Origin of the sequence: Sorangium sp. So ce426 (genome assembly GCF_051475585.1) — a bacterium.
Classification (GTDB): Bacteria; Myxococcota_A; Polyangia; order Polyangiales; family Polyangiaceae; genus Sorangium; species Sorangium cellulosum_B.
The window spans coordinates 10970826-11086168 of the sequence record NZ_CP150341.1 but is presented as its reverse complement, the minus strand read 5'-3'; the positions used below and the strand labels follow the sequence as shown (position 1 = coordinate 11086168).

At 71.2% G+C, this 115343-nt stretch carries 88 protein-coding genes (1 of these 88 only partly in view); 51 read left to right on the top strand and 37 right to left on the bottom strand.

The features are described from left to right. Positions 1–344 precede the first annotated feature (344 nt). The 6 genes from WMF44_RS41605 to WMF44_RS41580 all read left to right on the top strand — a co-directional run bounded on the left by WMF44_RS41605 (position 345) and on the right by WMF44_RS41580 (position 5888). The gene (locus WMF44_RS41605; protein ID WP_437295600.1) at positions 345–2132 is read left to right on the top strand and encodes an amidohydrolase; all 1788 of its coding nucleotides are present in this window, start codon (positions 345–347) and stop codon (positions 2130–2132) included. Between the two features lie 129 nt (positions 2133–2261). Then, positions 2262–2918 (top strand): hydrolase, encoded by a 657-nt coding sequence (locus tag WMF44_RS41600; RefSeq protein ID WP_437295599.1) that lies wholly within the window; start codon positions 2262–2264, stop codon positions 2916–2918. A 6-nt stretch (positions 2919–2924) separates the two neighbouring features. Further along, a complete protein-coding gene (locus WMF44_RS41595; RefSeq protein WP_437295598.1) occupies positions 2925–3188 on the top strand; it encodes a XapX domain-containing protein in 264 nt (87 codons plus the stop codon). A 55-nt stretch (positions 3189–3243) separates the two neighbouring features. After that, positions 3244–4068, top strand: coding sequence for a lysophospholipase (locus WMF44_RS41590; protein WP_437295597.1), 825 nt, complete (start codon positions 3244–3246; stop codon positions 4066–4068). A 10-nt stretch (positions 4069–4078) separates the two neighbouring features. Continuing rightward, on the top strand, positions 4079–5044 hold the full coding sequence (locus WMF44_RS41585; protein ID WP_437295596.1) for an alpha/beta fold hydrolase: 966 nt from the start codon (positions 4079–4081) through the stop codon (positions 5042–5044). A 16-nt stretch (positions 5045–5060) separates the two neighbouring features. Further along, positions 5061–5888 carry an alpha/beta fold hydrolase gene (locus WMF44_RS41580; protein ID WP_437295595.1) on the top strand — a complete coding sequence of 276 codons (828 nt, stop codon included), beginning with the start codon at positions 5061–5063 and terminating at the stop codon, positions 5886–5888. Between the two features lie 54 nt (positions 5889–5942). On the opposite strand, the gene WMF44_RS41575 is transcribed toward WMF44_RS41580, so the two are convergent. Beyond that, complete coding sequence (locus WMF44_RS41575) at positions 5943–11450, bottom strand: trifunctional serine/threonine-protein kinase/ATP-binding protein/sensor histidine kinase (protein WP_437295594.1); 5508 nt, start codon at positions 11448–11450, stop codon at positions 5943–5945. A gap of 256 nt (positions 11451–11706) precedes the next feature. Between WMF44_RS41575 and WMF44_RS41570 the strand changes: the two genes are divergently transcribed. Beyond that, a complete protein-coding gene (locus WMF44_RS41570; RefSeq protein ID WP_437295593.1) occupies positions 11707–12402 on the top strand; it encodes a dienelactone hydrolase family protein in 696 nt (231 codons plus the stop codon). A gap of 117 nt (positions 12403–12519) precedes the next feature. Continuing rightward, positions 12520–13962, top strand: a complete 1443-nt coding sequence (locus tag WMF44_RS41565) for a catalase (protein WP_437295592.1) — start codon at positions 12520–12522, stop codon at positions 13960–13962. Positions 13963–14024: 62 nt separating this feature from the next. Here the strand turns inward: WMF44_RS41565 and WMF44_RS41560 are convergent, their stop codons facing one another. The 3 genes from WMF44_RS41560 to WMF44_RS41550 are packed head-to-tail and all read right to left on the bottom strand — an operon-like array spanning position 14025 to position 21156. Next, positions 14025–14396, bottom strand: coding sequence for a response regulator (locus WMF44_RS41560; protein ID WP_437295591.1), 372 nt, complete (start codon positions 14394–14396; stop codon positions 14025–14027). Continuing rightward, a complete protein-coding gene (locus WMF44_RS41555; RefSeq protein WP_437295590.1) occupies positions 14393–15052 on the bottom strand; it encodes a response regulator transcription factor in 660 nt (219 codons plus the stop codon). The genes WMF44_RS41560 and WMF44_RS41555 overlap by 4 nt, the downstream gene beginning before the upstream one ends. Beyond that, entirely contained in the window at positions 15049–21156 is a 6108-nt protein-coding gene (locus tag WMF44_RS41550; RefSeq protein ID WP_437295589.1) for an AAA family ATPase, read from the bottom strand. Before WMF44_RS41550 ends, WMF44_RS41555 begins: the two co-directional genes overlap by 4 nt. A gap of 517 nt (positions 21157–21673) precedes the next feature. Between WMF44_RS41550 and WMF44_RS41545 the strand changes: the two genes are divergently transcribed. Then, positions 21674–22204, top strand: a complete 531-nt coding sequence (locus tag WMF44_RS41545; protein ID WP_437295588.1) for a sulfatase-like hydrolase/transferase — start codon at positions 21674–21676, stop codon at positions 22202–22204. A gap of 281 nt (positions 22205–22485) precedes the next feature. Continuing rightward, positions 22486–23586, top strand: a complete 1101-nt coding sequence (locus WMF44_RS41540; RefSeq protein ID WP_437295587.1) for an aldo/keto reductase — start codon at positions 22486–22488, stop codon at positions 23584–23586. A 137-nt stretch (positions 23587–23723) separates the two neighbouring features. Here WMF44_RS41540 and WMF44_RS41535 read toward each other — a convergent pair whose 3' ends face one another. Further along, a complete protein-coding gene (locus tag WMF44_RS41535) occupies positions 23724–24926 on the bottom strand; it encodes a formylglycine-generating enzyme family protein (RefSeq protein WP_437295586.1) in 1203 nt (400 codons plus the stop codon). Positions 24927–25607: 681 nt separating this feature from the next. Here WMF44_RS41535 and WMF44_RS41530 point away from each other — a divergent pair. Next, positions 25608–26303 carry a nitroreductase family protein gene (locus WMF44_RS41530; protein ID WP_437295585.1) on the top strand — a complete coding sequence of 232 codons (696 nt, stop codon included), beginning with the start codon at positions 25608–25610 and terminating at the stop codon, positions 26301–26303. Here WMF44_RS41530 and WMF44_RS41525 read toward each other — a convergent pair. Continuing rightward, positions 26300–27949 carry a serine/threonine-protein kinase gene (locus WMF44_RS41525; protein ID WP_437295584.1) on the bottom strand — a complete coding sequence of 550 codons (1650 nt, stop codon included), beginning with the start codon at positions 27947–27949 and terminating at the stop codon, positions 26300–26302. The genes WMF44_RS41530 and WMF44_RS41525 overlap by 4 nt on opposite strands. A 747-nt stretch (positions 27950–28696) precedes the next feature. Between WMF44_RS41525 and WMF44_RS41520 the strand changes: the two genes are divergently transcribed. Next, a complete protein-coding gene (locus WMF44_RS41520) occupies positions 28697–29647 on the top strand; it encodes a hypothetical protein (protein ID WP_437295583.1) in 951 nt (316 codons plus the stop codon). A 66-nt stretch (positions 29648–29713) separates the two neighbouring features. Next, on the top strand, positions 29714–32038 hold the full coding sequence (locus tag WMF44_RS41515) for a helicase-related protein (protein ID WP_437295582.1): 2325 nt from the start codon (positions 29714–29716) through the stop codon (positions 32036–32038). Positions 32039–32364: 326 nt separating this feature from the next. On the opposite strand, the gene WMF44_RS41510 is transcribed toward WMF44_RS41515, so the two are convergent. After that, positions 32365–33441, bottom strand: coding sequence for a TIR domain-containing protein (locus WMF44_RS41510; protein WP_437295581.1), 1077 nt, complete (start codon positions 33439–33441; stop codon positions 32365–32367). Positions 33442–33692: 251 nt separating this feature from the next. Between WMF44_RS41510 and WMF44_RS41505 the strand changes: the two genes are divergently transcribed. Beyond that, positions 33693–34379: a queuosine precursor transporter gene (locus tag WMF44_RS41505; protein ID WP_437295580.1), complete on the top strand. Its 687-nt coding sequence runs from the start codon at positions 33693–33695 to the stop codon at positions 34377–34379. Between the two features lie 143 nt (positions 34380–34522). Here WMF44_RS41505 and WMF44_RS41500 read toward each other — a convergent pair whose 3' ends face one another. Further along, a complete protein-coding gene (locus WMF44_RS41500; protein WP_437295579.1) occupies positions 34523–36559 on the bottom strand; it encodes a S8 family peptidase in 2037 nt (678 codons plus the stop codon). A gap of 253 nt (positions 36560–36812) precedes the next feature. Then, positions 36813–37727, bottom strand: a complete 915-nt coding sequence (locus tag WMF44_RS41495) for a hypothetical protein (RefSeq protein WP_437295578.1) — start codon at positions 37725–37727, stop codon at positions 36813–36815. A gap of 169 nt (positions 37728–37896) precedes the next feature. On the opposite strand from WMF44_RS41495, the gene WMF44_RS41490 reads away from it, so the two are divergent. Both WMF44_RS41490 and WMF44_RS41485 read left to right on the top strand, forming a co-directional pair. After that, positions 37897–39057, top strand: coding sequence for a hypothetical protein (locus WMF44_RS41490; RefSeq protein WP_437295577.1), 1161 nt, complete (start codon positions 37897–37899; stop codon positions 39055–39057). Continuing rightward, positions 39054–40157 carry a metallophosphoesterase family protein gene (locus tag WMF44_RS41485; RefSeq protein WP_437295576.1) on the top strand — a complete coding sequence of 368 codons (1104 nt, stop codon included), beginning with the start codon at positions 39054–39056 and terminating at the stop codon, positions 40155–40157. The genes WMF44_RS41490 and WMF44_RS41485 overlap by 4 nt, the downstream gene beginning before the upstream one ends. A 30-nt stretch (positions 40158–40187) precedes the next feature. Here WMF44_RS41485 and WMF44_RS41480 read toward each other — a convergent pair whose 3' ends face one another. Then, positions 40188–41345, bottom strand: coding sequence for a pyridoxamine 5'-phosphate oxidase family protein (locus WMF44_RS41480; protein ID WP_437295575.1), 1158 nt, complete (start codon positions 41343–41345; stop codon positions 40188–40190). 344 nt (positions 41346–41689) lie between these two features. On the opposite strand from WMF44_RS41480, the gene WMF44_RS41475 reads away from it, so the two are divergent. Next, positions 41690–42523: an AraC family transcriptional regulator gene (locus tag WMF44_RS41475; protein WP_437301669.1), complete on the top strand. Its 834-nt coding sequence runs from the start codon at positions 41690–41692 to the stop codon at positions 42521–42523. On the opposite strand, the gene WMF44_RS41470 is transcribed toward WMF44_RS41475, so the two are convergent. Further along, positions 42494–43564: a hypothetical protein gene (locus WMF44_RS41470; RefSeq protein WP_437295574.1), complete on the bottom strand. Its 1071-nt coding sequence runs from the start codon at positions 43562–43564 to the stop codon at positions 42494–42496. The two genes, WMF44_RS41475 and WMF44_RS41470, sit on opposite strands and share 30 nt — an antisense overlap. Positions 43565–43857: 293 nt before the next feature. Between WMF44_RS41470 and WMF44_RS41465 the strand changes: the two genes are divergently transcribed. Beyond that, complete coding sequence (locus WMF44_RS41465; RefSeq protein ID WP_437295573.1) at positions 43858–44472, top strand: helix-turn-helix domain-containing protein; 615 nt, start codon at positions 43858–43860, stop codon at positions 44470–44472. Between the two features lie 237 nt (positions 44473–44709). On the opposite strand, the gene WMF44_RS41460 is transcribed toward WMF44_RS41465, so the two are convergent. From WMF44_RS41460 to WMF44_RS41445, 4 genes are all read right to left on the bottom strand, one after another. Then, positions 44710–45705 carry an HvfC/BufC N-terminal domain-containing protein gene (locus WMF44_RS41460; RefSeq protein WP_437295572.1) on the bottom strand — a complete coding sequence of 332 codons (996 nt, stop codon included), beginning with the start codon at positions 45703–45705 and terminating at the stop codon, positions 44710–44712. Beyond that, entirely contained in the window at positions 45702–46562 is an 861-nt protein-coding gene (locus WMF44_RS41455; RefSeq protein ID WP_437295571.1) for a DUF692 domain-containing protein, read from the bottom strand. Before WMF44_RS41455 ends, WMF44_RS41460 begins: the two co-directional genes overlap by 4 nt. Positions 46563–46569: 7 nt before the next feature. Beyond that, entirely contained in the window at positions 46570–47550 is a 981-nt protein-coding gene (locus tag WMF44_RS41450; protein ID WP_437295570.1) for a MopE-related protein, read from the bottom strand. 196 nt (positions 47551–47746) lie between these two features. Continuing rightward, positions 47747–48400 (bottom strand): TetR/AcrR family transcriptional regulator, encoded by a 654-nt coding sequence (locus tag WMF44_RS41445; RefSeq protein WP_437295569.1) that lies wholly within the window; start codon positions 48398–48400, stop codon positions 47747–47749. A gap of 55 nt (positions 48401–48455) precedes the next feature. Between WMF44_RS41445 and WMF44_RS41440 the strand changes: the two genes are divergently transcribed. The 3 genes from WMF44_RS41440 (at position 48456) to WMF44_RS41430 (ending at position 50900) form a co-directional block, all read left to right on the top strand. Next, positions 48456–48920 carry a methyltransferase family protein gene (locus WMF44_RS41440; protein ID WP_437295568.1) on the top strand — a complete coding sequence of 155 codons (465 nt, stop codon included), beginning with the start codon at positions 48456–48458 and terminating at the stop codon, positions 48918–48920. 130 nt (positions 48921–49050) lie between these two features. Beyond that, entirely contained in the window at positions 49051–49827 is a 777-nt protein-coding gene (locus WMF44_RS41435; protein WP_437295567.1) for a hypothetical protein, read from the top strand. A 77-nt stretch (positions 49828–49904) separates the two neighbouring features. Beyond that, positions 49905–50900, top strand: coding sequence for a DsbA family protein (locus WMF44_RS41430; protein ID WP_437295566.1), 996 nt, complete (start codon positions 49905–49907; stop codon positions 50898–50900). 277 nt (positions 50901–51177) lie between these two features. Here the strand turns inward: WMF44_RS41430 and WMF44_RS41425 are convergent, their stop codons facing one another. The 5 genes from WMF44_RS41425 to WMF44_RS41405 all read right to left on the bottom strand — a co-directional run bounded on the left by WMF44_RS41425 (position 51178) and on the right by WMF44_RS41405 (position 55921). After that, entirely contained in the window at positions 51178–51882 is a 705-nt protein-coding gene (locus WMF44_RS41425) for a DUF6968 family protein (RefSeq protein ID WP_437295565.1), read from the bottom strand. Positions 51883–51990: 108 nt separating this feature from the next. Continuing rightward, positions 51991–52458, bottom strand: a complete 468-nt coding sequence (locus WMF44_RS41420; protein ID WP_437295564.1) for a hypothetical protein — start codon at positions 52456–52458, stop codon at positions 51991–51993. A gap of 832 nt (positions 52459–53290) precedes the next feature. Beyond that, positions 53291–54019: an Hsp20/alpha crystallin family protein gene (locus WMF44_RS41415; protein WP_437295563.1), complete on the bottom strand. Its 729-nt coding sequence runs from the start codon at positions 54017–54019 to the stop codon at positions 53291–53293. Between the two features lie 169 nt (positions 54020–54188). Further along, positions 54189–55283 carry a type VI secretion system protein gene (locus WMF44_RS41410; RefSeq protein WP_437295562.1) on the bottom strand — a complete coding sequence of 365 codons (1095 nt, stop codon included), beginning with the start codon at positions 55281–55283 and terminating at the stop codon, positions 54189–54191. Beyond that, positions 55280–55921: a DotU family type IV/VI secretion system protein gene (locus tag WMF44_RS41405; protein ID WP_437295561.1), complete on the bottom strand. Its 642-nt coding sequence runs from the start codon at positions 55919–55921 to the stop codon at positions 55280–55282. Before WMF44_RS41405 ends, WMF44_RS41410 begins: the two co-directional genes overlap by 4 nt. Before the next feature lie 269 nt (positions 55922–56190). Between WMF44_RS41405 and eno the strand changes: the two genes are divergently transcribed. Further along, the gene (eno, locus tag WMF44_RS41400; RefSeq protein WP_437295560.1) at positions 56191–57486 is read left to right on the top strand and encodes a phosphopyruvate hydratase; all 1296 of its coding nucleotides are present in this window, start codon (positions 56191–56193) and stop codon (positions 57484–57486) included. Positions 57487–57678: 192 nt separating this feature from the next. Here eno and WMF44_RS41395 read toward each other — a convergent pair whose 3' ends face one another. Together WMF44_RS41395 and WMF44_RS41390 are read right to left on the bottom strand one after the other, a co-directional pair. Beyond that, positions 57679–58050, bottom strand: coding sequence for an RNA recognition motif domain-containing protein (locus tag WMF44_RS41395; protein WP_012240305.1), 372 nt, complete (start codon positions 58048–58050; stop codon positions 57679–57681). A gap of 599 nt (positions 58051–58649) precedes the next feature. Beyond that, entirely contained in the window at positions 58650–59777 is a 1128-nt protein-coding gene (locus WMF44_RS41390; protein WP_437295559.1) for a S8 family serine peptidase, read from the bottom strand. Here WMF44_RS41390 and WMF44_RS41385 point away from each other — a divergent pair. The 5 genes from WMF44_RS41385 to WMF44_RS41365 all read left to right on the top strand — a co-directional run bounded on the left by WMF44_RS41385 (position 59721) and on the right by WMF44_RS41365 (position 74282). Then, positions 59721–60575: a transposase gene (locus tag WMF44_RS41385; protein WP_437295558.1), complete on the top strand. Its 855-nt coding sequence runs from the start codon at positions 59721–59723 to the stop codon at positions 60573–60575. The genes WMF44_RS41390 and WMF44_RS41385 overlap by 57 nt on opposite strands. Before the next feature lie 855 nt (positions 60576–61430). Continuing rightward, on the top strand, positions 61431–62702 hold the full coding sequence (locus WMF44_RS41380; protein WP_437295557.1) for a hypothetical protein: 1272 nt from the start codon (positions 61431–61433) through the stop codon (positions 62700–62702). A gap of 21 nt (positions 62703–62723) precedes the next feature. After that, complete coding sequence (locus WMF44_RS41375; protein ID WP_437295556.1) at positions 62724–66725, top strand: DUF6603 domain-containing protein; 4002 nt, start codon at positions 62724–62726, stop codon at positions 66723–66725. Between the two features lie 6 nt (positions 66726–66731). Next, the gene (locus tag WMF44_RS41370; RefSeq protein WP_437295555.1) at positions 66732–68987 is read left to right on the top strand and encodes a hypothetical protein; all 2256 of its coding nucleotides are present in this window, start codon (positions 66732–66734) and stop codon (positions 68985–68987) included. A gap of 57 nt (positions 68988–69044) precedes the next feature. Next, positions 69045–74282: a hypothetical protein gene (locus tag WMF44_RS41365; RefSeq protein WP_437295554.1), complete on the top strand. Its 5238-nt coding sequence runs from the start codon at positions 69045–69047 to the stop codon at positions 74280–74282. Between the two features lie 6 nt (positions 74283–74288). Here the strand turns inward: WMF44_RS41365 and WMF44_RS41360 are convergent, their stop codons facing one another. The 4 genes from WMF44_RS41360 to WMF44_RS41345 are packed head-to-tail and all read right to left on the bottom strand — an operon-like array spanning position 74289 to position 77712. After that, entirely contained in the window at positions 74289–75761 is a 1473-nt protein-coding gene (locus tag WMF44_RS41360; RefSeq protein WP_437295553.1) for a hypothetical protein, read from the bottom strand. After that, positions 75758–76327: a nucleotidyltransferase domain-containing protein gene (locus WMF44_RS41355; protein WP_437295552.1), complete on the bottom strand. Its 570-nt coding sequence runs from the start codon at positions 76325–76327 to the stop codon at positions 75758–75760. The genes WMF44_RS41360 and WMF44_RS41355 overlap by 4 nt, the downstream gene beginning before the upstream one ends. After that, positions 76317–77246, bottom strand: a complete 930-nt coding sequence (locus tag WMF44_RS41350) for an ATP-grasp fold amidoligase family protein (protein ID WP_437295551.1) — start codon at positions 77244–77246, stop codon at positions 76317–76319. Before WMF44_RS41350 ends, WMF44_RS41355 begins: the two co-directional genes overlap by 11 nt. 19 nt (positions 77247–77265) lie before the next feature. Next, complete coding sequence (locus WMF44_RS41345; RefSeq protein ID WP_437295550.1) at positions 77266–77712, bottom strand: hypothetical protein; 447 nt, start codon at positions 77710–77712, stop codon at positions 77266–77268. A gap of 195 nt (positions 77713–77907) precedes the next feature. Between WMF44_RS41345 and WMF44_RS41340 the strand changes: the two genes are divergently transcribed. The 4 genes from WMF44_RS41340 (at position 77908) to WMF44_RS41325 (ending at position 79917) form a co-directional block, all read left to right on the top strand. Beyond that, complete coding sequence (locus WMF44_RS41340) at positions 77908–78711, top strand: hypothetical protein (RefSeq protein WP_437295549.1); 804 nt, start codon at positions 77908–77910, stop codon at positions 78709–78711. A gap of 316 nt (positions 78712–79027) precedes the next feature. Further along, a complete protein-coding gene (locus WMF44_RS41335) occupies positions 79028–79360 on the top strand; it encodes a hypothetical protein (protein ID WP_437295548.1) in 333 nt (110 codons plus the stop codon). A gap of 72 nt (positions 79361–79432) precedes the next feature. After that, on the top strand, positions 79433–79666 hold the full coding sequence (locus WMF44_RS41330) for a hypothetical protein (protein WP_437295547.1): 234 nt from the start codon (positions 79433–79435) through the stop codon (positions 79664–79666). Between the two features lie 11 nt (positions 79667–79677). Beyond that, positions 79678–79917: a hypothetical protein gene (locus WMF44_RS41325; RefSeq protein WP_437295546.1), complete on the top strand. Its 240-nt coding sequence runs from the start codon at positions 79678–79680 to the stop codon at positions 79915–79917. Positions 79918–80004: 87 nt separating this feature from the next. Here the strand turns inward: WMF44_RS41325 and WMF44_RS41320 are convergent, their stop codons facing one another. Beyond that, on the bottom strand, positions 80005–80901 hold the full coding sequence (locus tag WMF44_RS41320; protein WP_437295545.1) for a fibro-slime domain-containing protein: 897 nt from the start codon (positions 80899–80901) through the stop codon (positions 80005–80007). 530 nt (positions 80902–81431) lie between these two features. Here WMF44_RS41320 and WMF44_RS41315 point away from each other — a divergent pair. The 8 genes from WMF44_RS41315 (at position 81432) to WMF44_RS41280 (ending at position 91529) form a co-directional block, all read left to right on the top strand. After that, the gene (locus tag WMF44_RS41315; RefSeq protein ID WP_437295544.1) at positions 81432–82973 is read left to right on the top strand and encodes a YncE family protein; all 1542 of its coding nucleotides are present in this window, start codon (positions 81432–81434) and stop codon (positions 82971–82973) included. Continuing rightward, positions 82970–84403 carry a YncE family protein gene (locus WMF44_RS41310; protein ID WP_437295543.1) on the top strand — a complete coding sequence of 478 codons (1434 nt, stop codon included), beginning with the start codon at positions 82970–82972 and terminating at the stop codon, positions 84401–84403. The genes WMF44_RS41315 and WMF44_RS41310 overlap by 4 nt, the downstream gene beginning before the upstream one ends. A gap of 288 nt (positions 84404–84691) precedes the next feature. Then, complete coding sequence (locus WMF44_RS41305; protein ID WP_437295542.1) at positions 84692–85720, top strand: hypothetical protein; 1029 nt, start codon at positions 84692–84694, stop codon at positions 85718–85720. 117 nt (positions 85721–85837) lie between these two features. Further along, a complete protein-coding gene (locus tag WMF44_RS41300; RefSeq protein WP_437295541.1) occupies positions 85838–85990 on the top strand; it encodes a hypothetical protein in 153 nt (50 codons plus the stop codon). Between the two features lie 520 nt (positions 85991–86510). Then, positions 86511–87878, top strand: coding sequence for a hypothetical protein (locus WMF44_RS41295; RefSeq protein ID WP_437295540.1), 1368 nt, complete (start codon positions 86511–86513; stop codon positions 87876–87878). A gap of 57 nt (positions 87879–87935) precedes the next feature. Then, on the top strand, positions 87936–88982 hold the full coding sequence (locus WMF44_RS41290; protein ID WP_437295539.1) for an expansin EXLX1 family cellulose-binding protein: 1047 nt from the start codon (positions 87936–87938) through the stop codon (positions 88980–88982). A 212-nt stretch (positions 88983–89194) separates the two neighbouring features. Next, positions 89195–90298 (top strand): alpha-hydroxy acid oxidase, encoded by a 1104-nt coding sequence (locus tag WMF44_RS41285; protein ID WP_437295538.1) that lies wholly within the window; start codon positions 89195–89197, stop codon positions 90296–90298. A 313-nt stretch (positions 90299–90611) separates the two neighbouring features. Next, positions 90612–91529, top strand: a complete 918-nt coding sequence (locus tag WMF44_RS41280) for a metallophosphoesterase (RefSeq protein WP_437295537.1) — start codon at positions 90612–90614, stop codon at positions 91527–91529. A 281-nt stretch (positions 91530–91810) separates the two neighbouring features. Here WMF44_RS41280 and WMF44_RS41275 read toward each other — a convergent pair whose 3' ends face one another. Beyond that, positions 91811–92392, bottom strand: coding sequence for a hypothetical protein (locus WMF44_RS41275; RefSeq protein WP_437295536.1), 582 nt, complete (start codon positions 92390–92392; stop codon positions 91811–91813). After that, entirely contained in the window at positions 92389–92730 is a 342-nt protein-coding gene (locus WMF44_RS41270) for a hypothetical protein (protein ID WP_437295535.1), read from the bottom strand. The genes WMF44_RS41275 and WMF44_RS41270 overlap by 4 nt, the downstream gene beginning before the upstream one ends. 324 nt (positions 92731–93054) lie before the next feature. Here WMF44_RS41270 and WMF44_RS41265 point away from each other — a divergent pair, with 324 nt between their 5' ends. Continuing rightward, positions 93055–93825 carry a hypothetical protein gene (locus WMF44_RS41265; RefSeq protein WP_437295534.1) on the top strand — a complete coding sequence of 257 codons (771 nt, stop codon included), beginning with the start codon at positions 93055–93057 and terminating at the stop codon, positions 93823–93825. Between the two features lie 64 nt (positions 93826–93889). Here WMF44_RS41265 and WMF44_RS41260 read toward each other — a convergent pair whose 3' ends face one another. Then, positions 93890–94585 carry a Kazal-type serine protease inhibitor domain-containing protein gene (locus WMF44_RS41260; protein WP_437295533.1) on the bottom strand — a complete coding sequence of 232 codons (696 nt, stop codon included), beginning with the start codon at positions 94583–94585 and terminating at the stop codon, positions 93890–93892. An 869-nt stretch (positions 94586–95454) separates the two neighbouring features. On the opposite strand from WMF44_RS41260, the gene WMF44_RS41255 reads away from it, so the two are divergent. Then, on the top strand, positions 95455–96681 hold the full coding sequence (locus tag WMF44_RS41255; protein WP_437295532.1) for an ROK family protein: 1227 nt from the start codon (positions 95455–95457) through the stop codon (positions 96679–96681). A gap of 11 nt (positions 96682–96692) precedes the next feature. On the opposite strand, the gene WMF44_RS41250 is transcribed toward WMF44_RS41255, so the two are convergent. Beyond that, positions 96693–97121: a membrane spanning transport protein gene (locus WMF44_RS41250; protein WP_437295531.1), complete on the bottom strand. Its 429-nt coding sequence runs from the start codon at positions 97119–97121 to the stop codon at positions 96693–96695. Between the two features lie 15 nt (positions 97122–97136). After that, positions 97137–97916, bottom strand: coding sequence for a helix-turn-helix domain-containing protein (locus WMF44_RS41245; RefSeq protein ID WP_437295530.1), 780 nt, complete (start codon positions 97914–97916; stop codon positions 97137–97139). Positions 97917–98055: 139 nt separating this feature from the next. Here WMF44_RS41245 and WMF44_RS41240 point away from each other — a divergent pair, with 139 nt between their 5' ends. The 4 genes from WMF44_RS41240 (at position 98056) to WMF44_RS41225 (ending at position 102286) form a co-directional block, all read left to right on the top strand. Beyond that, entirely contained in the window at positions 98056–98259 is a 204-nt protein-coding gene (locus tag WMF44_RS41240) for a CopZ family metallochaperone (protein ID WP_437295529.1), read from the top strand. Between the two features lie 57 nt (positions 98260–98316). Continuing rightward, positions 98317–99696 carry a GH1 family beta-glucosidase gene (locus tag WMF44_RS41235; RefSeq protein WP_437295528.1) on the top strand — a complete coding sequence of 460 codons (1380 nt, stop codon included), beginning with the start codon at positions 98317–98319 and terminating at the stop codon, positions 99694–99696. Between the two features lie 678 nt (positions 99697–100374). After that, positions 100375–100956 carry a hypothetical protein gene (locus WMF44_RS41230; protein WP_437295527.1) on the top strand — a complete coding sequence of 194 codons (582 nt, stop codon included), beginning with the start codon at positions 100375–100377 and terminating at the stop codon, positions 100954–100956. Positions 100957–101242: 286 nt separating this feature from the next. Continuing rightward, the gene (locus tag WMF44_RS41225) at positions 101243–102286 is read left to right on the top strand and encodes a hypothetical protein (protein WP_437295526.1); all 1044 of its coding nucleotides are present in this window, start codon (positions 101243–101245) and stop codon (positions 102284–102286) included. Between the two features lie 154 nt (positions 102287–102440). On the opposite strand, the gene WMF44_RS41220 is transcribed toward WMF44_RS41225, so the two are convergent. Next, positions 102441–102761, bottom strand: coding sequence for a hypothetical protein (locus tag WMF44_RS41220; RefSeq protein WP_437295525.1), 321 nt, complete (start codon positions 102759–102761; stop codon positions 102441–102443). Between the two features lie 162 nt (positions 102762–102923). Further along, positions 102924–105080 (bottom strand): protein kinase domain-containing protein, encoded by a 2157-nt coding sequence (locus WMF44_RS41215; protein ID WP_437295524.1) that lies wholly within the window; start codon positions 105078–105080, stop codon positions 102924–102926. A gap of 114 nt (positions 105081–105194) precedes the next feature. Here WMF44_RS41215 and argS point away from each other — a divergent pair, with 114 nt between their 5' ends. After that, positions 105195–106928: an arginine--tRNA ligase gene (argS, locus tag WMF44_RS41210; protein WP_437295523.1), complete on the top strand. Its 1734-nt coding sequence runs from the start codon at positions 105195–105197 to the stop codon at positions 106926–106928. A gap of 152 nt (positions 106929–107080) precedes the next feature. After that, a complete protein-coding gene (locus WMF44_RS41205; protein WP_437295522.1) occupies positions 107081–108313 on the top strand; it encodes a choice-of-anchor L domain-containing protein in 1233 nt (410 codons plus the stop codon). A gap of 80 nt (positions 108314–108393) precedes the next feature. On the opposite strand, the gene WMF44_RS41200 is transcribed toward WMF44_RS41205, so the two are convergent. Both WMF44_RS41200 and WMF44_RS41195 read right to left on the bottom strand, forming a co-directional pair. Then, positions 108394–108906, bottom strand: a complete 513-nt coding sequence (locus WMF44_RS41200; RefSeq protein WP_012240266.1) for a hypothetical protein — start codon at positions 108904–108906, stop codon at positions 108394–108396. 445 nt (positions 108907–109351) lie between these two features. Next, positions 109352–109729, bottom strand: a complete 378-nt coding sequence (locus tag WMF44_RS41195) for a hypothetical protein (protein ID WP_012240265.1) — start codon at positions 109727–109729, stop codon at positions 109352–109354. A 201-nt stretch (positions 109730–109930) separates the two neighbouring features. On the opposite strand from WMF44_RS41195, the gene WMF44_RS41190 reads away from it, so the two are divergent. From WMF44_RS41190 to WMF44_RS41180, 3 genes are all read left to right on the top strand, one after another. Further along, positions 109931–111742, top strand: a complete 1812-nt coding sequence (locus WMF44_RS41190) for an ABC transporter ATP-binding protein (protein WP_437295521.1) — start codon at positions 109931–109933, stop codon at positions 111740–111742. Positions 111743–111847: 105 nt separating this feature from the next. Further along, the gene (locus WMF44_RS41185; RefSeq protein WP_437295520.1) at positions 111848–112303 is read left to right on the top strand and encodes a helix-turn-helix domain-containing protein; all 456 of its coding nucleotides are present in this window, start codon (positions 111848–111850) and stop codon (positions 112301–112303) included. Between the two features lie 283 nt (positions 112304–112586). After that, a complete protein-coding gene (locus WMF44_RS41180; protein WP_437295519.1) occupies positions 112587–113906 on the top strand; it encodes a serine/threonine protein kinase in 1320 nt (439 codons plus the stop codon). A gap of 504 nt (positions 113907–114410) precedes the next feature. Here WMF44_RS41180 and orn read toward each other — a convergent pair. Beyond that, positions 114411–114974 (bottom strand): oligoribonuclease, encoded by a 564-nt coding sequence (gene orn, locus WMF44_RS41175; protein WP_437295518.1) that lies wholly within the window; start codon positions 114972–114974, stop codon positions 114411–114413. Between the two features lie 120 nt (positions 114975–115094). Here orn and WMF44_RS41170 point away from each other — a divergent pair, with 120 nt between their 5' ends. Beyond that, positions 115095–115343, top strand: the 5' end (the start) of a protein-coding gene (locus tag WMF44_RS41170) for an acetyl-CoA C-acetyltransferase (protein ID WP_437295517.1). 984 nt of this gene lie beyond the right edge of the window; the window shows 249 of its 1233 coding nt (coding positions 1–249); it begins with the start codon at positions 115095–115097; the stop codon falls past the right edge of the window.

The following is a 115343-nucleotide window of genomic DNA, read 5'->3' as shown; positions in this document are numbered from 1 at the left end:
AGGTCAGCGGATCCGCTTCGAGATCCATGCGACGGTATCTGCCCGTGGCCGAGCGCGGGTGGTGCGGGCGTCGACATCGGCCCGGGCGCCGTGCGCCAGGTGGCCATAGACGGGATCTTCAACGAGGACGACCCGACCAAGGTCGGGTGTCTCGATCCCGACGATCGCGCGCCGGTCATCGATGGATGGGCCGATGGGAACGGCGCGCGACGTCTGGCCGTGATTCGCGCCGCGATCGTGGTTCGAGACGGAGGAGCGCTGCGAGGCGTCGGGGAGCCCTCACCCCCCTAAGGTCGGGTTTCCCGTCCACCATTCCTCCGCCATCTTCCGCGCGGACCCTGCCTATGACAACCAGCGCCGACCCCGAGCTCATCCTCTTCAACGGGCGAATCACCACCATGGATCCGCGGGCGCCCGCGGCCTCGGCGGCGGCGATCCGCGGCGGGCGATTCGTCGCGGTCGGCGACGACGCCGACGTCCTGCGCCGCGCCGGCGCCGGCGCCCGCACGATCGATCTGCGCGGCCGGCGGGCGATCCCCGGCCTCATCGATTCACACCTCCACCTCATCCGCGGCGGCCTCACGTACAACAGCGAGCTGCGGTGGGACGGCGTCGCCTCGCTGGCCGAGGCCCTGAGGCGGCTGCGCGCGCAGGCCCAGATCACCCCGCCGCCGCAGTGGGTCCGCGTCGTCGGCGGTTGGTCGGAGTTCCAGTTCGCCGAGCGGCGCATGCCGACCCTCGACGAGCTCAACGCCGCCGCGCCGGACACCCCGGTGTTCGTGCTCCACCTCTACGCGCAGGCGCTGCTCAACCGCGCCGCGCTGCGGGCCGTCGGTTATACGCGCGACACGCCCGACCCGCCGGGCGGGGTGATCCAGCGCGACCGTCACGGCGAGCCGACAGGCCTCCTTGTCGCCAAGCCGAACGCGTGGATCCTCTACGCCACGCTGGCCAAGGGCCCCAGCCTCGGCCCTGACGAGCAGCGCAACAGCACCCGTCATTTCATGCGCGAGCTCAACCGCCTCGGCATCACCGGGGCGATCGACGCCGGCGGCGGCTTCCAGCAGTACCCCGAGCATTACCAGATCATCGAGGAGCTCGCGGCCGCAAAGCAGCTGACGGTGCGCCTGGCCTACAACCTGTTCACCCAGCGCCCAGGGCAGGAGCTCGAGGACTTCAGCCAGTGGGCCAAGGCCGTCAGCCCTGGCCGCGGCGACGAGTACTATCGGCTCAACGGCGCCGGCGAGATGCTCGTCTACTCGGCCGCCGACTTCGAGGACTTCCTCGAGCCGCGGCCCGACTTGCCGCCGCACATGGAGGCGCAGCTCGGCGCCGTTGTCGAGCACCTGGTCGCGAGTCGCTGGCCGTTCCGCCTGCACGCCACCTACGACGAGTCGATCTCGCGCATGCTCGACGTGTTCGAGGCCGTGAATCGAAAGGTCCCGTTCGCCGGCCTGCGGTGGTTCTTCGATCACGCCGAGACGGTGTCGGCGCGCAACATCGACCGGATAGCGGCGCTCGGCGGCGGCATCGCCATCCAGCACCGCATGGCGTATCAGGGCGAGCACTTCCTCCACCGCTACGGCCCGGAGATGACGAGCGACGCCCCGCCGGTGCGGCGCATGCTCGCCGCGGGGATCCCCGTCGGCGGGGGCACCGACGCCACGCGCGTCGCCAGCTACAACCCGTGGGTCGGCCTCGGCTGGCTGGTCTCCGGTCGCAGCGTCGGCGGCACCGAGCTGCTCGGCCCCGGCGCCCGCCTGTCGCGCGAGCAAGCGCTGCGCCTCTACACCGCCGGCAACGGGTGGTTCTCCGGCGAGGACGGCCAGCGGGGCCTCGTCGCCGAGGGCCGCCTCGGCGACCTCGCGGTGCTGTCCGACGACTACTTCGTTGTGCCAGAGGCGGAGATCCGCGACATCACCTCGGTGCTCACGGTGGTCGGCGGCGACGTCGTCCACGCCAGCGGCGAATTCGGCGGCCTCGCTCCCCCGCCGCTGCCGTTCAGCCCCGGCTGGGCCCCGCCCGCGCAGCACGGCGGCTACGACCCCGGCGTGGTCGCCCGCGCGCTGAGCCGGCGCGCTCGCCGCCCTCATCACCACCACGGCCTCGCCTGCCCCTGCGCCGTGTTCTAGCCGCTTCTTCCGCGGCCCACGCCGGCAGCACCCGCGACGTCGACTTCGTCGCTTCCTGGCTGCCCCTCGAGCTCTGACAGTCACCGTTCGTTCATTCGTTTCATCTTCACCAAAAAGGATTCAAAGACCATGCCCACCGCCACCGCCGCTCCCGCCAAGTCGCTGCTCACCCCCGGCGATCACACCCTGATCCTCATCGACCACCAGCCGCAGATGGCGTTCGCCACCCGCTCGATCGACGGCGTCCTGCTGCGCAACAACGCCACCCTGGCGGCCCGCGCGGCCCGCGTCTTCCGCGTCGCCACGATCCTCACCACCGTGGCCGAGAAGACCTTCTCGGGCCCGATCTTCGCCGAGATCCGCGCCGCCCAGCCGGAGCTCGACATCATCGATCGCACCACCATGAACTGCTGGGAGGACGCCAACATCATCGCCCGCGTCAACAAGCTCGGCAAGTCGCGCCTCGTCATCGCCGGCCTGTGGACCTCCGTGTGCATCGTCGGCCCCGTGCTGTCGGCGATCGAGCAGGGCTTCGAGGTCTACGTGATCACCGACGCCTGCGGCGACGTGTCCGACGAGGCCCACGAGCGCGCCGTCACGCGCATGGTCCAGGCCGGCGCGCGCCCGCTGACCGCGCTGCAATACCTGCTCGAGCTCCAGCGCGACTGGGCCCGCGGCGAGACGTACGGCGCGACCACCGGGATCGCCGCAGAGCTCGGGGGCGCCTACGGCCTCGGCATCATCTACGCCAAGTCCATGTTCAACGCCTCCGAGGGCGGCCACTAGGAGCGCATGAAGCTCTACCTGATCTCGCTGGGCGTCGGCGTGCTGGTCGGCACCCTCTACAGCGTGCTGAACGTGCGCGCACCCGCGCCGCCGATCATCGCGCTGATCGGGCTGTGCGGCATGCTCCTCGGCGAGCAGGTCGGCCCGGCCGCGCGGCGGCTCCTCGCCGGGGAGCCGCTCAGCGCGGCGTGGTTCTCCCGCGAGTGCGCGCCCAAGATCACCGGCGTGCCCGCGCCCGAGCCCGACCATGGCGACGACGCCGCCCGCTGAGCCACCCACGCATGCTCGAGTTGTTTTCAAACGCCATCTCTAACGAGGACCTCCCATGAAAGAAGAAACATTCACCGGCGGCGGTGGCACGCGCCTCCACATGCGCTCCTGGCGGCCGGCGGGGACGCCGCGCGCGGCCGTGGTGCTCTGCCACGGCGTTCTTGCGCACAGCGGGCAATACCAGTGGTCGGGGGAGCAGCTGTCGGCGGCGGGTTTTGCCGTGTACGCCTACGACCACCGCGGGCGCGGCAAATCGGAGGGGCCGCGCCTGTTCGTCAATGACGTCTCCGAGTACACGGACGATCTGGGGACGTTCGTCGCCCTGGTGAAGAAACGCGAGCCCGGCCTCAAGGTGTTTGTGCTGGGTCACAGCATGGGTGGGGTGATCTCCTGCACCTGGGCGCTGGATCATCAGAGAGAGATCGCCGGCTTCATCTGCGAGAGCTTTGCGTTCGAGGTGTGGGCGCCGAAGCCCGTGCTGTCGCTCGTGCGTTTCCTCGGGCGCGTGGCGCCGAAGCTGCCGGTGCTGAAGCTGCATGAGAAGGACTTCACGCGCGACCCGCAGGCCCTGCAGAAGCTGAACTCGGATCCGCTGACCCATGGCGAAGTCCAGCCGGCGGGCACGGTGGCGGCGCTGCTCAAGGCCACCGACCGCATGCGCGCGGAGTTCGGGACCCTCACGCTGCCCTTGCTCATCATGCACGGCACCGAGGACAAGGCCACCGTGCCCGCGGGCAGCCAGCTCTTCCATGACAAGGCCGGCTCGAGCGACAAGACGCTGAAGCTCTACGAGGGGCACTTCCACGATCTGCTCAACGACCTCGGCAAAGAGCGGGTGATGGCCGACGTGGTGGGCTGGATCAACGCGCGCATCGCCTGAGATCTCCGTCATGAAGAAGATCTCTTTCGTTCTTTTGCTTGCACGATTGCTTGCGCTCGCCGTGGTGGGCTGCTCCGGGCTGCCTGCAGACAAGACAGCAAGCGCACCCACGCACCACGCACAGAGAGGAGGCGATATGGCGGCCAGCGCACCCACGCAGTACGTACAGGTCGGAAGCGACAAGATTGCCTACCGCAGCATCGGCGCGGGCGAACCCATGGTTCTCCTCACGCGCATGCGCGGCACGCTCGACACATGGGATCCGCTGTTCCTCGATGAGCTGGCGAAGAACAACCGCATCATCACGGTGGACTATCCGGGCGTGGGTTACTCGGACGGCAAGCTGCCGCCGGGCATCGGCCAGGCCGCGGACTTCGTGATCGCGTTCGCGGACGCCATGAAGCTCGAGAAATTCATCCTCCTGGGCTGGTCATGGGGCGGCACGGTGGCGCAGACCGTGGTGGTCGAGCATCCCGGCCGCGCCACGCACGCGATCCTCGTGGGCACGGCGCCGCCGGGAAAGCGCGCGGTGGAAATTCAACAGGCGTTCATCGACCGCGCGTTCAAGCCGGTGAATGATCTGGACGATGAGATCGTGCTGTTCTTCGAGCCGAGGTCGGAGTTCAGCCGGAAGATGGCGAAGGAGTCGCGGGACCGCATCCGCGTGCGCCCCGGGGTCGACGAGAAAATCCCGTCGACCCCCGAGGCGATCAAGGCCTACCTCGCCGCGGCCGAGGAGTATCACGTCGATGCGGCCGGGCGGCTGCAGAAGCTGATGGTCACGCGCACGCCGCTGCTCATCATCAGCGGCGACAACGACATCAGCACCGCCGTGGACAACTGGTTCGCGCTGAACCGCAAGATCCCCAGCGCACACCTGGCCGTGTATCCCGAGTCGGGGCATGGCCCGCAGCATCAGTACCCGCAGCTCGCCGCCGAACAGGTGGCCTCGTTCCTGCGCCACGCCATTCGATAGATAGAAGGAGAGCCACATGCCGATTTTCAAGACCAAGGAAGGCGTCGAGATTTTCTACAAGGACTGGGGCAGCGGACGGCCCCTGGTGTTCCACCACGGCTGGCCGCTGTCGGCGGACGACTGGGATGCGCAGCTCATGTTCTTCCTTGCGAAGGGCTTTCGCGTCATCGCGCACGATCGCCGCGGTCACGGGCGTTCGTCGCAGACCTCCGACGGCAACGAGATGGACACCTACGCCCGCGACGTGTCGGAGCTCACCGCTCACCTCGGCCTCAAGGGCGCCGTGCACATCGGCCACTCCACGGGCGGCGGTGAGGTGGCGCGTTATGTCGCGAAGTACGGGCAGGACGGCCGCGTGGCCAAGGCCGTGCTCATCGGCGCCGTGCCGCCGATCATGGTCAAGAGCGACAAGAATCCCGGTGGCCTTCCCATCGAGGTGTTCGATGGATTCCGCGCCGCGCTCGTCGCGAACCGCGCGGAGTTCTACCGCGCCGTGCCCGAAGGGCCGTTCTATGGGTTCAATCGCCCAGGGGCCAGGACGCTGCCGGGGGTCGTCGACAACTGGTGGCGGCAGGGCATGATGGGCGGCATCAAGCCGCACCACGACTGCATCAAGGCGTTCTCGGAGACCGATTTCACCAGCGACCTCGAGAAGATCGACGTGCCCACGCTCGTGATGCACGGCGACGACGACCAGATCGTGCCGATCGCGGATTCGGCGCTGCTGTCGATCAAGCTGCTCAAGAAGGGCACGCTCAAGGTCTACAAGGGCCTGGGGCATGGCCTGTGCACCATCAACCCGGACGTCGTCAATCCGGATCTGCTGGAGTTCATCCAGTCGTGAGGGCGAGGGCCGCGGACACGAGGGGCCGCGGCCTTTCATCGCTGTCCGCGCCGCTCAGGCTTCTTCGACGGCCGGCAGCTCGAAGCGAAACGTCGCGCCAAATACAGGGTTTGGCTCGGCCCAGAGCCGGCCGCCGTGGCGCTCGAGGATCGAGCGCGAGATCGACAATCCCATGCCCAGCCCTCCGGGCTTCGTGGTGTAGAACGCCTCGAACAACCGCGCGCCGTCCACGTGCGAGAGGCCGACACCCGCGTCGGAGACGGCGCCCACGACCCAGACGCGGTCGTCGCCCTCCGAGAGCGCCGTCTCCAGGCGCACGCGCCGGCGCGCTTCCGGCAGATCGCGCGAGGCCTCGGCCGCATTGAGCAAGAGGTTGAGGATGACCTGCTGCAGCTCGACCGGATCGGCGAAGACCTGCGCCCCGCCCGATCGGAGCCCGAGCTCGAGCGCGATGCGACGTCGCGCCAGCTCGGCTTCCGCGACCGGCAGCGCCGCGCTGATCACGGCGTCCAGGTGGCAACGCTCGCGGTGCGCGGCCGAGCGCGTCAAGAGGCGGCGAATCCGCGCGAGCACGTCGCCGGCACGATGGCCGTCGTTCACGATCGCGACAAGCGACTCACGCACGGCGACCAGATCGGGCTCCGCGCGATCGAGCCAGTTGACGCCCGCGCTCGCGTCCGCGGCGATGGCCGCGAGGGGCTGATTGACCTCGTGCGCGATCGACGCGGCGAGCTCGCCCAGCGTGGTGGTGCGCGCGACGTGGGCCAGCTGCGCGCGCGCCTCCTCGAGGTCCTCCGCCGCGCGTCGCGATGTGGTCACGTCCATCACCGCGCCCACGATCTCGGCGCTGCCGTCCGAGCTGGTGCGGACGCGTCCGCGGATGCGCAGGTATTTGACGCGCCCGCCGGCGCAGAGCAGCCGGTGCTCCAGCATCATCTGCCCCTCGCGCTTGGCGCGCTCGAACGCCTGCTGCACGTTCGCGCGCTCCTCCTTGGGTACGCGCTCCAGGAGCGGCGGGAGCGAAGGCCTTGTGTTCGGCTCGACCTCGTAGATGCGATACGTCTCCTCCGACCAGAACAGGTCTCCGGTCGCGAACTTCCAGCCGAAGCTGCCCGTGTCCGTCAAGCTCTCGGCCTCGGCCAAATAGGCCTTGGTGCGGCGCAAGAGCTCTTCCACCTTGCGGCGCTCGGTGTTTTCGCGCTGCAGGTCGTCGAAGAGCCGCGCGTTCTCCAGCGAAATGGCCATCTGCGAGGCCAGCAGCTCGAGCAGCGTGAGGTGCGAGGGCGTGAAGGCGTGCGACGCGAGGTTGTTCTCCAGGTAGAGCACGCCGGACAGCCGCGCCTGCTTGGCGAGCGGCACGCAAAAGATCGAGCGCGGGCGCGCGCGCCGTACGTGCTCATCGGCGGCAAAACGCGCGTCCTGCGCGGCATCGGCGAGGAGGAGCGGCTGCCGTGTGCGCACCGCGTAGCGCAGGATCGACGCGGGCGCATCGCTCGCTGGTGTGGGCTCACGAACGAGCCGCACCTCGATGTGGTCGGCCGCGGTCACCGCCTCCGCCTCGACCCACAGCTCCTCGCCCCGCGGTGTGACCAAGAGCGCGCGCTCCGCGCCGGCTCCCTCGAGCGCGATGGTCATCAAGGTGCGGATCAAGCGCTCGAGCTGGATCTCTCCCGAGAGCGCTTGAGACGCCTTGAGGAAGGGCGCGAGGTCGAGCTGCTCCACGCGCGCCGCCCCGACGCTGGAGCGCGTGAGCGAGGGCTCCTCGCGCAGGCGCGGCTCGAGCAGCTCGAGCTGCGTGACCTTTCCCGTCGCCTGCCAGTGGGCGTAGCCGTCTCGCGCCGACCTGAGATAGGCCAGGGCCACGCCGCTCAAACCGCGCATCGCATAGAAGCGGGCGGCCATCTCGCTCGCCACGGCTTCGTTCTGGGTGAAGCCGTGCTTTCGCGCGGAGTCGATGGCCTCCTCGTAGAGCCGCTCCGCGGCGAGCTCGCGCCGCTCGATGCGCGCCACCTCCGCCGCGACCAGCTTGGCTCGGTTCTCGAAATTGTCCGGGCAGTGACGCGCCCACAAGGCGAGGATGCGCTCGTGCTCGTACAGCGCTTCGGCGTGGCGCGTGCGCTCCTCGCGCGCGCTCGCATCGTAGAGCGCGGCGCGCGCCAGGGCCGTGTAGAAGTGGAACTCGGCCACCTCGAAATGACCGGGCGAGGTCCACAAGAGCGCCTCGGCCTGCCGGGCCGCGGCGAGCGCCGCCGCGTAGTCGCGCGCGAAGAACCGCCCCTGCAGCTTGCGAATCCAGTACCAGCAGGTGGCGAAGGCGAGCTGCTGGTCCTCGGCGAAGTGCTGCTCGAAGCTGGCTTCGTCGAAGTCGTCGTCGTCGAACGAGGCGAAGCTCCGCGTGTGGCCGCGGAGCAGCCGGATCAGCTGCAGCTGCGAGGTGATGATGTCCTCGACCAGCCCGAAGCCGGTACGACGAGCGAGCGTGAGCCCGCGCTCCGCCTCGCGCGCCGCCTCCGACAGCGGCGCGCCGCTCCCGAGCAGCAGCGTCACGAGCGTCTCGCTGCTGAAGCCGGCGAAGGTCAGGTCGAGCGCCTCGAGCGCGGCGGCGTGCGCCCGCCGCACAAGCACCAGGCTGGTGTCGATGTGCTGGGCCCACGTGTTCACGTGCGCGCCGTAGGACATGTACGCGCGCGCCTTGAAGCGATCGAAGCCGCGCGCCGCGACGAGATCGAAGCCCAGCTTGCCGAAGCGGTTGCCGGCAGGGTAGTCGCGGAAGGTGGAGCCGAGCACCACGCCCAGCACCGCGTAGGCGTAGCAGGAGCCGTCGCTGTTGCCGTGAGCGAGGCTGAGGCGCGCCATGCGCGCGACCAGGCGATCGTGCAGGTCGCTGTCGGTGAAGAGCGCGGGCGGCTGCGCCGCCGTGAGCACGTCGAGCGCGGCGCGCCAGCTGTCGTTGCTGACCGGCAGCTCGATCAGCGACTCGATGCTGCGATCACCCAGCTCGTCCCACAGGCTCTGGAACTCCCTCTCCACTTCGTCGCGCGTGGGCCGCGGCGTCCAGTCGATGCCCATCGTACCCAGGAAGTCCAGGCAGACCTGCACGGCCATGCCGTTTCGACCCGCCGTCGTGCAGAGCAGGATGCGGAGCCGCGCGACCGCGGCGCGGTCGACCAGGTTGGCGGCCCTCGGCGCGAGCTCAGTCAAGCACGCCTCGGCGGCCGTGAGCTCGCCGGCGAGCAGCTCGCACTCCGCGCGGTCGAGGCCGAGCGCGAAGGCGAACGCGTAGTCGCTCTCCCATCGGCCTTCGTCGAGCAGCGCGTCGGCCACCTCCAGGTACACGAGCGCCGAGGTGTACGCCGATGCGGCCTTGGCGCGGCGCCCCGCCGCGTGGTTCAGCTCCGCCACGCGCATGCGCTCTCGACGCGTGCGCAGGAGGTCGAGGCCGCGGTTGAGCTGGTTCACGATGTCGAAGCTGCCCTCTTCGCGCGCGCGCTCGGCCGACTCCGCGGAGAGCCTCATGCCGATGGCGAGGTGCAGGGCGGGCCTGTCGCGCGGGTCGATCAGCGCGTACGAGGCCTCCTGCACGCGGTCGTGCAGGAAGCAATACTCACGCTCGACACGCACCACGAGCCCGCTCCGCAGCGCGTCGTCCAGCGCGGCTGTCAGCTCACGCTCGCCGGCGCCGAGCGCGAGCGAGAGGGCCTCGATGGGCGCGCAGCTACCGAGGCAGGCGAGGTGCATCAGCGCGCGACGCGTGGGCTCCGGCAGCCGCGTCAGCTTCTCGATCATCAGCTCGGCCACGTTGTCGGTGAAGCCGCGCGCTCGGATGCGCTCGAGGTCCCAGCGCCAGCGTGATCTCGCTGGATCGAAATGGAGGAGCTCCACTTCGTTGAGCGCGTTGATGAACTGAATCGCGAAGAACGGGTTGCCGTGGGTCTTCTCGCGCACCAGCTCCGAGAGCGGCGCGAGCTCGGCGGCGTCCGCCTGCAGGACGTCCGCGAGCAGGTCGGCCACGTCGGGCGGGGCCAGCGCCTCGAGCGAGATCTCCTCCACGCGTCCGGCCGCCGCGCGCAGCCGCGCGACCAGGCGGTGCAGCGCGTGTTCGGCGTCGACCTCGTTGCTACGGAACGCGCCCACGATCAGCAGGTTCGAGAGCTCGGGGTGCGTGGCCAGGTGTTCGATCAGGTCGAGCGTGGCTGCGTCGAGCCACTGCAGGTCGTCCAGGAACAGCACGAGCGGCTGCTCGGGCCTGGCGAACACAGCGATCAGGCGCCGGAAGATCAGCTGGAAGCGCTGCTTGGCGTCGTGCGGGGGCAGCTCGGGCGCCGGCGGCTGCGGTCCCACGATGAACTCGACGTCGGGCACGAGGTTCGTCACCAGGCCGCCGTGCGTGCCGAGCGCGTGCCGCAGCGCCTCTCGCCACGTCGAGAGCTCTTCTGCGGGCCGGCCGAGCACCTGCCGCACCAGGCTCTCGAGCGCCTGGGCGAAGGTGGCATACGGGATGTCGCGCTTGAACTGGTCGAACTTCCCCGAGGCGAACGCCGCGCGCCGGCCGATGGCCCGCCTCAGCTCGTCGACGAGGGCCGACTTGCCGATCCCCGAGTAACCCGACACGAGCACGAGCTCGGGAGCGCCGCTCGTGCGCGCCCGTTCGAAGGCGGAGAGCAGCGCGTCGCGCTCGCGGTCGCGACCGTACAGGCGCTCGGGCATGGTTCGGTGGCGTGCGTCCCCGCTCGCGAGCGAGAAAGGCTCGATGCGGCGGTGCGCGCTCCAGTCGAGCAGGCAGCGCTCCAGATCGCGCGCCAGGCCGGCCGCGGTCTGGTAGCGCTCCTCCGCCGGCTTGGACAGCAGCTTCATGACGATGGCGGCGAGCGGCGCCGGCAGCTCGGCCACGCGATCGCGCGGGTCGGCTGGCTGTTTGGCCACGTGGCAATGGATCCACTCCATCGGCTCCGACGCGGCGAACGGCAGGCCGCCCGTGAGCAGCTCGTAGAAGGAGACGCCCAGCGCATACAGGTCGCTGCGCGTATCGACCGCCCGGCTCATGCGCCCCGTCTGCTCCGGCGCCATGTACGGCAGGCTGCCGACCAGGGCCGGCGGCCGCGCGCGCTGCTCGTCCGTCGCGCGCGCGGCGGCGCCGAAGCCGGTCAACCACACCGCGCCGCTGTCGACGTCGACCAGGGCATTCGCGGGCTTGATGTCCTTGTGCACGATGCCGCGCGCGTGCAGCTTGTCGAGCGCGCGCGTCCAGCCGAGCGCCACGCGCAGGAAGTCGCCTATCGGCCAGGCGCGTCCGACCCGATGGGCGAGCAGCTCACCGCCGGGATCCTCCAGCCAGAGCCTCGTGCGGCCCGGCCTGGAGTCGAGCTCACGTGGGCACACCGCCCACGCCGGATCCAGCTCCTCGCGGAGCGCGAACTCATTCTCCAGCTTCTGCAGCAGGTCCGCCGCAGGCGCGTGAGCCGGCCGCAAGATCAACGTCGGTTGTCCCTCCCTGCTGCGGTAGAGCGCGAGCTCGCCGTCGTCGCGCAAGCAGACGGCTGCGGGGTCGTGCGAGGTCGTCATGGGGCGCAACGTGGGTGGGCCGGTGCTGGCGGCAACGGAGGCGTCTCCGAGGCTCCGCTCGGGGGAGCGAGGGGGCCATCCTACCTTGGTCGGGTGTTCTCGGCCGAAGATCCCGTCCATACCGGCCCAGGTTCTCGACGCCGGAGCTGGCGCCGACGCCGCTCACGGCCCCCGTGGTCGTGGTCGTGCTCGGGCGCGTCGAACCGCCCACATCTCGTGCGCGGAACCGGCCATCAACCAACCGGAGGAGCCCAGCATGAACGATCGTCTCACCGTCCAGACCGACGATGGCAGCTTCGATTGCTACGTCGCGCGTCCCGGGGCCGCCGTCGCGCCGGTGATCGTCGTGATCCAGGAGATCTTCGGCGTCAACGCCGGGATCCGCAGCATCGCCGACGCCTACGCCGAGAAGGGGTACATCGCCGTTTGTCCCGACCTGTTCTGGCGCGCCCAGCGGGGCGTGGACATGTGCGAGAGCGACGAAGGCGACGTGGCCAAGGGCTTCGCCCTGTATGGCGCCTACGACTTCGACAAAGGGCCCCGCGACATCGCGGCCACTGTCGCGGCCGCCCGCGCCATGCCCGGCGCCTCCGGCAAGGTCGGCGTGACCGGCTACTGCCTCGGCGGACTGCTCACGTTCCTGACCGCGGCGCGCGCCGATGCCGATGTCTTCGTCGCCTACTACGGTGGAGGCACCGAGAAATACGTGGCCGAGGGCGTGAACATCGAGCGCCCGCTGCTGATGCACCTCGCCGGCGACGACGAGTACATCGGCGAGGACGCCCAGGCGACGATCCGCGCCGCGCTGCGGGACAACCAGCATGTCGAGATCCACACCTACCCGGGCCGCAACCATGCGTTTGCCCGTCCGGGCGGCGCCCGCTACGACGCTGCCGACGCCACGCTGGCCAATCGGCGGACCGACGCGTTCTTCAAGCAGCACCTCGCCTGAACAGGAGGGCGGGCCGCGCGCGCCGCGGCGCTCGCGCGATCCGGGGAACGTGGCCTGACGACGTCACCCGACCATCGTCGGGTTTGCGCCGGCCTGGTCGCGAACTAGCGTCGACGCATGTCCAAACCGAAGTTGACGCATGCCACCGGCGCGCCGGTGGTCGATAACGTGAATATCCAGACCGCCGGTCCGCGCGGCCCCGCGCTGCTGCAGGACCTCTGGCTGATCGAGAAGCTCGCGCACTTCGACCGCGAGGTGATCCCCGAGCGGCGCATGCACGCCAAGGGCTCGGGCGCCTGCGGGACGTTCACCGTGACTCACGACGTCACGCGGTACACCCGCGCCAGGCTCCTCGCCGAGGTCGGCAAGCGGACGCCGGTGTTCGTGCGATTCTCGACGGTCGCCGGCGAGCGCGGCGCCGCCGACGCCGAGCGGGATATCCGCGGCTTCGCGGTGAAGTTCTACACCGAAGAGGGGAACTGGGACATCGTCGGCAACAACACGCCGGTGTTCTTCTTCCGCGACCCGCTGCGCTTCCCCGATCTCAACCACGCGGTCAAGCGCGACCCTCGGACCGGGATGCGCAGCGCGGAGAGCAACTGGGACTTCTGGACGTCGCTGCCCGAGGCGCTCCACCAGGTGACGATCGTGATGAGCGACCGCGGGATTCCGCGCAGCTATCGCACGATGCACGGCTTCGGCAGCCACACCTTCAGCATGATCAACGCCGCGAACGAGCGCGTGTGGGTCAAGTTCCACTTCATCAGCCAGCAGGGGATCGACAACCTCACCGACGCCGAGGCCGAGGCGGTTGTGGGGCGAGACCGCGAGAGCCACCAGCGCGACCTGTTCGAGAGCCTGGAGGCGGGGCGGTTTCCGCGCTGGAAGCTCTGCATTCAGGTCATGACCGAGGCGCAGGCGCGGACGCACCGGCATAACCCGTTCGACCTCACCAAGGTCTGGCCGAAGGCCGACTATCCGCTCATCGAGGTCGGCGTCCTCGAGCTCGACAAGAACCCCGACAACGTGTTCGCCGAGGTCGAGCAGGCCGCGTTCTCGCCGGCCAACATCGTCCCCGGCGTCGGCCTCTCGCCCGACAAGATGCTGCAGGCGCGGCTCTTCTCGTACGGCGACGCGCAGCGCTACCGGCTCGGCGTCAACTTCAACCAGATCCCCGTCAACGCGCCGAAGTGCCCGTTTCACAGCTTCCACCGCGACGGCGCGATGCGCGTCGACGGCAACCTCGGCGCCACGACCAGCTATTTCCCGAACCGACACGGCGAATGGGACGACAACGCCGGCGCCGGTGAGCCGCCGCTGCCCGTCGCGGGAGATGCCGCCCACTGGGATCATCGCGCCGACGAGGACCACTGGGAGCAGCCAGGTCGCTTGTTCCGCCTGATGTCGCCGGCGCAGCGACAGGCGCTGTTCGACAACACCGCTCGCTCCCTCGGCGGCGCGTCGGTCGACATCCAGCGCCGGCACGTCGCCAACTGCATGAAGGCCGACCTCGCCTACGGGGCCGGCGTGGCCCGGGCGCTCGGCCTCGACCGGGCCTAGCGCGGCGCTCGCGCGGCGGCTGCGCTCGCGCGGCCGCGGCGCGGCGGCTGCGCTCGAGCAGCTCAGTCGCCGCGCGTGATCTGATGGATCTCGTCGAGCAGGTCCTTGGGCTGGAACGGCTTGGTCAGGAAGGCCACGGCGCCGGCGCGGAAACACTGCTTGCGCACGTCTTCGTCGCCGTGGGCGGTGAGGACGACGACCGGCAGCCGCGACGCGCGGCGGGTCAGCTCGACGAGCAAGTCGACGCCGCTCATCCCCGGCATGCGGACGTCGAGGACCAGGACGTCCATCGCCTCGATCTTGCCGGCGGCGAGGAACGCCTCCGCGGAGGCGAACGTCTCGACGTTGAAGCCCGTCGACTTGAGCAGGTTGCCGAGCGAGCGGCGCAGCGACGCGTCGTCGTCGACGATCGCGATCAGCCGTTCGTCGTTCATCGGCCTCGTCCTCCGTCGGCACCCTCGAGGTGGCCGAGGCGCAGGGCGAAGCGCACCAGCTCGGCGAGGGAGCCGGCCCGCATCTTCTCCATCACCTTGGCCCGCTGCTCCTTCACCGTCGCCTCGCGCGTGCCGAACTCCGCCGCGATCTGCTTGTTGAGCTGGCCGGCGACCACGCCGCGCATCACCTCGCGCTCGCGGGCGGTCAAGGACTCGTAGCGGCCCGTCAGCGCGGCCAGGTCGTCGCGCTCGATCCGGGCCACGCGGTCGCGCTCGATCGCCTCGCGGACGACCGCGATCAGGTCCTCCGGCCGGAACGGCTTCGTCATGAACTCGACCGCCCCCGCCTTCATCGCCCGCACCGACATCGGGATGTCGCCCTGCCCGGTGAGGAAGATGATCGGCAGGTTGACCCGGGCGTCCGAGAGCCGACGCTGCAGCTCGAGGCCGTCGAGCTGCGGCAGCTTGACGTCGAGCACCGCGCAGCCGCGCGCGTCGGAGTGATCGGCGGACAGGAAGCTCTCGGCGCACGGGAAGGTCTCGACCGTGAGGTCGACGGACGCGAGGAGCCGGCTCAAGCTGGCGCGCACCGACGCGTCGTCGTCGACGACGAAGACCTTCGGGGCCGGGGAGGAGAGGGTCGAGGTCGCGTTCATCCGGAGCTCCGCTGCAAGTCGCGCGAGATCGCCGTGAGCGAGAAGCCGAAGGTAGCACCGATGCCGGACGCGTTGGGCTGCGCCCAGAGCCGGCCGCCGTGGCGCTCGATGATCGAGCGGCTGATCGCCAGCCCCATCCCCAGGCCGTTGGTCTTGGTGGTGAAGAACGGCTCGAACAGGCTCGCCGGGTCGGCCCCGCCGATGCCCATGCCGCAGTCCTCGACCTCGACCACGACCGACCCGTCGGCGTCGCCCCGCTCGACGAACGTACGAACCGTGATGCGGCGGCGGTTCGGCTCGACGTCGCGCGAAGCGTCGTTCGCGTTGAGGATCAGGTTCAGGACCACCTGCTGCAGCTGGACTGGATCGCCGACGACCGCCGGCAAGCTCGGCCGTAGCGCCGTCTCGAGCACCACCTCGGACTGCAGCAGCTGTCGTCGCACGACCGGCAGCACCGCGTGGACGACGGCGGTGAGGTCGCACGAGTTGGTCTCGATCGACGAGCGGGACAGCAGCGCCCGGATCCGCCGCAAGATCTCGCCGGCGCGGCTGCCCTCGCTGGCGATCGCCGCCAGCGAGTCGCGGACGTCGTCGAGCTTCGGCCGCGGCGCCGCCAGCCAGTTGGTGCACGCCGCCGCCTCGGCCATCATCGCGGTCAGCGGCTGGTTGATCTCGTGGGCGATCGACGCCGCCAGCTCGCCGAGCATGGTGATGCGGGTGACGTGGGCGAGGTCGGTCTGCGCGCGGTGGAGGGCCGACTCGGAGCGCTCGAGGTCGAGCTCGGCCCGGCGATGGACGAGCGCGTTGGCGAACACCTCGCCGAGGATCCGGAGGCGCTGGCGGATCGGGTCGGTCCACAGCACGTACCGCGAGGTGCACGCCAGGTTGAGCGACGCGCTCGTCACCCCGCCGACCACCAGCGGCAGCGCGATGATCGACTTGATCCCCATCGCCTCGAGCGCGAGCCCCTCGTCGCGCTTGTGCTCCGGCATCCGCATCACGTCGTGGACCGGCACGTCCTCGCCGCGGCGCAGCTCGTCCACGCTCTCGCGGAACATCGTGACCGTGCTCGGCGGCAGCGCCACGCCCGACTTGGCCCACGTGTGCGTGCTGACGGCGTCGGTGCCCGAGTGCGAGAACCAGAAGATGAAGATGCTGTCGACCTCGAAGAAGCCGCCGACCTCGGCCAGCGCCTTGTCGATCTCCGCGTCGAGGCGGTCGGTCGGCGAGGCCGCGAGCCGGCTCGAGATCGACGAGCGCAGCGTCCAGAAGCGGACCCGCGCGTCGAGCTCCTCCTCGACCTGCTTGCGATCCTCGATGTCGGTGCTGGTGCCGTACCACTCGACGATCCCCCGCTCGTCGTACAGCGGCTGCGCCCGCGTCAAGAACCAGCGATAGACCCCGTCGGCGCGGCGCAGGCGGGCCTCGAACGAGCCTGGCTCGCCCGACCGCACCAGCCGCTGCCAGTGCGAGCGCGCCGCCTCCGTGTCGTCGGGGTGGGTCGCGCTCGGGTGGCGCTGCGCCTGCGCCTCCGCCAGCGAGAGGCCGGTGTAGTCGAGCCACTGGCGGTTGAAGAACGTCGCCGAGCCGTCAGGCCGGGCCGACCAGGCGAGCGTCGGGATGGTGTCGATGATCCGCGTCAGCCGGCCCTCGGAGCGGCCCACCTCGGCGTAGAGGCGCGCGTTCTCCAGCGAGATCGCCGCCTGCGACGCGAGCAGGGTCAGCACGGCGATCCGCTCCGACGTGAAGGCGTGCGGCGTGAGCGTGTTCTCGAGCTGGAGGACCGCGATCAGCCGCGACTGCTTGGCGAGCGGCAGGCACAGCAGCGAGCGGCAGCGGCGCGCGGCGATGTACGGGTCGCCCGCGAACGGGTGCGCCTGCAGGGCGTCGTCGAGGAGCACGCTGTCGCGGGTGCGCACGACGTACTGGATGACGGTCTCCGGCAGCTCCTCCGCGGGCGCTCCGGCGTCGCGCAGCCGCACGGCCACGCCCTCGTCGCAGGTCGTCGCCACAGCGGCGACCTCGACCTCGCCGCGCGCCAGCGTCACCAGCACCCCGCGCGTCGCCCCGGCGCTCTCGACCGTCGTGCGCATCAACGCCTCGATCAACCGCTCGGGGACGATCTCGCTCGACAGCGCCTGCGACGCGCGGAGCACCGCCGCGACGTCGAGCCGCTCGAGCAGCGTCTCGCCGGACGACACCACCGAGCGACCGGCCCGCAGCCGCCGCGAAAGCAGCTCGACCTTGCCGCGCGCGCCCCAGCGGTCGTAGAGGTCCCGCGCCTCGCGGGTGTACGCCGCCGCGATCGTGCCGAACCCGCGGCGCTCGTGGAAGCGCGCCGCCAGCTCGCTGGCGACCGCCTCGAACTGCACGAAGCCCTCCTCGCGCGCGAGCCGGATCGCCTGCTCGTAGGTGCGCTCCGCCGCCAGCTCGCGGCCCTCCAGGCGGGCCAGCTCCGCCTCGACCATCGCCGCCTGACAGCCGAAGGTCTGCGGCGAATCCTCGGCCCACGCGGCCAGCTGGGCGTGGTGCGCCGCCACCCGCTCGACGTGACCGCCGCCCGCGCTCCCGTCGCTGACCGCCGCGTGGGCCAGCGCGGAGTACAGGTGAAACTCGGCCTCCTCGTAGAACCGCTCCGCGACGTCGATGCGCTCGCGCGCCCGCGCGGCCAGGGCCACGGCCTCGTCGTAGCGCTCGCGGTGGAAGCAGCCCTGGAGCTCGCGGACCCAGCGAAACACGGCGAGCAGGGCGCCCGAATCGTACGGGTCGCTGAAGGGCCGCTCGTCGCCGGCCGCCGGGGCTCCGTCGCCGCCGAGCGGCGCGCGGAGGGTCCGGATCAGGTCGAGCTGGGCGCCGATGAGCTCCGTGGCGAACGCGGAGCCGGCCTGGCGGGCCACGCCCAGCGCGCCCTCGGCCTCGCGCTGGACCTCGGCCAGCGGCGCGCCCGCGGCCAGGAGGTAGGTGACCGCGAACCCGGCGCAGTACGCCCCGTAGGGGTCGCCGCTCTCGAGCGCCTTCTCGCAGGCCCGCTTGGTGATCGAAAGACTGGCCCGCAGGTGGCTGGTCCACGAGATCACATGGGTCGCGAAGACCATCAGCACGCGCGCCGCGTAGCGGTCGAACCCGCGCTTCTCGACCAGGTCGGCGCTCAGCTGGCCGAACCGGTAGCCGTCGCGATGCGAGGCGAAGCGCGGCCCGATCACGCTGGGGAGCAGCGAGAAGGCCAGCGCCGAGCCGTCGGTGTTGCCGTGCTCGAGGCTGAGCAGGACGATGTGGAGGATGAGCAGCGCGTAGAGGTTCTTGTCGACGAAGTACGCCGGCGTCGCGAGCAGCGACAGCACGTCGATCGCGGCCCGGCGCCGCGGGTCGGTCATCCGCGGCAGGTCGAGCAGCGACTCGATCGAGCGCTCGCCCATCCGCGCGCGCATGTCCTGGTACTGCGCGCGCACCTCGTCGTCGGTCGGCGCGGCCGGCAGCGCGATGCCGACGCCGCGCAGGTAGTCGCGGCCGATCGGCACCACGCGATCGAACCGATCGGTGGTCGTGTACAGGTGGATCTGCACGCACACGATCGCCGCGAGGTCGACCGGGTCGGTCACGCGCGACGAGAGCCGCGACAGCCGCGCCTCGGCCGAGTCGCTCGCGCCGCTCAGCCACTCGCACTCGGCGACGGCCAGCTCGATCGGGAACGCCAGCGCCGGGCAGCGCTGCCAGCTGTCGGCAGGCAGCAGCGCGCGCGCCTGCGTCAGGTACCTGAGCGCCTGGGCGTACGCGCTCGCGGCCTTGGCCCGCCCGCCCGCGAGCAGGTTGAGCTCCGAGAGCAGCAGCCGCTCATCGTCCTCCACGACCAGCGACGAGCCGCCGTTGTACTGGTTGACGATGTCGAACACCGCCTCCTCGCGCCGCTCGCCCGGCGTGCTGGCCAGGAGCCTCCGCGCGATCCGCCGGTGGGCCGCCGGGCGCTCCGCCTCGCTGAGCAGCGCGTACGAGGCCTCGCGCACGCGGTCGTGGAGGAACGAGTAGGCGCCGTCGAGCTGGTACACAAGGCCCGCGCGGATCGCCTCCGCCAGCGCCGCGTGGATGTGCTCGCCGTGGACGTCCTCGAGCGTCCGCGCCGGGGCCGTGCGCCCGAGGCAGGCGAGGTCCTTCAGCGCCTCGCGCGTGGCCGGGGGCAGGCCGCCGAAGCGCGTCATCATCAGCTCGATGACGTTGTCGGTGAAGTTCTGGGCCTGGATCCGCGCGACGTCCCACGTCCAGCTGCCGCTCGCCGGGTCGACGCCGATCAGCGCGTCATCGTAGAGCGCGGAGGCGAACTGGATGGCGAAGAACGGATTGCCGCTGGTCTTCTCGTAGACGAGCCGCGCCAGCGGGCGCACGTGCTCGCGGCTGCAGCCGAGCGCCCCGCCGAGGATCTTCTCGACGTCCTGCACCTGGAGCGGCGGCACCGCGATCTCGCGCAGCGTCGCGCCGGCCGCGGTCATCCGCTCGAGCGCCCGCGAAAGCGGGTGCCCGGCGCCGACGTCCTTGTCGCGGTAGGCGCCGACGACCAGCAGATGCTTCACGTCGTCCTGGCGGATCACGTGCTCGAGCAGGGCGAGGGTCGCCTCGTCGGCCCACTGCAGGTCGTCGAGGAACAGCACGAGCGGGTGCTCGGCGGTCGCGAAGATCCCGAGGAAGCGGCGGAACACCGCGCAGAAGCGGTTGTTCGCCTCCTCCGGCGGCAGCTCGGCGACGGGGGCCTGTTCACCGATGACGAGGGCCAGCTCGGGCACCAGGTCGACGACCAGCTTGCCGTTCGGTCCCAGCGCGCGCTGCAGGGACTCGCGCCAGCGCGCGACCTCGTCCTCGCTCTGCGCCAGGATCGCGCGCACCGCCGTGCGGAGGCCCTGCGCGACCGACGCGTACGGGACATCGCGCGTCGACTCGTCGGCCTTCCCGCAGGCGAACAGCGCCCGCGCCGGCAACAGCGCGCGCCGGAGCTCGTTCACGAGCGACGACTTGCCGGCCCCGGGATATCCGGTGACGAGCACGAGCTCCTTTTCGCCGGCGGACACGACCCGGCCGAAGGTCGCCAGCAACTCGTGGATCTCGCGCTCGCGGCCGTAGAGCTTCTCGGGTACGCGAAGCCGCCGCGAGACGTCCTGCGCGCCGAGCCGGAATGGTTCGACGCGCCCGAACGACTCCCACTCGGCGAGGCAGCGCCGCAGGTCGGTGAGCACCCCGCGCGCCGACTGGTAGCGGTCCTCCGGGGCCTTCGCCAGCAGCTTCGTCACGATCGCCGAGATCGGCGGCGGGATCGCCGGCGCGAGCTCGTGCGGCGGCCTGGGCTCCCGCGCCAGGTGCCCGTGCAGCAGCTCCGCCGGCTCGGTGGTGCTGAACGGGAGCACGCCGGTGAGCAGCTGGTAGAGCGTGACGCCGAACGAATAGAGGTCGCTGCGCGCGTCGACCGGGCGGTTCATGCGCCCGGTCTGCTCCGGCGCCACGTACGCCAGCGTCCCCGCGGGCACCGGCGCGCCGGCGTTCTGCTGCTCGCGCAGCGACAGCGACGCGATGCCGAAGCCGGTGAGCCATACGGCGCCGGCCCGGACGTCGACGAGGATATTGGCCGGCTTGAGGTCCCTGTGGGTGATGCCGCGGTCGTGGACGCGGTCGAGGGCGATGCCGAGGCCGATCGCCACGCGCAAGAAGGCCGTCGTCTCCCACGGGCGACCCACGAGGCGCGCCAGGATCTCGCCGCCCGGATCGCTGAGGACGAGCGCGAGCCGTCCCACCGCGCGCGCGAGCCCCAGCGGCCGTGCGCCCCACGACGGCTCGATCGCGTGGCGGAGCGCGAGCTCGTGCTCGAGGCGGGCGATCGGGCCGATCGCGGTGAGGATCCGCGCGCCGTCGCTGCGACGGAGCCCTCGCGACAGGCCGACCTCGCCGTCCTCCCAGAGCGGCTCCAGATGAACCACGTCGACCGGCATCGGCTCGCCGGAGCCGTCTCCACCGGAATTTTCGGGCGTCATTGCTGCCATGGTCATCGAGCGTGAAAGGTCGAGCGTCCTGCTGCGGGACGGTCCGAGTCTACCCGACCACCACGGATGCCCGGCGCGGACCGACACCCGACCTTGGTCGGGTAGCGAGCGCCCGCGCGACGCTGTTTCCGGCGACGGCTCGTTATCGGCCGGCTTTTCTGGCAGGACCTCTGGCAGGACCTCGGGCCGTCGCTCCGCGGCGAGAGAATTGTCTTGTATAACGTCGTTGTTTCCGTTATAGCGGACGTAATGTTCCTTGCCTCGTCGCCATGCGGGCGTTCGGTGCTCGCTCGGGGGCGTGCTGCCGGACGAGCACTTGTCGTTCTTGCTGTAGTTAGCCGCATGCGCCGCGGCGCGCGCTGCGGCGAGGAGAACAGCGACGCAGCGCCTCCGCGTCCCCGGTGACGTGCGGCGCCGTCGTTCGTCGTGGCGGCCGAGCCACGCGGCTCATCACCGTCAGAGCCCGCCCTTTCTCGTGGCGCGCCCGGCCGAGCTTTTGCCGGTGCGCGAACCGAGGTGTCCCTCCTGGATGACGGCGGAACCTCGCTCACGACGACGTTCGACTCCGGCATGCGGCGCTTCCGGCACTTCCAAGGAGACAGGTATGAAGCGGTTCTTCGAACGCCATCGATGGATTGGCTCGGCGCTCGCGATCGGGCCCTGGTTGCTCGCCACGCTGCTCGGCCCGATCGGCTGCGGAGGCGATGACGACTCGGGCAGCGGCGGCAGCGCCGCTCAGACGGGCAGCGCGAGCGGCGGGTCGGGCGGTTCGGGCGGCGCCGGCAGCGCCACGGGCGGTGCCGGCGGCGGTGGCAACTCGGGTGAAGCTGGCGCGACGGGCTCGGGCGGCGGCGGTGCAGCGGGCTCGGGCGGCGGCGGCACGATCGTCGAGCTGCCCAACATCGTCACGATCGTGGCCGACGATCTCGGCTTCTCGGACCTCGGCGCGTTCGGCGGCGAGATCACCACACCGAACCTCGATACGCTCGCCGCCGAAGGCCGCATCCTCACCGGGCACCGCTCCGGATCGCTGTGCGCGCCGACCCGCGCGATGCTGGTCTCCGGCACCGACAGCCACGCCGTCTCGTCTCGGACGGCCATGAGCTCCTTCACCCCCAAGCGGTCACTACCGTGAACGGGGTCGTGAACGTGAACGTGGTCGTGGTCGTGGTCGTGGTCGTCGACGGCAAGATCGTAGACGTGAACGTTCCTCCGGTATCCTGGCCGATTGTCGCTACCTCCGTTTAGTTCCGCGGAACGTTCACGTTTACGACCGAGCCGTTGACGACCACGACCACGTTCACGACCGCGTTGGTGACTGCTGGGGGGCGGGCGCTGGCGCCGCGCTCGTGCCTGTGTTCGCATGGCATGTCCCCTGCAATCGAGCTTCGCCCTGAAAAGGAGCATTGCCCTATCATGACGAAGCGACCTTCTCGGCGGACCTTCCTCCACGCCGCGGGCACAAGCCTCGCGCTCGGCGCGTGTGCGGGGAGCGCGCAGCTGCGGCAAAACGCTACATCCCCGGGCGCGGGCGCTCCGGAGCCTCCCGAGGGGCCTTCCTCCGGGGCGCCAGAGGAAGAGGACGTCGCGCTGCCGGCGGGCGGCGTGATGCCGACGAGGGCTCTCGGGCGGACCGGCGTGAAGGTCAGCCTCCTCGGGCTCGGCGGCTACCACATGGCGGTCCCCAAGGACGAGCAGGAGAGCATCCGGCTCGTTCGCTTCGCGATCGATCACGGGGTCACCTTCCTCGACAACTGCTGGGATTACCACGACGGCAAGAGCGAGGAGCGCATGGGCAAGGCGCTCCAGGACGGATACCGCGGCAAGGTCTTCCTGATGACCAAGCTCGACGGCCGCACCCGGGCGACGGCCGAGGCGCAGCTCGAGCAGTCGCTCCGGCGGCTGCGCACCGACGTCATCGATCTCGTGCAGATGCACGAGATCATCCGGATGAGCGATCCCGAGCAGATCTACGGGCCCGGCGGCGCGATGGAGGCGCTCGTGGCCGCGAAGAAGGCCGGCAAGATCCGGTTCATCGGCTTCACGGGGCACAAGGACCCGGACATCCACCTCGCCATGCTGAAGATGGCCGAGCGGCAGGGCGTCCCCCTCGACACCGTGCAGATGCCCCTCAACGTCCTGGATCCCCATTACCGGAGCTTCGAGAAGGCGGTGCTCCCGGTGCTGACGCAGCAGGGCATCGGCGTGCTGGGGATGAAGCCGTTCGCCGGCGGGGAGATCGCGAAGGCGGGCGTTGTCTCGCCGAGTACCTGCCTGCACTACCCCATGAGCTTGCCGACGTCGGTGGTCATCACCGGCTGCGACAGCCTGGGTGTCCTCAAGCAGGCGCTCAAGGCGGCTTACACGTTCCAGCCGCTCGGCAGCGAGCGCGTCGCGGCGATCCTGGCGCGCACAGCCGAGCTCGGGGCCAGAGGAGAACACGAGCAGTTCAAGACCACGGAGCGCTTCGACGGCACGACGAAGAACCCCCACTGGCTGACGACCGCGAACCTTTGAGCGGGAGCCCGGCGGGGGCTCCCAACGCAAGGGGGGCAAGCCTCGCCACGGGTGAGCGTCGAGCCCGTCGCCGAGCGCGGCGAGGCCCGCCTGGCCCGGTCAGCAGGACAGATCGGAGGGGTCGCGTCGACTCGTTGCTACGGTGTCCTCGCGCACCGGGTTCCGATGTTGTTGGCGCGGACCGACGGGTCATAGTCGTAGCGGCGGGAATAGTGCAAGTCTGACGCACTGCTGTTCCAGCTCCCGCCCCGGATCACCCGGCTCGAAGCAGGAGAAGCAGTAGACGTGATGGCGCAATCGTTGCAGCTGACTGGGTAGTCTGCGTACCAGTCCAAAACCCACTCCGACATGTTCCCGGCCAGATCCGAGTGCCCCCACCGCCCGTCTCCGCGCGGCTTCGACCCGACCGGCAGGATGTCGCTTGGCACGCAACGCCCCGCGACGCTCCCATCCCCGGTGCAGTTGTAGACGGCGCGATCGCCGTCGATCCCGGAGCCCCACGGATACTCCCGCTGCTCGTCTCCGCCCGCTGCCGCGTAGTTCCACTCCGCCTCCGTCGCCAGCCTCCCCCCGTCCCACGCGCAGAACGCGAACGCGACGTACCAGTCCAGGCAGTGCATCGGAAGGTGCTCGTTCGCGCCGGCCTCGTCCGTCCATGTCTGGTAGGCCCCACTGCATTTCGCGGCCTGCCTCAAATCCGCCGCGTTTTCTGGGAGAGCCCACTCCGCATTCCAACCGCTCCCATCGATTAGCGGATGCGCCCCCGCTCCTTCCGCAGGCTTGCTCCCGGGATACGCCTCCACGAACTTCCGGAACCGCCCTACCGTCACCTCGAACCGATCCAGCGCGAACCTGCTCACCGTCGCCGGATACGCTGCGTCGTTGCTCCGGTTGAACGTGCCCCCGGGCACCGCTTCCGCCGTCGCGCAGCAGCTTTCGTTGCCACTCGGCCCGCACGCCTCAACCAGTCCGACACAGCTTGGTGGGACGCATTTTCCTGCGTCGCACACGGGCGCTGCCGCGCGACACGGCTCCGCATCTTTCAACGCTCCGCGCCCATCGCATCGCTGCGGCTGATTGTCCGCGCAGCGCACGTCGTCCGGACCGCACTCCCCGATGCACTCCCCCTCGACGCAGGTCTGCCTGACGCATGGGTCGCCGTACTCCCACCGCCCATCGACACATCGCCGCGGCGTGTTCTCCGAGCACTTCGCATCGCTGGCAAAGCACTCCGGGTCGCCCCCCAGCGCCCCCAGCGCCCCCACGGCCTCCACCTCCGCCGGCGCCGCCGTTGCCCTGCGCCGAACCGCCGGTTCCCCCCGCCCCAGTCCCGGAACCATCGCTGCTGCCGGCGCTGCCGGCCGCTCCGCCCGACCCTCCGCCTGGTACGTAGCTGGACCAGTCCGCGCCGATGAGCCACCCGCAGCCGCCGGAAGCGCATGCCACAACCCCGACCACGGCGATCGTTGCCCACGCGCCCGCGAACCTGTTGCTCGCCATGCCGTAGAGAGCGCCGCCTCCGCCTCGTCCGCATAGGGCGCGCGCAGCACGTCGGCCGTGCTCGGATCGAACAGCCCGGAGGTGGCGAACGGAGGGCCGGCTGCTGGCGTGGTGGCGGGGCGGGCCTCCGAAGGGCTGGAGTTTCGAGGGGCTGAAGCGCCGCCCCCAACCATCACCGGGCGTGTCGAGCCCGGGGTAGCTCGCTCGTCGTGCAGCCCGGAGCGCGCCGGTTCGGAGGACCCGGCGCGCTCCCCGCGGGGCTTCCGTGGTGGAGGAGCCACCGGGCGAGCGGCGCCCAGGCCTGGTCGACGGCGTCCGTGGCGTGGGAGGTCGCCGTGCCCGAAGTCCTCGTCCTCGCGCGCGGGCGCGAGGTGCCTGACGACAGGAGCGGCGACGTCCGTGGAGGCGATGAGCGCGGTCCACCCGAGTCGGTCTCGCTCCGCCACGCGGCGATTCGACCCTGGCCAGGTCGTCGAATAGGATTGTGATTTCAATGAGAAGATCTGGAGAGGCAGGCGGTCATGGACGTCTATGAGGCAGTCAGGAGCCGGCGGGCGGTGCGCGGATTCACCGACCAGCCCGTCTCGAGGGAGGTGCTGGAGCGCGTGTTATCCGCAGCGGCTTGGTCGCCCTCCGGGTCGAACCTCCAGCCGTGGAACACGTACGTGGTGACCGGCGCGCCGCTGGCTGAGCTCAAGAGGCTCGCCGTTGAGCGCGTGGCTGCAGGCGACCCCTGGGACGAGCGGGAGTACGAAATGTACCCGCCGGGAATGAAGTCCCCGTACAGAGAGCGCCGATCCGCCTTCGGCAGGGAGCGCTACGCCTCGCTCGGCATTGCTCGCGAGGACTGGGAGGCGCGGCAGAGGGCCGCGATCGCCAACTGGGACTGTTTCGGCGCGCCCGCCGCCCTGTTCTGCTACATCGACCGTGACCTGGGCCCGGCCCAGTGGGCCGACACAGGGATGTATCTGCAGACCGTCATGCTGCTGCTGCGCGCCGAAGCGCTGCACAGTTGCCCGCAGATGGCGTGGTCGCAGGTTCGCAAGACCGTCGCGCAGGTCCTGTCACCCCCGGACGGGCTCATCCTCTTCTGCGGCATGTCGATCGGCTACGAGGACCCCACGGTCGGTTACACCCGTACGGGCCGGGCGCCGCTCGACGAGACGGTCAAGTTCATCGACGGTCTCAGTCCGCGCTCTTCAGCGACGGGATACTAGAAGCCGAAGGTCGGATCCTTCTCGGAAGCGCCCTTGCTGGAGGGCGCCCCCTGAGAGGGCCGCCTGGCCGGGGGAGGCGCCTGCGGGCGCGCAGGCCTTGGCGTGGCCTTTGCGGCGCCAGGTGGGGGGGCGGCCGACGGGGGGGGCGCCGAGGCGGAGGCCGCGCTGGTCGGGGCCGACGAAGCCGGCGTGGCGGGGACGGCGCTCGCGCTTGGGGGAGGCAGGGCAGGCGCCTCCTCCACCCGTGTCGGCGGTGCAGCGGACGCCGGAGCGTCCGGCGGAGACGTCGCCGCGGGGGCAGCGGTGACCTCGGGAGCAGGCGAGCGAAGCAGGACGACGGCGGCGATCCCCAGGCCGACCACGAGCACGCTGGCAGCCACGGCGAGCACCGCCCGCGACGGGGCGCGACGATCCACGGGCGGGGGCAGCGCGCCTCCCACGGCCTCGAGCGTGCCGCTGGCGGTGAGCGTGCCGCCAGCGGCCAGCGTGTCGCTCGCGCCCACCACGCCACCCGGGACACGCGTGCGGTCCTCGACGACCGTCCCGCCCGCCGCCAGCGTGCCGCCGGCGGTCACCGCGTCGTCCAGGGCCACGGTGCCACCCCCGGCCGGCGCGACGCCGTGAGCGTGCGCGACGCCGTGAGCCGGCGGGATGCCGAGAGCCAGGGCGATGCCGTGAGCTGGCGCGACGCCGTGAGCCGGCGCGACGCCGTGAGCTGGCGCGCTGCCGAGAGCCGGCGCGACGCCGTGAGCCAGCGCCTCGGTCGAGTCCAGCGAGTCGCGCGAGTCCGGGACCGCCGTGCGCTGCACCGCCGCGGCGAACGCGCGGGCGAGCTCGCTCGCGCTCTGGAAGCGCTCCGCGGGCTCGCGCTTGAGCGCGCGCTCCAGGAAACGATCCAGCTCGGGCCAGAGATTCGGCGCGAGCTGCGAGGCGACCGGGATGTCGCCCGTGCAGATCTCCACGAGCACGTCGCCGAGCTCTTCGCCGGGGAAGGGCAGCTGGCCCGTGAGGCACTGGAAGATGATCACGCCGAGCGACCAGAGATCGCTGCGGAAGTCGATCGTCTTGCTCCGGCGCACCTGCTCGGGGCTCATGTAGTGCGGCGAGCCGATGAGCGTGCCGGTCTTCGTCGCGTCGGCGGCCAGCCCGGTGCCGATCGCCTTGGCGACCCCGAAGTCGAGGATCTTGACGATCTCCTCGCCCTGCCGCGCGAGGAAGATGTTCGCCGGCTTGAGGTCGCGGTGGATGAGCCCCACCTCGTGCGCGCGGCGGAGCGCCTTGGACACCTGGCTCACGATGCCGAGCAGCTCCTCCGGCTCGAGGCGCCCGTGGCGCGCGAGGTACGCCGCGAGGTCCTCTCCCTCGAGCAGCTCCATCGCGAGGTAGGGCGTGTCGCCCTCGAGGCCGTAGTCGTAGACGTGGACCACGTTGGGGGTCCGGAGCTGGGCCGAGGCCTTCGCCTCCCGCTCGAACCGCGCGCGCGCGACGGGGGAGTCGACGTGCTGCGGCATCATGAACTTGAGCGCGACCTCGACGTCCAGCTGGAGGTGCCGGGCCACCCAGAGAAAGCCCATGGCGCCGCCCGCCAGCGGCCGCTCCAGGCGATACTTCCCACCGACGACGCTCCCCGCTTCAAGCGACAGCATGCGATCGAGCCTTCCGCGTCCCAGCGTCCTTCCGTTCGGGCCCCCGCGGTCTAGCAGAGGCCGGGCCCCATGTCGCGCTCCTTACAGCGGCCGGCATCTCGCCTCATCATGCCACGGGCGCGGCGACGCGACGAAGGCCGAGCGCGCGCGGGCTGCTGTCGCATCTTCTCCTTCCCCGCACCGGCAGGCCGCTCCCAGGCCCTCCGGGCGCTCCGCGGCATCGAGGCCAGGGGCGATGTCGCTGAAGAGGGAGAAGCTGCTCCCGCCCAGGTGGCCCAGGGATCTGCTCCCGTGCATGCAATGTTGGTGAAATTTTCCGGCTATTCAGGCGTTCGGGGCCCGCCGAGCGCCGACGTCGATGCAGCCCAGAGGTAAAGGCGAGCTGCCGTGCTCGTCCGTGACACGGGCCAGCGCGCTGCGTGCGCGGGAGCCCGATCCCCAGCGTCAAGGCCCACGTCTTCGACCGCCGCGTCCTTCGCGCTCTCCCGGGGTGCGCGCACGCACACCCCGAACCTCCGCGCGACGAACTACCACTCTCCTGTCCATCGATTCGCGCCCCCCAACGCGGTGGCGGTGCAGCGCTGAAGACACGATTTCTGAACGACATCGATGTGGCGCATGTAATCGCCAGATTCTTCTCCTCTCCATACGCGACGCCGCTCTCCCTCATTTCGCAAAAACAGCACGCCTCGCGCGAAAATTGGCTTGCTGACGCGTCCGATGAATCCCATTCTCGTCACCATATCGATGCGCAGCAAATTCGACGCCTTAGGCAAGAGCGTCCTGCGCGAGACCCTCGGTCTCGTCGGCGGCGCCGACGCTCAGGTCGAGGTCATCGCAACATCCCAGACCATGGACATATGGTACGTGCCCGATCCCGCCCGCGCCCCGTTGCGCGCAGAGCTCGGCCTGCTCGGCGAGCTCGCGGCAGAGCCCTGCCAGTTCGAGCCCTTCCACGACACCCCCGGTCCGGCCGAGCTGCGCGGCTGCGTCCGCAAGCAGCTCCACTGGCACCATGAGCTCGAGCGCCGCGCCGGCGGCGCCGTGCCCTTCCCGCGGCTGTGCGTCCTCAGCAGCGGTCGGCCCACCACCGTGCTCGACGCGTTCGGCTTCGACCCGGTGCCCGGGCGCCCCGGCCTCTACCGGGCCGCGCCGGGATGGCGGATCGACCTCGTTGTCATCGCCGAGCTGCCGCGCACCCGAGACACCCTGCTGCTGCGCCTGCTCGGCGCGCGCACCGTGCTCCGGGATGCCATCCGCGAGCTCGTCGCCCTGCCCGACGACGCCTGGGAGAGGGGCATCGCCCTGCCCTGGCTGTTACGATTGCGCTTCGAGACCCCGGCAGAGCCCTCGGCGCGCACCGCAGAAGACGCGGAAGAGGAGGAGATCGTGACGGAAGTTCAGCAATGGTTCGAGCAGCTCAAGCAGTCGCTACGCGACGAGGCGCGGAGGGAGGGCCTCCAGGAGGGGCGCAAGGAGGGCCTCCAGGAGGGGCGCAAGGAGGGGCGCAAGGAGGGGCAGCTCCGGGTGCTGGCGAGCCAGTTCGAGAAGAAGCTGGGCCGCCCGCTGACCGAGATGGAGCACTCCCTGTTGGCTGAACGGTTCGAGCGCTTCGGCGCCGATCGCCTCGACGATGCCAGGCTGGCGCTCCCGCCCGAGGCGCTCGCCGCCTGGCTCGCGGACCCGACGGCGCGCTAGGACCACCGCCCTCGGCGCGTCGCGCAGGGGCGTAACCGCGGCGTCCGGTACTAAGCTGCGTGCGCCATGGTCGACGCTTCCCCCATCACCGCCGTCCTGGGCCCGACCAACACCGGCAAGACCCACCGCGCCATCGAGCGCATGCTCTCGCACGACTCGGGCATGATCGGCCTGCCGCTGCGGCTGCTCGCGCGCGAGGTCTACGACCGGGTGAGCACCCAGGTCGGCGAGGCCCGCGTCGCGCTCGTGACCGGCGAGGAGAAGCGCGTCCCCAGGCGGCCGGACTACTGGGTGTGCACCGTCGAGGCGATGCCCGTCGATCTGGAGGTCGACTTCCTGGCCATCGACGAGATCCAGCTCGCCGCGCACGACCAGCGCGGCCACGTGTTCACCGAGCGCCTGCTCCTCTCGCGCGGCCGGCGCGAGACATGGTTCCTCGGCGCCGACACGATGCGGCCGCTCGTTGCCGAGCTCGTGCCGACCGCAAGCATCGTCCAGCACCCGCGCCTCTCGCGGCTCGCGAGCGCCGGCGCCGGCAAGCTCTCGCGCCTGCCGCCGCGCAGCGCCGTCGTCGCGTTCTCGACCCCGCAGGTCTACGAGATCGCCGAGCGGCTGCGCGCGCAGCGGGGCGGCGCGGCCGTGGTGCTCGGCGCGCTCTCGCCGCGCACGCGCAACGCGCAGGTCGCCCTCTTCCAGTCGGGCGAGGTCGACTACCTCGTCGCCACCGACGCGATCGGCATGGGGCTCAACCTCGACGTGCGCCACGTCGCGTTCGCGGCGCTCCGCAAGTTCGACGGGCGCGCCGTGCGCGACCTCGACCCCGCCGAGCTCGCGCAGATCGCCGGCCGCGCGGGCCGGCACCTCGCGGACGGGACCTTCGGCACCGTCGCGCCGCTCTCGCTCCCCGACGGCGTGGCCGCCGCGATCGAGGCGCACCGGTTCCCCCCGGTGCGGCGGCTGCTCTGGCGGAGCAGCGCGCTCGACATGAGCTCGATCGACGCGCTCCTCGCGTCGCTCAGGGCGCGGCCGCGCGCCCGCTCGCTCCGGCTCGTCGACGACGCGGAGGACACGGCCGCGCTGGCGAGGCTCGCCGAGGACCCGGAGGTGCGAGCGCGCGCGCGGGGTGAAGAGGCGGTGGGGCTCCTCTGGGAGGTCTGCCGCATCCCCGACTTCCGCAAGCTCCTGTTCGAGTCGCACGTCGCGCTCCTCGCCGAGATCTACGGGCAGCTCTCGGGCCCGAGCGAGGCGCTCGACGCCGGCTGGATGGCCGCCCGGGTGGCCGAGATCGACGAGGTGGGCGGCGACATCGACACGCTGATCACGCGGATCGCGTCGATCAGGACGTGGACGTACATCTCGAACCACGCGCGCTGGGTCCGCGACGCGGCGGCGTGGCAGGAGCGCACGCGGGCGATCGAGGATCGCCTGAGCGACGCGCTCCATGAGCGGCTTGTGCAGCGCTTCGTCGAGCGGGGCGGCGGGGCGGGGCGCCGCTTGCGGGCGGCGCCGGGCGCGCGGGCGGCGTCGAGCGCGCGGTCGTCGCCGGGCGCGCGCCGGGACGAGGCCGAGCCGCCGGTGGTGCCGGAGGGGCACCCGTTCGCGCGGATCGCGGCGCTCCGGGCCCGGCTCGCGCCGGGGCCCGCGGCGCCCGCGCCCGAGGACGACCGGGCGCGCTGGGTCGAGGAGCTCGTGGGGGCGCCGTACGAGCGGTTCTCGGTCGACGTGGGCGGGCGGATCTTCGACGGCGAGCGGCTGCTCGGCCAGCTCGCGCGCGGCCCGACGCTGCTCCTGCCCGACGTGCGGCTCGCCGCGCTCGAGGACCTCGGCGCGGGGGCGCGGTCGCGCGTGCTCCGGCGGCTCGTGGCGTTCGCGCGCGATCTCGTCGAGGCGCTGCTCGCGCCGCTGCGCTCGCCCGAGGTCCGCGCGCTCCCGGCCGCGGCGCGCGGGATCGTCTACCAGCTGGAGCAGGGGCTCGGGACGGCGGCGGCGCGCGACGCGGAGGAGCAGGTCGCGGAGCTCGCGCCGGAGGGCAGGGCGCTGCTCGCGGCGCACGGCATCGAGGTGGGCGAGCGCGTGCTCTACGTGCAGCCGCTGCTCCGGCGCGGCGCGCTCGAGCGCCGCCTCGCGCTGTGCGCCGCCTGGTTCGACCGCGGCCAGGTGCCCGCGTGCCCGGCGCCCGGCGCGGTGTCGATGGCGGTCGCGCGGGGCGTGGATCCGAAGGCGTACGCGGCGATCGGCTACCCGGTGTTCGGGACGCGGGCGCTCCGCGCGGACGTGGCCGAGCGGGTGCTCCGGGCGCTCGCGAGCGGCGAGCCGGCGGAGCGGCTCTCGGGCTGGATGGGGTGCTCCGCGCGGGAGGCGCCGAGGGTGGCGGCGTCGCTGCTGGGGTAGGGGAGAGGAGAGGGGGCCGGCAACGTCCGACGTCGAGGTCGAGCGCAGAGGGCCGCGGATCCTCGGCGACGTGCCGCCCAGCGCGCCGAGGACGCCAAGAAAAAAACAAAGATCCTGGCGTCTCGTGGCGGCCTGGCGGCTTCATCATTCCGGCGACGTGGGGGAGCTCCCCCATCACCAGAGGGTCGCCTGCCTCTCGTCGGACGCACGAGGCACCCGGACGTCGAGCCGGGCCGTGTGCTCACCGAACGGCGACGATCCGGCGACAGCCTCGCGAAACGACGCGCGCGTTGCGACAAGCATTCATCCTTGAGTCCCTCATCCCCTCACCAGCTGATTTCACAGGTAAGCTCGGGGGTGCCTCTCGACTCGCCGTGCGCAATAGCCCACTTGACGTCGCTCGACATGGCGCGTCGCACGATCTCCTCCATGACCCCAACAATCCACCAACGAAGCAGCACCGAAGGGGGGCCGAGAGCGCCGATGGTCAGCACCACCTTCCTGGTAAATCCGGTGTCGACACGCCAAGATCCGGACGTGAAGAGGCACGACAGGATGCGGGTCGTACGGTGCAGGACGGGCACGACGTCCACCGTCGGCACCGCGTAAACCGAGCGCACGAGCTGGTGCAGGTCGCCGCTGACCGCCAGTCGACCGAAGTCACGCCAGCGCTCGGGATCCCGCAGGACCAGCGACGTGGCGAGATCCATGTAGGTCGTGAGGGTCTCGAGATCGTATCTCGCGAGCAGATCGATCGACTCATGGCGGAGGTCGTCGCGGCAGTGTTCGGGCATCTGCGCCACGACCTGGTCGCGTGCGCTCCTGCCGCGCTCGTCGATGAGCGTCCGATCGATGCTGCGCAGGACAACACCGCTGACTCGAACTTGTCCTGCGGCGCTCGCCCGGCGCGGCTGTCCCGGGGTGACGCTCGGCCGCGTGAGGCGCGTCACGACGACGGTTTGCTCGATGCGCGCCGCGACGTCGGCCCAGGCGATCTCGGGGTCAGGGGAGCTTGCCAGCGGCTCGCCGCCCGCGGGGAGGGGCGTCAGGAACGCGAACGCCGCAGCGCTCCAGTCGCACGGGCGCAAGATGATCGGAATCACCCGCGCGCTGCCGCCGGTCAGCAGCCGCCGACGCGCCTGCTCGACGTCGGCGCCGCATTCGTCGTCCGCCAGGAAATCGTCGCTTACCAGCAGCAAGATGATACGGGCCTGCGCGAGCCGGGTGGCGGCCGTCGCGCTCCGTTCCTCGTTGGCCCCGAGCAGCCCTCTGTGCCAGGGACGGATGAGCCCCTGCCGGACGAGCGGGCCCAGATGGCTATCGAGGCGACACCTCAGCGCCTCGTCCTCATGCGCATAGGAGATGAAGATGTCGATCGCCAGATCGGCCACGCTCGCGAGCATACCAGGATCGACGACGAACGCGCAGGAGTTCGTGGCGTCCGCAAGGTCGATCCTGCTGGCCCCCGCGCCTGCCGACCGTGGCCGCGCGAGCACGGAAACGGGTGCGCCACGCAGCGAGCCTCGCCGGGGTCGTCGTTGATTCTTTGTCCTCGCCGCCGGCGGCCATCTAGGCTCGCGGCGCCGTGCGATCGATCCACCCGGGCTCAAGACTGCGGCGGCCCCCGAACCTGCCTTGAAACGAGGCGATTCTCATGTCCGAATTGTCGTCCAGGAGCGCGAGCCACGATCTGACGAGCGCCATCAGGCCGGCGGCCATCATCGTCATCTCGTTCTATATCGCGGCGCAGCTCATCAGTCAGATCGCAAGCCTCAAGATCGGCGTCGTCTTCTCGCTGGCCGTGGATATGGGGACCTTCATCTATCCCCTCACCTTCACCTTGCGGGACATGGTCCACAAGACCATCGGCAAGCGTGGCGCCCAGACGCTGATCTTTTGCGCCGGCGGGGCCAATCTCCTGATGGCCCTCTATCTCCTCTGGGCCGCGCAAGTGCCGTCCGACCCGTCCTGGGGGCTCGGCGAACAGTTCTCGGCGATCCTGAGCCCGGTGTGGCGAATCGTGTTCGCGAGCATCGTCGCGGAGGTCGTGAGCGAGCTGCTGGACACCGAGGTCTTCCATCGGGTCCGCGAGGCCTATCTGAGAAAAGCGGGCCCCAGGCGCCAGTGGCTCGCGGTCCTCGCGAGCAACGCGGTCAGCGTCCCGGTCGACAACCTGCTGTTTTGCTTCGGTGCCTTTGCCTTTGTGCTGCCGTTCGACGTGATCCGGCAGATCTTCGCCATCAACCTGGCGACCAAATTCGCCATGACCCTGATAAGCCTGCCGGGCATCTATCTCGTGCCCGACAAGAAAGGCAAGGAGGCCCCGGGGCAGCAGGTATAGCTCCGCCTCCGGCACTTGAAAAAAGGGACACAAGCAGAGCTTGTGTCCCAGCTGCGTTCACGCCACGTCCAGCGGGGCGCGCGCCGAAGGAAGCGCGCGCCCGCCGACGCCGCGCCTGGCCAGGCGCCCCGCTCGGCGCGAGGTCAGTCGTCGGTGTCGCGCACCGACAGATCCAGCCCGGTGAACGTGCCCGTGAGGCCGGTCCTCTTGACCGCCATCGCGTCGGTGGCAGTGTCCCGGGTCATCGTGGCCGAGGAGACCGTCAGCGTGAGCGTGCCCCTCACCGGGTCTCTCACCTCGACGGTGCCCGAGGCGTTGCCGCCCAACAGGTTGGTCTTGACGTCGACAGTCACCGTGACCGTCTGGCCCGCCAGGTTGCGCATCGTGCCGGTGCCTTTCACCGTCTTCTGCAGATTGACCTGGCTCGCGGCGAGGTTGCCGCTGAGCAGATCGCCGTCGAGCACGTAGGGCTGGGCGCCCTCCAACCTGAGCTTCACGACGTCACGGCGCGCGCCGTACACGGAGTCCGTCACGGGCCGCAGCGTGCGGGTGTTGCCGGCGTTGTCGGTCACCTTCAGCGTGGTCGTGACAGGGCCGTTGAGCGGGAAGCTCTGGCTCGTCGAGGCTCCGGTGCTGGTCGCCCGCGTCGTCCTGCCCTCGGCGTCGACGAACGTCCAGTCGCGTTTGGTGATGGAGCCGCCCGGGTCGCTGGTGACGTCATCGGTGAACGTGCTCGTCCGCGTGGCGGCGTTCCAGATCGGCGCGTCGATCGATCCGCTTGACGCCGGCGGCCTCGGGTCGGCGACGCCGATGCCGGCCGCGGCCAGCATGCGGGTCACGCTGAAGACGTCGGACGGCGCGATGTTGCCCGTGCGCAGGTTCGCGTCGCTCACCCCATGCAGCATGGCGGCCTTGATCTGCTGCGGCGTGAGGTCCGGCCGCACCGACCGCAGCAGCGCCGCCGCCCCGGCCACCATGGGGGATCCGAGCGACGTGCCCGACTGCGATGACCACGTGCCAGGGGTGCCGGGGATGACCTGTGCGGTCACGATCACGCCCTCGGAAGGGGCCACGACGTCGGCGTAGGTGCCGTAGTTCGCGCCGCCGCAGATGCGCGTGCGGGCTTCCTCGGGCGTGCCCGGACACGGAGCCTTCCACCGGCCGCCGGCCTGGTTCGATCCGGTGACCACCACGATGTTGTCGAAGTTGAACGGCGCCTCCGAGAACGCGCCGGGGTAGGACCTGGTGCCCCGGGGAACCGCCGTGACGTACCGGCGCTTGTAGGGCTTGCCGTCGACGGTGATGTCCTCGACCGTGCCGTTCTGCCATTTCGTGCGCTCGCCGGCCGTGAGGTCGCCCGAGAACTTGCTGTACGAGCCGGCGACGGACGAGAGGCACCCGTCCTTGCCCGTGGTGGCGGTGCTGCCGGGGGCGTCCGGATCGGCCGGATCGTAGACATGGATCGACACGAGGTCCTCGCTCGCGAGGCGATCGTGGTCGATGCCCTCGTTGCCGGACGCCGTGACGATGAGCACGCCTCTGTCCCGCGCCTTCTGCATCACCGCTCGGAACGGCTCCGCGGTGAGCGGCGTGGTCAGGCTGCCGAGGGACATGTTGATGACCTTGGCGCCGCGGTCGATGGCGTAGTCCAGCGCCCGCAGGGTCGCCGTCGCGATCGTCTGCGTCCGCGTGGGATCGTCGCTGCGCAACCCGGTTGCGCAGAGATCGCTCTGGTCGACGATGCGCAGCGGCATCACCTTGACCGCGGAGGTCGGCCCGGCGACGCCCGCGCCGAGGAAGTTGTTGCCGGTGTTCGCGGCGGCAAGGCTGGCGACGAGCGTCCCGTGAGCGGAAGAGCCGAGGATCCAGGCCGTCGGGTACGGCTGGTCGAAGCGGAAGTCCCACCCGGTGACGGTGCGGCCCTGCATCTCGGGGCTGCCGAGCTCGATGTTGGCGTCGATGACGGCGAGCGTGGTCGCCGTCGACGGCAGGTCCTTGACGGTCGCCCACCCCTCCAGCGCGCGCATCGCATCGAGGTGCCATTGCATCGACGCAGTTGGGTCGGACGGCTCGACGACGTGAATGGGCGCGGCGGCGTGCGCCGGGGCGACGGTGAGCGCGACCGCCATGAAGGCGGCCCGGCGGGTGAATGCGAAGGGTAAAGAGAGCTTTGTTCTCATGGTTCGTTGTCCCTTTCGAGCGTGCTGATCCCCTCCCAGGCGCAACGAAGCCATGCACGTGGTGATCCAGCCGAGGGCGTGCCTCGCGGGCGAACGCGCGACGGCCGGCGCTGTGTCGTCGCCAGCGTCCCTGCGGACCAGGCGTGTGTCGTGCTGGAGGACCGGTGGATCGAACGATCGATCGGCCTCGATCGAACGATCAGATCAAATCACGCCTGCGGCGTTTTGCGCCGCAGCGTCGACGCGCGCCTGCTCAAGGCTTGCAGAAATCTTTGGCCGTCTGGACGGCGGCGACGGTGACCTTCACCGCCTTCGCGCCGCCGGAGATGACGTACTCGGACGCCCCGTAGATGTCCGCGCCCGGCGCCCAGTTGTACGAATATCCGAGCCTGGTCCACGGAAAGCCCGTGGGCGTCTGACCCTTCTCCGGCACTTGCCACGACGACATCGCATGGTTCGTGAACCACCTGTAGTAATCGGCCGGCGCCAGTGAAGGCTGCTTTGCAGGCAGCTTCGTCCCGTCGCAGGAGTCGGTGTCGACGCGGGCGTCCGTGCAGGGGCGGAAGATGCTCGCGGCCGGCACCCCGGAGAACGTGACGAACTGCCGCTCCGTCGTGTCCGCGGGGAGCGGCGGCTGCGGGGCTGACAGGCCGAGGAGCTGGTGGATCTGGAGCACCACATCGCCTGTCCACGTCTTGCACTTGTTCTGGAGCTCGCCGTTGCTCGTGACCCACACGTCCCACTTCACGTTCACGGGCTGCTGCGCCACGTAGGCGCCGCACTTGTTCGGTCCGCCGTCGCCCCGGCAGCCGGCCCAGGTGGTCACGGTGTAGGTGCCGTTCGCGTCGGGCTTGAGCGGCACGAGCTTGCGCGCGGCAGCGGGCGTGACGACGGCGGACTTGAAGATCGCCTCGCTGTAGAGCGCATCGAGATCCACCGCCGCGGGGGCCGCCGGGCCGGGCGTGGCTGTCGCCGGCGCGGTGGCGGCCGCCGCCGGCGCGGTCGCGGCCGGAGCGGGGCTCGTCGCAGGGGCCGCGGGCTCCGGGCTGGGTGACGGGGCGGTGGCCGCGGCGGGAGGCTGGGCCCCCGACGCCGCGACGCACGCTCCGAGCGGGAGCAGGAACAGGCTTGTCATGGCCGCCGTCGCGGCGCGTGAGGATCGGATCATCTTCGCGGCTTCTCCTTGGTTGCCGGACAACACTATCCGACCCGCGGCGCCGGCTACAGCTTCACGCTCATCAGGACCGATGGTCGAGGGCGGGCGGGGGTCGGAGGCTCTCGACGCGTGCAAAGCCGGCACGGCCGTGCCACGTTAGGCGCCCGCCACGCAGAGATCGATGCTGAGGCCCCCGCGCACAACAGGCTACGTCCTCACCCTGGCGCTCCTCCTCGTTGTCGCGCCGGCCGAGGTCGAGGCGGGTGATGGCGCGCCAATCTCCCCGGCCACCGCCGCGCCAGGCGGGGGGCCAGCGACCGCGGCGCCGCCGACGAAGGATGTCTCCGCCGGGCGCCGCGCCGTCGCCGCGGCCGGCGCGGTGTTCCCAGGGGTCATCGCGCACGGCACCGGGCACCTGATCCTGGGTGAGCCGGGCACGGGCTGGACCCTCCTGGCCCTCGAGGGCGCGGGCGCCGGCCTCGCCGTGGGCGGGCTCGCGGGCGCGGCGGCCTCAGGGGCCTCGCGGCGCGTCATCGCGCCGATCGTGCTCACCACCGTGACGGGTGTGGGCCTGTTCGGGATCTCCCTTCTGGCGGACCTCTATGGCGTGCTCGCCCCGGAGGGCGGCACCGGCAGCCCTCCTTCGTCGCTGCCCTGGGTCGAGACGCAGCTCGGGTTCGCCTACGTCCACGACCCCACGTTCGCGTACCGCACGTTCCTCGTGCCAGGCATGGATCTGCGCCTGAGCTCCCTCCGCCTCTCGGGCTCCGGCTGGTTTGCCTTGAACGACGACAATGCGCGCCTCCGCGTCGAGGCCGCGCATCGCTTCATCGGCCCCGGCACGCCGGACGGCCCGCGCGCGGCGGACGGCTCGTTCCTCGAGATCGAGGGCGCGCTCACCCATCACCGCTACACCTCCGACGACTTCTCGATCACCACCGGCGAGGTCAGCCTCGAGGGCCGGCTCGATCTCGCCCACCTCGGGCGCACGCTGCGGGGCTCGTTCGCGGAGATGGGCTGGGGGATCGCGGTCGAGGGCTACCGCCACGGCCGCCGCCCGCTCGAGGGGAACGAGCTCTTGATTCCCCGCTTCGCCTTCGGCGCGTACCTCGGGCACGCGGGGTATCCGCGCGGCGAGGCCAAGGTGGTTTACGACCACCGGCACGACGGGTATGTCGGCGGCGCGAAGCTCCCCGGCCTTGGCAGCGGCGTCCCGGGCCATTTCGGCCTGGAGGGCCGGATCCATGCCTCGCCCCGCTGGGGCCTGCTCGCCGACGTGAAGGCGGGCTCCGCGTACGTCGGGCGCCTCGCGCTGCTCTTCCGCCCTGGAGACTCGCCATGATCCTGAGAGACGCCCTCCTCGCGCTCATCGCCCTCACCGCGCCGCTCGCCCTCTCCTGCCTGGACGTGGCCGAGGGCCGCGCGCGCCGCGACCTGGAAGTGGGAAAGGCCTCACGGGGAGAGGCGCGCGTCACCGTGGACGAGGGGCTCGCGGCGGTCCGCCGCCTCGACTCGGGCGAGCTCGCGCTCTGGGCGAGCGCGCCCGCGCTCTCGATCCGCCTCACCGACGAGGCGGGCGGGCCGTGGAAGATCACGATCGAGAACATGCTCGCGGACGCCGAGCTCTCGGCGCGCGTCGGGGACAAGCGGGTGCCCGTGGAGCTCGTCGAGGCGCCGTTTCCGACCCAGCGCACCTTCCGCCTCTCCCTGCCGCCCGGCGCCGAGGCGGCCCTCTCGCTGCGCCCGCCGGACGAGGCGCGGCGCGAGCCGTGGAGGTTCGCCGTCTTCGCCGACGTCCAGGAGGACATCGACCGCGTTCAGGACATCTACGCGAAGATGAACGAGGCGGAGGGCGTCCGCTTCGCGCTCATCAGCGGCGATCTCACGTCGCGGGGCTCGCCCGAGCAGCTCGAGCGATTCCAGCGCGAGATGAAGACGCTCCGTTTTCCCTGCTACGCGACGCTCGGCAACCACGAGCTCGGCACGCGGGACGACCTCTACCACGAGTGGTTTGGCCGCGGGAATTACCGCTTCGCGTTCCGAGGTGTGCAGTTCACGATGCTCGACTCGGCGAGCGCGACGATCGATCCGCTCGCCTACGGGTGGCTCGACGGCTGGCTCACCGAGGGGCAGGATCTCCTGCACGTGGTCACGATGCACCTCGCGCCCCTCGACCCGGTGGGCTCCCGCAACGGCGCATTCGCGAGCCGCGCCGAGGCCAACAAGCTCCTCACGATGCTCGCGGGCGGGCGCGTGGATCTCACGTTCTACGGCCACATCCACTCGTTCTATGCGTTCGAGAACGCCGGGATCCCCGCGTACATCTCGGGCGGCGGCGGCGCGATCCCCGAGCGGCTCGACGGCATCGGGCGCCATTTCGTCACGGTCGACGTCGAGCCCCCCGGCAAGATCGCGCAGGTCGCCGTGGTTCGCGTGGATTGAACCGGATCGCGTCGCTGTCCGAGCCGAACGTCATCGCCGGCGATCTTCGCGCTGGCTCTCCGGGTCGTCCGCCCTCGCCGCGCCGCGGTCGTAGCCCTCGTCCGTCAGCCCCTTGCGGTAGCCGAGATCGATGAGCCAGCGCATGAGCCTCGGGAACGCGCCGGCGCCGCTGCCGAGGAGGCGAATCATCGCCGCCTTCGCGCCGCCGTCCTCGTTGAGCGCGAGGTGCTGAGTCGCCAGCGCCATCAGATCGGGGACGGCGCCCGCGTCGACGTCGGCGGAGCGTTGCCAGATCTTCGATCGCTGCAGGGCCTCGTTCGCCAGGAGCTCCGCGCGCGCCACGCGGATGACGAGCGCTGCCTGCGGTGGCTTTCCCGCGAGCGCCATGGTCGACAGGAGCGCCGGCTCGTCGGTGACGTACGCCGTGCCGCCGACGTGGAGGACGTCGTCGCGCCCTGGAACCACGGCTGCGAGGGAGACCTTGTCGCACGTCACGACGTTGTGGAACGTATCGGTCCGCCGGTTTCCCCGGCGATCGGGGATGACGAGCGTCTCGTCGTCGAGGATCCGCAAGAAGCCCGGGAAATCGCCTCGCGGGCTCGTATCGCCCGAGCCCGCGGCGTCCCACGACGAGAGGACGGCGAAGGGGCTCGACGCGAGGAAGCGAGCGACGCTCGGATCGCCGAGGGGTCCGCCTTCCCTCTCGTGGCGCGCGCCATCAGGCGGCGACGGCGGCTCGACGGTGCCGGCGGCGCGAGCGCGCGGCCCCTCCCAGAGGCGGGATCGGAGGATGCTCCTCGCGCAGTGAACGAAGGCCTCCTCGACGGTGACGACGATCCGGCCGCCGCGTCGCTCGGCGACAGAGCCGTTGAGCCGAAGGGTCTCGCCGATCCCCGGCACGAGGAAGACGAACGAGGCGCCGCTGCCGGACTCCGGCGTCGGGTGCCTCGCCGGTAGCTCGAAACGAACGCGCTTCGGCGATTCCACGTGCGCGAAGCCGCGGGCGCCTCCGACGAAGGTGCTGCGCCAGCCTCCCTGTTCGTCACGAAAACCGAAGCCGGCGACAGGAGCACTGGCGAGGACGCGCCGACATCCCTCGTCCAGGGCGCCGATCTGCTTCATGCGCACGGCCGGGATCGGGGCGCCGACGATCGCCTCGATCTGCTGCGCGGTCATCAACTTCCGCATCGAAGAGCCTCCGCGTTCGTGTCCGCCGAAGAGCGGTCTCGCGGGCTCCGGCACGGCCGCCGGAGCGCGCAGAGGAACCATCGCAGCCGGCGAGCTTGACCGCATTCCGAGATGAGGACATTTTGTTTTGCAATCCGGCCATGGGTTCGAAGCAAAGGAAGCGTCCCGCGTCGCCCGTGTCATCCGCGGCATCGCCGGCATCGGGATTGGCCTTGTCCTCCGCCGGCTCCACCACGAAAGGCTCGCCGGCCCCGCCCGCGTCGCCGTCGATCGGCTCCCCCGGGTGGACCTTTCATGGCGACGTCCAGGTCGCGAACGAGCCGCGCGCATCGGCGGCCGAGGCGATGGAGTCGCTCTCGCGTCGCTTCGCGCGCGAGGATCGTGGCCAGTGGCGAAGCACGCTCGCGCGGCCTGCCAGCGCCGTCGGCATGAGCATGGTCACCGGCGGGCTGGAGAGCGAGTTCCACAGCCATCGCGAGTCACAGCTGTTCTTCCTCGAGCGCGGCGAGGTCACGTGCGAGGCGTCGAACGCGCTGTGGATCGTCCCGCCGCGCTCGGCGCTGTGGATCCCCGCCGGCGTGCTGCACAAGATACGAGGGCGCGCGCCGCTCGAGGGCTACGGCGTCTTCGTGGAGCCGGACGTGGCTCCCAATCTGCCGGCCGAGTGCTGCGCCGTCTCGGTCACGCCGCTCTTTCGCGAGCTGCTCGTCCGCCTCGCGGCGCGTCCCGCGCTGTACGACCTCGACGGGCCGGATGCGCGGCTCGTGGCCGTCCTGTTCGACGAGCTGGCGGCGGCGACGATCGAGAAACATCGCCTGCCGATGCCGGCCGACCCGCGCCTCCGAAAGCTGGTCGATGCGATGGCGGAGAACCCCGCCGACGGCGCGACGATGGGCACGTGGGCCCGCCGGATCGGCGTCGGCGAGCGGACCCTCAACCGGCTGCTCGTCCGGGAGACCGGCCTCAGCTTCGGTCGCTGGCGCCAGCAGCTCCACATCGTCCTGGCCCTCCAGCGGCTCTCGCGCGGAGCGAGCGTGCAGAGCGTCGCGAGCGACCTCGGCTACGAGAGCGCGAGCAGCTTCGTCACCATGTTCCGCAAGGCGCTCGGCGCGTCGCCGGCGCGGTACATGGCCCGTCGTCTCGGTCCGTCAACGCTGCACCAGAGAGCTCAGCCATGACTCGATGTCCCGCGTCGGCGGGTAGCTGTCCTGCTCCCGCTCGCGATCGCCGTCGATCGACAACCTGAACATCGGGCAGTCTTCATCCGGCGGAAAGACCTTCTTCTGCACGACGGCCCCGGTCCGCCGATCGAGCACGGTGGCCTCGGTCTCCTTGAACCGGATCGTCAGGTCGGCGAGCGGCTCGCCCGCGCGGTCCTTGTACCCGGTGCACGTCTTTCGGCCCTTGATCTCCGGGAGCCGGCGCGTCATGGCAACGAGATCGACGTCTTGCAGCAGGACCGCCTGGCCGAAGAGCTTCATGGAAGCCGTCTCGAGGAGGAGCACGCTGCTCCGATCGTTCTCCTGCTTCGGCTCGCCTTCGAAGAGGACCGGACCATTCTTGACGCGATCGAGCACCGACAGGACGGACATGGCGGCGTCGGCCTGGCGCAGCTCGATGGAAGCTGTCTGTCCGGAGGGGAGCTCGATCTCGAGCTTCGCCTTGGGCCCTAGCAGGGTTTCGCGGTACCTGGCGATTGGAACTCTCCCGAGCTGGCCCTCGACATTGTCGAGCTTGATGATGTCATAGATGTCGCTCTCGATACGCCCGCTCTTCTCCGCGACCTTCCATCTGGTGCCTGCTGGGAAGCCGTGGAAGGTGATCTGGTAAGTGCCCTCGAAGATGGCGACGTCGCCGTGGAGCGCTTCGTCGGACTTGACGACGAATTTCCGCTCGTTCGCCCACTCCAGCTCGAGCGGGCCGCGGAACGCTCGGGGGACCCGCGCGCCCCGCGGGGCGAGCACGGCGATGCTCACGAGCATGGCGATCGCGATGGCGACCCCGAGGAGGATCGCCGCGGACGTGCGTTTCGGCGCCGCAGCGGGGCGAGGCGCGGCGACGGGCGGGCCGCGCGGGCCGGGCGGGACTGCGCGCTGCAGCTCTGGGCGCTGCAGCTCGTTGTGTGTTCCGCAGTAACGGCACACGATCGTGCGGCTGCCCGGCGGGACCTCCAGCGGCGCGATGCATCGCTGGCAGTGGTAAACGTTGACGGGGCTCATCGGCTGCAAGCTCCCCCAGGAACGCGAGGGCACGTGGACACTCCACGCGCGGGTTCCACGCTGGAGCTGAAAAGTGAACGCGTGAACCAGTGAAAAACTACGAGGACGAGCTCGTCGACGATCCCTAACATCATCGCCTCTTCCTCGCCCAGGCTCCCCGTCGTTCTGCCTTGACAAATGAACAGTATCGCGCAAAAGTTCGACCTGGCGTGTGTCCACCTTGACAGGTGAGCAGTACTGCGCAAAAGTTCGACCGGGTACGCCTGCGCCCGCACGGAAAAGAGGAGATGACGATGCCCATGATCGGACGACAGTGCACGCGCGACGGCAGGACGGTCTGCCTTCGGATGAGTCAGACCGGGCTACCGGTGAATCAAGAGGAGCGCGGGCTCACGCTCGTGTACGGGTGGGCGAGCGAAGAGCGCCGCGCGCAGGGGATCCCCGCGTCGATCCAGGGAATCGAGCTCCGCACCGACGCGGGCAAGGTCCTCGCGTTCGATTTCTGCCCGTTTTGCGGCGAGAAGCTCGCGGGGAGCACGAACAGCGTCCGAGCGCCCGTCGCGCGGCGCACCGCTCCGGAAGGCGCCCGCGCCGAGTCCCAGCCGGCGGCGGTCGAGCGCACCCAGCGGGCCGGGCGCGCGGTCGAGGCCGTGCCGCCGACCCCTCCGAGCGCACAGGCGCGCGCGCAAGCGGCGGCGGGCTCGACGACGCTGAAGGTGCTTCGCGAGAAGCTCGGGCTCTCGCAGGCCGAGCTCGGCGAAAAGCTCGGCCTCGCGCGCAGCTCGGTCGCCAACTACGAAAACGGACGCTCACCTCTGTCGCAGCGGCTCCGCAAGTGGGTCGCAAAGCACGAAGCGAAGCTCAACGAAGGGGGAAGCGGCGCCGGCCGCCGGAGCGCGGCCGCCTAGAGCGACGGTCACCCGCTTCGGATACGGGCCCACCTCGACGTTTTCGGTGCTCAGCGCACCGGAGTGCGCTTGCGCGCCGAAAACGCCGATCTGGGCCCGTCTCCTGTGCGGGTAACCGTCGCTCTGCTCTGCACGTCGCAGCGGAGACCGCTGTAGATCGACGAGGCACGGCCCGTCGGGTGGTCGCCGGCGTGTCGGTGATCACGCTGGGCGTGAAGACGGCGGTGGCGTGGCGGTTCAAGGGCGAGCTGAAGAAGACGGACCGCGGCCAGCGGTCCCGGCGCCGGCGAGGCCCATCCACCAGCCGTTCGAGAGGGCGAGCGCGATCCAGCCCTGCAGATTGACCTGCAGCTGCGCTGCTTCCGCCGCCGTGCAGCCCTGCTCGACGGCGGCAAGGGCCTGCCCGAACGGCAGCGCCCGGCAGCGCTCGAGCAGGCGGGCGAACAGCGGATCCACCGAGGTCGTCGTCGTGCCGGCGGCGCTCCGGGCGAAGACCCACGCGCGGGTGGACGCGTGGCGACGCCTCGCGTTTAGGGGGCGCTCTTCCAGATCGCCCAGGTCGCCCCCCGCGCGCCGCGAGAAGCGCGCGAGGTCCCAGTCCTCGTGGGTCAGCGTGAAGGACACCGCGAAGCGCAGCCGCGCCTCGGCGAGCCCGGCGAGCTCCTCCGGCGTCGGCCGCCAGAGGCCCTCGAACGGCGACTCGCAGGCGAGCCGCTCCGCCTCGTCCATGCGCAGCGCCTGGCGGACCATCGCGAGCGGCGCCCCGGAGAGCTCGATCCGCCGGCGCCACGCGTCCTCGTGCCCGCGCGCCGGGCGCACCGGATGGCGGCCGCGGCGCGCGCCGTCAGGGCCGCGCAGCGCGCCGCGGAGCCGCTCGGCGAACCCGCTGGACGCCGCGTCGAGGTCCGCGTGCCGGGGCGGGCACGCGGCGAGGTGCAGCGCGGCCAGGTGGTTGAAATGCCAATAGCTCATCGCCCGCGACACGCGGGGGAAGCTCGTTTGCAGCGCGGTGAACAGCCGCATCCAGTACTGGCGGTGATAGACCGCGAGCCGCTCCGCCGGCGCGAGGCCCGCGGGGCCGACCTTCACCTGCGCCACGAGACCCGCAGGGTATCGCTCCGAAAGCTCCCGGAACCGGCCTGCGCTCGCGTCGAGCGGCGCGCGGAGCACCGCGGTGAAGTCGCGCTGGAGCTCCCGCAGCCAGGCCGGGGGATCTCCACCTCTCGAGCTCATGACGATCGCACCTGCCGCGCCTTGTCGAGCTCAGCGAGCGCGATGTGCAAGGGCGGGATCTCCGCGTCCCACTCGAGGAGCGTCGGGAACGGGCCGCCCCGGCGCCACGCCTCCTCGTAGAGCGACCATACCTCGTCGGACACCGGGCGATCGTGCGTGTCGTGCCGCAGGCCCGAGGGCAAGATCTGGTGGCCGGCCACGTGGACCTGCAAGACCCGGTGCCAGGGCACGCCGTCGAGGTACTCGCGCGGATCGAACCCGTGATTCTCGCTCGAGACAAAGACATTGTTGATGTCCAGCATGCACCAGCAGCCGGACTCCTCCACCACGCGGCGATAGAACTCCCACTCAGGCATCGTGTCGCGCTCCCACGCGACGTAGGAAGACAGGTTCTCGATCCCGAAGGGCACACCGAGGGCCTCCTGGACCTCGAACGCCCGGCCGGCGGCGTACGGGATCAGCTCCGGATGGTACGGCGCCGGCAGGAGGTCGTGGTGCGTCACGCCCTCGAACGCCGTCCAGCAGAGGTGATCCGTGAGATAGGGGATCCGGAGCTCCTGGATCAGATCCTTGAGCCGCGACAGGTGAGCCCGGTCGAGGGGGGCTTCGCCGAGCAGGTTCAGCGAGACGCCGTGGGCGACGATCGGGTAGCGCTCGGCGATGCGCCGGAGCCGCTCCCGGGGCAGCGGCGACGCGCCGAGGTAGTTCTCCGCGATGATCTCGAAGAACCCCAGCGGGGGCCGGAGCTGCTCGATCGCGTCGTAGTGCGGCGGGCGCAGCCCGAGGCCGAGCGCGCCTCGCGGGAGCGCCCGCGCCACGGGCGCCTGGCTGCCGGCCGGGCCTCGCGGCGCGCTCATCGGTCGCTCAGGGGCTCGGCTCGATGGGGTCGGCCGGCGCCAGCGGATCGAAGCTCTTGCCCTCGGGCGTCAGGGTGCGCAGGTAGGCGATCAGCCGATCGATCTCGGCGAGCGAGAGCAGGTGGTAGGAGCCGGGCATGTTCGAGTAGGCATAGCCTTCCGGGTGGACGCCGTCGATCCCGAACGCGATGATGGATTGCAGGTACCGATCCGAGCGGCGCTCCCAGAACTCGGCGACGTAAGTGGCCATGTCCTCGGTGGGCCGCACCTTCACGCCGAACGAGCCCGCCGAGCCGGAGTGGCAGTGGTCGCACGTCGCCGCCTTGAACGCCGTGGGGCCGTCTCGATCCTGATCCTCGGCGGTCTCCACGCAGCTCCAGCCCGAACACCCGTTCATGGCGCGGCAGGCATGCTCGTAAAGCTCGTTCCAGGACTGGTAGACCATGCCGCGGCAGCTGTTCGAGTGGCTGCAGGACGAGTTGATCTGGACCACGCCGGGGCGCGCGGGGCCCGTCAGCGACGCGGACTTGGCGCACGCCGCGGCGAACTCGGCGAGCGAGATCTGGCCGTCGCCGTCCTCGTCCATGAGGTCGATCGCGTCCACCAGGTCGGGCTCCGGGCCGCCGTTCCACACGAGCGTCTTGACCGGCGCGTCGGACTGATCGCAGTTGGAGTCGACGCCATCGAGATTCCGCTCCTCGGCGTCGGGGTGGACGGTGTTGTTGAAGTCGTCGCAGTCGCCTTCGCGCGGGGTGAAGCCGTCCCTGTCGTGGTCGCTGTCCTCGTCATCCACAAGCTCGCCGCCGCCGCCCGCGCCAGAGCCGGTCACGGCGGGCTCCTCGCCGCCGGAGCCGTCGGTCCCGGCGGGAGACTCGCCGCCGCCGGTCCCAGCCGGCGTCACAGCTTCGTCGTCGCCGCAGCCTGGAGCAAAGGCGGCGAAGCTGGCGAGCGCCAGCGCAAGCAAGGTGGATCTCGGCGATTGGGTCATGGTGGTCGTCCTGCCTCCGAAGGAACGCGCAGGGCCCTCTTGCTGGCCGCCCGGCGCACGACCTGTGGCACGGCCGCCGTGCGCGGAATATGCGGCAAGTTGTCGCGGGCCCGCCGTCGACCGGACGGATCGTCGCTGTACAGGCTGGCGTCCCGCGTGGCTCCTGCGTCCGCGCCGCGGAGAAGGGGCATCGCGCCTACGGCCGGTCCGCGGGGCTCGCCGCCCGCGCCGGTGTCGCGCCGGCGGTGAGATAACCCATGAGCGCGTCGGTGATCGCCCGCCGGAGCGCGCCGTCCTCGACGCCCGCGGGCGGATCGAGGGCCGCTGCGTGGACGAGCTCCTCGAACATGCGCAGGACAACGTAGGTGGCGAGATTGAGATCCGGCTGGACGATCTCCGAGCCGTGGCGCGACAGCAGCCGCCGGGTGCGATCGAAGACAGCCCGGCTGGCCGCGCTCAGCGTGCGCTGTTGCTCCAGCGTCGGGAGATCGGCGTGGAGGAGCCGTTGCAGCCGCGGCTCCGACCGGTGGAGCTCGAGGCTCCTCTCGACGAGCGCCTCCGTCGCTCCGCGCAGCGAGACGCCGTCGGCCGCCGCGTCCACCTGCTCGACGAGCCGCAGCATGTGGCGCACGTGGCGCTCGTGCAGCGCGGTGACGAGGGCGTCCTTGTTCGGGAAGTACTGGTACACCGACCCGACGCTCACCCCCGCGACCTTGGCGACCTGGTTCGTGTTCGCCCCGTCGTAGCCGTGCGCGTCGAAAACGCGAGCCGCGGCCTCGACGATGGTCTCCACGAGGAAGCGCGAGCGCGCCTGGCGAGGCTCTTTGCGCGGCTTTTCTGGGCGCTTCATCGTCTCTCCCGAACGCGAGTCTCCGCGTCTTGCCCTGTCGCTAGACTGGTGGGGCATGATCACCTCGAACGCACCCTCGCGCAATCTGCTCCCGCCGGTCCTGCTCCTCCTCGTGGTGGCGGTCATGTGGCTGACTCACGCCGTCCTGCCGTTCCCGCCGGTGCTCCCGGCGTCGACTCGCTGGCTCGGCGCCTTGCCGCTGGCGATCGGCGTCGTCATGGCGGTCGCGGCGCGGGCGCAGTTCGCGCGGGCCGCGACGGAGATCAACACCTTCGCCGAGCCCACGCGGCTCGTGACCGGCGGGCTGTTCCGGTGGTCCAGGAATCCGATGTACCTCGGGATGGGCCTCGCCGCCGCGGGCATGGCGGCGTTGAGCGGCGCGGCGACGTCGTTCCTGCTCGCGGCGGTCTTCGTCACGATCGTCGACCGCTGGTACATCGCGTTCGAGGAGCAGCGGCTGCGCGCCCGGTTCGGCGCTGCCTACGAGACCTACGCCCGGTCGACGCGGCGCTGGGTCTGACGGCGCGCGCCGGCGGAGCCGCCATCCATCGCCGCTCGCAGGAATGCGGGGCCGGATTTGCACGCAGCGGCCGAGAGAAAGGAAGTAAAAGAGGCCCTGAGCGCAGGAAGAAGGAAGAGAGGATCGCAGGATGACAGGCATGCTTCGCGGCGGGCTGTGGATCGGCTGTGCAGCGGCCGTGGTGGCCACGGCGGCGCCGGCGAGCGCCATGCAGCCTGCGTCCGAGGCCTCCCCTGCGCCAGTTGCGCCGCCGAGCGCGTCGGCCGTCGCGCCGGCTCCGGGCGACGCGGCGGCAGCGCCGCTCCTGCCGCCGCCGGCTCCGGGCGACGGCGGCGCGCCGCCGGCCGGGGTCGCGCCGCCCGGAGCTCCCCAGGCGCCCGTGAGGTGGACGACGAGCCCGGGGTCCTGGCAGCCCGGGGGCTCTCCCTGGCGCGAGCGGCGCGAGACAGAGCGCGTCTGGTACGGCTGGCAGCACCTCCTCGTGCTCAGCGGGACCGTCGCGTTCGGACCCCTCGCTGTCGCCACGGAGAACGAGATGTTCGCCTGGATGACCGCCGGCCCATTCGTGCTCGGCGGCCCGATCACCCACTGGGCCAACGGCCACCTCGGCAAGGGCTTCCTCAGCCTCGGCCTCAACGTCGGCTGCACGTTCGGCGGCGGCCTGCTCGGCCAGGTCATCGGCGGTGCTTCCCCCAACAGAGACGGCGAGCTCACCGGCCTTGTCTTCGGCGCCATCCTCGGAGCGCTCACGGCGAACATCGTCGACGCCACGCTCCTCGAGTACGAAGAGCCCCCGGGGCCCGAGAGCTACGAGTATATCCGCCTCCGCCCGCTCCGGCTCCGGTTCGCGCCGCACGCCGCCCTCGCGCCCGGCCGCACCACCTTCGGTCTCGGCGGCGCCTTCTGAGGGGCCGCGGCGCCGGCCGCGCGCCTCGAGCGGCGCTTCGGCCTGGCCCGGCCGCGGCGGGGGTGTAGCATCCGCGCGTGTTCATTCCGAGATCAGGTGCACGACGGCCCGCGCTCGCCGCGGTCCTCGCGCTCGCCGCGCTCCCGGGTTGCGGCGGCGCGGAGCGGCAGGAACCCCAGTTCGTCGATTCCCCCGAGGTCCCGCTCCCCGGGCCCCCGGGCGCCGCGCCGCTCGACGCGGCCGGCGGCGCGCCGGAAGAGCTGCCCGGCGTGGACACGGCCGAGCTCGTCCGCCGCGAGCGCGATACCTGGTGGCAGCTCGTCTCGCAGCTCTACGCGCCGTGCCCCGAGCAGGCGGTGTCGCTCGCGCAGTGCGTCCGCGAGTCGCGCGCCTGCGCGGCCTGCGCGCCGGCCGCGCAGCTCCTCGCCGACAAGATCCGCGGCGGCGCGAGCGGCGCGGAGGCCCAGGCCGCGTACGGCGTGAGGTTCGGTCCGAACGTGAAGCAGATCGACCTCGCCGACTCGCCCTCTCGCGGGCCGGAGCGCGCGTCGATCCAGATCGTCGTGTGGTCGGACTTCGAGTGCCCTTCCTGCGGGCGCGCTGTTCCGCTCCTCGACGAGGTCGTCGAGCGCCACGCGCCCCACGTCAGGCTGATCCACAAGGTGTATCCGCTGCGATCGCACCCGCACGCCGACGCCGCGGCGCGCGCGGCCATCGCGGCGCACCGCCAGGGCCGCTACTGGCCGATGGAGCGCCTCCTGTTCGAGAACCAGCAGCGGCTCGAGGAGAAGGACCTGCTCGGCTACGCGCAGAAGGTCGGCCTCGACATGGCCCGGTTCCGCGCCGACATGGCGGGCGAGCCGGCCGCCCGGGTGGTCGCGCGCGACAAGGCCGAGGCCGACCGCGCCGGGCTCTCGGGGACGCCGTTCATCGTCATCAACGGGCGGGAGTTCGATCTGGCGCTGTTCAGCCTGCAGGGCGAGCTCGACCGGTGGATCGAGACCGAGCTCGCGATCCTCGGAGGGCGCGAGGCGGCGGCGCCCGGAGGCGGCACGCCGCGCGACGCGAAGTAGGCAGGTGCTCGCGGCGAGAGGGGTGGCATGGTTCCGTCACCGGTGATGAACGAGGCGTCCCCCTGCAATCGCGCGGGCGCGGCAAGGGAGGCCATCACCATTACGGCGCCGTCCACGACAGGGATCGGTTCGGATCCTCACGCTCGAGAACGTCACCATCGAGAACGGGCAGCCGGGCAGGGGCGGCATCAGCGTGAACCACGGTGGCAGCACGACGGTGAGAGAGAGCGGCGAGGCCCACAAGACGCTGCGGTTTCCGGAATAGTCGACCTGAGCTTCACTTCGCTGCCTTGTCCGGTCGCTCCTCGATCAAAATTCGAGGGAACCAGTGTCCTATCGCGCCTTCCCGCGTGCGAAATTCCCCTTCTTCCGCGACGCCGTCCAGAAGGATCGGAACGAGATACAGCAGGTGCGTCAGCGCCTGGATCGAGTCCTCTCCTGTGCCGAAGCGACGCTGCACGGCGCCCTTAGGTCCGACTATCTCGCACGGAGCACGCCAATGTCCTCTAGACAGGTACGGGTGCCCGAGGCGCACGACGACCTTTTCCTCGCCGCCATCCTTCCGCTTCAGCGTCAGCTCTCGCTCGCCAAGAACGTCCACTTTCGCAAGCATCAGCTCGTTGCTGAACTTGGAACCATCCTCTGATGCGATCCTCGGCACGATGCGCCAAGCTGCCGCCTCTTCCGCGGACGCTTGCTCGACAGGTCCGTCGCCGCCGGACAGCTCAATGGATCCACGATCCGTCATGGCCTCGATCTGAGCATCGAGAATCAGGAACGCGTGCGAGAGCGCCTGAGCCTGGTCCAGGCCGTGCGCTCTGTCTACCGTACCGGCTTTCCCTCCTTTTTCCACTTGGACGTCTACACACCATGTGCCGTCGCTTCCTGGCACCGGATGGCCAAATCGAGCGACCACCGTCTGGGCCGGTGAGCCGTCGGAAGGCTTGAAAACCAGCTTTCGCTCTCCGAGGATCTTGTCCATGCGTCGTCCGGTACACGTTTCCGAGGCCTAGTCAAGTGAGCGAAGCGCACGTCCAAGCTCAGGCGAGATCCTCCAACTCTTCAGAGTGAGCCACCCCACGCGCCGCGCTCAGCCGCATTCGCGATTGAACACCACGCGCCCTAGCCTGTTGCGCAGGTTGCACTCGCCTTTGTAGTACCACGGGCAACGCTCGTTGCAGTACAGCTCCCATCTGTCGTACATCGCCGAACCGGCAGCTTCGCACCCGCTGCGACAATTTTTCTGACAGAGACCGTATCCTTCCATGGATTCAGAGTGGCACTGTCGCGCGCCGCCTCCTGGAACACGAGCGCAGAGCTGGCTCCAATGCCGATGATACAGCTCGCACGCATCCTCGCAGGTGCCTCGTGACAATGGCTCGTCGAGCGCTTCAGTGGCTAGATCTAGCGGCGCGTACGGAGCGGAAAGCGGATCGATGTCGCTCGTCTCCTGAACGTCCCGTTCTGACGATTCATGAACGGTCTGCTCGATTGGGCTCACCATGCAGCCAGCGCATGACATGATAAACGTGGCTGCGATGGATTTGAGCGTGTTCATGTGTTCTCCCGCGAGGATCGGCCGATCCTCAGCGGCCTCCATAGGGCGTGGTTGAGGTTTTATAGGCGGCCTCGTGTCGCGCTCAAGGTCGCTCCGCGACTCGTCCATGGGGAACACATGAGATCTCGACGCCCGGGCGCCGGCGGCGCGTCCGTTGGCGGAGGAATGCCCGTAAGCCCTTCGAACCGATGAGCAGATCGGGGAAGCTGCGCGGCAGCGATGGGCCTGGCGCTGGTCGGGTTCCGTCCGCACGGGTTGCCGTTCCGGCTCGGATCGTGGGCGTGCGGCGGATGGGAGCAAGACTTGGGCGCGGAGCGTCACGGGCGAGGGAAAGGCGCCGCGCCGCCTCGGACACCGCGTGCGCGCTTCGGCGATCTGCCCCGGCGATCGTCGCCCAGGTCGAGACCGCGTCCCGCGACGATCTCGAGCGGTGGAGGGGTTGTCTTGGGCCTCTGCACGTTTCGCGCGAGCTCGGGGACGTGCTCGACGAGCGGAGCCGAGGGACCGACGAGCCGCGCGTTCAACAGCCCGCCGCGCGGCGCCTCCGTCGCCTTCGCGTCCCGTGGATCGCATCGGCTCCGCGATGATCGCGGCGGCGCCGGGCCCCGCGCAACGGGTTCAGCCTCCAGGACGAGCTCGACCGGTGGATCGCGACCGAACTCGCGATCCTCGGGGGGGCACGAGGCGGCGCCCCGTGGCCGCGCGCCGCGCGGCGCAAAATAAGGCCGCCGCGCGCCCGCGGGTCGCGCTCGGTTGACGATTGCCCCCCTCCGCCAGGCGCCACCGGGGCGACGGCGCGCCGCCGCCCCGGTGAGCCCCAGATCGACATCGGCTAGCTGGGCCGGTTCTTCTCCGACATCTGGCCGCCGCCAGCGCTCGTCCCCTGCGAGGGCCCGCCGCTCTTGATCTCGACCGAGCGGCCGCGCTGCTTCTGCTGCGGCAGCTTCAGACAGACCTCGAGCACACCGTTCTCGAACCTCGCGTCCACGTCGTCGGCCTGCACGCCCTCGGGCAGCGGGATGGCGCGCGTGAACGACCCGTAGCTGCGCTCGGTGTAGCTCACCCCCTCGCGCTGCTCCTGCTGCTCCTGCCGGCGCTCGCCCTCGATGATCAGGGTGTCGTCGCGGAGCTCCACCCGGATGTCGTCCTTGGTGACGCCGGGGAGATCGGCCTTGACCACGAGCTGACCGTTGCGCTCGCCCAGCTCGATGCGCGGCGACCAGAGGCCGCCCGCGAGGGACGAGAGACCCCGGCCGCCGCCAGGCTCACCCATCGTGCGGCCCTGCCTGAACGGCGAGAGCAACCCTCCGAAGCCGAAGGCGTCGAACATGCGATCCATGTCCTCCATCATCCGGCTCATCATCGCGAACGGGTTGAAGACGCCGCCTGCCGCGCTGTACCGCCCCATCTGGCCGCCGCCCTGCTGGCGCTGCAGCCCGGTCGACTGACCGCCGGCCCCCTGGGAAGAGGTCTGACCTGTCGCCTGGCTGCCGGGCTTGCCTTGCTGCGGCTTGCTCACGGACACGTCCTGGCCTGTCGGCTGACGCTGCTGTTCCGCCATAAGAACCTCCTTTCTGGCGAACGTTGCGAACGTTGCGAACGGCAGACTTGCAAGTGTGGTGCCGTGTCGCGAGCGTGAACCAACGTAGATGACGTGGCCTGTCGACGCCGCGCCGCCGGCCCTGTCCGCCGTGGCGCGCCGCGCAGGCGGGGCGGCCGTCAGCGCTCGCTCAGAGCGCGTACCGCAGGATGATCTCGGTGAGCCCCGCCGCGAGCAGCAGCAAGAGCCCGCCCGCGAAGCAGAGCAGCGTGAACCGGTCGTCCCGCCACCGCTGCCGGAGCGGCACGATGTCCCGCTCCGGCAGCACGACGGCCCTCAGGGTCGCGTGGATCGGCAGCCCCCCCGGCCGCATCGCGACCGCCACGTTCGGCGGCTGCGCCAGCCCCATGTTGATGAACCGCGTCACCCCCGCGCGGAGCCGGTCCCCCATGCCGGGCATCGCGCTGCCGATCGCGACAGCGCGGAGCCACGGCGCCCGCTCGAACGCGTTCGCCATCGCGATCACCCCGAACAGCTGCCGCAGCCGCGGCATCAGCGCCCGCACCTCGGCCAGGTGCTGGAACGCCCGCGTCCGCGCCTCGGGCGCGTCCTCCGAGCTCACCCGCGCGAGGCAGGTCGACTCCAGCCGCGCGTTCAGCCCCTCGAGCTCCTGGAGGATCCGCGGCCCGGCGTTGTCCGGGCTCGTCTCGAGCGGGAGCGTGAAGCCCCAGGGCTCCTCGCGCCCGCGCTCGGCGGTCCACTGGAACACCTCGGCGAAGCCCCAGAGCGTGTCGTAGCGCGACAGCACCACGTACGTCGGCACGTCGGCGTGCAGCGCCCGGCCGACCTCGACGAGGTACGCGCGGATGCGGTTCGCGTACGCGTCGAGCCCCTGCTCGTCGAGCTCGATGAACTCCGCGATGCTCAGGACGAGCAGGATGCCGTCGATCGGCTCGCGCTCCCGCGAGCGGCGCAGCTCGTCGCAGAGCCGCGACAGCTCGGCCGGCTCCCGCCGCGGGCCGAGCACCGACGCCTCCGGCTCGATGAAGAGCGCCTCCTTCGCCAGCCAGTAAGAGCACCGCGCCCCGGGCACGCCGATCGGGAGCTGCCCGCCGCTCACGGGCCACGTCAGGTTCATCGAGCGGATCACCGTGGAGCGGCCCGACCCGGGCTCGCCGAGCACCAGGTAGCAGGGGACCGCGTAGATCCCCTGGCCGCTGTCCAGGTTCGCCTGCTCGACCAGCGTGTGGACGCTCGCCAGCTCGTAAACGAAGGAGCCGCTCATCGGACCCTTTGGGCGATCGTCCACGCGAGCGCGAGCGCGCCGGCGATCGCGACGAGCGACGCCAGCGCCCGCCCGACGAGCACGGACCGCCAGAACGACTGGGTGGGGAGGTGCTGCACCGCGACGCCCTCGACCTGCACCGGCTTGAGCACCCCGCCCTTCCAGTCCCGATCCGGATCCACGCCGAGCTTGAGCGACAGCTCGCGGCGGATCCGCAGCAGATCGTCGGTGTTCTGCCCCGGCAGCCCGTAGCGCCCGCGGAAGCCGAGCCCGAGCACGCACGCGTACGTCGCCATCACCGGGAGCGGGCCCTTCCGGACGCGCTCCAGCCGCTCGAAGAACTCGACGCCCGCGTTGTTGGTCGTCCACCGCGACGCCTGGAGCGGACGCTGCGCCCAGACCGGCCGCAGGTCCGGCAGCGACATCGCGAACTCGTCCGCGCACGCGGCGATCGCGAACATGCCGTCGTCGACCGACGCGATCGGCATCCCCTGCGCGAGCCTGGACCCCTTCAGCTCCTCGAGCAGCAGGTTCGCCTGCCGCAGCACGTGATCGGCCGGCGGCCGCCGCGGGGACTGGCGGAGCATGCAGAGCCAGAGGAGCATCTCCTCACCGAAGACGCCGATGGACGTTTCCACGCGGGCGCGAGCTTACGCCAGGCGCGCACCGACCGTCGACCCGGGCGCGCGTCCACCTCGCGCGCGTCGACCCGGGCGCGCGTCCACCGCGCGCGCCGCGCGGGTCGACGGGCGGTCCGCGTCGGTCCGCGCCGGATCCCGCGCCGCGCGCCGCGGGTGCACCGGAGCGTCGACATCCGGGGGGGGCCGTGCCTATGCTCCGGCCGCTTCTCGAGCCCCCTTCGAGAGCAGCCGGGGTCGCGCGAAGGCGGTCCCCTTGAGGAGAGGTCATGTCGGAGATCCAGAGCGTCATCGCGCGCGAAGTCATCGATTCGCGCGGCAACCCCACCGTCGAGGCCGAGGTCACCACGCTGAGCGGCACGGGCCGCGCGGCCGTGCCGAGCGGCGCGTCGACCGGCGAGCACGAGGCCGTCGAACTCAGGGACGGCGACAAGAAGCGCTTCCTCGGCAAGGGCGTGCTCACCGCGGTGAAGAACATCGAGACCGTCCTCGGTCCGGCCGTCCTCGGGATGGATGCGCTCGACCAGGCCGAGCTCGACAAGGTGCTCATCCAGGCCGACGGCTCCCCCAACAAGTCGAAGCTCGGCGCCAACGCCATCCTCGCCGTCTCGATGGCCGCCGCCCGCGCCGCCGCGGACACGGTCGACCTGCCGCTCTGGCGCTACCTCGGCGGCGCCGCGGCGCGCGTCCTCCCGACGCCGCTCATGAACATCCTGAACGGCGGCGTGCACGCCGACAACGGCCTCGAGATCCAGGAGTTCATGATCGTCCCCTACGGCGCCGAGTCGTTCGCCGAGGCGCTGCGCACGGGCACCGAGATCTTCCACACCCTGAGGGGCCTGCTCAAGAAGGACGGCATGGTCACGGCCGTCGGCGACGAGGGCGGCTTCGCCCCGCGCCTGCCGTCGAACCGGGCGGCGCTCGAGTACGTCGTGCGCGCCATCGAGGCCGCCGGCCACCGCCCGGGCGAGGACGTCGGCGTCGCGCTCGACTCGGCGCTCAGCGAGTTCTACGACGCGAAGACCGAGCGGTACACCTTCGACAAGCAGCAGAAGACCCGCGAGGAGATCGTCGCCATCTACGACGAGCTCGCCAAGGCGTTCCCGATCGTGTCCATCGAGGATGGCGTCGCCGAGAACGACGAGAAGGGCTGGCGCCTGCTCACGGAGCGGCTCGGCAAGAAGGTCCAGCTCGTCGGCGACGACCTCTTCGTGACGAACCCCGCGCGCCTCGCGAAGGGCATCGAGGACGGCCTCGCCAACGCCATCCTCATCAAGCTGAACCAGATCGGCACCGTCACCGAGACGCTCGAGTGCATCCGCCAGGCGGCCGAGGGCGGCTACCGGTCGATCATCTCGCACCGCTCGGGCGAGACCGAGGACACGTTCATCGCCGACCTCGCGGTCGCGACGAACGCGGGCCAGATCAAGACAGGCTCCGCGTCCCGCTCGGATCGCGTCGCGAAGTACAACCAGCTGCTCCGGATCTCCTACGCGCTCGGCGACGGCCAGGTCTTCGCCGGCCGCGCGCCGTTCCGCCGCCCCGGGGCGAAGCGCTCCAGCTAGCGCTGTTCTACCCGGCCAGGAGTCCGGCCAGCGATGGCCGGGCTCCTGCGCGGGTCGCCGCGCCTTCGCGCTGGCGTTCCTTGCTTTATTTCCTGAGGGGTTCCCCTGCGCTCCGCGCCCCGGCGCCCGTGATCGAGCGGGCGAGGGGCCCCGCGCGGCGCTGACCGCGCCGTCGGGGTCGACCTTGCGGCGCTACCAGCGGTCGCGCCCGCCACCGCCGCGGCCACCGCCGCGCCCGCCGCCGCCGCCTCCACGGCCGCCGCCGCCGCCACCCCCGCGGAAGCCGCCGCCGCCGCCGCCGCCGCCGGGGCCACCGGTGCGCTCGCGCGCCTCGTTGACCGTCAGGGTACGGCCGTCGAGGTCCTTGCCGTGCAGCGCATTGATGGCCGCCTGCGCCTGGGCATCGCTCACCTCGACGAACCCGAACCCGCGCGACTGCCCGGTCATCCTGTCCGTCATCAACTGAATCGAGAGCACCTCGACGCCGGCCCCTTCGAACGCGGTGCGCAGGCTGTCTTCCGTCGAATGGAACGCCAGGTTCCCCACATAAAGCCGCTTGCTCATGTCTGCCGCCAATCCCGTTGCACGATCCCCGCTTCCCTCGCGGACGGCCCGGATCGTGCCGCGGGCCGCACGCGAAAACGCTCCCCGACGACCGGCCGTCACCCCACGTTCGGACGAGGCAACCACGTTGCAGCAGGCGGCCGGATCAGAGGTCGAGGACGAACGAGCCTTGAGGCGCTCCGGAAGCTACCGGCCGGCGGCGGGGTACGCAAGGTATTCCCCCAGGCTGGCCGCGTCTGCCTGTTCCTGACCGCCGCCGCGCGCGGCGCGTCGGACGGCGGCGGCGGCGTGCACCCCCGTTGGATACGGCGTGCGCCTCGTGCCGCGGTGCTCGGTGCGATGTGGACGAACGGGCTCCGGGCCTCCTCGCGCCGTTCGCGCTCGAAGTCCCGGCGAGCCGGCCGTCAGAGCGGCGCGGTGCCCTGCCTGTCCGGACCTCGACCCGGAGGTCCGTCGCGCTCGCCCACGGCGAGCCCGCCGCCGTGCAGCTCGCGGCGATCGGCCGCTTCCAGGACGGCTCCGAGCGCGGCGCCACGGCGCAGGTCGGGCAGGTCAGCTCGAGCGCCAGCGACCTCGTCGCCGCGTGGACGCCGCCGAGCTCACGCGGCGGCGCGCGCGGCGGCCACCGCGGCGCGGGGCTGCACGACGCCGAAGCCCTGCCGCTCCGGCGCGATGCCGGGCAGCCCGCGCGCGGTCTTCATCAGGATGCGCCGGCATTGCTGCGGGGAGAGGCGCGGGTTCGCCTCGAGCATCTGCGCCACGACGCTGCTCACGATGGGCGCGGCGAAGCTCGTCCCGTCCACGTGTTTGTAATGGCCGGAGATCACCTTCTGGTCGCGCAGCTTGGCCGCCGCGAGCTGGCGCACGAGGTACGGCTCGCGGCCGGCGATGGCGTCGAGGTCGGGATCGACGCACGCGTGCTCGACGAGCAGCCCGGGCAGCTCCTCGTCCCGGGCGCGGTCGAGCAGCGACAGGAGCTGCGCCTGCGCCGCCGTCGGCGTCCCGGGCAGGATGGGCGCCGCCAGCCAGATCGCCGGCGCGATGATCTCCGGCTTCTGCAGCCCGTCGAGGGTGAGGCCGTACGAAGAGTGGTAGTTCCAGGTCTGCTCTCCTGCGCCGCCGTCGTCGAGCCCCCCGACGGCGATGACGCTCGGCGCGCTGGCCGGCGGCAGGACGCGGTGCCCCGGGTCGTGCCCTGCGTTGCCCGCGGCGGCCACGACAACGATGCCGTGGCGGGTCGCGTCGTCGGCGGCGCGCGACAGGCTCCCGGTCAGGTACGACTCCTCGTAATCGCCTCCGCAGGAGATGTTGAGCACACGGATTCCGTGCTGCTCGCGGTGCGCGATCACCCACTCGATGCCCCGCCGGATGTCGTCGTGGACGATGCGGTGGGCGAAGCCGACCTTGACCAGCGCGAGGTTCGCCTCCGCGGCGAGCCCGCGGAAGCGCCCGTCGGAGAGCGCGCCGTTCCCGGCGGCGACGACCGAGGTCATCATGCCGTGCCATGACGAGGCGTCCCCGCGCTCGAGCGCCGAGGGGCCCGCCTCGGGCGCGAAGAGGTCGTGGTAGGCGAGGACGCGGTTCCTGGGCGTGGTGAGGTCCGGGTGGGCGTAAAAGCCGGAGTCGAGGAAGGCGATGGTGACGCCGCGGCCGGCGTAGCCGGGGTCGGCGTGGAGCCGGTCCGCGATGGGCAGGATGCGCCGCGGGTCGAGGTCGCTCGGAGGCATGGGCGGGACACTATTCCACCGTTTCGCCGCCCGGGCGCGCATGAACTCCGCGCGAGCCCGCTCGCTCGTCCGACTGGCACGCTGAGCGCTGGCCAGTCCAGCGTGTCAGCAACCCCGCCAGAGAAACCGGTCGATAGCGAGCGGTCGCTGGAACAGCAGCGATTTTCGGAGTTTCCGCCTGCTTCGCCGCCGAGGGCGGCTCCGGTGTGGCCCAACGCGGCGCCCTCTTCCGCCGCATCGCCCGCGGTGAAGGGCCCGCGGCCTCACCGATCGGGGTCGGCGCCTGGCCTGGCGGCGCAGCGCCGAGGGATTCTCCTTCGCTCGCCGCTCTGTTGCCGGGCCCTTCGATGCGCCGCTGCCTGTTTCGGGATCGTGCCTGCCGCGGCGCGCATCGCAGCGGATGACGATCAGGGGCGCGAGAGGCTCGTGCGGTACTGCTCCCGCCCGGCCTTCGCACTCGATCGAATCGAGCTCCTGCCCCATGGGCGTATAGCGTACTTGCTGAAGACACCTTGGCGGGGACGCACTCACTGCGTCATGAGTCCAATGGAGTTATTGGCCCGGCTCGCGGCTTTGATTCCTCCGCCGCGTCCTCGAGCATCTGAACTTGCCCTCGCAGCCCCGAACGGCAGCACCCGCGCGCGATCCAGCGTGGGAGTCGATGGCGTTCGGGTTCGACGCGGCGTAGGTGGGCACCCGGCCCGAGCCCGTCATGGGAACGCACGTCGCGGTCGTCGAGCCAGAGCTGCACCCAATGCACGGCGCGCGGGCCCTGCGACGGGGCGAGCGGGTGTTTGATGCGCGATAGACGGCTCGCCCGGCGCCGTTCCCGCGGGGCTCGACACGGGCGAGAGCTCTATGGTTTCCCATCCGCCCAGGATTACTGGACTGCGGTGCGCAGGATGGAGCGCACGGCGATCATCGATGAGCATCACGCAAACCTACAACTCGAAAGAGGTCTGATCTGCGCTCTCTGGCGCCGAGGCGCATGGTGCGCGTGCCGCCTCCGTGCCAGCATGCAGGAGCCGATTCGCCACTCGTTTTCCCACCGCTCCCGATGCCGTCCGCAGTTCCGCCATGGCGTGGCCATGCAGCATCGCGGCGAGAGGGTCGTCGCCTGCGCACGCCGCCGCGCTTGCCTCCCGGCACAGGCCTGGTGCTTGCCGGCATCACTTTCCGGATGCCTCCGGGGCGCTTCGGCACGCAACCGCCGCGTGCGGGCGGCTCTCGGCGGCCCGCGAGCTGGCCCGCTGGATGACGACGGTCCGATCGGGACATTTTTCGCTCCGAAGGCAAGAATCCGTGGTGAGCAAGCGTCGACCCGGGTTCAGGTCAGCATCGGAGTCAAATCCGGGGCGCCTTTCCAGGGGCGCACCCGCGCGCCTGCTTCGCGACCCTTTCACGCGCGCTCCGGTGCGCGACCGGACCTGGCAGCAGGTCGATTTCGCGTGCGAGCGGCGTAGCTCTGCTCCATGCATCGGCGGCATCACGGGCGCGCGCCGACGCGCCGACGCGCCGACGCGCCAACGCGCCAACGAGGCGACGGATCAGCGTTGACAGGATCGAACCCGGGGTGTCTCATGACCAGATACGAGCGTCGAAACCGCCTGGCCGGCGATGCATTCGAGTTCGTCGCAGGGTGGGCAGACGATCATGTTCGGCAGACTCGGGAGATACATTTACAACCTCATCTACCTGCAGCCGCCGTCGAATGCGGCGTTCGGGTACCGCTGGCGCGCCCAGCAGGGGGTGCCGAACCAGCTCTCGACCTTCGATCTCACCGTCGGCGTCGCGCCCGGTCTGTACGTGGCGTTCGCGCCGCTCAACCTCGACACGACGATCGAGCCGTTCGGCGGCGGCGGCGGCCCCGGGCCGGTTTATGCCGTGCCGGGCGCCCCGTCCGCCGCGGTGACGGCGGTGATCAACCAGGGACGCGCGAACCCGCCGCTCGGTCAGGACGGGCTGTTCAACAACGCCACCCCGCTTCGCCTCGCCGAGATCACCGGCTTCCTCGGCTACGCGGCGAGCTGCCTCGACAGCATCAACGCCACCACCGCCGGGGCGCTGCTGTTGCAGCGGCTCAACGGCGGGCCCAAGTCGGTGTTCATCAGCCCGTCGATGTTCAGCAATCAGACGTTCGCTGCTGGACCCGCCTACGTCAACGGCCTGACCGCGGCGATCCAGGCCTACGCCGGCGGCCAGCCGTTCGACCGCGCGCAGCTGACCGCGCTCGTCAATCAGCGCTACGCGGCGATTCGCTCGCTCGGTGGGCGCTTCAACCAGCTCGCGGCCGACATGAACACCCTGCCGCTCGCGTCGCTGTTCACCCAGTACAATGCCGCCGGGCCGGGCTTCCTGTACAGCTACTTCCGCTTCCGGGGCCAGCGGATGACCGGCCAGAACCTGATGAACTGGCTCAGCGACGGCGGGTTCTCGGCCTTCGACAACAACGTCCGCACCTTCGCTCGCGTGTTCGAGAACATCACTGTCCGCGAGTACTTCCTGCTGGCGCTCAACATCATCCTCTATCCGGTGGCCCCGCCGGGCGCGGGCGTCGGTGCCGGGGTCAAGTTCCACGTGATCAACGAGAACGACAACGTCCTCGGCTCCGCCGGCTTTCGCCCGCCCGCGATCGGACTCGCGCACGAGCTCATGCACGCGATGCACTACGGCCGCGGGACCTCGCCCGGCTCCGATATCAACCACTTCACGACGACCGCCGCCGAGCTGCTGTTCGCCGGCATCGGACCGTTCGCCGCCGAGTCGATCACCGAGAACGCCATCCGCGCGCAGTGGAACACGATCCCGGTCGGCAGCCTCCACCCGTCGAACGTGTGGGCCGCGCCGGCGCCGCGGCTCATCTACGAGCCCCCGGTCGCGCCGATGACCCGGCAGGCGCTGCGCACCGCGATGCGCTGCATCTGACCGCGAGCCTGGAAGGACGGAATGCCGCTCGACACCCTGCAGTCCCAACTCGAGAAGCTCGCGGCGTCCGGGGACCTGACCGTCTCGTCCGTCGCCGGGCTCCTGCCGGCGATCGCCGCGATGATGGACAGCCTCCCGCCGATCTCCCTCGCGCCGCTCACGAATGCGACCTTCGCGCTGTCCCCCGCCGGACCCGATCAGACCCTCACCCTGCGGGCGACCCTCGACTGGGGCCTGTTCAAGGGCATCCACGTCGTGATCACCGCGGCCGTCGACGCGACCAGCAGTAACCGGTTCCTCGCCACCCTCGACATCACGGCCCCGCCCGCGACGACGCTGAGCATCCCCGGCCTCGACTGGTTCGCGCTCGCGGCGCTGCACGTCCGCGGGACCAGCCAGAGCTACGCCCTGTGGTCGACCGGCCTGGCCGTACCCGCGACGATCAGCGTCGGCGCCACGCTGACGATCAAGAACGTCCCGACGACGTTCCCGATCGTCATCGGCGAGGACTCGACCGGCCTGCTGCAGCTGACGCTCGACACCTCCGCGGTCGAGTTGCCGAGCATCAACAACGTGCTCGCCGCGTTCGGCGACGCCGCGTCCGCGATCCGTCTGCCGAGCACCCTCGACGAGCTCGCCCACTTCTCGCTGCTCGAGCTCGGCGTAGGCTTCGACCCCTCGACGGGTACGCTGGCGCAAATCTCGGCCAAGGTCGGCAATTCGACGCAGCAGGTAGGGGGCTGGCAGATCCTCCCCGGCGTGCTGGCGCTCGAGAGCTACGCCGTCGGCCTGACGATCGCCGACCCGCTGCACACGCGCCGGGTCGGCGGGCTGATCGCGGCGACCGCCCGGCTGGGCAAGGTCGACATCGCCGTCGCCGCGCAGCACCCGGCTGCCGGTGGCTGGCAATTCTCGGGCGAGATCGGCGCGGAGAACCCGGTCCCGATCGGCGACATCCTGACCGGCCTCGCCGGGCAATTCGGCGTCGCCCTGCCCAACGTCCTGCACGAGTTCGTGCTCAAGGACTTCGTGTTCTCGTTCGACAGCGCGACCTACGACGCCCTCGGCCAGCTCACCGTCGACTTCACCGTCGGCGCCACCCCGGTCGAGATGACCGTCGGCGCCTCGCTGGTCCGCTCCGACAACGCCTACAAGCCGACCGTCCGCGGCCAGCTGCTGGTCGGGAGCGCCACGTTCGACATCGCGTTCGACGGCCAGTCCGCCGCGAAGACCTTCACCGCCAAGTGGAGCGACCCAACCACTCCGCTGCAGTTCGGCGACATCGCCGCGCTGATCGGCTGGAGCGACTTCCCGCCGCTGCCTGAGGGCCTCGACCTCGCCCTGACCTCCGCCGAGTTCACCTACGACTTCAACGGCGGCAAGATCGCCTTCAGCGCCGCCTCGAAGAACTTCGGCCGGGTCCTGTTCGCCACCCTGAATGGCGCCGCGGGCGGTCCGTCGGCGGACGCGCGGATCTACTTCTTCGCCCTCGACGTCCCGCTGAACCTCGACTTCCGCGACCTGCCGTTCGCCGGCGAGCTTTTGCCCGCGGACGTCGAGATCGGCGTCAAGGAGCTGCAGATCGTCGCCGTCTCGGCCGCGCTCGGCGCCCCGGACCTCGTGGCCGTCGCCGCCCTGCTGCGCGACCGCCTCGACGGCGCCGCGCTGATCCCCACCGCGCTGACGGCCGGCCTGACGTTTGCCGCGCGGATGAACCTCGGCAGCCCGACGCCGCAGCCGGTGGTCGTGGCGCTGACGAACAAGCCCGCCGCCCCGCGCTCGCTCGCGGCAGCGCCCGCCGCCGCCCAGCCGGCCTACCAGGTCGGCGCGACGTGGTTCGCCGTCGACCGCACGCTCGGCCCGATCAAGCTCGACCGCATCGGTCTACAGTACCAGGGCGACACCCTGTTCTTCTTGTTCGACGCCTCGGCCAGCCTGTCCGCGCTGTCGTTCTCGCTGCAGGGCCTCGGGATCGGCTCGCCGCTCACCCGGTTCGCGCCAACGGGCCACCTCGACGGACTCGCCGTCGCGTTCAACAGCGGCCCATTGACGATCGACGGCGGCCTCCTGGTGGTCCCCGAGGCGCAGCTCCCGAGCGGCGTGCGCTCGGAGTACGTCGGCGAGCTGACCGTGGCGTTCGCGCCGTGGCTCATCGGCGCCGCGGCGGCCTACGCGACGCTGACCAGCGGCACCTCCTCGTTCTTCGTGTTCGCCCAGGTCATAGGAGCGTTCGGCGGGCCGCCAGCCTTCTTCGTCACCGGCTTCATGGGCGGATTCGGCTACAACTCGCAGCTGAGGCTGCCCGCCGTCGATCAGGTGTACCGGTTCCCGTTCGTCGCCGGCCTCGACGACCCGGCCGTGTTCGGCCCCGCGCCGACGCCGCTCGGCGTGCTGTCGACGCTTGCCGGCGGCTCGCAGGCGTGGGTCACCCCGAGCGCCGGGCGCAACTGGATCGCCGCCGGCATCCGCTTCCGCTCGTTCGAGCTGATCCTCGGGCGCGCGCTGCTCGTGGTCGACTTCGGCGACGATTTCGAGGTCGCCCTGCTCGGCCTCGCGAGCACCAGCTTCCCGCAGGGGGCGACCACCGACGCCTACGCGTTCGTCGAGCTCCAGCTCGCCGCCGTCTTCAAGCCCGACGACGGCTACTTCGGCGTCTCCGCCTCGCTGACGCCGGCGTGCTTCGTCATCAGCCGCGACTGCCACCTCACCGGCGGCTTCGCGTTCTGCCTTTGGTCCGGCGACAGCCCGCACGCCGGCGACTTCGTGTTCACCGTCGGCGGCTATCATCCCGCGTTCGTCCCCCCACCGTGGTACCCCGTGCCCGCGCGCGTCGGTTTCAACTGGCAGGTCGACGGCAGCACCACGATGAAGGGCGGCGCCTACTTCGCGCTCACCCCCTCCGCGATCATGGCCGGTGGCGACCTCGAGGCGCTGTACCAGTCGGGACAGGTGCGCGCGTGGTTCAAGGCCTACGCCAACCTGATGATCACGTGGAAGCCGTTCCACTTCCTCGCCGACATCGGCGTCAGCGTCGGAGCTTCGGTGCGCGTCGACCTGCTGTTCACCACCGTCACCCTCTCGTTCGAGCTCGGCGCCAGCCTGACGGTGTGGGGCCCGCCGACCGGCGGCACCGTGCGCGTGTACCTGTCGATCCTGTCCTTCACCATCGACTTCGGCGCGAGCGAGGCCAGCGGGGAGCCGAAGCCGCTCGCGTGGCACGACTTCCAGACCCTGCTGCCGAGCGGCCCGGCGCCCACGGTCCTCGCAGCGGCCGCGGACTCGACCGAGCCCGCGAGCGTGCCCGCGGTGCTCGGCCTGCAGATCAACCGCGGTCTGTCGCACCAGGGTCCCGCCGGCACCTGGATCGTCCGCGCCGACGAGCTGATCTTCACCGCCCACACCGCCGTGCCCGCGACCGCGATCGACTTCGGCAGCAAGGGCGCTCCGCCGCTGGCGAGCGGCGCCAAGCCGGTGGTGCCACCGGCGACGATCTCCATCCGTCCGATGGCCGTCTCCGGCGCCACCTCCGGCCTGCGGGTCACCCTGACCCGGATCGACGACGGCGCCGAGCTCGGCTTCGCCGACTGGACCCAGATCCCAGAGGCCGCCGCACTCCCCGAGGCGATGTGGGGCGCGCCGCTGGCACGGGGCGCGACGCCGCCGGCCACCGCCGCGACGATCCCCAGGCTGCCCGTCGGCGTGCAGCTGATCGCGCCGCCGGCCGTCGTTGGCGAGTCGCCGGGCCCGATGAAGATCGACGAGCTGCTCGACCCGCTGGGCACCGGCGCGCAGCCGCTGACCCCCGCCACACAGGCCGATCCGCTGCCATCGCCGGTGGTCGACCCGACCACGATCCGCGCCGTGATCACCTCCGCGGCCTCAGCGGCCGCGGTCGCCACCCAGCAGTCGATGCTCGCCGCGCTCGCCGACCTCGGCGCCGCGCCGCCGACCCGCACGCCCCTCACCGAGCTCGCCAAGCAGGCTGGCAAGCTCTTCTCGCAACCGCCGCTGCGCGCCGCGTGAGTCCTCATGAGCGATCCCACCCCCATCCCCTCCGGCGAGATCCAGCTGTTCGACGGCTTCGAGCCGGGCCTGAAGGATGCCACCTACCGCGTCGACGTCGTCCAGACGGTCAGCGCCGCCGACGCGTACGTCCCTCCGGCGGCGCAGACGTTCCGCGTCGACGGCCCGCGTTTCACGATCGACCCCGCCGACATCCACACCGTGTTCCCGCCCGACGGCGCGACCGGCGCGTTCTCCGAGGTGCTGCCGCACATCGTCCTCAACAAGCGCCTGCTGCCGTGGGAGCGCGACGTCCCCGGGCTCGCCGGCGATGTCCCGTGGGTGGCGCTGCTCGCCTTCGAGGACGGCGAGCTGCTCGCCGCCCCGGCGGGCGGCCAGGGCGTGCAGACGTGCACCGTACAGCAGCTGCTCGCCGCCGATCCGACCACCCGCAAGCCCGCCCTGAAGGCCGTGACCGACGACGAGCTCGCGCGAAAGTGCCGCGCGATCACCGTCGCGTCGGCGACGTTCGCCCGGCTCGTCGCCACCGCGCGCGAGCTCCCGTACCTCGCGCACGCGCGCCGGGTAAACACCGGTGACAAGCCGATGTTCGGCCACAAGGACGACGGCTGGTTCTCGGTCGTGGTCGCCAACCGCTTCCCACGGCCCGGCACCACCACCGCCGCCGCGCGGACCACCGTACACCTCGTCTCGCTCGAGGGCTTCGGGGACCTGCTGACCGGCGACGCCCCCGTCGCCCCGGCCGAGGCGCAGGTCCAGCTGGTCTCGCTCGCCAGCTGGACGTTCTCGTGCCTCGCCGATCCAGCCCAGACCTTCGCCGGCCTCGCGCGCGCCCTCGCCTTCGACGCGAACGGCGCGCCGCGCCCCGGCGACTCGCTGCTGCTGCGGCTCCCCGTCGCGTCGACCGGCCCGGTCGACCCGATCGCCGCGCGCGTCCGCCAGCGATTGGCCGACGGCTACGTCGCCCTCGGCTACCACGCGCCGACCGGCGAGGACGGCTTCGCCTGGTACCGCGGCCCGTTCACCCCAGTCGTCCCGGCCGCGGTGCCGTCGGGCGGGGGCTTCGCCACCTCCGACGCCGCGATGATCTTCGACCCGAACACCGGCGTGTTCGACCACAGCCTCGCGGCCGCCTGGCAGATCGGCCGCGGCCTCGCCCTCGCCAGCCAGCCGTTCGCCGAGGCGCTGATGCGCGTCCGCCGGCAGGCCGGCGCGGCGCTCGAACGGCTCGCCGCCCCCGCACGCGTCCCGGCGTCGGACCGGCTCGCCGCGGTGTTCGCCGCCGGCGCGCTGAGCTTGATCCACGAGGCCTCGACCTCCGGCCGGCTCGGCGTCCGTGCCCGCACCGCGACCGCCAGGCTCGCTCCGGTCACCGCGCTGCGCAGCGCGCTCGCCCGTCCTCACGTGCAGGCCGAGCTCGCCGCCCAGCTCGACGGCAGCACCGACGCCGACATCGTCACCGCCTGGCTCGGCCAGCTGCTGCTGCTGCGCGGCGTCCCGTTCGTCCACCTCGTCCCCGACGCGCGCATGCTGCCGCCCGGCTCGCTCCGCTTCTTCTATGTCGATCCCGGCTGGCAGGGCGCGCTCGTCGACGGCGCCCTCAGCGTCGGCATCGGCACCTCGCGCGACGCCGAGGTCCAGGCCCCGCTGACGCAGAAGCTCAAGCAGGGCGCGCAGGCGGCCGCGCTCGCCTGGCGCGCGGGACAGCTCGGACAGCCGACCCCGAGCCCCGCCCACGGGCCGACCGCCGGCTTCCTGCTGCGCTCCGGGCTCGCCTCCGGCTGGCCCGGCCTCGCCGTCGTCGGCACCGCCCATGGCGCCCGCGTGCCCATCCTGCGCCTCGACCACCTCGGCGCCGGCGTCCTGGTGTGCTTGTTCGACGGCGTCCCCGACACCGTTACCCTGACCGAGCCGCAGGAAGGCCTCGAGTTCGGCGTCGACGACGACGGCCAGGTCGAGACCCGCACCCTCGCCCCGCCCGAGGTCCACACCGGCAAGCCGGTCACCGTCTACGACCCCAGACACCCCGACGCCCCCTCCGTTGCCGTGCGCCCCGGCAACGCGCGCGTGCTCAACGTCCGCAGCGGCCCCGCGACCACCTCGGGCCCGCCGACCGATCCGAAGGACCTCGTCGAGGCGCTCGCCCGGGCGCTCGGCCAGGACCCTGCGAGCCTCGGCCCGGCCGCGTTCGCCTTGCAGATGATCAAGGGCCCCGAACAGCTCGTGTTCGCCGTCGCCTCCACCCTCCGCGCCGCCTCCTGACCGCCCATGCACGCCACCTCCTCAAGCCCGCTCCTGGTCCCGGTCGAAGTCTTGGCGATGGTGCTGAACAACACCGCCGAGAACTTCATCCGGGCGCAGATGAACTACGCCAACCTGGCGAGCTGCCGGAGCCCGAGCCCCGCGCCATTCCAGCAGGACCAGTCCGGCTTCTCCGCCGACCTCGCCAACCACGGCGTCTACCTGCAATGGACGTTGCCGGCCGCGCTGCGCCACGCCGTCGAGAGCCCGGGCGGCGCGCTGCGCTTCCCGTTCGTCCCGAACCGCTGGCTCGTGGTGCGGCTGTATCGCCCGGCGAGCGATGCGACCGCCCCGACGGCGCCGCTCGTCGCGGCGTGGGTGGTCGTCAGTGACGCCGTCGGCACGACCGACGGCGCCAACTACCTCGACCCGACCCGCAGCGCGCCGACGCCGAGCACCCTCGGGCACCGGCTCCCGATCTCGCCCGCGAGCCCGTGGCAGGAGCCCGGCGGGCCGTCCGCCTACTTCCTGCGCGCCATCTCCGAGTCCAACCCCGCGTTTTCGGCCTACCAGCCGTTCAATACCAACGTCTTCTCGATCCACGACGACCTGCGGACCCAGGGCCTCGCCGCCGGCACGCTCAGCTACTTCGTGCTCGGCTGGTACGCCGACTCGACCGCCGATCCGCTCGCCGCCTGGCCCGCCGAGGACTTCGCCGGGCTGCTCTCCACCCTCGGCTGGAGCGCCGCGCCCGCGCCCGGCGCCGCGCAAAGCCTCTACCACGGCTCGGCGGTCGGCGTGCCATGGACCCCCGACGCCGGCCGCCCGCTGCCCTCGGCGAAGGACAGCGCCAACCCGCGGATCGCGATCGGCAACACCAGCGTCGACGCCGTGGTCGCCTTCATGGAGGCCGCGTTCTCCGAGCCCGGGGTCACGCTGCCCGCCGACCTCACCCCGCAGGAGGCGGCCGAGCTGCTCGAGGCGTTCCAGTACAATCTGCTGCCCGTGCTCGGCCAGCCCGGCGGCGCGGATCGAGTCCGGCAGACGATCCGCGCACAGTGGTTCGGCTCGACTGCCGGTGGCAACGCGTGGACGATCGGCGACGCCCCGGCCCGCCCCGGCGACCCGCCGCGCAAGCCGATCGCGGCCGACGAGCTCGCCCGCGAGACCGCCTGGCTCGCCGACCTCAACGCCGCCCAGGCGCAGTACGACCAGACCGCGCGTGACCTGATCGCCGTGCAGCGGCGCCTGTTCGAGCTGTGGTGGAAGCAGCAGGCCGCGCAGGCCTACCTCGCCGAGCAGGGCCGCTATCCGTGGAAGGTCACCGGCGACCAGCTCAGCGCCGCGCTCGACCCCGGCGACCCGAACGGCCTGATCGCCCGCGCTCGCTCGCTGCGGGCGAAGCTCGCCGACCTCGGCCGGCAGATCCCGCGCGCGACCGACACGGTCGATCTCGATCAGGCGATCGCCGCCTTCGCCGCGAGCAAGCGGCTGCCGGCCTCCCGCGCGCTGCGGGCGATCGCCGCTCCGCGCTTCTGGACCGCCCCCGATCCCGTGCTCGTGCTGTCCGGCACCGCGCACACCCTGAAGATCGACCCCGACACGAAGCTCGCGTGCCGCTGGCCGGCGCAGCTGGTCACCGCCCTCGCCGTCGGCACCGGCGCCGGCGGACCGAGCTTCACCATCCGCAGCGACCAGCTCACCAAGTACCTGCCCGCCGTCCCCTGGTCCGGCCTCCCGCAAGTCGCCCCCGCCCTGTTCGCCGAGTTCTTCCTGCTCGATCCGAGCAACGCCGCGCTCGTCGCCGCCGCCGCGGGCGTCGCCCTCACCCGCGACCAGCTCGCCGCCCTCGCCGCCAGCATCGCCGCGCCCGCGCCGCCCGGCGGCGGCGTCCTGCCCGCGATCGCCCCGCCGTTCCCGTGGACGCAGCCGTGGCAGCCGCTGTTCCTCGACTGGCAGCTGACCTGGTATCCGCTCCCCTTCGTCAACGCCGCCGGCGCCGCCAACTGGTCGTTCGACGGAGAGGACTTCGACCTCGCCGCCGATATCACGCCGCCCGTACCGCAGATCCTGCAGGGCCGCAGCGTCCTGACCCCGAAGCCGTCGTTCGAGTTCAAGGCCCGCATCGACCAGTTCATCCGCGACAACCCCGACAGCCTCGCCGCCAAGCAGCTGAAGGCGATCGAGGACCTCGTCGACACCGTCGGTCACTGGGACTTCCTCAGCCAGGCCCTCGGCGGCGTCGGAACCCAGCTAGAGTCGTGGGATCCCGCGCCGACCGCCTACCCGCCGGCAGCCGCGCTCCCCGGCGGGCCCGAGAGCATGGCCGACCTCGTCGGCAACCAGGGCTCCGTGCCCCCGAACCCGCAGCTGGCCGCCGCGCGGCGCGCCGTCCCGCCGTCGAGCTTCGAGGGGCTGCGCGGCGGACAGTTCTACGTCTCGCGGCTGGCCGTCGTCGACGCCTTCGGCCGGACGCTCGAGATCGTCACCGACCAGACGGCCGCCCAGACCCCCGTGCTCGTCGGCGCTGGCCTGCAGGTCACCCGGCCGATCGTCCCCGTCAATCCGCAGGGGCTCGTGCAGCTGCCCCCGCGCCTGCTGCAACCCTCGCGGCTCAATCTGCAGTTCGTGCCGACCGCCGCCGGCACCCCGATCGTCGGCTGGATCCTGCCCGACCACCTCGACCGCGGCCTCGCCGTCTACGGCCCCGACGGCACCCTGTACGGCGAGCTCTCGCCGGTCGTCGACGCCGACGGCGCCCCGTTCGTTGACTGGTGGCCCGCCCCCGACACCCCGTACCCAACCCTCGACCCGCTGGTCGGCACCGAGCCGCAGCTCGGCGGCTTCCTGGTCGCGCTCAAGGCTGCCGGCCCTATCGCGCTGGCCGAGTTCGTGCGCGCCGTCGACGAGACGCTGTGGTCCGTCGATCCGCTCGGCGACCGCCCCAACACCTACCTCTCGGTGCTGGTAGGCCGCTTGCTGGCGATCGTCACCGCCACGATCTCCCTCGAGCTGCAGACCGAGGCCCACCGCGACCCCGCGTGGCCGTACACCTTCGCCGACCCGCCGCCCGAGCCCCTGTTCCTCGGCCACCACTTCCCGGTCCAGCTCGGGCAGCTCGCCGCCCATCAGGATGGCCTGCTCGGCTACTTCTGCGACGGCGACTACGATCACTTCAACGCCGTCCACGTGCCCGGGGCGGGCCCGGACGACCCCGCGAGGAGCAGCGGCTACCTGAAGCCGATCGGCGACGGCAACTGGATCGAGCTCGGCTTCGCCGCCGCCGGCCCGGGGCCCTCGCGCAGCTTGACCCTCGTCATGGACCCGCGCGCCGCCGTCCACGCGCAGTGCGGGCTGCTTCCGGTCAAGGACATCAGCCTCGTGCCCGCCTGGGTCGACTCCGCGCTGTCCGCGATGAAGGCCGCCTTCCGCGTCGGCCCCGTGCTCGCCGAGCAGCGGCGGATCGCTCCCGCGCCCGACAGCCCCGCCGTGGACTCGCTGCTGCTGCCGCGCCCGGCCGAGCGCGACGGCGGCGGCAGCAACTGGCAGTGGCGGCAGCCTGCGACCGGCGGCGCCTTCACTGACCTCACCCTCGCGCCCGTCGACGGCGGCGCGTCCTTGCCCGACACCCCGCCGATCCTTCGTCACGGCGTCCTGCAACGCAGCGGCGGTCTCTCCCTCGCACACCCCAAGGAACGAGCCCTCATGCTTGCTTCATCATCCGGCGGTCCCCTCCTCAGCTACTCTCTCGCCACCAGCCCGTCCCCGCTGCAGGTCAGCCCGCAGTCCGGACCGCCCTCGGTGGCCGCGCTGACAATCGTCGTTTCGACCCCGCTGACCGTCAATCAAGTCACCGTCACGCAGATCGTGATCACCCTGCCGATCGGCGACCCGACCGCGCCCGACACCGCCGATCTCGCCGACGACGCAACCGGCATCACCGCCTCGGTGTCGGACACGACGCACTGGCAGGTCGGACCCGGCGGCGCCTCGGGTTCGTTCGTCGTGCGCCCGGCGAACGGTCAGTCCGGCGTGCTCAGCGACCACGGGCTCGCCGTCTCGATCACCGGCGTCCGCGTCAGCCAGCTGGTCGGCAACGCAGTCGTCGAGATCGTCGAGTCCGCCACCGCGGACGGCGGTGCCGCCCAGCCGCGCGTCTTCGACATCACCGTCCCGAAGTTCCCCTACGGCTTCTATGTCTTCAACTTCAGCGCCGACGTCCCGCAGATCAAGGCTGGCAGCGTCGTCACCCTGACCTGGGTCGGCTCGGCCAACACCACGTACACCCTCAGCTACGCCGACCAGACCGGCATCGACGTCAGTAAGGTCCGCCGCTGGCGGTCGCCGCCGCTGTACACCTCGACCGCATTCATCCTGACCGCCTCGGCCACGGTGCAGGGCCAGACCGTCACCACCAGCCTAAACACGGTCGTGATCGTGGCGTCGCCGGCGATCCTGTCGTTCTGCGCCACCCCCGACGAGATCGACTACAATCAGACCGTCACCCTGTCGTGGCGGGCGACCGACGCTGACGGCGTGTACCTGCTGATCGGCCAGAGCGGCCGGGAAACGCTGCCGCCGGTGTCCGACCCGGCCCACCCGAAGACGCTAAAGCCGCAGTACGGCGTCATCTACGCCATGCAGGCGTTCAAGCGCAGCAGCGGCCAGCTCGGCGACATCGTCTCGACGACCTACCCGCTGGCGTTGACCTTCAACACGCTCGAGATCGAGAGCTTCGCCGCCGATCCGACCACCGTCGACCTCGCGCACCAGACCACCACGCTGTCGTGGGCCGTCGCTCACGCCAAGTCGGTCGCGTACCAGGGCCAGCCGGTGGCCGCCCAGGGCTCGCACGTCGAGAGCCCGACGCAGGCCAGCACCTACGAGCTCGACGCCACCTGGGTCGACGGCACCGTGACGCGACGGACGGTGGACGTCGCGGTGGTGCGGGTCAAGGTGCTCGGCGTCACTCCGACCTTCGCCGTCAACGGCGGCAACATCACCGTCGTTCTCGACTTCCACGTCGAGGCCGCGACCGGCGGCACCGTCTCCGGCGCGCACATGATGTTCAACGACCGGATCCACTGGTACAGGTGGGGCCACCCGCAACAGACCGGCGACCAGAGCGCGAAGGGCGTCAGCACCGGCCCCGACCACTGGCAGTTCACGCTCAACTATAGCGTCGACCCGTCGTGGACCGGACTCCCGAACATCGGCATCATGATTGACTACCACTTCGACGGCTTCCAGCCGGTGACCGTCAGCTCGTTCCTGATGATGTATCGCGGCGAATTCAGCTTCTGGAACGGTTCATAGCGCCGCTCACACCCGGACCGCCAGCCGCCGCTCCTCCCGGCGGACCTGCGCGTCGAGGGTCGGCCACAGCTGCATGAGCTCGCCGAAGCGCGCGACCAGCCGCTGCGTGTGCGCGAGCGCCTCGGCCGGCGTTCGTCCGCGGCGCACCTCGACGGGCACCGCGTGCAGCGGGTCCTTCAGACTGTCCGTGAGCAGGCCGGCGCTGCGGGCGAGCGCCTGCACGTAACGCGGGTGGGCGGCGCCGGCGAGCCCGCGCAGGCGATCGAGGCGGTCGATTTTGATCTGCACCATCTCGTCGATGAGCTGCGTGACGATCCGTGTGAACTCTGCCAGCGGCAGCGCGCCGTACCCGACCAGCGTCCGGCCCTTTTCGCCGAGCGGGTCGGTGAACGAGTGGTAGGCGCTGGCCGAGCTGACGAACAACAGGCCGCGCACCACCTCGCCGATGCTGGCGTGCCACGGCTCCGAGTAGCCGCGCCCGTGGTAGCCACGGCCTGGCTCCGGCGCGTGCTCGACCAGCCACGGCACATCGGCGAACGCGTGCGTCGGAAACACCGCCGAGAGCGCGCTCGAGAACGTGCTGTCCGAGCTACGGTACACGGGCATGTACGGCGGCAGCAATGTCGATTGATCGCAGGCGTAGTTGGGTCCGATCAACAGACCGCCCATCCGCAGGGTCGGGTGGGTCGGCGCGCGGATGATTTCGCGCGAGCTCATCGCCCGCTCGAGGTCGTCGGCAGAGCCGCTGAGGCGCGCCCGGGTGCCGTCCTTGCCGTGCAGCAGGTGACCGATGTTGCTGTACATGCAGCTGTCGCCGACCACGCCGTTCTGCGTCACCCTGACCACCGACTGCCGACGCATGTACCGCGCCCAGTACGCGTCGTCCGCTTCGGCTGACATGCCGGCCGCCTCCATGATCTCGCGGCAGGAGCGGCCGAGGTACGCCTCGTGCAGCGAGAGCAGGCACGCCGACCCCGGACGCGTCGCCGAAAGCGCCGCCGCGTGGTCGTCGAAGAACCAGTACTCCTGCGTCGTCCCCGGCCCCACGAGCACCAGCGAGTCGTCCCACACCGGCGGCCGCGACAGCGCCGCCAGCGAGTCGTCGTCGATGTACATCGCCTGCTCGCCGAGGGTCTCGAGCTGCAGCGCGTTGCGGTTGGCCCCGAGCGTGTAGCCGGCGCGTTCCGGGTCGAACAGCGCGTACTCGAGCACGTCCGCCGGCAGGCCGGCCGCCACGACGCGCGCCGCGAACCGGCGCTTCTCGTCGCAGCCGGCGTACCACACCGCAAAATCAGGGTATTCGCGGCCGATCTGCTCGGCGACCGCGCGCGCCGACGGCTGCTCGCCCGGGACATGATCGTCCATGATGATCACCCGCGGCCGGCGGCCGTACATCCGCGCGTTGTCCACGTAGCTCCGGACGCAGCGCGCGAGCAGCTCGGGCCGCCCCCGCGTGGTGAAGCCGAGCGCAGTGATCACGCCTCGCCCCCGCCCGGCCCGTCGAAGAACTTGTCGTACGGCATCCGCGTGTCCCCATAGCGCGCCCGGATCTCCGCCTCGAATTGCGGGTGCTCGGCGTAGAAGGCCGCCTCCACCAGGTGATGCTCGCGCTCGTAGGCGCGGACGTTGTCCGCCGTCACGACCGCGATCCGGCGCTCGCCGAGCGCGACATCTCGGGCCAGCGGCGTCTGCCAGCGGTGCACGTGGCGGGCGAAGAACCGCGTCGTCCAGCCGTCCGCCGCCGGCACGACGTGCAGCGCCTCGACCAGCACGCCCTCGCTGCGGTACGCTCGCTTGTGCGCGTGTCGCTTCGCCGCGAACGGCGCTCGCCCGCTCGCCCGCACGAACGCGTCGATACGGTCGATCTCCGAGCACACCACCAGCAAATCGATGTCCTCGTGCGGCCCGTAGCGCCAGCCGGCGAGCAGCTCCTTGGCCCACCCGCCGAACAGCACCGCGTCGAGCCCGAACGCGCGCAGATCGTCGAGCTCGCGCACCACTGCATCCCAGGTCGGGCGCACCAGCGGGACATATTCACCCGACACTCGCGCCTCCGCCGGTCGGCAGCTCGAGCATGTCGCCGAGCTCGCGATCGTGGCTCGCGGGTGCGAACGCCTCGAACCCGTTGCCGGGGAAGAAGGTCAGCTCGCCGAACAGCACGTGCCCGTCGATCTCGTACAGGTCCACGCGCACGAACGGGAAACCTAGCGCCAGTGCCTCGGCCAGCGCGAGCATCGAGGGCAGCGTCGCCGGCCGCGGGACGTCATAGCCCCCCGGGTACCGCAGCTCGCACGGGATCCGCCGCCAGCGCTCGTCGTACAGGTTGCGGCGGTGCGCCCCGTGGCGGTCGAGGTCGACCTGGATCACGCGGGCACGACCGTTGAAGCAGAACAGCTTGTAATCGACGAGGCCCGGCCCGGGCGCGTGGAGCAGCCGCTCGACGACGACCCTCGGCGGGATTGTGCGGTACACCCATTCACGGCGCAGGTCATAATAATTGATCGTCAGCCAGCGCTCGACCCGCTCGACCGCCGCCGCCCAGCTCGCCGGCGACCGATCCATGATCGCGACGTTCCACCCCGAGCCGTGCGTGCACTTGAGCATGAGCTCGTCCGGCAGCGACGCGCGATCGAGCTCGCGCGGCTCGTTCGCCGATGCGTACAGCGTGTTCAGGTGCTCGGCGCCGACCCGCCCGGCCACGAACTCGCGCACGGCCAGCTTGTCGACCAGCCCCGGCATGCGCACGTCTCGATACCTCAGCTTGAGCCACTGCAGCTTCTCGCTGAAGGTCCGCGGCCGGTCGAGCTCGAGCCGCTCCCTGTATTTCAAGAGCCACTGCAGCCGCACGTACTGCTCGTCGTCGAGGCGGTGCGACGGGACGTGGACCTCGCAGCCGAGCTCACGCAAGACGACGAGTTGCTGGTCATTCAGCTCGCGCAGGTCGATCGTGAAGACGTAGCTCATGGAGGCGGCGGGCCCCATGTTAGCTCAGGCGGTCCGCGCCGGTCATCCTGGGCAGGCTCTTCGCGTCGAGCTCCCGGGCGAGACGATCGCAAATGTGCGGCGCAAGAGCTCGGCGCGGTTTGTCGACCGCTCGATAGCCGCCACGCTTGCGTTTCGGAGCGGCGTCATCGTCCGCCTTCGTAGGCTCTTCTGGCCTCGCAGGGCGCGGTCCGATGCGCTTGCGCGCCAACGTGGGCGACTTGCCGAGGCGAGCACGCCAGCGTACTTGACGGTGGGAAAGCGCGGCGGCGGGACGCATCCGCCCGACGGCGTGCTCTATGACCTGACCGACCTCGCGCATTCGCAGGTCACCGAGCTCGTTCCACACGAGCTCGGTGCCGTCTTCGTGATAAGCTCGGTCGAGGAAGACCACGTGCAGATGCGGATTGCGCCGCATGTCGCCGGACGTGCGTTGCACGACGGTCACCGCGCCGCTCTTGACCGCGCCGCCCTCGGCCTGGCGACGCGCGGCGCCCGCTCTTCCGGGGCGTCACCTCTACACGCGAGGAGCGAGACGTCAGCGCCCGCGAGGTGCGAGACGTCAGCGCTGGGAGCGCCTCGTCTGGTATAGCCCGAGCGGGGCCCTTCATGAGGGCAGGCCACGGAGGGCTACATGAGAAGAATGAGAAGACTCGCTCATCGAGGGACAATTGCCGCGATCGCCCTGCTCGCCGCCGCTTGTGGCGGGTCGTCGGGCGACACGCCTGGCGACGCGGGAAGCGGGGCGACCACGTCAGGTGGCGAGGGCGGGTCGACCGCGTCCAGCGGTACGGGTGGCGGGACGACAGAGCCGGGCGGCACGGGCGGCGGTACGACCGCGTCAGGCAGCGCGGGCGGCGGGACGACCGAGCCGGGGAGCACGATTCTGGCGCTCGAGGTCGTCGAATGGAACCAGACCCCATCGGCGCTGCGGGTGTCGTTGGGCCTGCGGAATGACGATGCGCTGCCATTGCCCGTGACGCTGGCGAGCTTCTCCGTGGTGAGCTCGGATGGGCTCTCGCTCGGTACGGAGCCCTTCGTGTGGCTCGAACAGCCATGCCCGTCGGTGAACCTGCCGTCCTCGGCCTCCTTGCGCTGCGAGGTGGGCTTCCCCAAGAGCGCCGCCCAGGAGCCGATGCGGCTGGTGTTCGCCGCGCTCGACGGGCGGGTGACCGAGGCCGCGTTTCCGGCGGAGTCGCCCATCACGCCGGACAGCGTCTGCTCGCACGTCAGCTTCGAGGGGCTCTGCAATACTTGCATGAACAATTGCGATCTGCTCGATTCCGGCTGCTCCTCGGACGACGATCGGGGGAAAATCTCCTTCATCATCGATACGGTGGGGCGTGCTTGCCCTGAAACAGCTCCCGCTTTGAGCGCGAGCTGTTACGACGCGCTGCTCGGCTGCCTGCGCTACGAGTGCGCCGACGAATGCGAATTTCACCCCTGATCCACGGGGCACTGCCGGTCGGGCTCGATCTTCTGGATCGCATCCATCGCGGCAGCTACCACCCGCAGCCGGTGCGGCGCGTGCACGTGTCGGGGCTGAGCGCCGGGCTCCACGCGCGAGCCGATCGCGCTTCACACGATCTCCACGATCGAGCCGTCGGCGCGCGCCTCCGCTTCCTGCTCGGGCTCGATCGCTCCGCGCGGCCACTCGTGCAACACGGAGCCGCCCCGAAGCGGCGGAGGAGCCTGGCATCCACGGCCGGACCTCTGGCGGGCGAAGCTGGACGGGCGCGCTGCGCTCCGGCAGGCTCGGGCGCATGAGGTCGTTCATCGCGACGATGGTGTATGAGCTCCACCCGGACACGCCCCCGGAAGCGAGGAAGCTCCTCCGCGCGCACCTCGTCGGCAGGCGCTGGCAGGACAGGCACGATGGCGCGGCGATGCCGTCGACCGCGGTCTGGATCCGCCGCTCCGCGGAGGATCACGAGACGACCGACGACCTGCACGCGGCGTGCGCGCGCGACCTCGGCGACGCGGTGGCCGCCGTGGCGCGGGCGGGGCGGCCGATCCAGGTGCTGCGCGCGTGGATCCAGGTGAGCGGCGCGGGGACGTACGGGCTCGTCACGGTGCCGAGGCGGGCGGACGGCTGAGCGCGCGCGGCGGAAAGCCGCGCCCTGTCGCGGCGCTTCGGGTAGGCTTGGATGGCTCGAAGGGAGGCTTGGATGGCTCGAAGGCTGGGTCTTGGCGCGGCGCTGCTCTCGCTGGTCGCGCTCGCGGGGGGCTGCGGGGGGCTCTCGACGGAGGAGGCGCAGCAGCGCTGTGCCCAGCTGCGCGACGCGGTGCCGTCCTGCTCCACCGACGAGAGCCACGAGGCGTGCGTGAGCTGCTACGAGGAGTGCGGCGACGCCTGCGAGCCGTCGGGGGCGTGCCCGCAGACGTTCACCTGCGCAGAATGAGAGGGAGCTGCATGAGCAAGAACAGGGAGAGCTCGCTGTTCGTCGCCGCCCTCGTCGCGGTCGCGGGCGCCGTGTCCGGCTGCGGCGGCTACGACGCGGAGAAGGCGAGGGAGGTGTGCGCCGAGCACGTCGGCGACGTCACCTCGCCCGGGCTGGCCGCCTCGTACGCCGACTGCATGGACTGTTTCCAGGAGTGCGGTTCGCGCTGCGCCGTGATGGAGAGCGCTCCGCCGCAGTTCGCCTGCCCTTGACTGAATCGCCGCGCGCGTCGCAGGGAGGGGGCACCCCGACGAGGCGCTACGGGAGGGCCAGGCGGGCGGCCTCGCCCGTCGCCGGCGTCAGTTGACCTGGATGCCGCAGTCGAGGAACTCGATCGAGGTGTCGATCCGGAAGTGAGAGTCGGTCACGTGGCGCTCGGCGAAGAAGAAGTCGAGCTGATACGTCTGCCCGATCTCGAGCCCGAGGTCGTCGAGGTTGACGACCTCGAGCTGCTCGGCGTGGATGCCCCCGAGGTCGACCACCTTCTTCCCGTTGATGTACGTGAAGACGTCGTCGTCGCCGGCGAACGTGAACTGCTCGCCGCCCTTGTACTGGAAGCCCATGTGCATCTCGAAGGTGAAATGGTAGTTGTGCGGCCGCCCCTCGTTGCCGAACAGCGCCTCGTCGATCGGGAAGAACTCCCGGTTGTTGTACGTCCACACGCCGTCGCCTTCGGGGTCCTCGAACTGCAGCGTGATGTTCATCGGCATGTTCACGCCCTCGGTGTCGCGGAACCACACGTCGAAGTTCTCCTTGCCGGTCGTGGTCGTGGTGCCCTCGGCCCCGCCGGCATAGACGGGTTTCAGGTCCTCTCCGAGGGTGTCCGTGACGATCATGTGATCGTCGCAGTTGATGCACTTGCCCTCGTCCTGCGGCTCCATGTCGGGGTGCGCCTCCAGGAAGTCGCGCACCCGGCCGGTGAACTTGCCGTCGCACGACTTGCCGGTTTCCTGGTCCTCCCCGGGGTTCCCGCCGACACCGCCGCTGCCGACGCTGGGATTGACCGAGCCGAAGCTGTCATCGTAGCCGCCCGTCCCGCTGGGCCCAGCGGTGGTCCCGCCGGGCCCGCCTGCGCCCTGCCCCTGCGATGACGCGTCGCCTCCGCTGCTGCTGTTCCCCTGATTGTCCACTGCGCTGCACGCACCCAGCACACCCATAAGCGCAAGCGCCGCCACGCACCCAGCCGTCTTTTTCATCGCCAACCTCGTGTTAAGATGCCGTCCCAAGACCCCGCCGGTAAATTAGCATGAGGGTGTCCTCCCGGCGTGCTGACGTGGCGCGTTATCTGGTGGAATTGCCTCCGGCAAATGTGCCTGTTGTTTTGATGGTGCTGGGATTTTCTTTTGATGGTGTTCGCCGGGCGAATCATGGCGCGCAAGCGCCCCGGGAGCGGGGAGCACGTCAATCCGGTGATATCGACGCTTCGGCCACCCGGCGGCCGCCGGCCGACTCCCGAGCTGACGCTCAACTCCCGACGCCCGACTACCGAGCTGGCGGCCACAACCATGTTCCCCTCGGCTGCGCCGGCGGCCCTCGCCCCGCCGCGCGAGGCATCGTTCGTGGCGGTGCGATCTCCTGCCACGTCGTTTCGTCCACGGCGCGGGCCGCTCGTGGCTTGGCCCACGTCGCCGGGGCCGCTGCGCCGGCACGAGGGGCTCGACTTCCGGGCTCGCTCGGGTTACGCGAGGTCCGCTCGTCACGGACACGGAAGAGACGCAGGTACGCGGTGGACCACGAGACGCGGAGCGATACCGAGCCCGGCTCCAGCGCCGCTGAGGCGCGGGAGGCTCGCCACGCCGCCGAGGCGAGCCCGGTGCCCGTCCCGTGGGCGGAGCCGCCGCCCCGGCGATCGACCGGCGCCGGCGAGGCGACCTGTCCTGTCTGCCTCGAGCGCATCGCCGCCGGGGTCGCCCTCTGCCCCGAGTGCGGGGAGCCGGCCGACGCGCCCAGGCGGCCGGCGACGGCGCCTTCGATTCCCGATGCCCCCAAGGACGCGAGCTGGCTCGCCCTCCACTGGCGCCCGCTCGTCACGATCGGCGCGATCCTGGGGCTCATCAGCACCGGCGGCGCGCTCCGCTACCTGGCGCCCCACCGGTTCGCGCCGTCCCGGGCCGCGTCGCCGGTCGCTCCCCCGGCCCCGGTGTGCGGGGCGCCGTGCTGGAGCGGCGAGTCGTGCCAGCTCGGCCGCTGCGTCTGGCAGCGCCCGAACGACGTCGGCCACCTGGCCGACACGCCCTCGATCTCCGGGCCCTTCTCGCTCCCCAAGGACGCGCTCGACGCGCTCCCGCTCGACCGCGACCGCTTCGTCGTCGCGCTGTCCGCCGGCCTGGAGGTGCGCAGCTCCCGGTCCGGCCAGGCGCTGAGCCTCGTCTCCGAGGCGCCCCACGTCCGGCGCCTGCAGCGCGTGGGCGACGTGGTCTACGCGACCGCGCCCTCGCGCATCTACGTGATCGACGCCGCCACGACGCGGCTGCTCAAGACGATCGAGCTCGGCGAGGCCGTGGGGGACATCCAGGTCGGCGCCTCGGGCCGGCGCGCGCTCGCCTCGCTGCCGGCGGCGCACGCGGTGGCGATCCTCGCGACCGAGTACCACGCCGAGATCGAGCGCATCCAGTTCGGCGACGACGCCGTGGGCCCCGTGGCCGTGGACGACAGCGGCAGCCGGGCGATCACGACGACGGGCCGGCTCCCGCTGCCCGGCCAGCGCGAGCCGTCGGGCGGCGTCGCCTATCCGTTCGACCCGAGCCGGCTCGGCTCGGAGCAGGATCGCGTGCGCACCTCGATGGTGGGCAACCCGGCCAGCGCGCTCATGATCCCCGACGGCTCGGCGGGCTTCGTGGCCCTCCGGGCCGAGAACACGCTGGTGCCGCTCACCTGGCTCCCGTCGGGCGCGGTCCGGCAGGAGGCGCGCATCACGACGTGCCGGGAGCCGGAGCAGATCGCGCTCGTCCGGCGCGACCGGCGCGCGATCGTGCGGTGCAACGAGGGGCGGGCGATCCAGGTCTTCGATCTGTCGAAGCGCGAGCTGCTCCGCGCCGTCACGTTCCCCGGCCGCGCGCTCGACATGGCCGTCGCTCCGGACGGGGCGCAGGCGGTCGTCGCGCTGAGCGGCGACGGGGCGGGATCGGTGGCCCTCGTCGATCTGAAGAGCTACGCGGCGAAGGTCCACCCGCTCGGCGGCGAGCCGACGCGGGTGCGGCTCGCCCCGGACGGCGGCACGGCGCTCGCGCTCGGCGATCGCGCCAAGGTCGCATGGGTGCTGCAATGAGCGAGCGTCGCGTCCCGTGCCCGAGCTGCGGCGCGCGGATCGTCGAGGGGGCGCGCAAGTGCCGCGCCTGCAAGGGGTGGCTCGGCGAGCGCCACCGCGGCTCCGTGGGGTCGCTCTCCGGCCGCGAGCCGCGCCTGGCGCGGGCCGCGGTGACCGTGGCGAGCGGCGTCGCGGCCGTGATCATCGCCACCCTGACCAGCCTGAAGTCGCCCGTCGGCGAGGCGCCGCCGCTGACCGCGCTCGCGCCGGAGGGCGCCGCCTCGCGCGCCGCGCGCGACACGCGCGACACGCTGGACGACGCGCCGGACCCCGCGGCGTTCGGCCCCGACGCCGCCGAGCCCGCGCCGCCCCCGGCGGAGCCGAAGGGCCCCTGGCGCGCCCGCGAGTTCCGGATCGGGGACGTGCACCCGCTCGACGTGGTCTTCAACCCGAGCGGCGCGTCGATCTACGTCAGCGGCGACGACGCCTCGCTGCGCGAGTACAAGCTCCAGAGCGGCGAGCTCATCCACAAGGCGTCGATGCCGGCGCAGGGCGACCACATCCGGCTCCTGTTCGACCGCTACGTCGCGGTGCTGCGGCACCAGGACGCCGCGCGGATCCCGGTGATGGACACGACCGCGTGGGATCGCGATCCGGTCCTGCTCGACGTCGGCCGGACGCCGGGCGACATCGTGGCGCTGCCGGACGGCAGGACGGTGGTCGCGGCGACGACGGACACGAAGCGCGTGACGAAGTTCGAGCTGCCGACGGGGGTGCGGCTCGCGAACATCACGCTCCCGCACGCCACGGGGCAGCTGTTCCTCGTGCAGGCCGAGGGGCGCCCCTACATCGCGGCGCTCGGCGCGCTGACGCACGCGGGCCGGCCGGCGGGCGCGTGGATCGACCTGTTCGATCCGAGCGAGTCGCCGTTCGGCGCGACCCGGCGGAGCATCGCGGTCGGGCGCGAGCCGCGCGAGGGCGACATCACGCGGGACGGCGGCGCCGTGTTCTTCCCGGATCGGCTGTCCAACACGGCGATCCTGCTGAGCGTCGCCGGGGTGACCGAGACGAGGAAGACGCCCGTCGGCGTCGGGCCGACCGCGGGCTTCTTGCTCGATGAGGACCGGTACGGCATCACGCTCAACGCCGAGGCGCGGACCGCGAGCGTCATCGACCTGTCGACGATGCAGGTGAAGAGCACGCTCCCGCTCCGCGGGGTGCCGCTGACGGGCGTGACGTCGCCCGACCGGAAGACGCTCTTCGTGGCGCTCGGCGGGACCCAGTGGCCGCCGGTCGGCAGCGGCGTCGCGGTCATCGCGGGCGACCCGCCGAGGGTCGTCGCGTCGCTGCCCACGGGCAAGGGCGCGTGCGCCGTGGCGGTCTCGAAGGACGGCGCGCGGGCGGTTGTCGCGTCGTACTGGGACCGGTCGATCACGGTGCTCGAGCGGTGAGGCCCGGCCGCGGCGGCGGATCGGCGCTCCGCGCATCGCTCGCCCGCGGCTCGTCTTGATGGCCGGCAGGTTTCTCCGAGGTTCCGCGGCGCGCAGGTAACGACATCTCCGGCGAACAGAGGTGTCGAACAGGCGCCATCATTTCGTCCCTGTCATCTTTGCGAAACCTCTCTGCGCAGAGAGTGGGAGCAGGCTCAGCGGAGCCGACGGCAGTTCCGAAGGCCGTCTCGTTGCGTCGGCGACGAGGCCACAGCGGTTGTCCTGAAGCCCAACCCCCCTGCGCTGCCCATGACCAACAAGCATCCATGTCGTCCGTTGTTCCGTGTGTTCTTCGGCGCGAGCCTCCTCTGTCTGCCTGCGTCTCAGGCGTCGGCTCAGCCCGCGACGGAGCCTGCCGCCGCGGAGCCTGCCGCTGCGGAGCCTGCCGCGGCGGAGCCTGCCGCGGCGGAGCCGCCGGCGGCGCCTCCGCCGGCAGACAAGCCCAAGCCGCCTCCTTATTCATTGCCCTTTCAGCTCCGCCCGGTGGTCGCCGCGTCCGTCGTGCGCTCCGACACCGCGATCGCCTTCTACAGCGCTCCTTCCGCGAGCTCCTCCGGCTCGACCGTCGCGTCCACGCTGCTCGTCAGCTACAAGGTGACCGACGATCTGGCCCCGCTCGTGCGGATCGGCGTCGTCTCGAACTCCCCGCCTGCGGGCGACTCGGGCTTCGGGTTCCTGAACCCTGTCGTCGGCGCCACCTACGCCCTCAAGCTCACGCCCGAGCTGCGACTCGGCCTGTTCCTTGGTTTGACGGTGCCCGTGGGCTCCGGCGGCGGCGACACGCCGAGCCCGGAGATGGGCCCCGCGAGGACGGCCGGGATCCACGCCCGCTCGGCGATGGATAACGCGATGTTCGCCGTCAACGACCTCACGGTGTTCCCGGGCGTCGGGCTCGCCTATGTCGCGCACGGCTTCACCGCGCAGGTCGAGGCCACGGTGCTCCAGCTCCTGCGGGTCCGCGGGGAGGGCGCGCAGCCGGACTCGTCGAAGACGAACTTCACCGCCGGCGTGCACCTCGGCTACTTCGTCGTCCCGATGCTGTCGCTCGGCGCCGAGCTCCGGCACCAGCGCTGGCTCTCGACGCCCGTCTCCGTGCAGAACGACGCCTCCCGCGCGACGCGCGAGACGACGACGGTGGCCGTGGGGCCGCGCGGCCACTTCAAGCTGGGAGAGAAGATGTGGTTGCGCCCCGGCGTCGCGTTCGCGATGGGGCTCGATGATCCGATGAAGGCGTCAGAGCACAAGATCCTGCAGATCGACGTACCGTTCGCCTTCTAGATTCCCGATTCCGATCCGACGCCTCTCCATCGGAGCCGAGGCCATTCTGGACGAGAGCGGGGAGGTGACGATCCTCAGGAGCGAAAGGAAGGCCGTGCCGAGGAGGCAGCGCGTGCTGTGCTGATCGCGCTCCGGGGTCGAGGCATCGCCGGTCCGGACGTGGCGCGGGAGCGCATCCTGGCCGAGAAGAACCCGGAAACTCTGGAACGATGGCTTGAGTGGGCCGTCGTCGCCGCGTCGCTCGCCGAGGTGCTCGACGACCCCAGCTGAGCGGTGCCGGTCAAGCAAGGATCTCTCCGGAGACGCTGCCCGCTGCGGTGTCCCGGTGGTGCGAGTAGCGGCACATCTTCAGGCATTGCGCACATCTACTTGGAGCGACCGACGTCGCCAGATGTGGCGAGAAAACAGCCTTCGCCCTTCGCGTGGACTTCCCCTTCGTTCGATGGGCCGCGGGCATGATCAGGTGTCGAGGCGCCGAAGGACGCGAGAGAGGCGGAGATCTCTCCGTCTCTCTCGCGTCCTTGGCGCCTTGATGGTTCGATCTTCATCGCCAGGTGCGCTGACGGTTCAGGCAGGTTGCATCGGATAGGCACAGCGGCTGCCGAGCGGAAAGCGGTGCTGTGTTCTCTGGGTCTCCCTCGCCGAGCCCTGGATCTCGACTCGGTGCGACGCGCTTGAACGTCACGGCATCCGGCGATGATTCCCGGGTTGACGCTACACGCCGTTCGCCCGATAGCTTCCGCATGCGTTCGGGGAACATCCAGGCCCTGCTCGGAGTCGGGCCGCGGTGGTGAGCTATCCCCCCCTGGGCGCGCGCGTGCTCGTGTTGGCGGCGCTCGCCGCCTGCCGTGACGGCTCGGGTACGCCGGGCGCCGGGCCGGCGCCCGACGCGGGTGCTGCCGCGCCGGCGCCCTCCGTTGCGTCCGCCACCCCCGCGTCCAGCGCCGCGAGCGCGCCGTCGCTGGACGCGGGGGTGGCGGACGCAGCGGCGCCGGACGCAGCGGCGGCAGGTGCGGCAGCGCCAGACGCGGCAGCGCCGGACGCCGCCGCGCCGGGCGCAGGCTGCAAGCTGCGCCGAGGGCCGCTCTCGCTCTCGCTCCGGGGGCCGGCGCTGCTCTGGTCTCCCGACGAGGCGGAGCGCGCCGACTTCCGGGTGATCTTCAACCGCGACGGCGTGGCGCAGCACGTCGCGCCGTCGTTCGGCGGGCTCACCGCGCCAGGCTCGCCGCCCCCGGAGGCCGCGCCCGACGCACCCGACGCGCCCGACGCCGGGAACGGCAGCGGCGATCCTGCGCGCGCCTCGTGGCCGGCGTGCGCGGTGGCCTCCCGGTTCGTGTACTGCATGGATCACGGCGGCACGATCCGGAGGACCCCGCTCGGCGGCGGCGCGGGGCCGCCCATCGGCGCCGGGCGCCGCGGCACGGGGATCTCCGCCGTCGCGCTGCCCGGAGGGCACACGCTGCTCGCGTTCCTCTCGGATCGGAAGACGAGCGAGGGCGCCGTGACGCAGGCCTTCGCCGTGCTCGACGACGGGGCCGCCGTGCCGCTCTCCGAGGAGGGCAGCGGCGCCACCTTCGTCGCGCTGGCGCCCTGGAAGGGAGGCGCGCTCGCGATGTACATCGACGCGCGGGCGGCGCTGACGCCGGTGCACGCCCGCACGCTGGGGCTCACGGCGGAAGGCAAGCTCGAGCTCGGCCCTGACGCTGTCGTCTTCGTCGGCGACGCGGGGGAATCGCGGATGGGCGGCGCGCTCGCCATCGGCGCCTCGGGGCCTGCGTACGTGCTCCTGCCGGCGTCGAAGGACATCTCGGCGTTCGGCATGGCGGCGATCCGCGTCGACGAGGCGCCGCGCGACGACATGCCCGCGGTCTGGTCGCTCTACCCGAACGGGCTCAGCCCCGCGCCGATCGCGGCCACGCAGGGCGTCTCGCCGATCCACGTGGCCCGGGTCCGGCCTGTCTCGCGCGAGCCCGGGGCGCGCCACGCGCTCGAGCTCGGGCAGCTCGACGGCGAAGGGCGGTTCCACGCGCGCTGCGTCGCTGTGGAGGGCCAGTCGTTCAAGCACGTGGCGATCGAGGCGGATCGCGGCGGCTCGCTGTGGATCGCGTACACGACGGCGGCCGGCACCTTCATCGAGCAGCGCGCCGCGGGGCCGTGATAAGCCAACCGCGTGGATTCGCGAATCCATCCCTACCGTAAATCTTAAGGAGTCGAGATGAAGCTAGGTTCTATGCCCAGGGGCATTTCATGGCCGCTCGTGTCGCTGATCGCGCTCGGCGTCGCTGGCTGCAGCGACGGCGGCGGCGGTGACGCTGGCAGCGCGGAGAGCGCCTCGTCCGCCGCCGGCGGGTCGGGGGGCGCGGGCGCGGTCGGCGCCAGCGCCGGCACCGGCGCTGGGGCAGGAGAAGGAGGCGGGGACGGCGTCACGGCGGGCGCGGGCGCTGGCCCGGGCAGCTCCACGACGACCGGCTCCACCTCCTCGACGAGCGGCGGCGGCGGCGGCGAGCCCAGCGCCACGAGCACCGGCGCGACGACCTCGACGGGAACGGGCAGCCAGCCGGTGAGCTGCGACTATCCCGCGGAGTACGCGAACGGATCCATCACCTTTTACACGCTCGACATGGGCTCGACCGAGGTGAACTGCAGCTACCCGATCGTCGGACGCAACCCGGACGTCGTCGGGCACGTCCCGTTCGGCGGAGGCCAGTACTTCGCCGCCATGAACACCGCCGACTACAACGCGGCGGCGATGTGCGGCGCGTGCGTCGAGGTCTCCCGGGACGACGGTCGCAAGGTGCAGGCCATGGTCGTGGACCAGTGCCCGATCGGCACGAACCCGAAGTGCAAGACGGGCCACATCGATCTCAGCAAGAACGCCTTTCTCAAGATCGGCGAAGAGCGCGAAGGGTATCTGGGGACCACGAACGGCGGCGCGGCGGGGAAGATCTCCTGGCGGTACATCCCGTGCCCGACGACGGGCGCCGTCTCCTTCCGGCTCAAGGAGCCGACCAACGTGGCCTGGAACCAGATCCTCGTCGAGGGGCACGCGCACCCGATCGAAAAGCTGGAGGTGGAGATCAACGGCACGTGGAAGACGGCCACGCGGGAGCCGTACAACTATTTCGTCGTCGGCGACGGGAACATGGGGAATGCGCCCTATCACGTCCGCGCGACCGACATCAACGGCTCCACCGTCGAAGCGATGCTCGACCTCAAGGCCGGAAACCAGCCCGCGAGCGGGCAGTTCGCCGCCTGCAACTGAGATCGAGGCCTGCGCCCCCTGCTCGAGGGCGGTCGCCCGGAGGCCCGGTGGTGGACGCGCCCCTCGCCCGGCGCGGACGAGCTCCCACGGGCGCCGCGGCCGCGCAGGGCTGCGGGGAAGCGCGCTCGCCAGCCGGCTGGTCGCGGGGCCAGCTGGTAGAATGGGCGCCCCCTGCGGTCGGGACGCGCCGCCGGGATCTCCAGGAGAACACCGTGCAAGACCCTCGCCCCGCCCCGTCGCTGCTCACCGTCGACGACTTCGAGCGCGCAGCGCGCGCCCGGCTGTCGAAGATGGCCTATGACTACTACCGATCAGGCGCCGACGAGGGCCGCACGCTCCGCGAGAACCGGCGCGCGTTCCGCCGCCTCGAGATCCATTACCGCGTCCTCGTCGACGTGGCCGAGCGGGACATGAGCACGACGGTGCTCGGCACGAGGGTGCCGTTCCCCATCCTCGTGGCGCCGACGGCCTATCAGCGCCTCGCGCACCCCGACGGCGAGATCGCCTCCTCGCGGGCGGCCTCCGAGCTCGGCACCCTCTTCACGCTCTCCACCCTCTCGACGACGAGCCTGGAGGCGGTGGCGGGCGCGTCTCCAGGGCCGAAGTGGTTCCAGCTCTACGTCCACAAGGATCGCGGCCTCACGCGCGCCCTCGTCGAGCGGGCCGAGTCCTCCGGCTACCGGGCGCTGATGCTGACCGTCGACACACCGGTCCTCGGCCGCCGGATAGCGGACGTGCGCAACGGCTTCGCGCTGCCCGAGGGGCTCGTGATGGCGAACCTCGCCGACGTCGCGACGGCCGCGCCGGCCGAGGAGCGGGGCTCTCTGCTCGCGTCCTACGTCGCCTCCCGACATGACGCCTCGCTGACGTGGCGCGACGTCGGGTGGCTCGCCTCGCTCACGAGGCTCCCTATTCTGCTCAAGGGCATCGTCAGGCCGGACGACGCGGTCCGCGCGCTCGAGGCGGGCGCGGCCGGCGTCGTCGTCTCCAACCACGGCGCGCGGCAGCTCGACGGCGCCCCCGCGACGATCGAGGCCCTTCCGGCGATCGCCGACGCGGTCGCCGGGAGGTGCCCGGTGCTGATGGACGGCGGTATCCGGTGGGGTACCGACGTGCTGAAGGCGATCGCGCTCGGCGCCCGCGCGGTGCTGGTCGGACGCCCAGTCCTGTGGGGGCTCGCCGCGCTCGGCGGCGAGGGCGTCGCGCGCGTGCTCGCGGGGTTGCGCGACGAGCTCTCGATCGCCATGGCGCTCGCCGGCTGTCCTACCCTGGCATCCATCGATCGCGACCTGATCCGACGAGCTCAGGCGCGATGATGGATGCCTGAGTCGCACGAGCGCGGAGTTTTCCAAGATCGGCGCTGTCCCGCGTGCGGCCAGGCGGCGGACGGCGGCGATCGCGACGCGCACGCCGCGCAAGTCGACGCATTGCTGCGCTCCGCTGAACCGACGTGAACCGAGGCGTCAAGGCGTCTTCGACGAAAGAAAAGGTGGCGGCCATTCAGCCTCACCCGTACACTCGGCCATCGTGAGCAGCGCAGTACCTGCGAGGGAGCGGTGGCGGAGGCTCTTCACGCGAGGCGCTGGCGCCTCCGGGGGGGTGGCGGCGCCCGAGGGAGCGGACCCGACCATGGGGATTCGGCTCCGGCGTTTCGCGGGGCCGGCGGCCTATCTGGATCAGATGTCGTCGCTCCGGATTGCCCACCTGACCGATCAGCATGTCGGTCGCGTGACGTCGGTGCGGGTGCAGCGCGCGGCCGTCGCGCTGACGAACCTGCAGCGGCCCGACCTCGTCGTGCTCACGGGCGATTTCGTGTGTCACAGCCAGCTCTACCTCGATCAGCTGGAAGAGGTGGTGCGCGGCTTCGAGGCGCCGGTGATCGCCGTGCTGGGGAATCACGATCACTGGTCGGGCGCCGACGCGGTGAAGCGCGCGCTCGAGCGGGGCGGCGCCGCGGTGCTCTGCAACGCGAGCACGGTCGTCACGCTGGGTCATGAGCGGCTCCAGGTGGTGGGGCTCGACGACGCGTATACGGGCCATGCGTCGCTCGAGAAGGCGGTGAAGGGGATGCGGCGCGACCTGCCGACGCTGGGCCTCTCGCACATCGCCGAGGAGGCGGACGGGCTCTGGCGCCATGGCATCCCGCTGGTGCTGTCGGGCCACACGCACGCGGGCCAGGTGACGGTCGCGCGCCTGAACGAGCTCTCGATCGGCAAGATCGCCGGGCACCGGTACATTCACGGGCTCTACGGCACGCGCAAGCGGGGGGAGCCTGGCCAGGGGGCGGTCTACGTCGGGGCGGGGATCGGCGCGGCGGTGATGCCGTTGCGCCTTGGCGAGCGGGGCCAGCGGGAGGTCGCGATCTTCGAGCTCGGCAGCGAGCCTGGGTCGTTCGACGAGCACCACGCGGAGCAGGTGCCGCACCTCGGGCGCAAGCCGACGCCGGAGCTCATGGCGAGCCGCGCGGCGAAGGTGGCGAGGAACCGGGAGCGGCGGGCGCGGGTGCACCGGCGCGGCGAGGGCAGCGTCGGCGGCGGAGAGCCGTAGCGCCGCGGCGCCCAAGGCCGTCTCTGGTTGCGCAGGTCAGAGATCCGTCTTCGCGCCTTTGCGTCTTTGCGTTAGAAATCTCTCTCCGGATCCCTGGCCGGACTCCTGGTGGGTAGAATTAGAGCGGTTTTCAGCTGAGCCTGGTACGAGCGTCGCAGAGCGGCGGTCACCCGCACAGGAGACGGGTCCAGATCGGCGTTTTCGGCGCGGAAGCGCACTCCGGTGCGCTGAGCACCGAAAACGTCGAGATGGGCCCGTATCCGAAGCGGGTGACCGCCGCTCTAGTAGCGAAAGCCCAGGGCTCCAGAGGGCCCCCAGAGGATCGCCGAGGCGAGATCGACGTTCATCCGGGCCTCGAGGTAGATCGCGTGCTGATCGAGGGTGACGAGGTCGTAGCTCAGGTGCCCGCTGAACCCGAACGCCGTGGAGGTCATGGACGACGTTGACGTCGCCCGGGACACCGCGAGCAGGAGCAGGCCCGCGCCTCCGCCGAGCCGGAAATCGCCGAGGTGGGTCTCCACCGCGAAGCTCGGGCGGAACATGCGCGCGGGGAGGCCGAACTCGGTGACGCCGACGAAGCCCTCGAACCCTCCCCAGAGCGCGACGTGCTCGAGCGTGCCTCCGGCGGCGGCGCCGAAGCTCGCTCCATAGATGGAGAGGGAATAGAAGCTTTGCCACGAGCCCCCGGCGTGGAGCTTGACGCCGAAGCCGCGCTTCCACCCCTCCGGGCCCTCGGGCGCGGGCGCCCCAGGCGGCGCGGTCGACGGCGGCTCCTGCGCGCTGGCGAGGGCGGGGGCGAGGAGCCCGCAGAGCGCGGCCGCGCCGCCCCATCGCCGCCTCGACGAGCGGATACGTCGCCTCATCGACACACCACCGGGCGCGCGACGCCCGCGCTCCCCCCCTCGGCGAGCTTCATGCGCGCGGCCGCCTGCTCGCAGACGTTGCTCGCGACGAGGTCGCCGCACTCCCTCTCCTGGATGCACCGGCTCTCGTCGGCCGTGAGCCACAGCTCCTCGTTCCCGTTACAGCCGATGTTCTGCTGGCAGAGCGCGGGAGCCGCGGCGAACGACGGACAGCACTCCTCGAGATGCGCAGCCGCGTTTTCGCACAGGAACTCCTGCTCGCTGACGCCCATCCCGAGGGCGAGCGGCGCGAGCAGGAGGACGCACAGGATCCGACGGGCAGAGATCCGGGATCTCATGTTCAACCTCGCTGCAAAGCGTGAAGGCGGCGCGGCGGAGCGCGGCGCCCCGGGTGCCATGGCATCCTACCGCGAGCGCAGGCCCATGTCCTCGGCCCCGCCCCCCGCGCGCTCGAGGAACCCCGCGGGTCGGTCGATTCGCGTTGACGCCCGCCATGTGAACGTTCACATTGTCGGTCGCACGTCCTCCTTTGGCTTCGTCCGGTAGTGCACCGGGCCGCTCACGAACCTGACATGGTCACGCGAACGGGCCGTGAATATCAAGGCAACGACGTTTCGCGTCCCCAGCCTCTACTGCCGGCGCCCTCGCCGGACTGGTGTAAAATGAGAATCTCTCTGATCGTGGTCCCTGCGATGATGGTCCTTCTCGCCTGCGGCTCCGATTCCGACCCGCCTGCGGACGACCAGTCCAGCTCCAGCACGACGAGCGCTGCGGGGTCGGGCGGGGGAGCCTCGACGGCCGCCAGCACGAGCGCCTCCAGCAGCGCGAGCTCCAGCAGCAGCGGCGGGGCCGGCGGCAGCGGTGGCAGCGGCGGCAGCGGCGGGGCCGGTGGCAGCGGCGGCCAGGAAGAAGACCTGCTCGCCGCGGCCGAGAGCATCGACGGCTTCCGCTGGGAGATGCCGTGCGACCAGGACCCGGGCAACAGCGACGAGTGTGCGTGTTCGGCGCTGGTCGACGAGACCAAGACGTTCGGCGGCTCGCCCGACACGGTCTATCTGGTGACGGTCCGGCTCCGCGGCGTCGTCGAGCCGGAGACCTACAAGGGCGGCACGCCCGACGGCATGCACTTCCGCGTGGGCGGTACACCCGACAACGCGACGTACAACCGCTACAGCATCTCTGTCTCCGACCCGGCCGAGGTCTACTGGCTCAACGATAGCCCCACCGTGGGGCACGACACGTTCAAGATCGACCACACGAAGACCATTCCGATCCGGGGCGGATCCAAGGTGTCCTTCAAGGGCGAGGATCCGAATCAGATCAGCATCGCCAACTTCAAGCATCTGGTCGTGGACGGCGTCCCCCCGGCGCCCGAGCCGTACGTCGGTCAGTTCATCCAGCTCGACGTGCAGTCCGTCGAGAAGCAGCCGTGAACGCGCGCCGCGCCGCCCGCGCTCCTCTCGCTCGAGCAGCGGCGGCGCGGGGCGGCGATCTCGCTCACTCGATCGGCGCGTCCGCGCACGCGCCCCGCGCGTCGACGGAGGTGCCGCTCGCTGCCGCCGCGCACGCGTTGGCGTACGTCTGGCCGTCACAGCCGCACACGGGCGCGAGCTCCTTCGTGCACACCTCGGGCTTCTCCGCGCAGGTGCCGGACGCGTCCGCGCGCCCGCAGATCGCGGAGGGCGCGTACTTGCAGTAGAGCCCCTCGCCGCAGACGCGCGGCCCGCCGAGGGTGAAGCCGCCGCAGCTCTCGCCGACCCCCACGATCGTGGGGCCGCACTCCCCCGCGCTCCTCACCGAGACGCCGGCCGTGGCCGCGACGCAGCCGTTGCTGTACGTGCGGCCATCGCAGCCGCACACCGGATCGTAGTGCTGCGGGCACGCGTCGGGCATGAGCTCGCACGTGCCGCTCCGGTCGTACGCGCCGCAGCTCGCCTCCGGGGCGAAGTCGCAATATAGGCCCGCCGCGCAGCGTATGCCGGCGATGCCCCCGCACATGCCGCCGGGCCGCGCGCGGGTGAAGCCGCTCTCGTGATCGAGATACGCCGGTGCTGCCGCCACGTCGCTCACCGCGAGCGCGCCCTCGGCGGCCCCGGTCTCCTCCGCATCCGCGAACTCGGTATCATCGGATGTCGCCGTGCAGGCGGCGAGCGTCGCAGCGAACACTGCACCCAGAACATGTGTCATCTTCATGATCGTGAAAACTCCTCGTGAGGAAGCGGCCCGGCGCTCCGGGCGTCTCCTCGGCCATGCGCATCGCGCGCGAGCTGGGCAACGCATCGCTGCGCGGTGTCGCCGTGTCCTCCAACGCGTCGAGCCCTGGCTCGACCTGGGGTGACAGTGCGTCGGCATGTCAGGACTCCAGCGCTTTGACGAACGCTCTCCTTCACTTCACGCCCCACGGCGTCTGCGCTCATCGACCCGGTGTTTGCTCGCTTCCCGCGTTTGCCGTTTGTCGTTCATTGAGCGTCGATTGCCGATGAGCGCCTGCCGTCTGTCATCCACCGCTTCTCGTTCGTTGCCGTCTGCAATCGGTGTTCCCTTGAAAAAGAGATGAGCCCGCCCGCCGCGGAGCTTCGCGGCCTCGCGGGAGCGGGAGCGGGGCGATCGCCAGGTCCGGGCGGGTCGGACGTCGAGGAGACCGCGAGCGCTCCCTGTTTCTACCTCACATGCGGCGATGCGGCGTTCCGCCACACGGGGGTGCGGGCTGTAGGAGCCCACCCCCCGAAGCGGGGCAGTTTGCTACGTGGAAGGGGGAGGGTCGCTGCTCCGGTGGCCGTCCGGGCAGCGACGATTGTGATGCTGACATAAACAGCCGACGCACCGCGGGGTGGAGGAGCGTCGAGGCAGCGACGCGCGGGGTGGACGAGAGGAAGCGGGAAGACGTGCCGGGAGAGGGCGGAAGCGCGGGGAAGCGCGGGGAAGCGCGGGGAAGCGCGGGCAGGGAACCACGGGTGAGGCCGGGAGACCACGAGCGCTCGCCGCGCGCGCTTTCGTGACAGCTCGGTTGCGACCCCCCTTGCTTTTGCTGCGCGAGGACGGCTAAGTCTGGTTTTGCTCGAATGGTCCGTGCCAACGACAAGACGGCGAACAACCGCACCCCTCGGGAGCTCAACCGCTCCCTCGTCCTCGACCTCGTGCAAGAGCACGGCCCGATCTCCCGCACGAACCTCGCGCGGTTGAGCGGGCTTACCAAGCCGACGGTCTCGGCCATCATCGAGGAGCTCCTCGACAGCGGCAGCGTCCGCGATGTCGGGACCGAATCGCGCGGCGGGCGCCCAGCGCGGCTCCTCGAGTTCAACGACGACAGCGCGGCCTTCCTCGGGATCGAGATCGGTGTCGAGCAGACGGCCGTGGCCGTGGCCGACGCCCGCGGGCGGCTGCGGGCGCGGCTGGAGCAGCCCACCGTCCTGCGCGATCCGCACCGGACGGTCCGCGATATCGTTGAGCTCTTGCCGAAGGTGCTGCAGCTGAGTGGGGTGCCGCGGAAGCGGCTGCGCGGCGCCTGCGCGGTCTTGCCCGGGCTGATCGAGCGGCCGAGCGGCGTCTGTGTGCTTGCGCCCAACCTGGGCTGGGAGCGGTTCCCTGTGCGCGCGGAGCTCAGCCGCGCGCTTCGCATGCAGGTGCCTGTGTACAACCTGCCTCAGGCAGCGGCGGTGGCGGAAGGGGAGCTCGGCGCGGCGCGGGGGAACGCGTCGTATGTGTGGATCTACGTCGGGCTCGGCGTCGGCGCGGGCCTCGTCGCCGATGGACGCCTGTTCTTCGGGATGCAGGGGTACAGCGGGGAGATCGGCCACTGCCGCGTTGCGGACGACGGCCCTCCTTGCGGCTGCGGGCGCCGCGGATGCCTGGAGACGTTCGCCTCGGTCATGGCGCTCCGGCGCGCCGCCGAGGCGGCGTCGGCGCGCTCACCCCAGCTCGCGGCGCTCGCTCGCCCGCACGCGGTCAGCGCCGTCGCGAGCGCGGCGCTCGCCGGCGACGAGAGCGCCCGCGCGATCTTCCACGAGGCGGGCACGCAGCTCGCGCGCGGCATCGCGGTCCTGCTGAACCTGCTCAACCCCCAGCTCATCGTGCTGGGCGGCGAGCTGCTGGCCGCGCCCGACATCCTCCTTGCCGGCGTGCGCGAAGGGCTGCCGCGCCACGCCGTCCGCGGCGCGGACGTGCCGGTCGTCGCCTCTCCGCTGGGCGGCGAGGCCGGCGTGCTCGGCGCCCTCCTGCTCGCGCGCGAGGGCGCGGTCCGCTCGCTCCGCCTCGTGCCCGACGGCGTGCTCCAGGACAGCGCGCCGTAGGTGATCGGGGTCTAGGCGAGCGAGGCGCGCTCTCCGCGCGCCGGGTCGCCCTTCGGGGCGGGCGAGCCGGACCGCCCCTCGGCGAGGAGCGGCGCGAACGCGTGGCGATCATGCCAGGTGAGGGCGCCGAGCAGTCCGAGGAGGACGACGGCGTTGATGCCGGCGCGGGGGTCCAGCAGAAGGTGGAACAGGGCGATGTTCACCACGACCGGCCATAACAGCGCGAGCGCGAGGGGGCGGCGGCGGTCGAGCAGGAGCAGGACCGCGGCGGCGATCTCGACGACCTTGACGGCGAGGATGTAGCCGCTGTCGACGAGCAGCTGGATGAACGGGTGGAGCGGCTCGGGGACCGGCACGACGCGCACGAATCCGTTGATGCCGCCGAGCAGGACGATGAGGCCGAGGGCGACGCGGGCTGCGCCGACAGCGCGGGGGGGCATGGATCCTCCTTGGGTTCAGGGGATCACCATGGCCCCGGCCGTGGCCTCGGCTTGTACGAAGCGGCTGCGAGCGATCGAGCCCGGCGTGCGGCCCAGCGTGGCGACGATCGCGCGGGCCAGGTGGGCCTGGTCGTGGAAGCCGCCGGCGAGCGCCGCCTGCGCCAGCGGGGCGCCGTCCATGAGCGCCCCGATGGCCGACCGCACGCGCAGGAAGGTCACGTAATCGCGCAGCGGGTGGCCGAAGGCGCCGTGAAACAGGTGGGAGAGCCGCGAGCGAGAGAGGCCCTCCGCGGCGGCGAGCGGGCCCAGCGCGGGGCGGCCCGGCGCCTGCTCCGCCAGGCGGCGCATGGCGCGGAGCACGCGGCGATCGACCGGCGGGCCGCCCGGCGCGAACGCACCGGCGCACGCCCTCATGAGCGCGTGCGTCGCCGCGTGATCGAGCCGGCCCCGGAGCACGTCGCGCGCCGCCGCGCGCGCCCGCTCGGCCTGCGCGCCTTCGAGGACGAGCACCCGCCCGCGGGCGGCCGCCTGCGCGCCGGCGCCGAGCCCCTCGGGCGCAAGAAAGGTCGTCACCGTCGCGCCGGGCGAGCCGATGGAATGGGCGACCCCGGCGCCGGTGAGCACGGGCGCGCGCACCTCGAACGGCCGCCCGACCTCGGCCTCGATCTCGAGAGGCCCCTCGACCGGCACCACCAGCTTGACCAGGTGGAGCGCATGGCGGCGCGTCCCCCCGGCGCCCTCGACGATGTGCACGCCGCCGTGGCCGACAAGCGCCGTGTGCTCGAGAGCCGTCACGCTGGAGAGCACATCACGCGGGCGCAACCGGCGCAACCGGCGCAACCGGCGCAACCGGCGCAACCGGCGCAACCGGCGCAACCGGCGCAACCGACGTGCCCTCGTTGACGCTGCTGCATCGAGCGGGCATAGGGGGGAGATGCGTAGAATCGCTATCGAAGGGATGACCTGCGGCCACTGCGTCCAGGCGGTCTCGAAGGCGCTCGCGAAGGTCCCTGGCGTGACGCGGGTGAGCGAGGTGAGCCTCGAGCGCGGAGAGGCGGTCGTCGAGGGGAGCGCGACGGCGGAGGCCCTCCTCGCGGCCGTGCGCGAGGCCGGCTACGAGGCGCGCGACGCTGGCTGACGCCGCGGTGCGCCGCGGCGCCGAAACGCGGCCGCCTTTGATATGGTGGCGGCCACCATGACGCGACAGCAGAGCGAGAAGGGCTTTCCGGAAGGGTTCCTGTGGGGCGCCGCCGCGGCGTCGTACCAGATCGAGGGCGCCGCGCACGAGGACGGCAAGGGGCCGTCCGTGTGGGACATGTTCTGCAGGAAGCCGGACGCCGTGTGGAACGGCCAGACGGGCGACGTCGCGTGCGACCACTACCACCGGTACCAGGAGGACGTCGCCCTCATGCGCGACATCGGCCTCCGCGCCTATCGACTCAGCACCTCGTGGCCGCGCGTCCTCCCGGAGGGCACGGGCGCCGTCAACGAGCGCGGGCTCGCGTTCTACGATCGCCTCGTGGACGCGCTGCTCGAGGCGGGCGTCGAGCCCCACATCACGCTGTTCCACTGGGACTTTCCTCTCGCGCTCTACCACAAGGGCGGGTGGCTGAACCGCGACAGCGCCGACTGGTTCGCCGAGTACACGAGCGTCGTGGTCAGGAAGCTCGGCGATCGGGTGAAGGACTGGATGACGCTCAACGAGCCTCAGGTGTTCGCCGGCGCCGGCCACTACGAGGGGCGCCACGCGCCCGGCGACCGGCTGCGCTTCGCCGAGGTCCTCCGCGTCTGCCACCACGTCTTGCTCGCGCACGGCAAGTCGGTGCAGGCCATCCGCGCGTCGAGCCCCGGGCGGAGCAACGTCTATTATGCGCCCGTCGCGCAGGTCAAATACCCCGCGACCTCGTCGCCGGAGGATCTGGAGGCGGCGCGCGCGGCCACGTGGTCGGTGAACGCGCGGACCACGTGGACCAACACGTGGTGGATGGATCCCGTGTTCTTCGGCAGGTACCCCGAGGACGGGCTCCGCCTGTTCGCGAACGAGCTGCCCGAGGTCCGGAGCGGCGACATGGAGATCATCGCGCAGCCGGTCGATTTCTGCGGCGTGAACGTCTACTGGGGAGTCCCGGTGCGCGCCGGGGCGAACGGCGCAGCCGAGGTGGTGCCCCACCCGGTGGGACACCCGATCACCGCGTTCGAGTGGTCGGTCACCCCCGAGTGCCTCTACTGGGGGCCCAGGTTCTTCTACGAGCGGTACAAGCGGCCCATCGTGATCACCGAGAACGGCCTGTCGACCCGGGACTGGATCTCGCTTGACGGGAAGGTGCACGATCCCCAGCGCATCGATTTCATGGCGCGCCACCTGATCGAGCTCCGCCGGGCGATGGCCGAGGGCGCGGTCGTGAACGGCTACTTCCACTGGTCCATCATGGATAACTTCGAGTGGGCTCACGGCTACAAGCACCGCTTCGGCCTCGTCTTCGTCGACTACCCGACGGGCAGGCGTGTGCTCAAGGACTCGGCGCACTGGTATCGCGGCGTCATCGCCTCGAACGGCGCGACGCTCGGCGCGTGAGGGGCGCGCGGCGCACGCTGCCCTGGTGCCCTGCGAGACGCGCCTGCGCTCCGCGAGAGCCTGCTCTTCCTGAACAGCGCGCTTTCCACGTGAGGGACCCGGGCACCTCCTCCTCGTGATCGGGCTCTGCCTCTGATCGAGCGCGTCCGCCGCGGCGCGGTCCGCGGCGGAGCTCTCCAGCCAGGCAGCGCTGAACGAGGTCGAGACGAAGCGGGCGGCGCCCCTCGCTCTTCCACGCTTCCAGCGGCAGCGTGACATGTCACCGTTGCAGCGTGACATGTCACCGTTGCAGTGTGACATGTCACACTGCAACGGTGACATGTCACGGTCGCAGCGTGACAACCTCAGCTCACTCATCGGAACGATGGGAGGAGCGCCCCTTCTTCTGCGTCCGACGAGCTTACCTCGGCAGGATTTGCCGCTGATTTGTGCTGCTGCCAGCCCTGACGAGGCCATCGAGGCGGCCAGTGCGACCCAGTTGCCCCGCTGGCATACGCGTTGCTTGGGGCAGGCGTCGAAAGAGGCTCTGGGCGGAGGGAGCACTCCCTGCGACCTTTGCGCCGACAGACGCGTTCACGCTCTTCGCTGCGTTGCCGGTGACCGTCCTGTTGCATGGGTGGTTGACTGTTCGTCGGTCCAGGTCCTCGATGGCAATGCGAATAAGGATGGAGTGGTATTATGAAGGTTATCGGTAAGCGTTTCGCTGCAATGTTCATTCTCTGCGCCGCGGCGGCTTCGACGATCGTCGCATGTGGCAGCGTCGATGGGAGCGACGGAAGCGACCCGGCATCTGCTGAGCTCGTAGGCGACGCTGCAGACGAGGTGTTCAGCTGCGGCTGGTCGACCATCACTGCCGACGCGACCAAGACGACGCTAGAGTGGACGGCTCAGTCGGCTGGCGATACGTACAGTGCGCCTATTTGTGCGAGGTTTGTGGTCGAATTCACTCAGCATGATGATCTTTACGTGAAGTGGAATGATGAGATAACGACGCAGTCGGCGTGTGAGCGGATGCGCCTCGTCTTCACGGGGTACACGTATTCCGGTGGGTCATGGACCAACGAGGGGACAGTCCATGCCCATGGATCTTGGGCCGGTGTTTCGTGTAACGCCGTGCTCGATACTGGTTCTTCTTCGATCAGTTTCGGCTCCGGAACGAAATACCGTATTGCGGCGGCTGCTTACGCGGAGAGCTGCACCGACACCTGCTACTATGATTATAAGCGTGTGTCTGTCGAGTCGCGCGAAGGCGTGAATTGACCCTTGTGGTGTTGGTTGTGGCGTGTGGACGGGGCGGTGATGAGCTCGAGCTTTGTCGTCTCGGATCGAAACGTCCATAGTGAAAATTGAGTCCCATCTCCGTATGGATGGTGTGCGCGTGAAGCGCGCCGGCGCTGGGCCCTCTGCGCCGGCGCGCTGCCGCCGATTCGTCGGGGGCGCTTTGTGCGCTCGATGGAACGCGGAGTGCGCCGAGCGATGGCGGTTCTTCGTCTGTGCGCAGGTTGCTGCCGTCTTCGTGTCGAATGGCAGCGGTTGTCGAGGAGACATGATGGTGCGGCGTGGTAAAGTCTACCTCTTTGCCCCTTTGGGGTTGATATGGGCGGTCGCCGCGTGCGGCGGCGATGGGCACAAGGACACGAGCGTGGGCGCCGGGGGAGAGGGGGCGGGCAGCGGCGCGGGCGCGGGCGCGGGGACGGGGCCCGAGAGCTACTCGGTCGCCTTCGGCCCGATCACGGTCCAGCCCGGGGTCGAAAGCACGCAATGTGTGATCAAAGCGCTCGATAACGCCGAGGCCAAGAAGATCGGCCGGATACGCAACGAGCTCCCGGCTGGAAGCCACCACCTCGTGGTGTACCGAGCGAACGACGTGGAGGAGCGGCCAGAGCCCTTCGATTGCTCGCCGTTCACCGACATCGGAGATCCCTCGAAGGGGGCGCCCCTCATGATCGCGCAGAAGCGGGAGGAGACGCTCGAATTCCCCGGCAGCGTCGGCATCACCATCCAGCCACGTCAGATGATCCGGCTCGAGATGCATTACCTCAACGCAACGCCCGAGCCGATCGATGTGTCTGCCACCACGACGCTGGTCGCCATGGACGACGACAGCTTCGAGCACGAAGCCGATTTTCTCTACTTCGGCAACCTGGACGTCTACATCGAGCCTCGCTCCACGGCGACGCTCGGGCCCGTGTTCATCAGCCCACCCGACGGGCTCGGGGACGTGAAGTTCTTCGGGGTCACGGGCCACACGCACCGGTTGGGCACGAACGTGCTCGTCACCGCCTCACCGGGGCCGGATGGTCCGGAGACGCCGGTCTATGACGTCGAGCGCTGGTCATGGAGCGAGCCGGCCACGGTCTATCACGACCCGCCGTTCCAGCTCGATCCGGGCGGCGGGTTCAACCTTACCTGTACGTGGAACAACCCCTCGGATCGTCTGGTCGCCTATGGCGGAAGCGCGAGCGATGAGATGTGCTTCTTCTGGACGTACTACTATCCTAGCCAGGGCGCGTACGTGTGTTTTCAGAGCGAGGCGTTCGGCGGCGTCCGCTACTGTTGCCCGGGCATGTCGGAATGCGACCTCCAGTGAATGCCGCGGTCCTGCGCCACGGGGCCTCCTCGACGGCGATGGTGAGCCAGCCGGTCGAGAGAGACCGCCGCGTGGCCACTCGCCCGCAAGCGCCGGGCGAGTGGCCTTGTCCGTGAGCGGCGCGGAGTGCGCCGAGGGGGATCCCCCGGGCGGCTCAGGAGGCGATCGGCTCGTCGCCGTCTTCGTCCTCGTCGTCTTCGTCGTCCTCTTCGAGCGACTCGTCGCCTCCGCTCGCCAGGTCGTACCCGTGCGGATCGAACTCATCGAACATGGCCTGCAGGCGCTCGCTCAGGGAATCCCACGTGTCCGGCGGCTCGCTCGCCTGGCGGTCGCGCTCGGCCAGGGCGAGCGCGGCGGCGACCACCGCCGTCAGCGGGCGCGCGTCCTGGAGCACCGCGACCTTCGAGGCGTCGCCGCTGCACGCGTACGCCAGCAGATACGCCCTGTAGATCTCCTCATTCGTCTTGTCGCTCATTCCTGATCCTTCGTCCTTGTCGTCCGCGCGTCGCCGGTCGCCCCGTCGCCGTGCTCTGGCCTCCTGGGCGCCGTGGAACCCGGGGGGCGCGAGCCTAGCCCATCTCGGCGGCCCTCGGGGCCGCGTCGCGCCGGGAGCCCGCGCCTCGCGGGCGCGGTCGGCTCAGTAGCGCAGCCGGTCCCGCAGGGCGCGCACCGCGCGCTCGAGCCCCTCGTGGTGGTGGAAGCAGCACTGCCCGATGCGCGGCTGGCACTGCGACGAGCGGAGCATCTCCAGGAACACGAGCGCGCGCGCGTCCCCCTCGAGCGCCGCGCGCTCGAAGAGCGCCTCCTTGCGCCGGCAGGGGGCCTCGCGCAGCGCCACGGCGATGCGCAGCGGGACGCTCGCGCGCTTCAGCACCTCGGGGCGGCGGAGCAGCGCCGCCGCGCGCTTTCCGCCCTGCGTGCCCCCGTAGCCGCTCCAGATCTCGTAGGCGATGTCGAGGCCCTCCGGGCCCAGGCGGCTCTCCAGCGCGTCGAAGATCGCGTCCGCGCGGCCGCCGGTCCGGTACGAGCTCTTCACGGCGACGGCGGCCGCGGCCGTCATCACGTCGCGTTGCTCGAAGGCGGCGCGATCCTTCTCGAGCAGCGTGAGCAGCGCGCTCTCCGCGTCGCCCCACCGCTTCGCCCGGACCGCCGCCACGAGGCGCTCGCGCTCGGCCGGGAGGCCCGCGGCCTCGATCGGCTCCGGGCCGCCGAGCGCCGCGCCCGCGTCCGGCGCGCCCACGTCCGCCGCGCCCGCGTCCAGCGCCGCCGCGACGTCGGCCGACCCGGGGGCCGAGGCGCTCGCGACGGGCGCCGCGGAGGGGGCTTGCAGAGGGGCGCCGAGGGCACCCTGCGCCTGGGCGGCCGGCGCCCCGGCGGGGGCCGTCTGCGCCGCCGCGGGCGCCGGCTGGAGCTCCGGACCGGCGGCCGCCGGAGCGCCCGCGCGCAGCCAGCCTGCGCCCGCGGGCAGCCGGCCGAGGAGCAGCGCGCCCGCCGCGCCCATCGCGGCCACGGCGGCCACCCCGAGCATCCAGCCCCACGCGCGCCTCCTCGCTCGTGGCCGGCCTCCTGCCGCCCCGCGCGCTGCCTTCCCGGGCGCCTCGCCGTCAGCCCCGGCGGCGCCGAGCTGCAGGCCGGACGCGTCGGCCTCGGCGCTGCCGGCCGCGGCCCCGCCTGCCGCGCCGCCCCTGGCCGCGGCGCCGCCGGCCGCGCCCGCGCGATCTTGCCCTGCCGGCAGCTCGGGCGGCATGGCGTGCGGGATCGCGCGCAGCGGGTCGCTGAGCCGCCACGATCCGCTCGAGAGCGGCTCCTTCCAGGGGAGGAGGCCGAGCGCCTCGGACCTCGGCACGGCCGCGTCGAGCGCCGCGAGCAGCGCGCGGGCGTTCGCGGGGCGCTCCGCCGGGTCCTTGCGCAGGATGCGCATCACGAGCGCCTCGAGCTCGCGCGGCGCCGCCGTGCCCGGGGCGCGCAGCCGGAGCGGCGGCGGCGCCGTGTGGAGCTGCTCGCGGAAGATCTCGACGGGCAGGATCGCGTCGAACGGGTGCTTCCCGGCGAGCATCTCGTAGAGGATGAGCCCGAGCGCGTAGAGATCGGAGCGCTCGTCGACGTGATCCATGCCCTGCGCCGCCTCGGGCGCCATGTACGCGAGCGTGCCGAAGACCATGCCGCTCAGCGTGATCCGGCCGGCGTCGGGCCGCGCCTCGCTGCTGTGCGCGTCCGTCGTGGAGAGGCGCTCGATCGGCACCTTCGCCAGGCCGAAATCGATGAGCTTCACGGCGTCGGTGCCGTCCTCGACCATGACGTTGCGCGGCTTCAGATCGCGGTGGATGACGCCGCGCTCGTGCGCCGCGGCGAGCGCCGCCGCGATCTGCCGCGCGATCTCCGCGGCGCGCGGGGCGGGCAACGGGCCCTTCTTGATGATGCGATCGAGCGTCGTGCCGCGGACGTGCTCCAGCACGAGGAACCGGGAGCCGTCGGGGAGGGTGCCGAAGTCGGTCGCCGAGGCGATGTTCGGGTGCTGGATGTGCGCGCCCGCGATCGCCTCGCGCTCGAAGCGCGCCGTGAGCTCCGGAGAGCCCTTCGCCGCGGGCAGGAGGAGCTTCACGGCCAGCCACTTGCGCAGGAGCAGGTGCTCGGCCTTGTAGACCGCGCCCATCCCGCCCGTCGCCACGAGCTCCACGATCCGGTACCGGTCCGAGAGGACCGTCCCGACCAGCTGGGCCGCCGCGCTCTCCGCGAGCGCGTTGCTCGCGGCGGGCGGCGGATCGCCGGGGGCAGGGGGCAGGGGAGCGCTCACGTGAGGCGTGAACTGTCCGGCCTACCCCGATTTTTGTCAAAGGTGCGCTGATGTGGCGGGGCCGCTCCGGCTTGCCTATTGAATTGGCCGGGCGCCCGGGCCAAAGGATGCGCCATGGCCGATCCCGTCCACGCCCTCGCCCGCGCACTCCAGGCGGCGATCACCGCCGCGTTCGGCGCCGAGCACGCCGCGGTTGATCCTTCCCTGCGCCGCTCCACCCACGCCGACTACCAGGCGAACGCCGCCATGGCGCTCGGCAAGCGCCTCGGCAAGCCGCCGCGCGAGGTCGCGGCGGCGATCGTGGCGGCCCTGGAGCTCGACGGGATCTGCCGGAAGGTCGAGATCGCGGGCCCCGGGTTCGTGAACCTGACGCTCGAGGACGCGTACCTCACGCGCGAGCTCGCCGAGACGGCGGGCGGCGGGCGGCTCGGGATCGCGCCCGCGGCCGAGCCCGAGACGGTGATCGTCGACTACTCGGGCCCCAACGCCGCGAAGGAGATGCACGTCGGCCACCTCCGCAGCACGATCATCGGCGACGCCCTCGCGCGCGTGCTCGAGGCGCTCGGCCACCGCGTGATCCGCCAGAACCACCTCGGCGACTGGGGCACGCCGTTCGGCATGCTGATCGAGCACATGCTCGATCTCGGCGAGGCCGCGGCCTCGCAGGAGCTCTCGGTCGGCGATCTCAACGAGTTCTACCGGCAGGCGCGCGCCAAGTTCGACGGTGACGCGGCGTTCGCCGAACGCTCTCGCCGGCGGGTCGTGCGGCTCCAGGGCGGCGACGAGCAGACGCTCGCGCTGTGGCGGCAGCTCGTGCGCGAGTCGAAGCGCTACTTCGAGTCGGTCTACCGCCGCCTCGGCGTGACCTTGACCGACGCGGATTTCGCCGGCGAGAGCTTCTACAACCCGATGCTGCCCGACGTCGTCGAGGAGCTCGGCCAGAAGGGGCTGGCGCGCGAGAGCGAGGGCGCCCTCTGCGTCTTCCCGGCCGGCTTCACCGGCAAGGGCGGCGAGCCGCTGCCGCTCATCGTGCGCAAGCAGGACGGCGGCTACGGCTACGCCACGACGGATCTCGCGGCGATCCGCCACCGCCTCACGACGGTCGGCGCGCGCCGGATCGTCTACGTCGTCGGCGCGCCGCAGAGCCAGCACTTCGCGATGGTCTTCGCGACCGCGCGCGAGGCGGGCTGGCTCGCGCCGCCGGCCCGGGCCGAGCACGTCGCGTTCGGCTCGGTGCTCGGCGCCGACAAGAAGATGTTCAAGACGCGCAGCGGCGACACGGTCAAGCTCTCGGACCTGATCGACGAAGCGGTGGAGCGCGCGGCGAAGGTGGTGCGGGAGAAGAACCCGGAGCTCGACGCCGAGGCCGCCGGCGCGGTGGCGCGGGCGGTCGGGGTCGGCGCGGTGAAGTACGCCGATCTGTCGAGCGATCGCGTCATGGACTACGTGTTCGACTGGGATCGCATGCTGGCGCTCAAGGGGAACACCGCGCCGTACCTCATGTACGCGCACGCCCGCGTCCGCTCGATCTTCCGCAAGGCCGGGGTGAAGGCGCCGGCCGGCGACGGGATTCTCCTGGGCGAGCCGGCCGAGCGGGCGCTCGCGCTGGAGCTGCTCCGGTTCGGGGCGGTGGTCGAGGACGTGGCCCAGACGCTCCAGCCGCACCAGCTGTGCGGCTACCTCTACGGGCTCGCCGATACGTTCACCACGTTCTACGAGCGCTGCCCGGTGCTCAAGGCCGAGAGCGACGACGTGCGCCGCTCGCGCCTCGCGCTCTGCGATCTGACGGCGGAGGTGCTGGCGAAGGGCCTCGGCCTGCTCGGGATCGAGGCGCCGGAGCGGATGTAGCGCGTCCGGAAGCGGCGCCCGACCCTGCCCGCGTCCGGCGATCGCGCATCTGCCCGAGCTGCGCGTGCCTGCCCGCGCATTCGAACCGAGGTTGCGCTCGCCCGCTCGAGGTTGCGCGCGACGTTGGTCCGCTCTCTCTGGCAAAATGCAGCATGATCGAACAACGGTTGGCTCTCCCCTGCGCCGGCATGGCCGTGATGGCGGTGCTCGCCGTCGCACTCGGGTGCTCCGCGGTGGGCGGCGCGTCCGCGCCGGGGGGTGGGGGAGACGGGCGCGAGGAGCCCTCGGGGACCGTCGGCGAGGACGGCCCCGGCGGGCGCGATGAGCCGGGCGAGCCAGGGCTCGGCCCCGGTGACGCAATCCCCATCACCGATCCCAACGTGGACGGCGACGGAGACGGGTTCACGCCCGCGGAGGGCGACTGCAACGATGTTGATGGAAATGTGAATCCAGGCGCGATCGAGGTCGAGGTCACCGAGCCTGACGCGAACGGCCAGATCCCCGCGCCGGCGGACGAGGACTGCAACGGGGTGATCGACGATGTGCCGCCGCCGTGCGACGAGGGCCTCTCGCTGGAGGACTTCGATCCGGCGAACGGGGCCAAGGCGATCGACCTGTGCGCCGTGGCGTCCCGCGAGGACAGGCGGTGGGGCGTGCTCTCCGCGAGGTATGTCCGCGGGGACGGCTCGCCTGCAGAGCGGTCGCCCGCGGTGGGCCTCTTCGATGGGTTCGGCCCCAACGTGCACGTGCAGGGCGGCGCGCGCCTGCTCGCGCTCTCGACGGGGAGCGCGCGCCTGCCTGGCCACCCCGACGCCTGCTGGTCCGGGAGCTGCTCGAGTTATGGTCCCGGCACCGCGCCGCCCGGGTTCCCTCAGGACAACCCTTCCTGTCCTCCGTCCAGCTTCATCAACGACGACGTCGGCCTCGAGGTCGTCCTCCGCGCGCCGACGAACGCGACCGGCTACGAGTTCCTCTTCAAGTTCTATACGTTCGAATACCCGGAGTGGGTCTGCGAGGACTTCAACGATCAATTCGTCGCGCTGGCGACGCCCGCGCCTCCCGGGTCGTACAACGGCAATCTCTCGTTCGACGGGGAGGGGAGGCCGGTCAGCGTCAATATCGCGTTCTTCGATGTCTGCGACGGATGTCCGCTCGGCTCGGACGAGCTCGTGGGGACGGGGTTCAGCCCGCGCCGCGACGGCGGCACCCGGTGGCTCAAGACCCGCGCGCCGGTGCGTGGCGGCGAGGAGATCTCGCTCCGGTTCATCCTGTTCGACACCGGCGACGATCGCTTCGACTCGACCGCGCTCATCGATGGCTTCCGCTGGATCGCGACCGGCGGCACGGTCAGCGTGGAGACGGTGCCCGCGGTCCAGTTCCTCTGAGGCGAGGGGCGCTCCTCCCCGCGCCGACGCCTCGTCGGCGTGCGGTCGCGAGGCCTGGTCGCCTCGCCGGGCGCTCCGGGTTACCGGCACGCCCGGCAGTCCCCCCCGCAATCCACGGCGAGCTCGCTTCCATTCAGGACCCCGTCGTCGCACGAGGGCGCCTGGCAGACACGCTCCCTGCACACGCCGGACCCGCAGTTCTCGCCGGTGAGGCACGCCTCGCCCGCGGGGCAGAGCGGGCACGAGCGCGTGCCGCAGTCGACGCCGGTCTCGAAGCCGTTCGCCACGCCGTCGACGCAGGTCGGAGCCTGGCAAACCCCCAGGCGACACACGCCCTCCTTGCAGTCGATGCCCGTCTCGCACGAGGCGCCGAAGCCGCAAGGCTTGCACGAGCCGCCGCAGTCGCGGTCGGTCTCTCCCTCGTCCTCATCCGTGACGTCATTGCTGCAGTGCGGGGGGATGCAGGCGTCCGCCGTGCAGGTCCAGCCCTTGAGGCACTCCTCGCAATTCCAGATCTGGATGACACCACCACTCCCCTCGCAGGAAAGGAAAAAAGGCGCCGTCAGCCCCAATGCAATGACGCGTCGAAGCATGGTGCTCGCTCTTCTCGTAGTTGATGGTCTGGTGACGATGACAGTACATCATGCACGGGCATCGAGGGCACCGATCTGGCTTTTGCGCGCGGATTTATAGCATTCCGGACTGGTGGTCCGGATTGTCAAATAATCGACATGAAGAGGCCCTCGGCGTGCGAGCGCCCTGATCCGACGCCCGGAGATCGGACACGCAGAGATGGGACGTGCAGAGTAAGGCGGGTGAGCAGAGGGGGGAGGGGGCTCATCCACCACGCGCCACGCGAGAGGGGCCGCAGCGGCCGTTCTCTACGGATCGGCAGGGGCGCGCCGCTCGATGGATCTCGCGCCCGACAGGACCGCACCGAGCGCGCCGGCTGGACGGCGATGGGGAGAAGGGGCCGTGAAGGCGCCGGGCTCCTTGACGAGGCGGCGCGCTCGGTGCGCGAGGCGGCGCGCGCCGCGCTCAGGTGCGGGCGGCGGCGCGGCGCGCCGTGATGAAGGATCGCACGCAGAGGGCGACGTAGCCCGCCGAGAGGACGGCCATCACGGACTGGGCGATGACGGCCGGGGGGCGCGCCACGTCGCCGCCGGAGAGCAGCGTCGGCAGCTGGGTCAGGCCGCGGGCGGAGCCGAGGAAGCCGAGGACGCCGACCATGGCCGACGCGTGCATGGCGTGCATGCGGTACCTCTCCTGTCGCGCGAGCAGGCCGAGCCCGATCGCGACGACCCCGAAGCCGGCCGGGATGAGCGCCGTCCGCGCGCTCGTCGCCGCGAATCCGCCGACGCCGAGCGCTGTGAGCAGCGCTCCGTAGCCCATGGTCAACGTGGACATGCTCGACATGAAGAGCCTCCTTTTCTTTCGGAGGCCCGGGATACCGCGCCGGGCGCGCGTCCGCCACCGCATCCGCCCGCCCGCCGCCCGCCGCCCGACCGCGACCGCGACCGCGGCCGCCCGGGGGCGTCGCGCTCGCGTCCCTCAGCCCTCGCGCCCTCGCGGGTCTTCGCGGGCGGAGCGCCGCGGCGTGGTTAGAATCCGCCGTCCATGCTCGGCCTCTCCCGCCTGCGGGACAGCTTTGCCTACACACCACGGACGCTCCGGCTCGTCTGGCGCTCGTCGAAGGCGGCGAGCGTCGCCCTCGGCGCGCTCACGCTCGCCGCGGCGGCGCTGCCGCTCGGGGTGGCCTACGTGGGAAAGGCGATCACGGACGCGGTGGTCGCCCGCGACGAGCGCGCGGCGCTCGTGTGGGTCTCGGTCGAGCTCGGCCTCGTGGCCGCGCTCGCGCTCGCGCAGCGCGGGCTCTCGCTGACGCGGCAGCTGCTCGGCGCGCGGCTCTCGATCGACATCCACGGGATGATCCTCGAGAAGGCGCTCTCGCTCTCGCTGGTCCATTTCGAAGACCCCGAGTTCTACGACCAGCTCACCCGCGCGCGCCGCGAGGCGTCGTCTCGCCCCGCCGCCGTCGTGACCGAGAGCTTCTCCCTCGTGCAGAACCTGATCACGCTCGCGGGGTACGCCGCGCTGCTCGTCGGGTTCAGCGCCCTCGCGGTGCTCGCGCTCGTGCTCGCGGCCGTCCCCGCCACGGTCGCCGAGGCGCGCTTCTCCGGCGCGGCGTTCCGCCTCCGGAACTGGCGCTCTCCCGAGGCCCGCCGGCTCAACTACCTGGAGTACGTGCTCGCCAACGACGGCCACGCCAAGGAGGTGAAGCTCTTCGGGCTCGGGCCGACGTTCCTCGAGCGGTACAAGGCGCTCGCGGCGTCGTTCTACCGGGAGGACAGCGCGCTCGCGGTCCGCCGCGCCGGGTGGTCCTATGGCCTGTCGCTCCTCGGCACCGCCGCGTTCTACGGCTGCTATGGCGCCATGGCGGCCGGCGCCGCGGCGGGGCGCATCTCGCTCGGCGAGATGGTCCTTTACGTCGCCGCCTTCCGGCAAGGCCAGCAGGCGTTCCAGGCCGTGCTCGCCGGCGTCGGCGGCATGTACGAGCACAACCTCTACATGTCGAACCTCTTTCAGTATTTGTCCATCCCGACCGGCGAGCCGCCCGCGCCGCCGGCCGGCAACGGAGAGGCGCCTGCGCCCCTTTCGGCCGACGGCGCGGGCGACCGGGGCGTGCGGTTCGAGGGGGTCGGCTACCGGTATCCTGGCCAGTCGCGCTGGGCGCTCCGGGGGATCGATCTCCACATTCCGAGCGGCCAGAGCCTGGCGCTCGTCGGGCACAACGGCGCCGGAAAGACCACGTTCATCAAGCTGCTCGCGCGGCTGTACGAGCCCACCGAGGGGCGAATCCTGCTCGACGGCAAGGATCTCCGCGCCTGGGAGCCCGACGCGCTCCGCCGGAGGATCGGTGTCGTCTTTCAGGACTTCAACCAATACCAGCTCACGCTGCGCGAGAACGTCGGGCTGGGCAGCGTCGAGCACCTCGCGGACGAGCCGCGCGTCGCGCGCGCGGTCGCCGAGGGCGGCGCCGACGAGGTCGTGACGGTCGTGCCCGGGGGCCTCGACGCGCAGCTCGGGCGCTGGTTCAAGGGCGGCGTCGAGCTGAGCGGCGGGCAGTGGCAGAAGGTGGCGCTCGCGCGCGCCTTCATGCGCGAGCAGGCCGACATCCTCGTGCTCGACGAGCCGACCGCGGCGCTCGACGCCGAGGCCGAGCACGCGGTCTTCCAGCGGTTCCGGTCCCTGTCCAAGGGGCGGACGACCATCGTCATCTCTCACCGCTTCCCGACCGTGCGCATGGCCGACCGCATCGTCGTGCTCGACGGCGGGCGCATCGTCGAGGAGGGCACCCACGACGAGCTCGTCGCCCGTGGCCAGCGCTATGCCCGCATGTTCGCGCTGCAGGCCGAAGGGTACCTGTAGCGCCGCGCGGCGCGTCCGGCGCGCCGGCGAGCGGGCGCGCTCCTCACGCGGGGTGGCCCGCCTTCTCGGGGGCTCGGGCGAGCTCTGCCTGCTAGGCTCGCGCTCATGCGCGACACGCTCCCCAAGGAGGTCGGCCAGGCGGTCCACATCCTCCGGTTGCTCCGTGGGCTCAGCATGCAGGAGTTCGCGGAGCGGGCGCAGCTCTCGGCCACGTACCTGCGGCAGGTCGAGCGCGGCGAGCGGGATCTCGGGCTCGGCGCCCTCGGCCTGATCGCCCAGGGGCTCCAGTGCGAGCCGCGCCTCCTGCTCCCCGGCGACGGGCGCAGCCCTGTCGCGTCCATCGTGGCAGAGCGCTTTGACCAGGCCGAGGAGACGCTCCAGAGCGCGATCCTCTTTCTGCTCATGGAGCCTGACGACTCACCGAGAAAGCAAGCAATGCTCGCCCTCGCCAGCGAAGATCCGGATCGCGCACGCCCGGCGGCTCCGCCCAGGTCGCCCCGCCCGGAGCGCGCTTTTTCAGGGCGTATTACGCCGCCGTCGAGCCGTCGTTCCGGAAAGTGATAGACCCGCCTCGCGCGCTCCGCGGCGCCGGTCCGCGCTGGCGACGGCTTCCGCGCGCCTGAGACCTCTGTTACTGTCTCCGCCAACCGATGTTCCCCGCGCCGTGTCCGGGGGTGTCATGGACTCGAACCTCGTGCCGGAGGTCCGACGCAGTGAGCAGAATCTTTTGGGCTGATCCAACACCGCAGCCAGCATTGAAGAACGCGCGCCGCGCTGTCCTCTCCTTCCAGCGCGCGAGGCCTGAATCCTCCGTGCCCGTCGCGCGGATCGAGGCGGAGGGGCCATGGTGATCCTCGGGCAGGAGTTCGCGGGGTACACCATCGTCGCGAGCCTCGACTCTCCCGCTCCGGCGGAGGCGTATCGCGCGCTCGACGCCGATGGCCGCGAGGTGACGCTCTATGTCCAGGAGGGCGTGGGCATCGACGCCGATGCGTTCCGCGGCGCGCTGGACAGGCTCCTCTCGCTGTCTGCGCGGGTGCACGGCATCGTGCCTGTGATCGCGGGCGGGATGGAGGGAGACGCGGGGTGGATCGCCGCCCGGCAGAGCGACGATCCCTCGGTGGAAGATCTGCTGCCCCGGCTTCGCTCCGTCGCGTACGAGCTCGTCGTCGACGTCGCGCGGACGCTCGGCGCCGCGCACGCGCTGGGGCTCACGCACGGGGATCTCGGCCCGCACACGGTGGTGATCACCGGTCAGGGCGCCGCTGTCCTGAGGGCGTTCGGGCTGCACCTGCCGTTCGGGGCGCCCGACGACGCCATGGCGGATGCGGCGCGGTACCGGGCGCCGGAGCTCTTCAACGATCCGCACGCTCGCGCGATCGATGAACGAACCGACGTCTACGGGCTCGGGATGCTGCTGTATTGCCTCCTCGGGGGGCAGCGCCCGTTCGACGGCCGCGACGATCTGGATGTGTGCGCGCTCGACGAGGTGCCGCCGCCGCTCGAGGGGGTGTCGGCCCAGGTGAACGAGGCGCTGACCCGGGCGCTCGCGAAGGACCCTGACGCGCGGTTCCAGACGGTCCACGAGCTCATGGCCGCCGTGCGGCCGCTGCTCGTGGGCGCGGCGCCGCTCGCGGGGGGCGCTCCGCCGCCGGGGGGGCCGCGCCCGCAAGGAGCGGCCGCCCCGCCGCTGCAGGAGCCGGCGCCGGATACGGAGCGGAGCGCGCCCGCTCCGGCGTCCCGCAACACGCTGCCCACCGGGACCCTCCCGCCGGAGGCCATGCGGCACCCCGTCGTCGAGATCGCCGCGCCGCGCTCGCGCAGCAACGTCCTGCTGGCCGGCGGAGCGCTGCTGCTCGTCGCGCTGACGAGCGCCGCCGTCGCGGTGCCGTTGAGTTCGTACATCGCCCGACGTGGGATATCGCCCCCACCCGCCGGGCCGCCCGCTCACGTGAGTGACTCACATCACAATGAGCCGACAGCCTCCCCGGTACGGTGCGACCCCGGCGCCTCCGGGGCGGTGGCTCCTGCCGTCGAGGCGCCGGCGACGAAGGTCGGGGTGACGCGCCCTGCTGAGCCCGCCTCGCTCCCGCTGGTCGCGACTCCCGCCGTGGAAGCCAAGGGTAGCCCCGGGCAACGGTGGTACGGCGACCAGCTGTTCTAAGGCAATCCCGCAGGCCCGGTAGCAAACGACACCCCGGCGGATTGGGGCCGCCGGGGTGTCTACGCCGCAGACCTCGTGCCGGAGGCCTGGACGCATGGCTAGCCTACTCAATGCATTGCCTCGATCGATCGAATTTTCTCACATCGCAGACAAATTTTTGTTCGATTGCCAGCAGAGCCGGTTTTTCGGCCGGATTTGGGGCGGACGGCGGGCTGGGCGAGAGGCTGGGCGGGGACCGCAGACCGGGGCGGGGGCGGGGGCGCCGACCGAGGTTGAGGGCGAGGCGCCGACCGAGGTTGAGGGCGAGGCGCCGACCGAGGTTGAGGGCGAGGCGCCGACCGAGGTTGAGGGCGAGGCGCCGACCGAGGTTGAGGGCGGGCCGACCGAGGTTGAGGGCGGGCCGACCGAGGTTGAGGGCGGGGACGCGGACCGGGGCGCCGACCGAGGTTGAGGATGCCGAGAACGCGGTCGGCCCTCAGGCTCCCCTCGGCTCACCGCGATCGCTCAGCGGAGCTCGTTCCCCGGGAGCGGCTGGAACACGTTGGCCCGGTACCACCGGAGCTCCTCGATCGACTCGCGGATGTCGTCGAGCGCGCGGTGGATCTCGCGCTTCTTGGGCGCGGCGCGCAGCGGATACCAGCGGCGCACGAGCTCCTTGAGCGTCGAGACGTCCACGATGCGGTAGTGCAGGAAGGAGAGGAGCTCCGGCATGTAGCGCTGCAGGAAGGCGCGGTCCTTCCACACGGAGTTGCCGCACAGCACGGCCGTCCCCTTGTCGCAGTGCGCCTCGAGGAACGCGCGCGTCTCGGACTCCGCGTCGCCGACCGAGAGCGTGGACGCGCGGATGCGCTCGAGGAGCCCCGAGCGCTCGTGGAGACCGCGGACGAAGTCGCTCATCCCCGCGAGGACGCTCTCCGGCTGGTGGATGACGAGGCACGGCCCCTCGGCGACCACGGTCAGATCAGGCTCCGTGACGATGGTCGCGATCTCCACGATCGCACACGAGCTCTCGTCGAGCCCCGTCATCTCGAGATCGACCCACACCATGCGCTGCGACCGGTCCGTCATCGGCGGCGAGCATAGCCGATCCGCGCCGGCTCAGGTCCACCGAGACCCGGCGCGACCAGGCTGCCCCGGGAACGGGCGCTGTGCTAAGCACGGGCCGGACACCGGGCTCGGAGGCCTGTCATGCGAGACGTCTTCATCGTGGATGCCGTTCGCACGCCGCGCGGGCGCGGCAAGGCGGGCAAGGGAGCGCTCTCGGGCGTGCACCCGCAAGAGCTCCTCGCGCAAACGCTCAATCGCCTCGCCGAGAAGACCGGGATCCGCAAGCAGGACGTCGAGGATGTGGTCGTCGGGTGCGTGACCCAGGCGGGCGAGCAGGGCGCGTGCATCGCGCGCACCGCCATCCTCGCGGCCGGCTGGCCGGACGCCGTG

What these genes read in the sequence shown, in the direction of transcription:
- WMF44_RS41280 (WP_437295537.1), top strand. Translation starts at nt 90,612, where the DNA reads ATGGGGATTCGGCTCCGGCGTTTCGCGGGGCCGGCGGCCTATCTGGAT.
- argS (WP_437295523.1), top strand. Translation starts at nt 105,195, where the DNA reads ATGGCCGATCCCGTCCACGCCCTCGCCCGCGCACTCCAGGCGGCGATC.
- WMF44_RS41260 (WP_437295533.1), bottom strand. Translation starts at nt 94,585, where the DNA reads ATGAAGATGACACATGTTCTGGGTGCAGTGTTCGCTGCGACGCTCGCC.
- WMF44_RS41320 (WP_437295545.1), bottom strand. Translation starts at nt 80,901, where the DNA reads ATGAAAAAGACGGCTGGGTGCGTGGCGGCGCTTGCGCTTATGGGTGTG.
- WMF44_RS41570 (WP_437295593.1), top strand. Translation starts at nt 11,707, where the DNA reads ATGAACGATCGTCTCACCGTCCAGACCGACGATGGCAGCTTCGATTGC.
- WMF44_RS41605 (WP_437295600.1), top strand. Translation starts at nt 345, where the DNA reads ATGACAACCAGCGCCGACCCCGAGCTCATCCTCTTCAACGGGCGAATC.
- WMF44_RS41580 (WP_437295595.1), top strand. Translation starts at nt 5,061, where the DNA reads ATGCCGATTTTCAAGACCAAGGAAGGCGTCGAGATTTTCTACAAGGAC.
- orn (WP_437295518.1), bottom strand. Translation starts at nt 114,974, where the DNA reads ATGACGGACCGGTCGCAGCGCATGGTGTGGGTCGATCTCGAGATGACG.
- WMF44_RS41395 (WP_012240305.1), bottom strand. Translation starts at nt 58,050, where the DNA reads ATGAGCAAGCGGCTTTATGTGGGGAACCTGGCGTTCCATTCGACGGAA.
- WMF44_RS41540 (WP_437295587.1), top strand. Translation starts at nt 22,486, where the DNA reads ATGACGAAGCGACCTTCTCGGCGGACCTTCCTCCACGCCGCGGGCACA.
- WMF44_RS41190 (WP_437295521.1), top strand. Translation starts at nt 109,931, where the DNA reads ATGCTCGGCCTCTCCCGCCTGCGGGACAGCTTTGCCTACACACCACGG.
- WMF44_RS41445 (WP_437295569.1), bottom strand. Translation starts at nt 48,400, where the DNA reads ATGAAGCGCCCAGAAAAGCCGCGCAAAGAGCCTCGCCAGGCGCGCTCG.
- WMF44_RS41200 (WP_012240266.1), bottom strand. Translation starts at nt 108,906, where the DNA reads ATGCTTCGACGCGTCATTGCATTGGGGCTGACGGCGCCTTTTTTCCTT.
- WMF44_RS41195 (WP_012240265.1), bottom strand. Translation starts at nt 109,729, where the DNA reads ATGTCGAGCATGTCCACGTTGACCATGGGCTACGGAGCGCTGCTCACA.
- WMF44_RS41455 (WP_437295571.1), bottom strand. Translation starts at nt 46,562, where the DNA reads ATGAGCGCGCCGCGAGGCCCGGCCGGCAGCCAGGCGCCCGTGGCGCGG.
- WMF44_RS41480 (WP_437295575.1), bottom strand. Translation starts at nt 41,345, where the DNA reads ATGCGGAAGTTGATGACCGCGCAGCAGATCGAGGCGATCGTCGGCGCC.
- WMF44_RS41485 (WP_437295576.1), top strand. Translation starts at nt 39,054, where the DNA reads ATGATCCTGAGAGACGCCCTCCTCGCGCTCATCGCCCTCACCGCGCCG.
- WMF44_RS41600 (WP_437295599.1), top strand. Translation starts at nt 2,262, where the DNA reads ATGCCCACCGCCACCGCCGCTCCCGCCAAGTCGCTGCTCACCCCCGGC.
- WMF44_RS41220 (WP_437295525.1), bottom strand. Translation starts at nt 102,761, where the DNA reads ATGAGCGACAAGACGAATGAGGAGATCTACAGGGCGTATCTGCTGGCG.
- WMF44_RS41440 (WP_437295568.1), top strand. Translation starts at nt 48,456, where the DNA reads ATGATCACCTCGAACGCACCCTCGCGCAATCTGCTCCCGCCGGTCCTG.
- WMF44_RS41585 (WP_437295596.1), top strand. Translation starts at nt 4,079, where the DNA reads ATGAAGAAGATCTCTTTCGTTCTTTTGCTTGCACGATTGCTTGCGCTC.
- WMF44_RS41370 (WP_437295555.1), top strand. Translation starts at nt 66,732, where the DNA reads ATGAGCGATCCCACCCCCATCCCCTCCGGCGAGATCCAGCTGTTCGAC.
- WMF44_RS41420 (WP_437295564.1), bottom strand. Translation starts at nt 52,458, where the DNA reads ATGAACACGCTCAAATCCATCGCAGCCACGTTTATCATGTCATGCGCT.
- WMF44_RS41375 (WP_437295556.1), top strand. Translation starts at nt 62,724, where the DNA reads ATGCCGCTCGACACCCTGCAGTCCCAACTCGAGAAGCTCGCGGCGTCC.
- WMF44_RS41365 (WP_437295554.1), top strand. Translation starts at nt 69,045, where the DNA reads ATGGTGCTGAACAACACCGCCGAGAACTTCATCCGGGCGCAGATGAAC.
- WMF44_RS41380 (WP_437295557.1), top strand. Translation starts at nt 61,431, where the DNA reads ATGTTCGGCAGACTCGGGAGATACATTTACAACCTCATCTACCTGCAG.
- WMF44_RS41185 (WP_437295520.1), top strand. Translation starts at nt 111,848, where the DNA reads ATGCGCGACACGCTCCCCAAGGAGGTCGGCCAGGCGGTCCACATCCTC.
- WMF44_RS41235 (WP_437295528.1), top strand. Translation starts at nt 98,317, where the DNA reads ATGACGCGACAGCAGAGCGAGAAGGGCTTTCCGGAAGGGTTCCTGTGG.
- WMF44_RS41250 (WP_437295531.1), bottom strand. Translation starts at nt 97,121, where the DNA reads ATGCCCCCCCGCGCTGTCGGCGCAGCCCGCGTCGCCCTCGGCCTCATC.
- WMF44_RS41535 (WP_437295586.1), bottom strand. Translation starts at nt 24,926, where the DNA reads ATGGTTCCGGGACTGGGGCGGGGGGAACCGGCGGTTCGGCGCAGGGCA.
- WMF44_RS41275 (WP_437295536.1), bottom strand. Translation starts at nt 92,392, where the DNA reads ATGAGGCGACGTATCCGCTCGTCGAGGCGGCGATGGGGCGGCGCGGCC.
- WMF44_RS41310 (WP_437295543.1), top strand. Translation starts at nt 82,970, where the DNA reads ATGAGCGAGCGTCGCGTCCCGTGCCCGAGCTGCGGCGCGCGGATCGTC.
- WMF44_RS41240 (WP_437295529.1), top strand. Translation starts at nt 98,056, where the DNA reads ATGCGTAGAATCGCTATCGAAGGGATGACCTGCGGCCACTGCGTCCAG.
- WMF44_RS41450 (WP_437295570.1), bottom strand. Translation starts at nt 47,550, where the DNA reads ATGACCCAATCGCCGAGATCCACCTTGCTTGCGCTGGCGCTCGCCAGC.
- WMF44_RS41520 (WP_437295583.1), top strand. Translation starts at nt 28,697, where the DNA reads ATGCGCAGCAAATTCGACGCCTTAGGCAAGAGCGTCCTGCGCGAGACC.
- WMF44_RS41180 (WP_437295519.1), top strand. Translation starts at nt 112,587, where the DNA reads ATGGTGATCCTCGGGCAGGAGTTCGCGGGGTACACCATCGTCGCGAGC.
- WMF44_RS41545 (WP_437295588.1), top strand. Translation starts at nt 21,674, where the DNA reads ATGAAGCGGTTCTTCGAACGCCATCGATGGATTGGCTCGGCGCTCGCG.
- WMF44_RS41565 (WP_437295592.1), top strand. Translation starts at nt 12,520, where the DNA reads ATGTCCAAACCGAAGTTGACGCATGCCACCGGCGCGCCGGTGGTCGAT.
- WMF44_RS41225 (WP_437295526.1), top strand. Translation starts at nt 101,243, where the DNA reads ATGATGGTGCGGCGTGGTAAAGTCTACCTCTTTGCCCCTTTGGGGTTG.
- WMF44_RS41290 (WP_437295539.1), top strand. Translation starts at nt 87,936, where the DNA reads ATGAAGCTAGGTTCTATGCCCAGGGGCATTTCATGGCCGCTCGTGTCG.
- WMF44_RS41265 (WP_437295534.1), top strand. Translation starts at nt 93,055, where the DNA reads ATGAGAATCTCTCTGATCGTGGTCCCTGCGATGATGGTCCTTCTCGCC.
- WMF44_RS41475 (WP_437301669.1), top strand. Translation starts at nt 41,690, where the DNA reads ATGGAGTCGCTCTCGCGTCGCTTCGCGCGCGAGGATCGTGGCCAGTGG.
- WMF44_RS41560 (WP_437295591.1), bottom strand. Translation starts at nt 14,396, where the DNA reads ATGAACGACGAACGGCTGATCGCGATCGTCGACGACGACGCGTCGCTG.
- WMF44_RS41390 (WP_437295559.1), bottom strand. Translation starts at nt 59,777, where the DNA reads ATGCCTCCGAGCGACCTCGACCCGCGGCGCATCCTGCCCATCGCGGAC.
- WMF44_RS41325 (WP_437295546.1), top strand. Translation starts at nt 79,678, where the DNA reads ATGAGCAAGAACAGGGAGAGCTCGCTGTTCGTCGCCGCCCTCGTCGCG.
- WMF44_RS41350 (WP_437295551.1), bottom strand. Translation starts at nt 77,246, where the DNA reads ATGAGCTACGTCTTCACGATCGACCTGCGCGAGCTGAATGACCAGCAA.
- WMF44_RS41505 (WP_437295580.1), top strand. Translation starts at nt 33,693, where the DNA reads ATGTCCGAATTGTCGTCCAGGAGCGCGAGCCACGATCTGACGAGCGCC.
- WMF44_RS41465 (WP_437295573.1), top strand. Translation starts at nt 43,858, where the DNA reads ATGCCCATGATCGGACGACAGTGCACGCGCGACGGCAGGACGGTCTGC.
- WMF44_RS41335 (WP_437295548.1), top strand. Translation starts at nt 79,028, where the DNA reads ATGAGGTCGTTCATCGCGACGATGGTGTATGAGCTCCACCCGGACACG.
- WMF44_RS41490 (WP_437295577.1), top strand. Translation starts at nt 37,897, where the DNA reads ATGCTGAGGCCCCCGCGCACAACAGGCTACGTCCTCACCCTGGCGCTC.
- WMF44_RS41205 (WP_437295522.1), top strand. Translation starts at nt 107,081, where the DNA reads ATGATCGAACAACGGTTGGCTCTCCCCTGCGCCGGCATGGCCGTGATG.
- WMF44_RS41305 (WP_437295542.1), top strand. Translation starts at nt 84,692, where the DNA reads ATGACCAACAAGCATCCATGTCGTCCGTTGTTCCGTGTGTTCTTCGGC.
- WMF44_RS41270 (WP_437295535.1), bottom strand. Translation starts at nt 92,730, where the DNA reads ATGAGATCCCGGATCTCTGCCCGTCGGATCCTGTGCGTCCTCCTGCTC.
- WMF44_RS41230 (WP_437295527.1), top strand. Translation starts at nt 100,375, where the DNA reads ATGAAGGTTATCGGTAAGCGTTTCGCTGCAATGTTCATTCTCTGCGCC.
- WMF44_RS41515 (WP_437295582.1), top strand. Translation starts at nt 29,714, where the DNA reads ATGGTCGACGCTTCCCCCATCACCGCCGTCCTGGGCCCGACCAACACC.
- WMF44_RS41470 (WP_437295574.1), bottom strand. Translation starts at nt 43,564, where the DNA reads ATGAGCCCCGTCAACGTTTACCACTGCCAGCGATGCATCGCGCCGCTG.
- WMF44_RS41330 (WP_437295547.1), top strand. Translation starts at nt 79,433, where the DNA reads ATGGCTCGAAGGCTGGGTCTTGGCGCGGCGCTGCTCTCGCTGGTCGCG.
- WMF44_RS41590 (WP_437295597.1), top strand. Translation starts at nt 3,244, where the DNA reads ATGAAAGAAGAAACATTCACCGGCGGCGGTGGCACGCGCCTCCACATG.
- WMF44_RS41255 (WP_437295532.1), top strand. Translation starts at nt 95,455, where the DNA reads ATGGTCCGTGCCAACGACAAGACGGCGAACAACCGCACCCCTCGGGAG.
- WMF44_RS41530 (WP_437295585.1), top strand. Translation starts at nt 25,608, where the DNA reads ATGGACGTCTATGAGGCAGTCAGGAGCCGGCGGGCGGTGCGCGGATTC.
- WMF44_RS41340 (WP_437295549.1), top strand. Translation starts at nt 77,908, where the DNA reads ATGAGAAGACTCGCTCATCGAGGGACAATTGCCGCGATCGCCCTGCTC.
- WMF44_RS41415 (WP_437295563.1), bottom strand. Translation starts at nt 54,019, where the DNA reads ATGGCGGAACAGCAGCGTCAGCCGACAGGCCAGGACGTGTCCGTGAGC.
- WMF44_RS41410 (WP_437295562.1), bottom strand. Translation starts at nt 55,283, where the DNA reads ATGAGCGGCTCCTTCGTTTACGAGCTGGCGAGCGTCCACACGCTGGTC.
- WMF44_RS41425 (WP_437295565.1), bottom strand. Translation starts at nt 51,882, where the DNA reads ATGGACAAGATCCTCGGAGAGCGAAAGCTGGTTTTCAAGCCTTCCGAC.
- WMF44_RS41525 (WP_437295584.1), bottom strand. Translation starts at nt 27,949, where the DNA reads ATGCTGTCGCTTGAAGCGGGGAGCGTCGTCGGTGGGAAGTATCGCCTG.
- WMF44_RS41495 (WP_437295578.1), bottom strand. Translation starts at nt 37,727, where the DNA reads ATGATCCGATCCTCACGCGCCGCGACGGCGGCCATGACAAGCCTGTTC.
- WMF44_RS41555 (WP_437295590.1), bottom strand. Translation starts at nt 15,052, where the DNA reads ATGAACGCGACCTCGACCCTCTCCTCCCCGGCCCCGAAGGTCTTCGTC.
- WMF44_RS41500 (WP_437295579.1), bottom strand. Translation starts at nt 36,559, where the DNA reads ATGAGAACAAAGCTCTCTTTACCCTTCGCATTCACCCGCCGGGCCGCC.
- WMF44_RS41510 (WP_437295581.1), bottom strand. Translation starts at nt 33,441, where the DNA reads ATGCTCGCGAGCGTGGCCGATCTGGCGATCGACATCTTCATCTCCTAT.
- WMF44_RS41575 (WP_437295594.1), bottom strand. Translation starts at nt 11,450, where the DNA reads ATGACGACCTCGCACGACCCCGCAGCCGTCTGCTTGCGCGACGACGGC.
- WMF44_RS41435 (WP_437295567.1), top strand. Translation starts at nt 49,051, where the DNA reads ATGACAGGCATGCTTCGCGGCGGGCTGTGGATCGGCTGTGCAGCGGCC.
- eno (WP_437295560.1), top strand. Translation starts at nt 56,191, where the DNA reads ATGTCGGAGATCCAGAGCGTCATCGCGCGCGAAGTCATCGATTCGCGC.
- WMF44_RS41595 (WP_437295598.1), top strand. Translation starts at nt 2,925, where the DNA reads ATGAAGCTCTACCTGATCTCGCTGGGCGTCGGCGTGCTGGTCGGCACC.
- WMF44_RS41460 (WP_437295572.1), bottom strand. Translation starts at nt 45,705, where the DNA reads ATGAGCTCGAGAGGTGGAGATCCCCCGGCCTGGCTGCGGGAGCTCCAG.